The 97,357-nt window shown below is 71.8% G+C and carries 87 protein-coding genes and 1 pseudogene (1 of these 88 running past the window's edge); 38 read left to right on the forward strand and 50 right to left on the reverse strand.

Going from position 1 to position 97,357, the window contains the following annotated elements; all coding sequences use genetic code 11:
- The 3 genes in view from KVT45_RS28635 to KVT45_RS28645 are tightly spaced (at most 7 nt apart) and all read left to right on the forward strand, a layout consistent with a single transcriptional unit that may run on beyond the window.
- Positions 1 to 1,829, forward strand: partial view of an FHA domain-containing protein gene (locus KVT45_RS28635; RefSeq protein ID WP_217551990.1) — the 3' portion only. The gene continues 511 nt to the left of window position 1, outside the view; only the last 1,829 of its 2,340 coding nucleotides appear in the window; the start codon falls outside the window, past its left edge; it ends in the stop codon at positions 1,827 to 1,829.
- 7 nt (positions 1,830 to 1,836) lie between these two features.
- Entirely contained in the window at positions 1,837 to 2,385 is a 549-nt protein-coding gene (locus KVT45_RS28640) for a hypothetical protein (RefSeq protein ID WP_217551991.1), read from the forward strand.
- Positions 2,385 to 3,308 carry a serine/threonine-protein kinase gene (locus tag KVT45_RS28645; protein WP_217551992.1) on the forward strand — a complete coding sequence of 308 codons (924 nt, stop codon included), beginning with the start codon at positions 2,385 to 2,387 and terminating at the stop codon, positions 3,306 to 3,308. The genes KVT45_RS28640 and KVT45_RS28645 overlap by 1 nt, the downstream gene beginning before the upstream one ends.
- A gap of 26 nt (positions 3,309 to 3,334) precedes the next feature.
- On the opposite strand, the gene KVT45_RS28650 is transcribed toward KVT45_RS28645, so the two are convergent.
- Positions 3,335 to 4,633, reverse strand: coding sequence for a streptophobe family protein (locus KVT45_RS28650; RefSeq protein WP_308310887.1), 1,299 nt, complete (start codon positions 4,631 to 4,633; stop codon positions 3,335 to 3,337).
- Positions 4,634 to 4,788: 155 nt separating this feature from the next.
- Here KVT45_RS28650 and KVT45_RS28655 point away from each other — a divergent pair.
- A pseudogene (locus tag KVT45_RS28655) lies at positions 4,789 to 5,934 on the forward strand (DUF6777 domain-containing protein); the annotation flags it as partial.
- Positions 5,935 to 6,416: 482 nt separating this feature from the next.
- On the forward strand, positions 6,417 to 6,869 hold the full coding sequence (locus tag KVT45_RS28660) for an ATP-binding protein (protein WP_217551993.1): 453 nt from the start codon (positions 6,417 to 6,419) through the stop codon (positions 6,867 to 6,869).
- An 81-nt stretch (positions 6,870 to 6,950) separates the two neighbouring features.
- Here the strand turns inward: KVT45_RS28660 and KVT45_RS28665 are convergent, their stop codons facing one another.
- The 3 genes from KVT45_RS28665 to KVT45_RS28675 all read right to left on the reverse strand — a co-directional run bounded on the left by KVT45_RS28665 (position 6,951) and on the right by KVT45_RS28675 (position 10,132).
- Positions 6,951 to 7,838, reverse strand: coding sequence for an RNA polymerase sigma factor SigF (locus KVT45_RS28665; protein ID WP_217551994.1), 888 nt, complete (start codon positions 7,836 to 7,838; stop codon positions 6,951 to 6,953).
- A 205-nt stretch (positions 7,839 to 8,043) separates the two neighbouring features.
- Complete coding sequence (locus tag KVT45_RS28670) at positions 8,044 to 8,856, reverse strand: class I SAM-dependent methyltransferase (protein ID WP_308310888.1); 813 nt, start codon at positions 8,854 to 8,856, stop codon at positions 8,044 to 8,046.
- Between the two features lie 70 nt (positions 8,857 to 8,926).
- Positions 8,927 to 10,132 carry an epoxide hydrolase family protein gene (locus tag KVT45_RS28675; protein WP_217551996.1) on the reverse strand — a complete coding sequence of 402 codons (1,206 nt, stop codon included), beginning with the start codon at positions 10,130 to 10,132 and terminating at the stop codon, positions 8,927 to 8,929.
- A gap of 180 nt (positions 10,133 to 10,312) precedes the next feature.
- Between KVT45_RS28675 and KVT45_RS28680 the strand changes: the two genes are divergently transcribed.
- On the forward strand, positions 10,313 to 10,795 hold the full coding sequence (locus KVT45_RS28680) for a VOC family protein (RefSeq protein ID WP_217551997.1): 483 nt from the start codon (positions 10,313 to 10,315) through the stop codon (positions 10,793 to 10,795).
- Positions 10,796 to 10,855: 60 nt separating this feature from the next.
- On the opposite strand, the gene KVT45_RS28685 is transcribed toward KVT45_RS28680, so the two are convergent.
- From KVT45_RS28685 to KVT45_RS28700, 4 genes are all read right to left on the reverse strand, one after another.
- Positions 10,856 to 11,740 (reverse strand): geranyl diphosphate 2-C-methyltransferase, encoded by an 885-nt coding sequence (locus KVT45_RS28685; RefSeq protein WP_217551998.1) that lies wholly within the window; start codon positions 11,738 to 11,740, stop codon positions 10,856 to 10,858.
- 49 nt (positions 11,741 to 11,789) lie between these two features.
- Positions 11,790 to 12,842, reverse strand: coding sequence for a family 2 encapsulin nanocompartment cargo protein terpene cyclase (locus KVT45_RS28690; RefSeq protein ID WP_217551999.1), 1,053 nt, complete (start codon positions 12,840 to 12,842; stop codon positions 11,790 to 11,792).
- Between the two features lie 17 nt (positions 12,843 to 12,859).
- Entirely contained in the window at positions 12,860 to 14,302 is a 1,443-nt protein-coding gene (locus KVT45_RS28695; RefSeq protein ID WP_217552000.1) for a family 2B encapsulin nanocompartment shell protein, read from the reverse strand.
- Positions 14,303 to 14,530: 228 nt separating this feature from the next.
- Complete coding sequence (locus KVT45_RS28700) at positions 14,531 to 15,538, reverse strand: zinc-binding alcohol dehydrogenase family protein (protein WP_217552076.1); 1,008 nt, start codon at positions 15,536 to 15,538, stop codon at positions 14,531 to 14,533.
- Positions 15,539 to 15,687: 149 nt separating this feature from the next.
- Here KVT45_RS28700 and KVT45_RS28705 point away from each other — a divergent pair, with 149 nt between their 5' ends.
- Positions 15,688 to 16,482 carry a VOC family protein gene (locus KVT45_RS28705; protein ID WP_217552001.1) on the forward strand — a complete coding sequence of 265 codons (795 nt, stop codon included), beginning with the start codon at positions 15,688 to 15,690 and terminating at the stop codon, positions 16,480 to 16,482.
- Positions 16,483 to 16,529: 47 nt separating this feature from the next.
- Positions 16,530 to 17,231, forward strand: a complete 702-nt coding sequence (locus tag KVT45_RS28710; protein WP_217552002.1) for a ribonuclease H — start codon at positions 16,530 to 16,532, stop codon at positions 17,229 to 17,231.
- Between the two features lie 13 nt (positions 17,232 to 17,244).
- Here KVT45_RS28710 and KVT45_RS28715 read toward each other — a convergent pair whose 3' ends face one another.
- Together KVT45_RS28715 and KVT45_RS28720 are read right to left on the reverse strand one after the other, a co-directional pair.
- A complete protein-coding gene (locus KVT45_RS28715) occupies positions 17,245 to 18,075 on the reverse strand; it encodes a tyrosinase family protein (protein ID WP_217552003.1) in 831 nt (276 codons plus the stop codon).
- Positions 18,076 to 18,110: 35 nt separating this feature from the next.
- The gene (locus KVT45_RS28720; RefSeq protein ID WP_217552004.1) at positions 18,111 to 18,533 is read right to left on the reverse strand and encodes a tyrosinase cofactor; all 423 of its coding nucleotides are present in this window, start codon (positions 18,531 to 18,533) and stop codon (positions 18,111 to 18,113) included.
- Between the two features lie 343 nt (positions 18,534 to 18,876).
- Between KVT45_RS28720 and KVT45_RS28725 the strand changes: the two genes are divergently transcribed.
- The 3 genes from KVT45_RS28725 (at position 18,877) to KVT45_RS28735 (ending at position 22,263) form a co-directional block, all read left to right on the forward strand.
- Complete coding sequence (locus tag KVT45_RS28725) at positions 18,877 to 20,067, forward strand: FAD-dependent monooxygenase (protein WP_217552005.1); 1,191 nt, start codon at positions 18,877 to 18,879, stop codon at positions 20,065 to 20,067.
- 97 nt (positions 20,068 to 20,164) lie between these two features.
- Entirely contained in the window at positions 20,165 to 21,658 is a 1,494-nt protein-coding gene (locus tag KVT45_RS28730; RefSeq protein WP_217552006.1) for an MFS transporter, read from the forward strand.
- Positions 21,655 to 22,263 (forward strand): TetR family transcriptional regulator, encoded by a 609-nt coding sequence (locus KVT45_RS28735; protein ID WP_217552007.1) that lies wholly within the window; start codon positions 21,655 to 21,657, stop codon positions 22,261 to 22,263. The genes KVT45_RS28730 and KVT45_RS28735 overlap by 4 nt, the downstream gene beginning before the upstream one ends.
- A gap of 151 nt (positions 22,264 to 22,414) precedes the next feature.
- Here the strand turns inward: KVT45_RS28735 and KVT45_RS28740 are convergent, their stop codons facing one another.
- Positions 22,415 to 23,311, reverse strand: a complete 897-nt coding sequence (locus KVT45_RS28740; protein ID WP_217552008.1) for a LysR family transcriptional regulator — start codon at positions 23,309 to 23,311, stop codon at positions 22,415 to 22,417.
- A 133-nt stretch (positions 23,312 to 23,444) separates the two neighbouring features.
- On the opposite strand from KVT45_RS28740, the gene KVT45_RS28745 reads away from it, so the two are divergent.
- The gene (locus KVT45_RS28745) at positions 23,445 to 24,332 is read left to right on the forward strand and encodes an SDR family oxidoreductase (RefSeq protein ID WP_217552009.1); all 888 of its coding nucleotides are present in this window, start codon (positions 23,445 to 23,447) and stop codon (positions 24,330 to 24,332) included.
- Positions 24,333 to 24,430: 98 nt separating this feature from the next.
- On the opposite strand, the gene KVT45_RS28750 is transcribed toward KVT45_RS28745, so the two are convergent.
- Positions 24,431 to 26,137, reverse strand: coding sequence for a cholesterol oxidase substrate-binding domain-containing protein (locus tag KVT45_RS28750; RefSeq protein ID WP_217552010.1), 1,707 nt, complete (start codon positions 26,135 to 26,137; stop codon positions 24,431 to 24,433).
- Between the two features lie 138 nt (positions 26,138 to 26,275).
- Here KVT45_RS28750 and KVT45_RS28755 point away from each other — a divergent pair, with 138 nt between their 5' ends.
- Together KVT45_RS28755 and KVT45_RS28760 are read left to right on the forward strand one after the other, a co-directional pair.
- On the forward strand, positions 26,276 to 27,259 hold the full coding sequence (locus KVT45_RS28755) for an aldo/keto reductase (RefSeq protein ID WP_217552011.1): 984 nt from the start codon (positions 26,276 to 26,278) through the stop codon (positions 27,257 to 27,259).
- An 82-nt stretch (positions 27,260 to 27,341) separates the two neighbouring features.
- A complete protein-coding gene (locus KVT45_RS28760; protein WP_217552012.1) occupies positions 27,342 to 27,827 on the forward strand; it encodes a DUF6328 family protein in 486 nt (161 codons plus the stop codon).
- Here KVT45_RS28760 and KVT45_RS28765 read toward each other — a convergent pair.
- The 8 genes from KVT45_RS28765 to KVT45_RS28800 form a co-directional block, all read right to left on the reverse strand.
- Complete coding sequence (locus KVT45_RS28765) at positions 27,812 to 28,480, reverse strand: DUF2238 domain-containing protein (protein ID WP_217552013.1); 669 nt, start codon at positions 28,478 to 28,480, stop codon at positions 27,812 to 27,814. The two genes, KVT45_RS28760 and KVT45_RS28765, sit on opposite strands and share 16 nt — an antisense overlap.
- A gap of 67 nt (positions 28,481 to 28,547) precedes the next feature.
- Positions 28,548 to 28,973, reverse strand: a complete 426-nt coding sequence (locus KVT45_RS28770; protein ID WP_089102691.1) for an SsgA family sporulation/cell division regulator — start codon at positions 28,971 to 28,973, stop codon at positions 28,548 to 28,550.
- A gap of 120 nt (positions 28,974 to 29,093) precedes the next feature.
- Positions 29,094 to 30,131, reverse strand: coding sequence for a hypothetical protein (locus KVT45_RS28775; protein ID WP_217552014.1), 1,038 nt, complete (start codon positions 30,129 to 30,131; stop codon positions 29,094 to 29,096).
- Positions 30,132 to 30,255: 124 nt separating this feature from the next.
- Positions 30,256 to 31,884 carry a serine/threonine-protein kinase gene (locus tag KVT45_RS28780; RefSeq protein ID WP_217552015.1) on the reverse strand — a complete coding sequence of 543 codons (1,629 nt, stop codon included), beginning with the start codon at positions 31,882 to 31,884 and terminating at the stop codon, positions 30,256 to 30,258.
- Positions 31,885 to 32,084: 200 nt separating this feature from the next.
- Entirely contained in the window at positions 32,085 to 33,044 is a 960-nt protein-coding gene (locus KVT45_RS28785) for a threonine/serine dehydratase (protein ID WP_217552077.1), read from the reverse strand.
- A 134-nt stretch (positions 33,045 to 33,178) separates the two neighbouring features.
- Positions 33,179 to 33,856, reverse strand: a complete 678-nt coding sequence (locus KVT45_RS28790; protein ID WP_217552016.1) for an AIM24 family protein — start codon at positions 33,854 to 33,856, stop codon at positions 33,179 to 33,181.
- 56 nt (positions 33,857 to 33,912) lie between these two features.
- Positions 33,913 to 35,256 carry a CAP domain-containing protein gene (locus KVT45_RS28795; RefSeq protein ID WP_217552017.1) on the reverse strand — a complete coding sequence of 448 codons (1,344 nt, stop codon included), beginning with the start codon at positions 35,254 to 35,256 and terminating at the stop codon, positions 33,913 to 33,915.
- Positions 35,257 to 35,359: 103 nt separating this feature from the next.
- A complete protein-coding gene (locus KVT45_RS28800; RefSeq protein WP_217552018.1) occupies positions 35,360 to 36,586 on the reverse strand; it encodes a serine hydrolase in 1,227 nt (408 codons plus the stop codon).
- A gap of 308 nt (positions 36,587 to 36,894) precedes the next feature.
- On the opposite strand from KVT45_RS28800, the gene KVT45_RS28805 reads away from it, so the two are divergent.
- The 5 genes from KVT45_RS28805 to KVT45_RS28825 all read left to right on the forward strand — a co-directional run bounded on the left by KVT45_RS28805 (position 36,895) and on the right by KVT45_RS28825 (position 45,660).
- On the forward strand, positions 36,895 to 38,676 hold the full coding sequence (locus KVT45_RS28805; protein ID WP_217552019.1) for a M4 family metallopeptidase: 1,782 nt from the start codon (positions 36,895 to 36,897) through the stop codon (positions 38,674 to 38,676).
- 175 nt (positions 38,677 to 38,851) lie between these two features.
- Positions 38,852 to 40,042 (forward strand): ROK family transcriptional regulator, encoded by a 1,191-nt coding sequence (locus tag KVT45_RS28810; RefSeq protein WP_217552020.1) that lies wholly within the window; start codon positions 38,852 to 38,854, stop codon positions 40,040 to 40,042.
- Positions 40,043 to 40,073: 31 nt separating this feature from the next.
- Positions 40,074 to 41,870: a CBM35 domain-containing protein gene (locus KVT45_RS28815; protein WP_217552021.1), complete on the forward strand. Its 1,797-nt coding sequence runs from the start codon at positions 40,074 to 40,076 to the stop codon at positions 41,868 to 41,870.
- Between the two features lie 143 nt (positions 41,871 to 42,013).
- Complete coding sequence (locus KVT45_RS28820) at positions 42,014 to 44,362, forward strand: glycoside hydrolase N-terminal domain-containing protein (protein WP_217552022.1); 2,349 nt, start codon at positions 42,014 to 42,016, stop codon at positions 44,360 to 44,362.
- Positions 44,359 to 45,660, forward strand: coding sequence for an SGNH/GDSL hydrolase family protein (locus KVT45_RS28825; protein WP_308310889.1), 1,302 nt, complete (start codon positions 44,359 to 44,361; stop codon positions 45,658 to 45,660). The genes KVT45_RS28820 and KVT45_RS28825 overlap by 4 nt, the downstream gene beginning before the upstream one ends.
- A gap of 16 nt (positions 45,661 to 45,676) precedes the next feature.
- On the opposite strand, the gene KVT45_RS28830 is transcribed toward KVT45_RS28825, so the two are convergent.
- From KVT45_RS28830 to KVT45_RS28845, 4 genes are all read right to left on the reverse strand, one after another.
- A complete protein-coding gene (locus KVT45_RS28830) occupies positions 45,677 to 48,553 on the reverse strand; it encodes a helix-turn-helix transcriptional regulator (protein ID WP_217552023.1) in 2,877 nt (958 codons plus the stop codon).
- 113 nt (positions 48,554 to 48,666) lie between these two features.
- On the reverse strand, positions 48,667 to 49,020 hold the full coding sequence (locus KVT45_RS28835; protein ID WP_217552024.1) for a UBP-type zinc finger domain-containing protein: 354 nt from the start codon (positions 49,018 to 49,020) through the stop codon (positions 48,667 to 48,669).
- Positions 49,017 to 50,495 carry an ATP-binding protein gene (locus KVT45_RS28840; RefSeq protein ID WP_217552025.1) on the reverse strand — a complete coding sequence of 493 codons (1,479 nt, stop codon included), beginning with the start codon at positions 50,493 to 50,495 and terminating at the stop codon, positions 49,017 to 49,019. The genes KVT45_RS28835 and KVT45_RS28840 overlap by 4 nt, the downstream gene beginning before the upstream one ends.
- Positions 50,492 to 52,177, reverse strand: a complete 1,686-nt coding sequence (locus tag KVT45_RS28845; RefSeq protein WP_217552026.1) for an FAD-dependent oxidoreductase — start codon at positions 52,175 to 52,177, stop codon at positions 50,492 to 50,494. The genes KVT45_RS28840 and KVT45_RS28845 overlap by 4 nt, the downstream gene beginning before the upstream one ends.
- Before the next feature lie 34 nt (positions 52,178 to 52,211).
- Here KVT45_RS28845 and KVT45_RS28850 point away from each other — a divergent pair, with 34 nt between their 5' ends.
- Positions 52,212 to 53,783, forward strand: a complete 1,572-nt coding sequence (locus KVT45_RS28850) for a recombinase family protein (RefSeq protein WP_217552027.1) — start codon at positions 52,212 to 52,214, stop codon at positions 53,781 to 53,783.
- 62 nt (positions 53,784 to 53,845) lie between these two features.
- Here the strand turns inward: KVT45_RS28850 and KVT45_RS28855 are convergent, their stop codons facing one another.
- Complete coding sequence (locus KVT45_RS28855; RefSeq protein ID WP_217552028.1) at positions 53,846 to 54,280, reverse strand: DUF6415 family natural product biosynthesis protein; 435 nt, start codon at positions 54,278 to 54,280, stop codon at positions 53,846 to 53,848.
- A 148-nt stretch (positions 54,281 to 54,428) separates the two neighbouring features.
- Here KVT45_RS28855 and KVT45_RS28860 point away from each other — a divergent pair, with 148 nt between their 5' ends.
- Complete coding sequence (locus KVT45_RS28860) at positions 54,429 to 55,667, forward strand: helix-turn-helix domain-containing protein (RefSeq protein WP_217552079.1); 1,239 nt, start codon at positions 54,429 to 54,431, stop codon at positions 55,665 to 55,667.
- 251 nt (positions 55,668 to 55,918) lie between these two features.
- Here KVT45_RS28860 and KVT45_RS28865 read toward each other — a convergent pair whose 3' ends face one another.
- The 9 genes from KVT45_RS28865 to KVT45_RS28905 all read right to left on the reverse strand — a co-directional run bounded on the left by KVT45_RS28865 (position 55,919) and on the right by KVT45_RS28905 (position 60,385).
- A complete protein-coding gene (locus KVT45_RS28865; protein WP_217552029.1) occupies positions 55,919 to 56,140 on the reverse strand; it encodes a hypothetical protein in 222 nt (73 codons plus the stop codon).
- Between the two features lie 67 nt (positions 56,141 to 56,207).
- Positions 56,208 to 57,125 (reverse strand): hypothetical protein, encoded by a 918-nt coding sequence (locus KVT45_RS28870; protein ID WP_217552030.1) that lies wholly within the window; start codon positions 57,123 to 57,125, stop codon positions 56,208 to 56,210.
- On the reverse strand, positions 57,122 to 58,012 hold the full coding sequence (locus KVT45_RS28875; RefSeq protein WP_217552031.1) for a hypothetical protein: 891 nt from the start codon (positions 58,010 to 58,012) through the stop codon (positions 57,122 to 57,124). Before KVT45_RS28875 ends, KVT45_RS28870 begins: the two co-directional genes overlap by 4 nt.
- A gap of 269 nt (positions 58,013 to 58,281) precedes the next feature.
- A complete protein-coding gene (locus tag KVT45_RS28880; RefSeq protein ID WP_217552032.1) occupies positions 58,282 to 58,518 on the reverse strand; it encodes a hypothetical protein in 237 nt (78 codons plus the stop codon).
- Positions 58,515 to 58,913, reverse strand: a complete 399-nt coding sequence (locus tag KVT45_RS28885; protein WP_217552033.1) for a hypothetical protein — start codon at positions 58,911 to 58,913, stop codon at positions 58,515 to 58,517. Before KVT45_RS28885 ends, KVT45_RS28880 begins: the two co-directional genes overlap by 4 nt.
- Positions 58,910 to 59,116: a hypothetical protein gene (locus KVT45_RS28890; RefSeq protein WP_217552034.1), complete on the reverse strand. Its 207-nt coding sequence runs from the start codon at positions 59,114 to 59,116 to the stop codon at positions 58,910 to 58,912. Before KVT45_RS28890 ends, KVT45_RS28885 begins: the two co-directional genes overlap by 4 nt.
- An 88-nt stretch (positions 59,117 to 59,204) precedes the next feature.
- Positions 59,205 to 59,372 carry a hypothetical protein gene (locus tag KVT45_RS28895; protein WP_217552035.1) on the reverse strand — a complete coding sequence of 56 codons (168 nt, stop codon included), beginning with the start codon at positions 59,370 to 59,372 and terminating at the stop codon, positions 59,205 to 59,207.
- 2 nt (positions 59,373 to 59,374) lie between these two features.
- The gene (locus KVT45_RS28900) at positions 59,375 to 59,575 is read right to left on the reverse strand and encodes a hypothetical protein (RefSeq protein WP_217552036.1); all 201 of its coding nucleotides are present in this window, start codon (positions 59,573 to 59,575) and stop codon (positions 59,375 to 59,377) included.
- A gap of 12 nt (positions 59,576 to 59,587) precedes the next feature.
- Complete coding sequence (locus KVT45_RS28905) at positions 59,588 to 60,385, reverse strand: hypothetical protein (protein WP_217552037.1); 798 nt, start codon at positions 60,383 to 60,385, stop codon at positions 59,588 to 59,590.
- A gap of 299 nt (positions 60,386 to 60,684) precedes the next feature.
- Here KVT45_RS28905 and KVT45_RS28910 point away from each other — a divergent pair, with 299 nt between their 5' ends.
- From KVT45_RS28910 to KVT45_RS28930, 5 genes are all read left to right on the forward strand, one after another.
- Positions 60,685 to 60,858 carry a hypothetical protein gene (locus KVT45_RS28910; RefSeq protein ID WP_217552038.1) on the forward strand — a complete coding sequence of 58 codons (174 nt, stop codon included), beginning with the start codon at positions 60,685 to 60,687 and terminating at the stop codon, positions 60,856 to 60,858.
- Positions 60,859 to 61,032: 174 nt separating this feature from the next.
- Positions 61,033 to 63,561 carry a hypothetical protein gene (locus KVT45_RS28915; RefSeq protein ID WP_217552039.1) on the forward strand — a complete coding sequence of 843 codons (2,529 nt, stop codon included), beginning with the start codon at positions 61,033 to 61,035 and terminating at the stop codon, positions 63,559 to 63,561.
- A 2-nt stretch (positions 63,562 to 63,563) separates the two neighbouring features.
- A complete protein-coding gene (locus KVT45_RS28920) occupies positions 63,564 to 63,980 on the forward strand; it encodes a hypothetical protein (RefSeq protein WP_217552040.1) in 417 nt (138 codons plus the stop codon).
- A gap of 37 nt (positions 63,981 to 64,017) precedes the next feature.
- On the forward strand, positions 64,018 to 64,761 hold the full coding sequence (locus KVT45_RS28925) for a sigma factor-like helix-turn-helix DNA-binding protein (protein ID WP_217552041.1): 744 nt from the start codon (positions 64,018 to 64,020) through the stop codon (positions 64,759 to 64,761).
- A gap of 780 nt (positions 64,762 to 65,541) precedes the next feature.
- Positions 65,542 to 66,411, forward strand: a complete 870-nt coding sequence (locus tag KVT45_RS28930; RefSeq protein WP_217552042.1) for a universal stress protein — start codon at positions 65,542 to 65,544, stop codon at positions 66,409 to 66,411.
- 21 nt (positions 66,412 to 66,432) lie between these two features.
- Here KVT45_RS28930 and KVT45_RS28935 read toward each other — a convergent pair whose 3' ends face one another.
- From KVT45_RS28935 to KVT45_RS28945, 3 genes are all read right to left on the reverse strand, one after another.
- Positions 66,433 to 67,668: a DUF4032 domain-containing protein gene (locus KVT45_RS28935; RefSeq protein ID WP_217552043.1), complete on the reverse strand. Its 1,236-nt coding sequence runs from the start codon at positions 67,666 to 67,668 to the stop codon at positions 66,433 to 66,435.
- A 24-nt stretch (positions 67,669 to 67,692) separates the two neighbouring features.
- Positions 67,693 to 68,442 (reverse strand): MBL fold metallo-hydrolase, encoded by a 750-nt coding sequence (locus KVT45_RS28940; protein WP_217552044.1) that lies wholly within the window; start codon positions 68,440 to 68,442, stop codon positions 67,693 to 67,695.
- An 86-nt stretch (positions 68,443 to 68,528) separates the two neighbouring features.
- The gene (locus KVT45_RS28945; protein ID WP_217552045.1) at positions 68,529 to 69,155 is read right to left on the reverse strand and encodes an alpha-ketoglutarate-dependent dioxygenase AlkB; all 627 of its coding nucleotides are present in this window, start codon (positions 69,153 to 69,155) and stop codon (positions 68,529 to 68,531) included.
- Positions 69,156 to 69,275: 120 nt separating this feature from the next.
- On the opposite strand from KVT45_RS28945, the gene KVT45_RS28950 reads away from it, so the two are divergent.
- Together KVT45_RS28950 and KVT45_RS28955 are read left to right on the forward strand one after the other, a co-directional pair.
- Positions 69,276 to 69,932 (forward strand): TetR/AcrR family transcriptional regulator, encoded by a 657-nt coding sequence (locus tag KVT45_RS28950; RefSeq protein ID WP_217552046.1) that lies wholly within the window; start codon positions 69,276 to 69,278, stop codon positions 69,930 to 69,932.
- 17 nt (positions 69,933 to 69,949) lie between these two features.
- Positions 69,950 to 71,623, forward strand: coding sequence for an FAD-binding dehydrogenase (locus KVT45_RS28955; protein WP_217552080.1), 1,674 nt, complete (start codon positions 69,950 to 69,952; stop codon positions 71,621 to 71,623).
- Here the strand turns inward: KVT45_RS28955 and KVT45_RS28960 are convergent.
- On the reverse strand, positions 71,620 to 71,967 hold the full coding sequence (locus KVT45_RS28960; protein WP_217552047.1) for a DUF488 domain-containing protein: 348 nt from the start codon (positions 71,965 to 71,967) through the stop codon (positions 71,620 to 71,622). The two genes, KVT45_RS28955 and KVT45_RS28960, sit on opposite strands and share 4 nt — an antisense overlap.
- A gap of 168 nt (positions 71,968 to 72,135) precedes the next feature.
- Between KVT45_RS28960 and KVT45_RS28965 the strand changes: the two genes are divergently transcribed.
- The 4 genes from KVT45_RS28965 (at position 72,136) to KVT45_RS28980 (ending at position 77,028) form a co-directional block, all read left to right on the forward strand.
- On the forward strand, positions 72,136 to 73,539 hold the full coding sequence (locus KVT45_RS28965; protein ID WP_217552048.1) for a M1 family metallopeptidase: 1,404 nt from the start codon (positions 72,136 to 72,138) through the stop codon (positions 73,537 to 73,539).
- 154 nt (positions 73,540 to 73,693) lie between these two features.
- Entirely contained in the window at positions 73,694 to 74,437 is a 744-nt protein-coding gene (locus KVT45_RS28970) for a hypothetical protein (RefSeq protein ID WP_217552049.1), read from the forward strand.
- A gap of 30 nt (positions 74,438 to 74,467) precedes the next feature.
- Positions 74,468 to 75,169: a response regulator transcription factor gene (locus KVT45_RS28975; RefSeq protein ID WP_217552050.1), complete on the forward strand. Its 702-nt coding sequence runs from the start codon at positions 74,468 to 74,470 to the stop codon at positions 75,167 to 75,169.
- Positions 75,166 to 77,028 (forward strand): HAMP domain-containing sensor histidine kinase, encoded by a 1,863-nt coding sequence (locus KVT45_RS28980; protein WP_217552051.1) that lies wholly within the window; start codon positions 75,166 to 75,168, stop codon positions 77,026 to 77,028. Before KVT45_RS28975 ends, KVT45_RS28980 begins: the two co-directional genes overlap by 4 nt.
- Here the strand turns inward: KVT45_RS28980 and KVT45_RS28985 are convergent.
- Together KVT45_RS28985 and KVT45_RS28990 are read right to left on the reverse strand one after the other, a co-directional pair.
- On the reverse strand, positions 77,021 to 77,275 hold the full coding sequence (locus tag KVT45_RS28985) for a WhiB family transcriptional regulator (protein ID WP_217552052.1): 255 nt from the start codon (positions 77,273 to 77,275) through the stop codon (positions 77,021 to 77,023). The two genes, KVT45_RS28980 and KVT45_RS28985, sit on opposite strands and share 8 nt — an antisense overlap.
- A gap of 113 nt (positions 77,276 to 77,388) precedes the next feature.
- A complete protein-coding gene (locus KVT45_RS28990) occupies positions 77,389 to 78,603 on the reverse strand; it encodes a saccharopine dehydrogenase C-terminal domain-containing protein (RefSeq protein WP_217552053.1) in 1,215 nt (404 codons plus the stop codon).
- Between the two features lie 121 nt (positions 78,604 to 78,724).
- Here KVT45_RS28990 and KVT45_RS28995 point away from each other — a divergent pair, with 121 nt between their 5' ends.
- The gene (locus KVT45_RS28995; RefSeq protein WP_217552054.1) at positions 78,725 to 79,417 is read left to right on the forward strand and encodes a TetR/AcrR family transcriptional regulator; all 693 of its coding nucleotides are present in this window, start codon (positions 78,725 to 78,727) and stop codon (positions 79,415 to 79,417) included.
- 91 nt (positions 79,418 to 79,508) lie between these two features.
- Here KVT45_RS28995 and KVT45_RS29000 read toward each other — a convergent pair whose 3' ends face one another.
- Positions 79,509 to 80,393, reverse strand: a complete 885-nt coding sequence (locus tag KVT45_RS29000; RefSeq protein ID WP_217552055.1) for a LysR family transcriptional regulator ArgP — start codon at positions 80,391 to 80,393, stop codon at positions 79,509 to 79,511.
- Between the two features lie 85 nt (positions 80,394 to 80,478).
- Between KVT45_RS29000 and KVT45_RS29005 the strand changes: the two genes are divergently transcribed.
- Both KVT45_RS29005 and KVT45_RS29010 read left to right on the forward strand, forming a co-directional pair.
- The gene (locus KVT45_RS29005) at positions 80,479 to 81,096 is read left to right on the forward strand and encodes a LysE/ArgO family amino acid transporter (protein ID WP_089102664.1); all 618 of its coding nucleotides are present in this window, start codon (positions 80,479 to 80,481) and stop codon (positions 81,094 to 81,096) included.
- Positions 81,097 to 81,224: 128 nt separating this feature from the next.
- Entirely contained in the window at positions 81,225 to 82,529 is a 1,305-nt protein-coding gene (locus tag KVT45_RS29010; protein ID WP_217552056.1) for an MFS transporter, read from the forward strand.
- A gap of 4 nt (positions 82,530 to 82,533) precedes the next feature.
- Here KVT45_RS29010 and KVT45_RS29015 read toward each other — a convergent pair whose 3' ends face one another.
- On the reverse strand, positions 82,534 to 82,983 hold the full coding sequence (locus KVT45_RS29015; RefSeq protein ID WP_217552057.1) for a cyclic nucleotide-binding domain-containing protein: 450 nt from the start codon (positions 82,981 to 82,983) through the stop codon (positions 82,534 to 82,536).
- Positions 82,984 to 83,364: 381 nt separating this feature from the next.
- Here KVT45_RS29015 and KVT45_RS29020 point away from each other — a divergent pair, with 381 nt between their 5' ends.
- Positions 83,365 to 83,784, forward strand: a complete 420-nt coding sequence (locus KVT45_RS29020; RefSeq protein WP_217552058.1) for an ATP-binding protein — start codon at positions 83,365 to 83,367, stop codon at positions 83,782 to 83,784.
- Positions 83,785 to 84,020: 236 nt separating this feature from the next.
- On the forward strand, positions 84,021 to 84,875 hold the full coding sequence (locus KVT45_RS29025) for a SigB/SigF/SigG family RNA polymerase sigma factor (RefSeq protein WP_217552059.1): 855 nt from the start codon (positions 84,021 to 84,023) through the stop codon (positions 84,873 to 84,875).
- 63 nt (positions 84,876 to 84,938) lie between these two features.
- On the opposite strand, the gene KVT45_RS29030 is transcribed toward KVT45_RS29025, so the two are convergent.
- Positions 84,939 to 87,182 carry an FUSC family protein gene (locus tag KVT45_RS29030; RefSeq protein ID WP_217552060.1) on the reverse strand — a complete coding sequence of 748 codons (2,244 nt, stop codon included), beginning with the start codon at positions 87,180 to 87,182 and terminating at the stop codon, positions 84,939 to 84,941.
- A gap of 16 nt (positions 87,183 to 87,198) precedes the next feature.
- Positions 87,199 to 88,575: an NAD(P)/FAD-dependent oxidoreductase gene (locus tag KVT45_RS29035; protein WP_308310890.1), complete on the reverse strand. Its 1,377-nt coding sequence runs from the start codon at positions 88,573 to 88,575 to the stop codon at positions 87,199 to 87,201.
- A 257-nt stretch (positions 88,576 to 88,832) separates the two neighbouring features.
- Between KVT45_RS29035 and KVT45_RS29040 the strand changes: the two genes are divergently transcribed.
- A complete protein-coding gene (locus tag KVT45_RS29040; RefSeq protein WP_217552062.1) occupies positions 88,833 to 89,642 on the forward strand; it encodes a methyltransferase domain-containing protein in 810 nt (269 codons plus the stop codon).
- Positions 89,643 to 89,670: 28 nt separating this feature from the next.
- On the opposite strand, the gene KVT45_RS29045 is transcribed toward KVT45_RS29040, so the two are convergent.
- The 6 genes from KVT45_RS29045 to KVT45_RS29070 all read right to left on the reverse strand — a co-directional run.
- Positions 89,671 to 90,105, reverse strand: coding sequence for an ATP-binding protein (locus KVT45_RS29045; protein ID WP_217552063.1), 435 nt, complete (start codon positions 90,103 to 90,105; stop codon positions 89,671 to 89,673).
- A gap of 94 nt (positions 90,106 to 90,199) precedes the next feature.
- Positions 90,200 to 92,101, reverse strand: a complete 1,902-nt coding sequence (locus tag KVT45_RS29050) for a long-chain fatty acid--CoA ligase (protein WP_217552064.1) — start codon at positions 92,099 to 92,101, stop codon at positions 90,200 to 90,202.
- Positions 92,102 to 92,242: 141 nt separating this feature from the next.
- The gene (locus KVT45_RS29055; RefSeq protein WP_217552081.1) at positions 92,243 to 93,331 is read right to left on the reverse strand and encodes a glutamate--cysteine ligase; all 1,089 of its coding nucleotides are present in this window, start codon (positions 93,329 to 93,331) and stop codon (positions 92,243 to 92,245) included.
- A 105-nt stretch (positions 93,332 to 93,436) separates the two neighbouring features.
- On the reverse strand, positions 93,437 to 95,641 hold the full coding sequence (glgB, locus tag KVT45_RS29060; RefSeq protein WP_217552065.1) for a 1,4-alpha-glucan branching enzyme: 2,205 nt from the start codon (positions 95,639 to 95,641) through the stop codon (positions 93,437 to 93,439).
- An 8-nt stretch (positions 95,642 to 95,649) separates the two neighbouring features.
- Positions 95,650 to 97,005: a maltokinase gene (locus KVT45_RS29065; protein ID WP_217552066.1), complete on the reverse strand. Its 1,356-nt coding sequence runs from the start codon at positions 97,003 to 97,005 to the stop codon at positions 95,650 to 95,652.
- Positions 97,006 to 97,036: 31 nt separating this feature from the next.
- Positions 97,037 to 97,357 (reverse strand): alpha-glucosidase C-terminal domain-containing protein (locus KVT45_RS29070; RefSeq protein WP_254647472.1); only part of this gene is annotated, 321 nt, incomplete at its 5' end.

Raw genomic sequence — 97,357 nt, forward strand, 5'->3', positions numbered from 1 at the left:
GCCACGAGATCGTCGACCTGGACAGCCACAACGGCACCTACCTCAACGGCCGCGCGGTCACCCGCGCCCCGCTCGGCCCGCGCGACGTCGTCGGCATCGGCCACTCCGCGTTCTGCCTGGTCGACGGCCAGCTGCAGGAGTACGTCGACACCGGCGAGGTCTCCCTCGACGTCCAGGAGCTCACCGTCGCCGTCGACCACGGCCGCAAGATCCTGCTGGACCACGTCTCCTTCCCGGTGGGCGAGAAGTCCCTGCTCGCCGTGGTCGGACCGAGCGGCGCCGGCAAGTCCACGCTGCTCAACGCCCTCACCGGCCAGCGCCCCGCCGAGCACGGCACCGTCCTCTACGACGGCCGCGACCTCTACCGCGACTACGCCGAACTGCGCCAGCGCATCGGACTGGTCCCGCAGGACGACATCCTGCACGTCCAGCTGACCGTGCGCAGCGCCCTCACCTACGCGGCCGAACTGCGCTTCCCGGAGGACACCGCGAAGGCCGAGCGCCGGCAGCGGGTCGACGAGGTCATCCGGGAACTGGGCCTGGAACAGCGCGCCGAGCAGCCCGTGCACAGCCTCTCCGGCGGGCAGCGCAAGCGGGTCAGCGTGGCCCTGGAGCTGCTGACCAAGCCGTCCCTGCTCTTCCTGGACGAGCCGACCTCCGGGCTCGACCCCGGAATGGACCGCTCGGTGATGAACATGCTGCGCGGCCTCGCCGACGACGGCCGTACCGTCATCGTCGTCACCCACAGCGTGCTCAGCCTCGATGTGTGCGACCGCCTCCTGGTCCTCGCGCCGGGCGGCCGGACCGCCTACTTCGGACCGCCCGGCGACGCCCTCGGCTTCTTCCGGTTCGACGAGTGGCCCGAGGCCTTCGAGGCGTTCGAGCGGGACACCGGCCGGGACTGGGCGGGGGAGTACCGCGCCTCGTCGTTCCACCGGAAGTACATCGTGAACTCCAGCGCGCAGCCGGTGGTGCCGCGCTCCGGGCCGGTGGCCGCAGCCCCGCCGCCGCGGCCGCGCAGCTGGGGCGCCCAGTTCTCGACGCTGGTGCGCCGCTACACGGCCGCGCTCGCCGCCGACCGGACCTTCCTCGCCATCATGATCGGGCTGCCGTTCGTGATGGGCGCCATGGCCCGGGCCGTCGCCGGCAACAAGCTCACCTTCGACACCGCGACCAACGCGCTGCTCACGCTGTGCGTGGGCGGGGTGCTGACCGGCGCGGCCAACGCCGTGCGCGAGCTGGTCAAGGAGCGGGTGATCTACCAGCGCGAGAGAGCCGTCGGCCTGCCCAGATCGGCGTACGTGATGTCGAAGGTCGTCGTCCTCGGCGCCGTCACCGTGCTCCAGGCGATCGTGCTCACCCAGGTGGGCCTGGCCGGCGTCGACCTCAACGCGCCCGGCGGCGACGGGGTGCTGATGCCGCCCCTGCTGGAGATCACCGTCGCCGTGGCCGTGCTCTCCTTCACCGCGATGATGCTCGGCCTGCTGATCTCCGCGCTGGTCCGCAAGGAGGAGGTGACGATGCCGCTGCTGGTGCTGCTCACGGTCGTCCAGGTGGTCTTCTGCGGGACCCTGCTGAAACTGAACGGCGTGCCCGGCCTCGAACAGGCCGCCTGGCTGGTGCCCTCGCGATGGGCGCTCGGCGCCATGGCCGGCACCGTCGAACTGCACCGGATCGTGCCCGGCACCCTCACCGCCGACCCCTTCTTCCGGCACTCGGCGGGCGTCTGGCTGCGGAACATGCTCATGCTGGTGGTGCTGTCGGTGGTCTTCGGCTGCGTGCTGTCCCGGCTGCTGCGCCGGCACGAACCGGCCGTGATGCGGAAGTAGGCGACCGATGACGACGACGCCAGGATTCCGGCCCACGCATGTCGTCCCCGGCGACGGCATGCCCGCCTGGGAGGCCCCCGACCCGGCCCGGCCCACCGTGCCGCTCGACGCGCTGCTGCCGGTCCAGCTCGTGGAACGGCACGGCGACTGGGCGCACATCAGCTGCGCCAACGGCTGGTCCGCCTGGGTCGACGGCCGCTACCTCGTCGCCGTGCCCCAGGACCCGCCCGTCACCGGCGACCCGCCCACCGAGGCCACCGACCCGCGCCGGCTGCTGGCCCGCGCCGCCGAGGCGCTCACCGGCTACCGGGCCGCCGTCGAGGAACTGGCCGCCGGCGGCCTCGACGGGGAGTCCTTCCGCGGCCGCACCCACGGACTGCGCATCGGCGTGGTCGTCGACGGGGAGTCGATGTGGCTGTACGACCCGGCCGAGGGACGCTGGCTGTACGGCGACGGGCGGCGGCTGTCCACGTACGTCACCGACCGCGCGCAGCCGGGCGGCGACGGCCCCGATCATGATCCGACCCGGGTGGTCACCCCCCACGGTGACCGCTGATGCCCGGCGGCGCCGACCTGCTCTCCGAACCGCTCGGAAAGGAGGTCGCCGGCTACCTGATCGAGAGCCGGCTCGGCCGCGGCGGCATGGCCGTCGTCTACCGCGCCCACGACCTGCGCCTGGACCGCACGGTCGCACTGAAGCTGCTGGCCCCCGAACTCGCCCGTGACGACACCTTCCGGCAGCGCTTCACCCACGAGTCCCGGGCGGCCGCCGCGATCGACCACCCGCACATCGTGCCGGTCTTCGAGGCCGGCGAGACGGACGGCGTCCTCTACATCGCCATGCGCTACGTCGACGGCCTCGACCTGCGCCACCTCCTCGACCGCGAAGGCCCGCTGGCCTTCGCCGCGGCGGTGCGGATCGCCGCCCAGGTGGCGTCCGCGCTGGACGCAGCCCACGACCACGGACTGGTCCACCGGGACGTCAAGCCCGGCAACATCCTGGTCGCCCGGGGCACCGACAGCGACCACCCCGAGCACGTCTACCTCACCGACTTCGGACTCACCAAGAAGTCCCTGTCCCTGACCGGCTTCACCTCCGTCGGCCAGTTCGTCGGCACCCTCGACTACGTGGCCCCGGAGCAGATCGCCGGCCGGCCCGTCGACGGCCGCTGCGACGAGTACGGCCTCGCCTGCGTCGTCCACGAGACCCTGACGGGCCGTCCGCCGTTCGTCCGCGAGGACGACACGGCCGTGCTGCGGGCCCACCGCAACGACGAGCCGCCCGCCGTCACCGCCTCGCGCCCCGACCTCGACAGGGCCGTCGACAAGGTCTTCGCGAAGGCCCTCGCCAAGACCCCCGACGACCGCTATCCCACCTGCCTCGCCTTCGTCACCGCCCTGCGCACGGCCAGGTCCGGGAACGAGCGGCCCGTGACCAGCCCGCCGCCCTGGGCGGGGCCGGTCTTCCGGCGCCGCTAGGGGCTGTCAGAGCCTTCCGGCAGCCCTCAGGCCGCTGAGGCCGCCACCTCGCCCCGCCGGTGCACCGGGCGGGCCAGCAGCGCGCCCAGGAACCCGGCGACCAGACCCCACAGCGCGCCCAGCCCCACCGCCGACCACAGCACGGGCTCCAGCAGCAGCTCGCCCGACAGACTGCCGCCCAGGTCACCGATGCCGAGCAGGGAGAGGCCGTAGTGGGCGGAGATCCGGCCGGTCAGGCACAGGGTCAGCATCGTCAGCGCGAGGGCGACCGCCAGGTGCAGGGCGTGCTGCCAGGCGCGGATCCCGGCCGGGGAGCGGGCCGCCATCAGGAACGCGGCCGCCAGCAGCAGCACCCCCGCCACCCAGGCCAGCCACCACCAGCGGCCGTCGTGGGCGGTGACGGTGCGCAGGTTCAGCGTCGAGATGTCCGGCGTGCGCAGCACCTCGGCGAGCACCTTCGGCACCGGCAGCCCGAACGGGCCGTCGACCCTGCCCCTCCAGGTGGCGCCCAGCCCGAGCGTGAGGGCCAGCCAGGCCAGGTTGGGCAGCCCGAGCAGGATCACCGCGAGGGTCTCCCTGGCATGCCCGCGGGTGACCATCGCGAGCAGGGCGATCACCAGGGCCAGCACGACGTACGCCAGCACGAGCACGACCATCGCGTACGCCGCCGGGCGCACCGAGGCCTGGAAGCGCAGCAGGCGCCCCGGCAGCGGCGCCCCGCGCGACACCAGCAGCGCCAGCAGCAGGATCCCCGCCAGCCACAGCAGCCCGAAGCCGGCCGTCAGCGGCACATCCGTCGTGAAACCCGCCTTCGGTGCCGCGTCGAGCGCGTCGGTGAGGTCACTGAGCACGCCGCTGCCCACGTCCACCGCGAAGGTGTGCCTGGCGCCGAACGCGAGGCCGATCAGTGCGAGCAGCCACAGCACGGCGATCCGGGCCGCCCACCCGGCCAGCTCCCCGGCCCCGGCCACCGCCCGGTGGCGCAGCGGCCGCAGGAAGCCCCCGGCGGCGACCAGCGCCCCGACCAGCGTCACCGACAGCGGTACGACCGTCAGCCCGGCGCTCGTCCGGGCCAGTTCGCCCGCGTCCCCCGACAGCTCGACGGTGCCGCCGACCGCCGTCACCACGGTCGCCAGGACCACCGGCTGGAACGCGCCCTTCGGCAGGTCCGCCGCGCCCGCCGCCCACAGCCCCGCCGCGGCCACCACGAGCATGGCGATCAGCGCGGCCAGCAGCACGGCCAGCGCCGGTAGCCAGCCGTGCCGGGCCAGGGGCCGGCCGGCCGGCGTGGCCACCGGCCGCGCGGAGGCGATTTCGGGGCGCACGTTGTCACGCTAGGCAGGACCCGGCCGCCCCGCCCGCCGGGTGGTCCGTCCGCGTCGGCTTGCGGACGGTACGGGACCGGCGCACATTTGGCTCGATGTGCACCAAATGAGGCATTTCTAATGAATGCCGTTTACCGCACCGGGGAGATGAGCGCGTGAGCGTCGAACCGCCGTCGTCCGGCCGTCCCACAGGACCCCCCTCCGGCCCCCTGTCCGGGCCCTCCGGGCCACCCCCAGGACCACCCTCGCAGCCGCCCGGAGGCGGCGGCAGTCAGGGCGGGGAGCCGCACCAGCCATGGTGGAGGTCGGTGCCCCGGGTCGCGACGCTCACCACCGCCGTGGTGGTGGCCGCGGCCCTGGCCCTGGTTCTCACCCGTTCGGGCGACAACTCAGGGAAACGCGGCGAGGTCTTCCTCCAGGCCGCCAACAGCTCCGGCAAGGACCCGTTCACCGAGTCCACCGCCAAGAAGAGCTCCGCCGCGCCGGTGTCCGCGGCCCCTACCGCGTCGGCGGCGCCGGCGAACGAGGTGCGCGGGGTCGACGGCGGAGCGCCCGGCCTCTACAGCGGCACGAAGAACAGCGCCAGCTGCGACGTCGAGCAACAGGTCAGGTACTTCCAGGCCTCGCCCTCCCGCAACAAGGCGTTCGCCTCGCAGGTCGGCGTCCAGCCGTCCGGAGTCCCCGCCTATCTGCGTTCCCTCACCCCTGTACAGCTGCGCGCGGACACCCGGGTCACCAACCACGGCTACCGCGACGGCAGAACGACCACCTACCAGTCCGTCCTCCAGGCGGGCACCGCCGTCCTGGTCGACGGGCACGGTGTGCCCCGGGTCCGGTGTGCCTGCGGCAACCCGCTCGCCCCGCCGGTCGCGCAGCAGACCACCCCGAAGACGACCGGCACCGCATGGCCCGCCTACCGGCCCTCGAACGTGGTCGTCGTCGCGCCCGCCGCGCAGATCGTCAAGGTCTTCGTCGTCTTCGACCACGAGCGCGACGACTGGTTCGGCCGCCACAGGGGCGACCACACCGGACACGACGACCGCCCGGCCAGGCCCCCGGCCAATCCGAACCCCATGAATCCGCCGGCCCACCCCGGCTGCCCGCCCGCGTCCGGCAAGCCCGGGTCACCCGGCACCACACCGTGCCCGCCGGTCTCGTCCGGCCCGTCGACGCCGCCCGGCCCGGGGAACGGCTCCAAGTCCCCGCCGTCGAGTTCGCCGTCCTCGAACTCCCCGTCCTCGCAGTCGCCGGCCTCGAAGCCGCCCTCGTCCGAGCGGCCGTCCTCGAAGCCGCCGTCCTCGGCGCCGCCCTCGTCGGAGTCCCCGAAGTCGGAGTCCGCGAAGCCCGAGTCCCCGAAGTCGGAGTCCCCGAAGCCCGAGTCTCCGAAGAACGAGTCCCCCCGCACCGAGTCCCCGAAGAACGAATCGCCGGCGTCGCAGTCTCCGAAGTCGCAGGGGCCGGCCTCCGAGCACCCGTCCTCCGCACAGTCGCCGGCCCCGGTGTCCCCGGCGTCGCCCGGCCCCGAGTCCGCGGTGTCCTCCGCCGCACCGGCCTCCTCGGCCCAGCAGGCACCGCCCAGTTCGGCGGCCCCCGGGCCGGGCACCCGGTCGGTGGAGACCTCGGCGCCCCCGCAACCCGAGGTCCCCGTATCGCCGGCGCTGTGACCAGCGCGACCTGATTTGTGCGCGTTCGGCGAACACTCGTGGGGACTGTCGGACGGCACTCGGGGTACGAGCATGGATGCAACAGCGACCGGCCGGGCCGGCCTCCTGGAGAGACATGCATGATCGAACACCTGGGCGGGGCAGTGATACCGACTGGCTTCGACGTACCCGTGGAGCCGCTGCGACGAGCGGCGCACTACACCGGCGAGCCCGGCTGCATCGCCGAAGCGCGGGACTTCGCGGCCCGCTTCCTGGAGCAGCTCAGGACCGAGTGGTGTGCCGCGATCGACCCCCGGGCCGACGGCGAGCTGCTCCTCGTGGTGAGCGAGCTGGTCACCAACGCGGACCGGCACAGCAACGGCCCGTACATCCTCGAACTGGAGGGCACGGACAGCGCGGTCCTGGTCTCCGTGTACGACAGCAGCGTCGCCCTGCCCAGGCGCTTCCCCAGGGACCCGGAGCGGGTCGGGCGGCACGGGCTGGAGATCGTCCATGCCCTGGCCGTGGAGGTGAGCGCCGAGCGGGTACCGGTCGGCAAGCGGGTGCGCGCGCTGGTGCGCTTCCCCGGATGAGCCACCGCCCCGGAGCCCCGGGTGGGTCACCGCGGGCGCTGCCCCGCACGCGTGTGCGGGGCAGCGCCCGGGATCCCGCCGTCAGACGCAGCCGAGCTCGCCCAGCATCCCCTGGCGCAGTCGCATGATGATCCGCTTGATCAGGCGGGAGACATGCATCTGGGAGCAGCCGAGCCGCTCGCCGATCTCCGCCTGGGTGGCCTCCTCCACGAACCGCAGATGGATGATCTCCCGGTCCCGTTCGCTCAGCTCGGCCATGAGCGGGGCCAGCGACTGGAAGTCCTCGACGAGTCGCAGCCCGTCCTCCTCGACGCCGATGAAGTCGGCCAGCACCGCCTCGCCGTCCTCCGGGCCGTCCCCGGTCAGCGCGGCGTCCAGGGAGGAGGAGTTGTAGCCGTTGGAGGCCAGCTGGCCCTCGACCACCTCGTCCTCGGACAGGTTCATGAGCGTGGCGAGCTCGGCGACGGTCGGTTCCCGGTCCAGGCGGCTGGAGAGCTCCTCGCGTGCCTTGGCCAGCTCCACGCGCAGCTCCTGGAGCCGGCGCGGTACGTGCACCGCCCAGGTGGTGTCACGGAAGAACCGCTTGATCTCGCCCACGATGTACGGCAGCGCGAAGGAGGTGAACTCGACCTCGCGTGACAGCTCGAACCGGTCGATGGCCTTGATCAGGCCGATCATCCCGGTCTGGACGATGTCCTCCATGTCGTCGCCCCGGTTGCGGAACCGTCCGGCCGCGAACCGCACCAGCGACATGTTCATCTCGATGAGTGTGTTGCGGGCGTACTGGTACTCGGGGGTGCCCTCCTCCAGTTCACCGAGCCGCTGGAAGAACTGGCGGGACAGCTGGCGTGCGTCGCGCGGGGCGACGGTCCTCGGGTCCTCGATTCCTGGCAGTGCCCCCTCCGGCGTCCACGCTTCGACGGGGTGAGCGGTGTTCACTGCTTCCGACCGGATCCCGGCGGTATTCATTGCCTCTCCCAGGTCGCTCATGGTTCGGCGGCTGTCTCTTCGGCCGGTGTCGTCCCGGCCCTGTCCAGGTCTCGCCCTGCCCGGGTACCCGGAGCCGGACGTCTCATGCGTGCCTCGAAGCTCGGGTACCCGGGGTGACGCGACGCATGCGCTCTGTCCCCGGGCGTGGCCAAAAACAGCCTGTGACGGTCCGTGGTCGAGGGGACTACGCTCCGACGCGCACCGCTGTGACCAGCTCGTGCCGGTACCGCTTGGTGACGACACCGCCGTACCGGGAGTCGATCAGCCCGCGGATGCTCGCGAGCAGCCCGTTCCGGGCGGCCTCCGGGAGCGCTCGGTGGTTCGAGTAGGTGAGCAGCACGTCCAGGTACTGGTCGGTGGTGTACGTGATCTCCTGGGCATGGCCGTGCACGGAGACGTCGGTGAAGTGCGGGGAGCCGGTGAACTCGGTCGTGTCGGTCGCGAGGTCGGACTCGGGGGTCAGACGCAGACCCGGCGGGGTGGCCGGATCCCAGCGCTCGTAGCACTCCTGGACCTCGGCGAAGAAGTCCTCGGTGCCGCCCGCCACATGGTGGGTGGCGATGACGCCGAGCTGCCCGCCCGGGCGCAGCGCCCGGGCCGCCTTGGGCATCCGGACCGCCGGGTCGATCCAGTGGAAGGCGGTCGCGCAGACCACCGCGTCGAACGGCTCCGGCGGCAGCTCCCACTGTTCAAAGGCCGCGACCACCACGTCTACCTCGGGAAACGCGGCCAGTTGCCGACGGGCCACGGCGGCCATGTTCGGGCCGATCTCCACGGCGGTGATCGAACAGCCGGAGCCGGCCAGATCGACGGTGAGTTTGCCGGTGCCCGGGGCGATCTCCAGGACCCGGACGCCCGGCCCGGCGCCCGTGACCCGGACCAACTCATCGACCAGCGAGGCGGGGTAGCGGGGCCGGGCCCGTTCGTACCGTTCGGCGTCCTGGTCGAAGATGTCCCGCAGTTTCGGTTCTTTCACCCTGAATTCCAGTGCGTCCACGCAGGCAGAATGCCGCTGCCCGTCCCTCGGAGCCAGCGTTTTTCGCCGGCCCCGGCCGCCCGGCGGCCTCTCAGCGCTCGCCCTTCTCCCGCAACTGCCGGAAGAACGCCCGCACATCGCCCACCAGCAGATCCGGCTCCTCCATCGCCGCGAAGTGCCCGCCCCGGTCGAATTCCGTCCAGCGGACGATGTTCTCCGTGCGGTCCGCCTTGTGCCGCAGCGGCCGCTGGGGTTCGGCCGGGAACAGGGCGAGGGCGGTCGGTGCCGTGGACGGTTCGAAGGGCGCGGCGGCCCGGGCGCCGGTGGCGTGCGCCCGCTCGTAGTAGATCCGGGCGGAGGAGGCGGCCGTGCCGGTGAGCCAGTAGAGCATCACGTTGGTCAGCAGCCGGTCCCGGTCCACCGCCTCCTCCGGCAGCTCCTCGGAGTCCGTCCACTCCCGGAACTTCTCGACGATCCAGGCGAGCTGCCCCACCGGCGAGTCCGTGAGCGCGTATCCGGGCGTGTGCGGGCGGGTGCTCTGCAGGATCGCGTACCCGGTGCTCTCCTTGGACCAGGCGGCCCAACGCCGCCACGAGTCGAGGGTGTTGGCCCCCTCCTCGGCGTCCAGCGCCGCCAGCTCCCCGGCCGTCGGCTCGGTGGCCTGCTGGGCGCCCGGCAGCAGATTGAGGTGGACGCCGATCACCCGGCCGGGATGGGCGCGGCCCAGCTCCCGGGAGATCGCCGCGCCCCAGTCACCGCCCTGCGCACCGAACCGCTCGTAGCCCAGCCGGTGCATCAGCTCGGCCCAGGCGTCCGCGACCCGCCCCGCCTCCCAGCCGGACTCCGTCGTCGGACCGGAGAACCCGAACCCCGGGATGCTCGGCAGCACCACGTGGAAGGCGTCGGCCGGGTCCCCGCCGTGCGCCGCCGGATCAGTGAGCGGCCCGACCACGTCCAGGAACTCCACGATCGAGCCCGGCCAGCCGTGGGTGACGACCAGCGGGGTGGCGTCCGGCTCGGGGGAGCGGATGTGGGCGAAGTGCACGTTCGTGCCGTCGACCGTGGTGGTGAACTGCGGCCACGCGTTGAGCTCCGCTTCGGCCGCGCGCCAGTCGTACTCGTGCCGCCAGTAGTGCGCGAGGTCCCGCAGATACGGCGTCGGTACGCCGTACGCCCAGTCTGCGCCGGGCAGCTCGGCCGGCCAGCGGGTGCGGTCGAGGCGGGTGTGGAGGTCTTCGAGGTCGGTCTGGGGGATGGAGATACGGAAGGGGGTGATGTCCGGCGACGAAGAGGTCATGTTGGTGATGCTAGGTGCGGTCGTCGGTCGTCTGCGGGGCCGTTGTGGCTTGTCGCGCCCACGCGGCGGAGCCGCATATGCAGCACAGCCCCGCGCCCCGGAAGGGGCGCGGGGCGATTAGTTTCTCGATTGGCAGGGGTCGGTACACATGACCGCGTTCCCCGCTCCCAGGAGGTGTCCATGACCACCGACGGATTCACCACGTGTCTCTGGTTCGACGGCCAGGCCGAGGAGGCCGCGCACTACTACGTGTCGGTCTTCAAGAACTCCAGCATCGGCAAGGTCGGCCGGTACAACGAGGCCGGACCGGGGGAGGCGGGCTCCGTGCTGGCCGTCGACTTCACGGCCAACGGGCAGAAGTTCGTCGCCATCAACGGCGGCCCGCAGTTCAAGTTCACCGAGGCGATCTCGTTCCAGATCTACTGCGCCGGGCAGGAGGAGGTCGACCACTACTGGGCCAAGCTCACCGAGAACGGCGGCGAACCCGGCCCGTGCGGCTGGCTCAAGGACAGGTACGGCGTGTCCTGGCAGGTCATCCCGGACGGGCTGATCGACATGATCGGCGACGCCGACCCGGAGAAGGCCGCGCGCACCACCCGGGCCATGTACAGCATGAGCAAGCTCGACATCGCCGCGCTGCAGAAGGCGTACGCGGGGGAGTGAGCCATACGGGGACGGGGGCGGTGTCCGCGGACACCGCCCCCTGGTGGACCCGCCGCCGGATCAGACCCGGTCGGCCACGATCAGCAGATACTGGAAGCTGCCGTTCTTGTACGCGGTGAGGAACGCGTCCTCGATCCCCGTCACCAGGTGGTCGGCCTGCTTGCGCAGTTCCCAGTACGGGATCGTCGCCGCGGTGAGGTCCTCCACATGGACCGGCACCAGCCGGTTGGCGGCCATCGCCCGGAAGTACTCCGACCTCGGGTGGATGTCGCAGATGTAGTGCGCGTTGATCAGGGACACCTCGCGGGACGCCTGCCCGTAGGCGTTGTTGTAGCAGCCGGTGATCGTCACATAGCGGCCGCCGCGGCGCAGCAGCCGGGCGTGCTCGGCGAACAGCAGCTCCAGCTCGACGTACATCGTGGACTCGTTGTTCCACGAGGCCGCGTAGGCGCCGGTCTCGAAGCCGGTGTCCAGCATGTTCCGGTGGTGGTAGCGGACCTTGTCGCCGACCTCCCGCTTGCGGGCCATCTCGTTGGCGAAGTCGGCCTGCTTGGCGGAGATGGTCACCCCGTCGGAGTGGCAGCCGTAGCGCAGGTTCGCCACGATGCTGCCGCCACCGCGGCCGCAGCCCGCGTCGAAGACCCGGTCGGCCGGCGTGAGGGCGCCGAGGTGGGAGGCGAGCAGCTCGGCCTGGGCGTGCTCCAGACGGTGCAGCTCACCGGTGACGCGCTCCTTGCGCAGCGCGGGATCGGGCTCGTCGAGCACCGACCAGTCGGCCTCACCGATGCCGTAGTGGTGGTGGTAGAGGTCGTCGATCTTTCCGAGTTCGAGGTTGACCGGGTTCTCCTCGGCGTTCCAGTACTCCGCGACGCTGTTCTGGTACCTGGACTGAGTTGGCACCGGGGCTGACGTGGTGGTCTTCCGAGCGACAGGGGCGGTCGTCAACAGTTGCTCCTCGAAGTGTTTCTGACGGTGTTTCGGATGGGCTCGGTGGCTACCAGTAGTCGGGCAGGTGGTAGCGGCTGGTGTTGGTGGCGTGCCATTCGTGGTTGCCGGAGACCCAGGCGGCCAGCCCCTCCGCATAGCGCGCGATCAGCGGCGAGGTGGCGGCCAGGGCGGCCGACTCCTCCTCGAAGGCCTCCATGACCCGGTTGTGGATGCCGACGGACTTCAGATAGGCCGCCTTCAGCCCGCGCCGGTCGTTGGCGGCCACCACCTGAGGCAGGTTCAGGTGGTCCGGGTCGCTCGCCAGCTCCTTGGTGAAGGAGTACAGATCGTTGACGATCGTGGTGGCGTTGCAGGCCAGGGCCGTGATCCGCTGGATCTCCGGGCGGGCGTAGAGCTGTTCGGGCAGTTCGTAGCCGTCCACCGCGTCGACGATCGACAGGCAGGGCCGGAAGTTGTTGAACTGCCGCATCACCAGGTACTCCCAGACCCGGGGCGTGTACTTGGTCTCCATCCACGCGGCCTCGCCGAGATAGCCCATGTGCAGCCGGGCCATGTCGTGCACGAACCGGGCCGTCTGGCTGGGCGTGGCGAAGCCGGCGTAGTCCGCGAGGGCGTGGTGGTACGAGCGCAGCGGGCCGTCGGCCTGGATCCCCTCGCGCCACTCCTCCTCCAGCTCCGGGATGCCGTGGTAGGGGTCGAGCGCCGACTGGGCGATGATCAGCGGGCCGCCGAGGCCCCGCCGGGATCCGCCCCGTCCCTCGTCCTCCTCGCAGTAGCAGGAGTCCACGATGTTCTCGGCGAGCAGCAGCTTGCCGGCGGCGGTGAGCCGGTCCAGGTCGAGGCCGCCCGGATGCTGGAGGGCGATGGCCCGGCCGAACTGGAAGCCGGAGAAGTCCCCCTTCCAGGCCGCGGGGAACAGGTCCAGCTCGCGGGCCCAGGCCTCAAGGCGGCGGTCGAGCTCGGCGGCCTTCTCCGGGTCGGCGGGCACGGCCGGCCGGCAGTGCAGTCCGGGGACCGCTCCGGTGCGTTTCGTCGGGCGCAGTCGTTGCGCGATGTTCGGCGGTCCCGGCAGAGCGTAGGAGGTGGTGGTTGTGCTCATGGCTGTGCTCCAGGCCGTCAGTCGGCGGTGCGGCCGAGCTGGACGTTCTCCAGGATCCCGGCCGCGTCGGGGACCAGGACGGCGAGCGAGTAGTAGGCGGTGACCAGGTAGTTGATGACGGCCTGCTCGTTGACGCCCATGAAGCGGACGTTCAGGCCGGGCTGGAACTCCTCGGGGATGCCGGTCTGGTAGAGGCCGATGACCCCCTGGTCGGCCTCGCCGGTGCGCAGCGCGATGATGCTGCTGGTGTGGTCGTCGCTGATCGGGATCTTGCTGCACGGGTAGATCGGGACCCCGCGCCAGGCCGGGATCTCGTGCCCGTCGACGTTGGTGGACGGAGGCACGAGGCCGCGCCGGTTGCACTGCCGGAAGAAGGCCGCGATCGCCTTGGGGTGGGCCAGGATCACCTTGGTCTTGCGGCGCATGGAGATCAGCTCGTCCATGTCGTCCGGGGTCGGCGGGCCGGTGAAGGAACTGATCCGCTGCCCGTAGTCGATGTTGTGCAGGAGCCCGAACTCCCGGTTGTTGACCAGCTCCCACTCCTGGCGCTCGCGGATCTCCTCGACCGTGAGGCGCAGCTGCTGCTGGGTCTGGTCCATCGGGTGGTTGTAGAGGTCGGCGACCCGGGAGTGCACCCGCAGCACGGTCTGGGTCAGCGACAACTCGTACTCGCGCGGCGCGAGGTCGTAGTCCACGAAGCCGCCCTGCAGGGTCGGCTCGCCGGTGTGGCCGGCCTGCACCGGCACCTCGGCCTCGCCCTTGCGGTTCATCGGCAGCCGCTGCCGGTCGACATAGGCCTGCAGATGGGCGCCGAGCGAGGGCACCCGGTCCATGATCTCCTCGGCGACCGTCCAGGGCAGCGCCATCACCACGCCCGCCGTCTCCGCCCGGACCGAGGTGAGCCAGAGCGGATCGGTCTGGCCGACCGCCTCGTCGCCCATCTGGTCGCCGTCGGTGACGACCCCGACGACCTCCTCCTCGCCGTACTTGCCGGCCGCGTAACGGATGAACCGGCCGTGCACCACCAGGTAGGTCTCGGTGACCGGCTGCCCCGCCTCGAACAGCACCTGCCCGGCGCGCACCTCGCGGGGCTGGAACCGGCCGGCGATCTCGGTCAGCGCGTCCAGGTCGTCGTAGCCGCGCAGGATCGGCAGCTCGGTGAGGGTCTGCGGGATGACCCGGATGTCGTCCCCGCCGTTGTGCTCGAAGCTCACCCGGCCCCGCCCGGTGCGCAGTTGGAGGCGCCGGTTGACCCGGTAGGTGCCGCCCCTGACGTCCACCCACGGCAGTGTCTTCAGCAGCCACCGGGAGGTGATGGCCTGCATCTGCGGTTCGGACTTGGTGGTCGTGGCGAGCTGGCGTGCCGCCCGGGTGCTCAGGCTGGTGAGCTGCCCGTCGGCGGTCGGATCCGGTTCGGGCTCGTCGACGGCGGAACCGATGACGCTGTCCGGTGTGGACACTTTCCCTCCAGCAGAGAGGTGAACAACGGTGACCCGAAGGGTCGGTGGTGTGCGAGGTGGTGGTGCGCACGGACAAGCCAAACAGCCGTGGTGATCTACGGGTACGGCGCGAAAGGGGCGGTTGCATGCCTTAGTTGCGCAAACCTGGTGTTCGGGGTGGAAAGGGTGGTGTTTCTTGATCGTGCGCCGGTCACCCGCTCTCGTGCCCGGGTCGCGCGGGGGTTGGGCTCAGGAAAGGTCGTTGACCAGCACCGCGGCCCCGTCGAAGCGCCCGGCCTTCAGGTCCCGCAGGGCCCTCGGAGCCTCCGACAATGGATAGGCGTGGGTGGTCGCGTGCACGCCGTGCCGCTCGGCGAGCGCGAGGAACTCCCGCCCGTCGGCACGGGTGTTGGAGGTGACGCTGCGCAGCTCCCGCTCGTAGAACAGCTCGCGTTCGTAGTTCAACGGCGGTACGTCGCTGAGGTGGATGCCCGCGACCGCCAGTACCCCGCCCCGGTCCAGGGCGCGCAGCGCGACCGGCACCAGGTCGCCGACCGGCGCGAACAGGATCGCGCTGTCCAGCGGTTCGGGCGGCGCCTCGTAGGCGTCCCGCGCCGAGGCCGCGCCCAGCTCCACGGCCAGCCGCCGCGCCTCGGCACCCCGGGTGAGCACATGCACCCGCGCGCCCTGGGCGAGCGCCACCTGCGCACACAGGTGGGCGCTGCCCCCGAAGCCGTACAGACCGAGCCGTCCGCCCGGCGGGAGCGAGGCCCGGCGCAGCGCGCGATAGCCGATGATGCCGGCGCACAGCAGCGGGGCGAGCGCGATGTCGTCGAGGGCGCCGGGCAGCCGGTAGGCGAAAGCGGCGGGCACGGTCGTGTACTCCGCGTAACCGCCGTCGGCGTCCCAGCCGGTGTACTGCGAGTGCGGGCACAGGTTCTCGGCGCCCCGCCGGCAGTACGCGCACTCCCCGTCGGTGCGCCGCAGCCAGGCCACCCCGACCCGGTCGCCGACCGCGAAGTCCGCCACCTCGGCGCCCGTCCCCGCGACCGTGCCGACCACCTCGTGCCCCGGGGTCACCCCGGTCCGGTGCACCGGCAGATCTCCCTCGGTGACATGGAGATCGGTGCGGCACACCCCGCAGGCCCGCACCCGCACCAGCAGTTCGTCCGCCCCGGGCACCGGCACCGGCCGCTCGACCAGCCGCAGCGGATCCGCCTCGACCGGTCCGGGCCGCGCCACCGACCACGCCCGCATCACGTCCGCCATACCGCGCCCCGTCCGCCGAAGGCCGCCGACTCCCTTCCCCAGTGTCCGACGGAGTCCGGCGTTCGGCGCGCGGGCGGACCTCCCGGTGGCTAGCGTGAGGAACCGGGAGAACCCGCACGATCGGAAGGGTCGCGGCGATGGCGGTACAACCTGAAGGAACCCCCTGTTGGGCCGACGCGATGTTCGGCGACCTGGAGGGGGCCAAGAGCTTCTACGGCGAGGTCCTCGGCTGGACCTTCGGAGAGTCGTCCTCGGAGTACGGCAACTACACCCAGGCCTACGCGAACGGCAAGGCCGTCGCCGCCGTCGTACCGCCCATGCCCGGTCAGGAGGGGCAGTCGCAGTGGTGCCTGTACTTCGCCTCGCCGGACGCGGCGGCCGCCGCGGCGCGGATCCGGGAGAACGGCGGCGAGGTGCTGATGGAGCCGATGCAGGTCGGCGACTTCGGCACGATGTGCCTGGCCCGTGAGCCCAGCGGCGCGGTGTTCGGGATCTGGCAGGGCGGTGTCCACGAGGGCTTCGAGGCCACGGCCGTGCCCGGCGCCTACTGCTGGGCGGAGGTCTTCACCCGCGAGCCCGAGAAGGCCGACCCCTTCTTCGCGGCCGTCTTCCCCTACACGGTCCGGCAGGTCGAGGACGACAACGTCGACTTCCGCACGTTCAACCTCCGTGAACAGCCCGTCCTCGGCCGGATGCGGATGACCGACGACTTCCCGCCCGAGGTGCCGTCGTACGTGAACGTGTACTTCACCGTCGCCGACTGCGACGAGGCCGTCGCCAAGGCGACGAAGCTCGGCGCGGTCCTTCGCTTCGGGCCGATGACCAGCCCCTTCGGCCGGTTCGCGGCGCTCAGCGACCCGCAGGGCGCCAACTTCTCGGTGATCGACGTCACGACCACCGAGGGTGAGATGCCGCCGACCACGGACGTCTGACCTCGGCGGATCCCGGGCCACGGCCGGGCACCCCGCCCGGCCGTGGCATGATCGGGCGCATGCGTGAACGAGTGGTGGCCGCGTGCGACGGGGCTTCTAAGGGAAACCCGGGACCGGCTGGCTGGGCCTGGGTGGTGTCGGACGACGCGGCGACTCCGGCCCGCTGGGAGGCCGGGCCGCTCGGCAAGGCCACCAACAACGTGGCCGAACTGACCGCCCTGGAGCGGCTGCTGACGGCCGTCGCGCCGGACGTGCCGCTCGAGGTGCGGATGGACTCGCAGTACGCGATGAAGGCCGTCACCACCTGGCTGCCCGGCTGGAAGCGCAACGGCTGGAAGACCTCCGCGGGCAAGCCGGTCGCCAACCAGGACCTTGTCGTCCGCATCGACGAACTCCTCGACGGCCGCACGGTCGACTTCCGGTACGTCCCCGCCCACCAGGTCGACGGCGACCCGCTGAACGACTTCGCCGACCGCGCGGCCAGCCAGGCGGCCGTGGTCCAGGAGGCCGCGGGCAGCGACCTCGGCTCCCCGGAACCGCCGCCGTCCCCGACGTCCGCCGCCTCCGCCGCGGCCCCGCGCCGCAAGGCGGCACCCCGCAAGAGCGCGGCGGGCGCCTCCTCGGCCCGCACCATCAAGGCGAAGTTCCCCGGCCGCTGCCTGTGCGGCCGCTCCTACGCGGCCGGCGAGTCCATCGCCAAGAACGCGCAGGGCTGGGGCCACCCGGAGTGCCGTACGGCAGAGGCCTGACGCAGCGGCCCGATCAGGCCTCCAGGGTGTCGAACGTGTAGAACCTCGTGTGGTCGAGCAGGTCCGCCGGCCGCACGTCGTTCCACGGCTTCATCGTCTCGTCGAGGTCCACCACGTCCGGCGTGCCACCGCCCGGCACATAGGCCGCCTCCGGGTGCCGGCGCTGCCAGCGGGCCCAGAGCTTGTCGATGAAGGCGTGGTGCAGCCAGAACACCGGGTCGTTGGGGGAGACCCCGGTGGCCATCTGCCCGCCGACCCAGACGTGGACCCTGTTGTGCAGGTTGACCCCGCGCCAGCCCTCCAGATGGTTCCGGAAGCCGTCCGAGGCGCTGTTCCAGGGCGCCATGTCGTACGTCGCCATGGACAGTACCGAGTCGACCTCGGCCCGGCTCGGCAGCTCGCGCACGCTCGTCCCGAGCGACCTGCGCAGATAAGTACGGCCGTCCACGCGGACGTTGACCGGCCAGTTCCCGCCGGCCGCGGCGAACGGCCCGTCGGTCACCCGCCCGTCCGAACTGCGCCCGGTGCCGCCGAGGAAGTCCGGCGCCCACAGCGCGGCACGGACGGTCCGGTCGGCGCTCCAGTCCCAGTAGGGGAGCGCGACGGAGGAGTCCACCGACTGGAGTGCCTGCTCGAAGTCGAGCAGGAACCTGCGGTGCCAGGGCAGGAACGACGGCGAACGGTGGCCGGTGCGCTCCGAGTCGTCGGTGTCGGACATGATGAAGGCGTTGTGCGTGCGCACGAAGTCGTCGTAACGCCCGCTGCGCTTCAGCTCGATGACGGCGGCGACGAACCGCCGCTTCTCGTCGGCGGTCAGACTGGCCTGGTTCTTGCGTACGGTCATGTGCGGGGTGCTCCTCGGGCGGGCGATCAGGGCGGTCAGTTGGCGGGGAACGGCAGCAGTGCGGCGCCCTGCAGCTCGTCGACCGCGGCGCGGGCGGCGGCGCGCGGGGTGGCGACCGGGTCGTAGTGGCTGACCACGCTGATCCAGCTGCCGTCGGCGTTCCGCATCACGTGCAGTTCGACCCCGTCCACGAACACCGCGTATCCGGTGCCGTGTCCGTGGTGGTGACCGCCCATTCCGGCCATTCCATCCATTCCGGCCATCGCGTCCATGTCGCCGGTCCCGGCCGGCCGGCCCTGTATCCGGCGGCCCTTGTAGACCTCGTCGAAGGGTTCGAGTGATCCCTCGTGCGAGTGGCCGGCGGCCGAGGCGCCGGGTGCGACGAGGGTCTGGACGCCGGCCGCGGCGGCGAGGGCGGCCGCCGCGGTGAGTGCGCGACGGCGGGTGAGTTCGGGCATGCGGATGCTCCTGTGACGGGTGCGGATGGTGACCCCGTATGCCTATCCGCCGGTTCCGGAGCAGGAGAAATCGCCCGGATCGGGTTGGCTGCGATCAGGACAATTGACTACATGTCATATAAGATTGAACGAAGATGATCTTGTCGTGGCGATGGCCCCGCCGGACCCGGAACGGGGAATTCCTTGCTCGGGCGGGCGGCTTTCCGGTGATCTTTCGCGGCCGTCCGCCGTCCGGGTGGCGTGGCTCACGGCGCCAATCTGGCGCGATTCGAAAACCCGGCCGGGCGCTCTCGCGCTGCTACCCTCCGATGCCAATTGGACACGTTCAGTGAAACCCAGGGGTGTGCGCGTGAAGGTCGTCTGTGTCGGAGGCGGGCCCGCCGGTCTGTATCTCGCGATCCTGCTCAAGAGGCAGAACCCGTCCCACGACATCACCGTCCGCGAACGCAACCCCGAGGGCTCCACCTACGGCTGGGGCGTCACCTACTGGCGCGCCCTGCTCGACCGGCTCCACGCGTACGACCCCGAGTCGGCGCAGGCCATCGAGGAGAGCTCGGTGCGCTGGACCCAGGGCGTCGCCCACGTCCGTGACCAGGTGACCCGGCAGCCCGGTGACGCGGGCCACGGCATCGGCCGCCACCGCCTCCTGGAGATCCTCGCCGAACGCGCCCGCGGTCTCGGCGTCCGGCTGGAGTTCGAGGACGAGATCACCCCCGGCAACCTCCCCGAGGCCGACCTGGTCGTCGCCGCCGACGGCATCCACAGCACCCTGCGCGCCCGGCACGCCGACCACTTCGGCACCGACGTCACCGAGGGCCGCAACCACTACGTGTGGCTCGGCACCACCCAGGTCTTCGACTCCTTCACCTTCGCCTTCACCGAGACGGAGCACGGCTGGGTCTGGTGCTACGGCTACCCGTACGACGCCGAGCACAGCACCTGCGTCATCGAGTGCGCCCCGGACACCCTCACCGGCCTCGGCCTCGACACGATGGACGAGGCCGGCCAACTGACCCTGCTGGAGAAGCTGTTCGCCGGCATCCTCGACGGCCGTCCGCTGATCGGCGGTTCCTCGGCGGCCTGGCCGGCCTTCCGCACCCTCACCAACCGCACCTGGCACCACGGCAACCTCGTCCTGCTCGGCGACGCCGCGCACACCACCCACTACTCCATCGGCGCCGGCACCACCCTCGCTCTGGAGGACGCCATGTGCCTCGCCGACGCACTGCGCGAACCCGCCGCCCTGCCGCAGGCCCTCGCAGCCTACGAACAGCGGCGCAAGGCCGAACTCGTCTCCGCGCAGAGCGCGGCCCGCCTCAGCGCCCAGTGGTACGAGAACCTGCCCCGCTACATCGGCCTGCCCCCGCACCGCATGTTCGCCCTGCTCGGCCAGCGGCACTCGCCCCTGCTGCCGTACGTCCCGCCGCAGCTCTACTACGGCCTCGACAGGGCGGCCGGGCGGCTGGAGGTGCTGCGCCGGTTCAAGCGGTGGCTCGGGCCACGGGCGGCGCGCGCCCTGCACGTCCGGTCGTAGGCGCCTTACGGCCGCGGGATGTTTGGGTGAAAGGCCATTCACCCGATAGGGTGAATTCGTATTCACCTCGTTTTTCGCGCCGCCCGCAGGAGTGCCGATGGACCAGCCCGCCCCGACAGCCGGTAGCCCGGGATCGCCCGCCGCACCACCCCCGTTGCGGGAGCGGCTGACCATCCCGGTGCTGGCCTTCGGCGGGATCCTGATGGCCGTCATGCAGACGGTGGTGGTCCCGCTCCTGCCGGACCTGCCCCGGCTCACCCACTCCTCGGCCGGTGCCGTCTCCTGGATGGTCACCGCGACCCTGCTCGCAGGGGCCGTCCTCACGCCGGTGCTCGGCCGGGCCGGCGACATGTACGGCAAGCGCCGGGTGCTCACCGGGGCCCTCGCGCTGATGACGGTGGGCTCCGTGATGTGCGCCCTGTCGTCGGACATCACCGTGCTCATCGTCGCCCGCGCCTTCCAGGGCGCCGCCGCCTCCGTCGTACCGCTGTCGATCAGCATCCTGCGCGACGAACTGCCGCCCGAGCGACGGGGGTCGGCGGTGGCGCTGATGAGCTCCACCGTCGGCATCGGAGCCGCCCTGGGCCTGCCGCTGGCCGCGCTGGTGGTGCAGTACTACGACTGGCACACCATGTTCTGGCTGACCAGCTTCCTCGGGGCGCTGGGCGTCGCGGCCGTCTGGTGGGCGGTCCGGGAGTCACCGGTGCGCGAGCCCGGCCGGTTCGACGTCCTCGGCACCCTCGGGCTGGCCGTCGGGCTGACCTCCCTGCTGCTCGGCGTCTCCCAGGGCGGCCAGTGGGGCTGGGGCAGCCCGCGCGTCCTCGGACTGTTCGGCGCCGCCGTCCTCGTGCTGGCCCTGTGGTGGTGGCAGCAGCTGCGGACCGGTGAACCCCTGGTCGACCTGCACCTCGTGACCCGGCCGCGGGTCGGCCTCTCGCATGTCGCCGCCCTGCTGACCGGGTTCGCCTTCTACGCCAACTCCCTGGTCACCGCCCAGCTGGTGCAGGCGCCGAAGACCACCGGATACGGCCTCGGCCTGTCGATCGTGGCCACCGGCCTGTGCCTGCTCCCCGGCGGCGTGACCATGCTGCTGTTCTCCCCGCTCTCCGCCCGGATCTCCGCCTCCCGGGGCCCGCGCATCACCCTGGCCCTCGGCGCCGCGGTCATCGCCTGCGGATACGTGGTCCGCATCGCCGACAGCCGCGACCTCTGGATGATCATCCTGGGCGCCACCGTCGTCGCCACCGGCACCACGCTCGCCTACTCCGCGCTGCCCACGCTGATCCTGCGGGCCGTCCCGGCGAGCCAGACCGCCTCCGCCAACGGCGTCAACGTCCTCATGCGGACCATCGGCCAGGCCACCTCCAGCGCCGCCGTGGCCGCCGTCCTCACCCACCACACCAGCCTCGTCGGCGGCGTTCCCATCGCCACGCTGCACGGCTACCTGCTGGCCTTCGCGATGGCCGGCGCCATCGCCCTCGCGGCCGCCGCCGCAGCCCTCTCCATACCCGGCGACAAGGCTCCCGCCGGCCCTGTCCCCGCCCGGGGCCGTGCCGAGAGTGCGAGGGACGAGGCGCTGGAGGGAGCATGAGTGCCGTGAGCACCCGACCCGGCACCCCCTCCGCGCCCGCCCCCGCCCCCGCCCGACGGGACGCCGAGGCCACCAAGGCGGCCATCCTCAGGGCCGCCCGGCACCTCCTCGCCCGGCACGCGCACGCCGACATCACCCTCAAGGACGTCGCCGAACGCGCCGGGGTCAGCGCGCCGTTGATCCTCAAGTACTTCGGCAACAAGGACAGCCTGTTCGCCCGGGTCATGTCCTTCGACACCGACGCGGCCGCTCTCCTCGACGCACCCCTGGACGACCTCGGCCGGCACATGGTCCGGCACGTCCTGGAGAGCCAGCGCGACCGCGGCGCCGACCCGCTGCTGCGCATCGTCTTCGCGCCCCTGCACGGCGACCACGGCGATGTGCTGCGCGCCAACTTCCGCGCCCATGTGGTCGACGCCCTCGCCGCCCGGCTCACCGGACCCGACCCGGACCTGCGCGCCGAGCTCGCCGTCGCCCAGCTCATCGGCCTGGGCGTGATGTACGGCATCGCCCGCGGCCCACGGCTGCGCGACTCCGCGGCCGCCGACGTCGGCGACATCGCCGACCGCTACGGCCCGGCCGTCCAGGCTCAGCTGACGCCCTGAGCGCTCCGCTGCAAGTGCCGCGATGCGCCGTCTGCCGACCGCGGCGCCGTCGTGGCTGGTCGCGCCCACGCGGCGGAGCCGCATATGGATACAGCCCCGCGCCCCTTCAGGGCGCTGCCCAACCGACCGCAGCGGACTTCGCCGGACCCGCTTAGCCCGGCTCCGGCGCCGTCAGCAGCGCCTCGGCCGACCTGCGGAAGGCGGTCAGCAGCCGGTGGTTGTCCCCGGCGCGGGTCGCCAGCACCACTTGGCTCGGCTCGACTCCGTGCAGCGGGACCGTGGTCAGGTCGGGGCGGATGGTCGCGCCGGGCACCCGGGGCGCGATCGCCACGGCCTGCCCGGCGGCGACATGCTCGAACTTGTCCTCCACCGCGACGATCAGCGGACCGTCGGGCGCGGGTCTGCCGTCCGGCCGTGGATCTATCCGCCAGAACGCGTTCCAGAGCGGATCCTTCCCCCGGGGCAGCGGCTCGTCGGCGATGTCGTCGAGGGTGACCGACTCCTTCCCGGCCAGCCGGTGGTCCAGAGGGACCACCAGGACGCGCGGCTCGTCGTACAGGACCGTCACCCGCAACCCGTCGGTGCGCAGCGGCAGCCGCGTCACGACCGCGTCCACGCGCCCCGTCAGCAGGGCCTCGCGCGGCTCGCCCCAGTCGAGGTGCATGGTCCGCACGTCGGCGTCCGGGAAGCGGCGGCGCAGCTCGCGCACGGCCGGGGTGACGATGATCCCGTTGATGTACCCGACGGTGATCCGGCTGGGCTCGGCGGCGGCCCGGGTGACAGCGGCGGCCTCGCCCGCTGCCCGCAGCAATGCCCCGGCCCGCGCCAGGAACACCTCACCGGCCTCGGTGAGCCGGGCCCCCTGCGGGGTGCGGTCGAAGAGCCGCGCACCCAGCACCTGCTCAAGGCGCTGGATCTGCCGGCTCAGCGCGGGCTGGGTGATGTGCAGGGCACCTGCGGCCCGCCCGAAGTGGCGCTGCTCGGCGACGACGGTGAAGTACCGGACGAGCCGCAGATCGAGGTCGGGGGCGGAAGCCGGATCAGCCATGCCTCCAGCATAAGGCCGACGACCTGCGGCGATGCCTGAAAGGCATTGCGTATTGCGAAAGAGGCTTTGGACGCGCGCCGCCCGCCGGCCGAACGATGGAAACACGATCCCCTCCCTCGAAGGAGCACTCACCATGCGGGTATTCGTCACCGGCGGCAGCGGTTTCATCGGTTCCGCCGTCGTCCCCGAACTCCTCGGCGCCGGCCACCGGGTCCTCGCCCTCGCCCGCTCGGACAAGTCGGCCGAGACCCTGCGGGCGGCGGGCGCCGAAGTGCACCGCGGCAGCCTCGACGACCCCGAGGACCTGGCCCGCGCGGCGGCCGGGACCGACGGCGTGATCCATCTGGCCTTCAACCACGACGACTTCCTGAACATGACCCGCGCCGTGGAGACCGACCTCGGCGTGATCGAGGCGATCGGCGCCGCCCTGGCAGGCTCGGACCGGCCCTTCGTCGCCACCTCGGGAACCCTCCTGCTCGCGGCGATTGACGGCGTCGCGACGGAGGACGACACCCCGGCACCGGGCATCCACCGCGGCGACTGCGACCGCGCCGCGCTCGCCCTGGCCGCGCGCGGCGTTCGCAGCTCGGTGGTCCGCCTGGCCCCCACGGTGCACGGCCGGGGCGACCAGGGATTCGTGCCGCGGCTGATCGGCATCGCCCGCGAGAAGGGCGTCGCCGCATACGTCGGCGACGGCACCAACCGCTGGCCGGCCGCCCACCGCCTGGACGCCGCCCGCCTGTACCGCAGGGCCCTGGAGTCGGCCCCGGCGGGCACCGCCCTGCACGGAGCGGCCGATGAGGGAGTCCCCTTCAAGGACATCGCGGCGGCCATGGGCAGGGGCCTCGACGTCCCGGTGAAGAGCATCCCGGCGGATGAGGCGCAGGCCCACTTCGGCTGGCTGGGCATGGCGGCGTCGATCGACAACGCGACATCGAGCGAGCGAACCAGGAAGCTCCTGGGCTGGAAGCCGGAACAGCCGGGTCTGATCGCCGACTTGGAAGAGGGCCACTACTTCTGAATGCCGGTGACGTGAAGCGCCCCGACAGGGGCGCGGGGCTGTTGCCAATGTGCGGCTCCGCCGCGTGGGCGCGACCAGCCCCCACCGGCCCGCAGCCATCAACGGCGCACAAGCACCCCGTCCAAGAACCCGTTACTGAAAACCCGGTGTGGGTCAAGGCGGTCCAACACCTCGACCGCCGCATCCCACACCGCACCCCCGAACGACCCCGGAATCCTGGTGCCGAGCACCACCTCATCACTCCACACACCCGACTCCGTATAACCCCACCCCTTGGACCACTCGACCCGAGTCCCCTCGAACGTCTCGAACAGGAACTGCTCCAACTCCCGCAAGAACGCCTCCGCATAGGGCGTCCCCGGCAGCGTCAGCACATCCAGCCACACGGCGGTGTCCGCACCGTCCCGAGGCCGCATCGCGGACAGCAGCGGCATCTGAGCGCCGTCCACCCCGACATCGGACGCCTCGTCCAGCCCCGTCACCCGGATCTCCACCGACCCGTTGACCGGGAACCGCCCCGACGCGGCGTACGCGGTGAGCCGTTCCCGGTAGAAAGAGGTGAACTCGTGCACCACCCGCTGCACCTCGGCCCGCCGAGTCAGCACCGCGTACCCGTTCGCGTCGAGCCGCAGCGTGGTCGGTCTGATGTACAGCAGCGTGTTCTTCGACGCCCCCCAGATGTCGGCGGACAGCGTCGCCGCCAACCCGAGCGCCGACACATCCAGTTGCGCGTTGCCCAGCACCGGCGCCAGGTACCAGGCCGCGTCGGACACCATCCGTCCCACCAGGTCGGCGACCACGGTCGGCACGTTGTCGGAGAAGGGGTAGTTGTACGGCGAGGTGACGTGCCGTGAGGTGAGCGGTCTGGCCGGCGCGACGCTCCACTCCTTCAGCCACGGGTACTCGGTGAAGGGGAACCAGATCGCCTCGACCCGCCCGGACCGCCGCAGGAAGCCGTCCAGGGTCCGGCCACCGGACCCGGGCGCGGCGAACAGCTCGCCGGCCGGGATGTCGGTCCGGCTGACGCACCGCAGCCCGCTGTTGGCCCCGACCCGCAGCACGACCTCGGTGACCAGCGCACGGCCCAGATGCGTCAGGAGCGCCGCACAGTCCGCCTCGTCACGCCGGAACGTCCGCAGGACATACGCTCCGGCGCTCTCGTCCCACACCACCGCCGTCAGCGCCACCACCAGGTTGCTCAGCGAGCCGTAGGTGTGGCCGGGCAGTGGTTCCTCGCCGTCGGCCGGTACGGCGGTGCCGTGCGCGTCGATCGCCAGCGCGCCGCCCAGTGTCAGATCGCCCGGCGCGGGCGCGGCGGTCAGCCCGAGGCCGTGGCCTTCCAGGAAGGTGAGCAGCGCCTCCAGGGTGACTCCGGTCCCGGCCCGCACCTCGGTGGCGGAGTCCAGGGTGAGCCCGGTGAGATGGCCGGCGGTGTCGACGAGCAGGACTTTGTCGTCGGCCCCCGTCCCCTCGGTGATCGTCAAGGGCGACCAGCCGTGCGAGGAGCCACGCGCGCGTACCCGCCGGCCGTTGCGCCAGGCCCAGTCGACGGCCGCGAGCACCTGACCGGCGTCGGCCGGGGCACACGCCCACAGACCGTCCGCGGTGATCTCGCCGACCCAGTTGCGGTACGCGGATCGGTACAGCGCGACCTCCGCCGGGAAGCCGGGCAACTCGGCGGCGGCGACGGCCGGATCGGCGGCCAGCAGCACCGGAACCGCGGCGAGCGCGGCGGCGGACCGCAGGAAGCCCCGACGGCTCCAGCCGTCGGCGGCAGGAATGTTGTTCGCTGAACGATCTGTCACGCCGACACGCTAGAGCCCGGTTGACACACCCTCGATTTCCGTCCAGCACAATCACCCGTGTGAGTGAAGGATTCACAGGTGGGCGGAGGCGAACCGGCCCGTGACACCGTTGTCGGCGGCGGATGACAGACTGGCGCCATGGACGAACGCGTAATCGGCAGGTCGGGACAGCGGGCATCGGTCGTCGGCCTCGGCACATGGCAGCTCGGCGCCGACTGGGGCGAGGTGGACGACAAGGAGGCCCTCGCCGTTCTGGAGACGGCGGCGGAGTCGGGGGTGACCTTCTTCGACACCGCCGACGTGTACGGCGACGGGCGCAGTGAGCAGACCATCGCCGCCTTCCTGCGCGGCAGGCCGGACCTGCATGTGCTGGTGGCCACGAAGATGGGCCGCCGGGTCGACCAGATCCCGGAGAACTACGTCCTGGACAACTTCCGCGCGTGGAACGACCGGTCGCGCCGCAACCTCGGCGTGGACCGCCTGGACCTGGTGCAGCTGCACTGCCCGCCCACCCCGGTCTACTCCTCCGACGCGGTGTACGACGCCCTCGACACCCTGGTAGAGGAGGAGCGCATCGCGGCCTACGGCGTCAGCGTCGAGACCTGCGCGGAGGCGCTCACCGCGATCGCCCGCCCGGGCGTGGCCAGCGTGCAGATCATCCTCAACCCGTTCCGGATGAAGCCGCTGTACGAGGTGCTCCCGGCCGCCGAGGAGGCCGGCGTCGGCATCATCGCGCGCGTGCCGCTCGCCTCCGGGCTGCTGTCCGGCAAGTACACCAAGGACACGGTCTTCGCGGCCGACGACCACCGCACCTACAACCGGCACGGCGAGGCCTTCGACCAGGGCGAGACCTTCTCCGGCGTCGACTACGCGACGGGCGTCGAGGCCGCCGCCGAGTTCGCCGCCCTCGCCCCCGAGGGGTACACCCCGGCCCAGCTCGCCCTGCGCTGGATCATCGACCGGCCCGGTGTGACCACGGTGATCCCGGGCGCCCGCAACCCGGAGCAGGCCCGCGCCAACGCGGCCGCCGCGAAGCTCCCGGAGCTGCCGGAGGAGACGGTCACGGCGATCCGCGAGCTGTACGACCGCCGGATCCAGGACCAGGTGGAAAGCCGCTGGTAGCAGTGGTGCGGGCCGGGAGCGCAGCCGTGCCGCTCCCGGCCCTTGCCGTTTGAGGGACGGGCCCGCCGGTTACGCGTACTCCATGACCGACCAGGAGCGGCGGACCGGGCGCGACGAGACGGAGGAGGAGCGCGCCGACCGGATGTGGAGCGATCTCATCCAGGAGGTGCGCGTCGCCCAGACCGGCGTGCAGATCCTGTTCGGCTTCCTGCTCACCGTCGTCTTCCAGCAGAAGTACGCCGAGTTGTCCGGCACGGACAAGACGATCTACATCGTCACCGTCATCCTGGGCGCGTCCGCCACGGGCGCCCTCATCGGCCCGGTCTCCCTGCACCGGCTGGTCTCCGGCCGCAGGGTGAAGCCGCAGGCGGTGCGGATGGCGTCCCGGCTCACCTCGGTCGGCCTGTTCCTGCTGCTGGCCACCATGACCGCGTCCCTGGTGCTGATCCTCCGGGTGGCCACCGGTGGCAGCCCTGTGACCTGGGCGGTGGCGGCCGTCGTCGTCTGGTACCTGGTCTGCTGGTACGGCCTGCCGCTGTGGTCCCGGCACCGTCACTCCACCCGCTGAGCCGCCTCCAGCGCCCGCAGCTGCCGGTCGTGCACCCTGCTCAGCACCAGGACGGACACCGTCGCCCCGATCAGCGCGCAGAACATGTCCCACTGGGTGTCCCACACGTCGCCCTGGGTGGCCAGGAAGGCGTCCGCGCCGTGGCCGCCGATCTCGGCCGCCAGCCACTCCAGCAGCTCGAAGCAGGCGCTGAACGCGAGGCAGGCGCACACCGTCAGCGGGGCCAGCCAGCGGCTGCCGCGCAGCGGGGAGGTACGGACGAGCAGCTCCCGGACCAGGATCGCCGGCACGAAGCCCTGCATGAGGTGGCCGAAGCGGTCGTACGGATTGCGGGACAGGTGGAAGGTGTCGCGCACCCAGTCGCCCACCGGCACCTCGGCGTAGGTGTAGTGGCCGCCCACCGCGAGCACCAGCGCGTGCGCCGCGAGGAGCCCGGCCAGCAGGCCCGTCAGCGGAAAGCGCCGCCAGGTCAGCACCACCAGCGGCAGCCCGATCAGCACCCACACCGTCTCGAGGAACCAGGTCGTACGGTCCCGTGCGCCCCACGCCGAGAGGGCCATGCCGGCCACCACCACCCCGGCGAGCACGGCCGGCGGAACACGGCGGGGCACTCGGTGCGGAACGGGGCGCGGGGCGGGGTGCACTGCGGTCATGGCGACTCCTTGTCGTGGGAGCCTCATCGTGGCCGCGGCGCCCGGGCGCCTGCATGAGTACGGCTACTCAGCCGGTGGCGAGGATCTCCGCGAGTACGTCGTCCACGGGGAACTCCTCCCGGCCGGGCGGCACGGCCAGGTAGGTGTCGCTCAGGAAGGAGGCCAGCGCGGGCGCCCACGCGAACACCACCGCGTGGTGGCGGCTGCCGCCGGGCAGGGGGTCGCCGAGGAAGTCCATGCGCACTTCCCTCCAGCGCCCCTGCCGTACGGGACGCAGCCGGACGTCCCCGACCCCGACCGGCTCTCTCAGTCCGTCGTTCAGCATCTCGCGGTCCAGCCGCCACCGGGCGAGCACCCGGCCGTCCAGGGTGAACACCGCGGTGACGGCGAACGGGTCACCGGCGTCGTACGACAGATGGGCGAGGACGGGACAGCGGCCCGACCCGTCCGCACGGAGCTGTACGACCAGGGTCCTGTGCACGATGGGGTTCACGCGAGTGGCCTCCGAGAACGATCGGCTTGGTGCCCTCTAGTACCCCTCTCGCGGGGAAAACGCTCAATCCTGAGCGGAATTGCCCTACGAATCCGACGAGCCCTGCGAGTACTACGTGCGCTACACGTCCTCCGTGCCCTTCGCGCCGCGCAGGGCGGCCAGGCAGGAGCCGATGGCCTGCTGGAGGTCCTCCAGGCGCTGGACCATGTCGTCCTCGTAGAAGTCCTGGGCGTCGTCGAAGGTCAGCTCCTCGAACGCCTTGGTCGCCTTCTGCAGGCTGTTGTAGAACTTGGTGCGCTTCTCCTGGACCCGCAGTTCGGGGTCGGCCTCGACCGCCTCCACCACCAGGTTCTTCATGGTGTCGAAGGCCTCGGCCGCCCACTCGCCGGTGTCCTCGTCCTCGTCCAGTTCGTCGAGGAGCGACAGATGGCGCTCGGCCTCCTGGCGCAGGTCGGCCGGCGCGTCGACGGTCTGCCCGGCCGGGGTCTTGATCTGGCCGGACTCGGCGATCTGCCGGACGTAGCCGATGCGGTCGGCCGAGCGGCTCTCGGTGGCGACGGCCTTCTTCAGGTCGGCGGTGCGGACCACGTCACGGGCCAGCACGGTCTGCAGGTCCGGGTCCTCCTTGATGCGGTCCAGGAGCGCCGAGCGGGCGGCGCGGGCGGTGGACGGGTCGGCGAGGATCGCGGCGCGCAGCGCGGTGGGGTTCTCGGCGACTTCGAGGGCCTTGGTGGGCCGGATGCCCTCGGCCTCGGCGGCCTCCACGATGGCGGTGCCGCGCTCGGAGGTGGCGCTGTTGCGGGCGACGTAGTAGCTCAACCAGACGTCGGAGTCCGGGAGTTCGACCTCCTGGCCCGGGGCGAGAGCCTCGAAGTGCGGGACCACACCGTCGTCGGCGGCCTTGTCCCAGGCCTTGTAGTAGCGCATGACCCGCTCCGGCGAGCAGCCGGCCAGCTCGGCGAACTCCTTCGCCGAGACCTTCGGCGTCTCGTCCGCGCCCTGCCCTCCCGGCCGTACGCTGCGGGCCACCATCAGCCCGAACGTCCAGCCTCCGGTCCGCACATAGGCGCCGAACTCGCGCGCGTCCCGCGCCACCAGGTCGGAGAGGGGAGCCGGGGACGCGGTGGACGTCTCGGACGGGTCGATCGCTAGGGTCACGGAGGACACTCCTGAAGGCTGCCGAACTGCTTACGTACCGACCGGCAGCCTATATCGACCCATTGGCCAGGGTTTGCCGCACCGTCGAAGACCGGCCGAGCACGTCGCCGCAGCACCCGGCGCGTCAGCTCGCCGAGCCGCGGAACGTCTCCAGGAAAGTCTTCATGGCGAGTTTGTCGGCGGCGTCGTCCCAGGCGGCGGCGGACGTCGTGATGCGCAGGGAGAAGCTGCGGCCGCCGCCGAGCAGGAAGCCGCGGCCGAAGGTGTGCACCCGGTCGGCGCCGGTCCCGGAGAGCCATTCCATGTCGGCCGCCTTGTGCCCCTGGTAGGTGGTCGCCTTGATCTCGCCGATCCGCTGGTAGCCGTCCAGTTTCTCCAGCCCCGGCTCCACGTCGTCCCGCCAGATCGCGACCGGGTCCGGGCTGGCCTGGGTGCTGTAGGTGACGGCCAGGGTGCGCAGGTCGTCGCCGCCCGGGCCGAAGGTGACGCGGTAGGCGACGTCGTCCCGGGCGGTGTCGAGGCGCTTCCAGCCCTTCGGGAGCGCCACGGAGAACCCCTCCGGGGCGGTGTAGCGGTGGAAACCGGCCGGCAGGGCACCGGCCGTGGCCGTCGCCGAAGGGGACGCCGACGCGGAGGCGGAGGCGGAGGGTGACGGGCTGGGGGAGGCGGACGACGTCCGGGACGGTGAGGGGCTGGGGGCGTTGCCGTCCGTGCGGTTGGCCGGATCGCCGGCCGTGGCGGAGGCGCTCGGGGCCGAGCCCGCCGAGGCGGCGCCCGGCAGGCCCTGGGTCGCGGCCAGCACCGCGACCGACACGGTCACCACGGCCAGCGCGGTCCCGCCGATCATGGTGGTTCGGCTCCACCCGGAGGCCCGGGCGGCCACATAGGCACCGCGCAGCCGGGAGACGGGGGCCGGCTGCTCGACCGTGTCGGGGTCCTCGTCCAGGACACGTGCCAGTGCCTGACGCACCACCGGCCGGCTCAGCCGCTCCCGGGAGCTCTTCCGCAGCAGCCCCTGCACCACCTGGGTCAGCGGGCCTGCCCGCAGCGGGGTGCGCAACGGCAGCCGGTCCACGCCCTTCAGGGTGGCGTCGGCCTTGCCCCGGTCCCGGAACGGCGGTCGCCCCTCGACCATCGTGTAGAGGATCGCGCCGAGTGCCCACAGGTCGGCGGCGGGCCCGATGCGCTCGTCCCGGGCCTGCTCCGGCGAGGCGTACGACGGCGCGGTGACCCGGGGCGCCAGCGTCGCGCCGGCCAGGCCGAACCCGGTGACGACGACCGGGCCCCGGTCACGGACGAAGATCTGCCCCGGGCTGAGCTCGCCGTGCGTGTAGCCGTCGGCGTGCGCGGCCTCCAGCACGTCGAGCACCTCGAGTCCGATGCGGGCGGCCTGGACGTAGTTGAACGTGGGCTGCTGGGCGAGCAGCTCACTGAGCGGCGTGCCGTCGATCACCTCCGTCACCGTCCACAGCGCGCCCGCCTCCTCGAAGGCGTCGATCACCATGGCGACCCGGCCGGGCCGCAGCGCGCTCATCACCTCGGAGGAGCGCAGAATGCGGGCGGTGGTGCGGCGCACGGTGTCCTCGGTGGGCGGCTCGGGAAGCGCGATCTGGGTCACCAGGCGCGGTCGCTCGGCCTGCACGTCCTCCGCGTACCAGCTGACGCGGTTCGGCTCGCGGTCGGCGACTTCGAGGAGCCGGTACCTTCCGGCGACCAACTCTTGTGCGGAGACATGCGCCTTGACCATCGTCATCCCTCGCTGAAACCCCTGCCTCGTCATTAACCAGAGGTACGCGGGACGAGCCCGGGTTTGTTCAAAGAATCTGCAACTCGGAGACCTTTCTTGCCTTTTATTCAAGTGGCGACACCGGCCGGAAACTTGGGGAAAACAGTGAATGACCGGGCTTCGACCTGCGGGTAACCGACGGTAAAAGCCCGGCTGCGATCCGCTGGTCAGTCCAGACCGAAGCGCGCGGTCCACTCCGAGATCTCCTGGTGTGTCACATTGCCCCCACAGACCACGAGGCCGATCCGCGCCCCGTCACCGACCCGCTCCCGCACCTGCCGGGCCGCGGGCAGCAGACAGCCGGCGGCCGGCTCGGTCCACACCTTGGCGTGCTCGGCGAACTCCAGGCTGCCCCGCACCGCCTCCCGGTCCGGCACCACCAGCACCTCCTCCACCAGCGCCGCCGCATGGTCGTACGTCAGCCGGGACACGGACGGCGCGCTGAGCGTCGTCACGATCGACGACACCGCGACCGGCAGCGGACCGCCCGCCGCGAGCGCCTCGGACATGGCCTGCGCGCCCGCCGTCTCCACACCCCACACCCGGACCCCGGGGCGGCGGGCGCGCAGAGCGGCCGCCACCCCGGCGATCAGGCCCCCGCCGCCGATGCTGACGATCACGTCGGTGAGGTCGTCCGCGTCCTCGGCGAGCTCCAGGCCCACCGTGCCCTGTCCGGCGATCACCACCGGGTCGTCGAAGGGGTGGACCAGCGTGAGTCCCTCGTCCCGCAGCCGCGGCACCAGCTCGAACGCCGTGTCCATGCCGTCGGTGAGCCGCACCGACGCCCCGGCCGCCTCGACCAGCCGGATCGACCGGGCGGGCGCGGTACGGGGCATCACCACCGTCGCCTTCACGTCGAGGGCCGCGGCCATCACGGCGAGGGCGATGCCGTGATTGCCGCCGCTGACCGCCACCACGCCGGCCGCCCGCTCGGCCTCGCTCAGCGACAGCAGCTTCGCCGTGGCCCCGCGCGCCTTGAAGGAGCCGGTGCGCTGGAGGAGTTCGAGCTTGGCGGTGACCGGGGCGCCGAGCAGCTCCGACAGACCGGGGCTGGGCACGGTGGGGGTGCGTACGACGTGTCCGGCGATGATCCGGGCCGCGGCTTCGATGTCCGGGATGCCGATGATGCCGTTCAAGGCGGTTCACCCTTCCGGCGCGGGGGCGACGGTCCGCGCCGTTCGCACCCTCACCCGGCCGGACCGCCCTGGTCAACCCGGCCCCGCCGGAGCGGCCGGGCCACGCGGACCAGGGCTGCCGGGTGTCAGTGCTGCTGTGCCTTCTGCGGGGTCGCCTCGCTCGGCCGGACCACGACGTACCCCTCGCCCTGGAGCATCAGCTGGACCGCCTCGCCCGAACCGCCGCGCAGCATCGACCCGATGGACTGCGAGCGGTGCAGCGAGGTCTGCAGATGCGCGGTCCAGCCCACCACGGCGTCCGTGTCGACGTACACCGGGGCCTGCGGCGAGACCGGGATCACCAGCGGGTTGCCGTCGCAGATCAGGCCGAGCTTGCCGTGTCCGGAGAACACGCTGTTGAACAGGCCGCCGCCGGCGATGCCGGACCCCTTCACCGTCTTGATCTCGTACGCCAGCGTGGCGTCGAAACAAAGGACGTTGCGGCCGTTCACCGTGAACTGGTCGCCAGGCTCTATCTCGACGATGAAGCAGTTCTGCGCCTCGTGCGCGAACCAGGCCTCGCCCTGGCCTTGTACGGACATCAGCGGCAGCCCCTCGCCGGTGACCGCCCGCTTGAGCATTCCGCCCACGCCCTGGCCCTTGCGTTCGAACTTCAGACTGCCGCGGTGCGCGATCATCGCGCCCTGGCGGGCGTACATCTCGCCGTTGACCGTGTACCTGACGCACTTCGCGTTCTCGACCGTCATGCCCGGCTCGATCGCCGGTGCCACCATGTGCTGACTTGAAAAGAGATCACCCTTCATGTCGGGCATGGTGTCCCGGACGGACCCGTTCCGCCAAGATCGCGGACGGTACCGGTTCAGGCACCGAACAGCTGGGTCCAGTAGGTGCCGGCCCGGCCGCCGCCGGCGAAGCCGATGCCTATGTGGGTGAAGTCCGCTTTGAGGATGTTCGCCCGGTGGCCGGGGCTGTTCATCCAGCCGTCCACCACCTCGGCCGCGGACCGCTGGCCGCAGGCGATGTTCTCGCCGATGGTGCGCCGCCGCGAGCCCGCGGCGGCGGCCCGGTCCCACGGCTGGGTGCCCTCGGGGGAGGTGTGCGAGTAGAAGTCCCGGGTCGCCATGTCCGTGCTGTACGCCTGTGCGGCCGCGGTCAGCTGCGGATCCACCGCGAGCGGCCGCAGCCCGGCCCGGGTGCGCTCACCGTTGGTGAGGTCGACGACCTCGGCGCGGGTGCGGGTCAGTTCGGCCTGGGTGAGGGGTCTGGCCCACAGGGCGGTCCAGTAGGTGTCCCCGTCCCCGGGGCTGCGGGCGTGGGCCAGGCCGGCGTGGGTGAACACCGGGTCGAGCAGGGTGCGCCGGGCGTCCTCGGTGCGCAGGCAGTAGTCGACGAACTCGGCCGGGGTGCGGGGGCCGGAGACGAGGTGCTCGCCGACCGTCACATAGGCGAATCCGGTGTCGCTGATCCGCTGGTGGACGGAGACGCCGTCGCGGCTCTCGGTGGCCAGCCGGCCGGCCTCGGCCATCGCCCCGGCGTGGGCGTGGGCGGCCGAGGTGAGCCGGGCGTCCGGGGCCACCGGCGGGCGGCCGGCCCGGGCGCGGGCCGAGTTGACCAGGCCCAGCAGACCGTCCGGATCGGGGAGCGAGGCGGTCGAGGGGCGGCCCGGCGAGGCCGCCGTGCGCTGGGCCGGGATGGTGGCGCGGAAACCACCGGCCGGCTGCCGGTCCTCGACCACGTCTACCCCGAAGTCCCGGGCGAGCCCCGCCAGTCCGTCCGCGTACCCCTGGCCGATCGCGCGCAGCTTCCAGCCGGTGCCCCGGCGGTATATCTCGGAGAGCAGCAGCAGGGTCTCCGTCTGCGGGCGCGGTGGTGCGAAGCGGGCCACGGTACGGCCGAGGCGGTCGGTCACGTGCAGGGTGGCGGCGGGCAGCCGGCCGAGCGGGGTGCCGGGCTCGGCGGCGGTGACCGTGAGGGTGACGCGCTCGGCGCCGGCCCGCAGCAGGGCCGGCTCGACGGTCAGCGTGTCACCGCGCAGCCGGACGCCGGGCGCGTCCGGCTGGTTGTAGAACACGAAGTCGGCGTCGCCGCCGACCTTGCCGCTCTCGTCGGTGATCAGTGCCGACACGTCGAAGGGACCGGGCACCCGCAGCGTCAGCGCGCCGCCCGGAAGGGGCAGATTGCCCCCGGGGACCAGCTCGCTCATCGCGCCGCCTCTACGAGGTCAGGGGCCGAACGTCGCGCCCGGTGGGGGAGTCGCCGGTTGAACGTCCGGCCCGGGCGCGAGGTTCCCTCGGCGAGCCGCGGTGCTACTGCTCGGTCGGCGCGGCGGGTGCCACGTCCTCCCGCTCGATCGGCGCGGTCGCGCTGCGCGCGGACTTCTGCTTGCCGCAGAACGCCGGCTCCAGCGTGGCCGCCAGCGCGTTGAGCACGTCGGAGCTGTTGGAGGCGTTGGCCAGCGCGGTGAGGCTGCGCTTGCCGTCCTTGCTGGTGAAGGCGTACGTGTAGTAGCCCTGGACGGCGCCCGTGTGGCCGTACACCGAGACCCCGCAGGACAGGTCGCGGCGGCGCAGCCCAAGGCCGTAGGAGGTGGTGGAGTTGACGCGGGTGAAGCGCTCCATCTCCGCGAGGCGGGCGGCCGACGTCAGCTTGCCGCGTACCAGCGCCGAGTAGAACGTGTCGAGGTCGCGTGCGCTGGAGATGATGGCGCCCGCGCTCTGCGCCCAGGAGACCGTCTGGTCGGTGGCGTCGACGGGCTGGGCGCCCGCCCGGTCGGCGGTGAGGTAGCCGTTGGCGTGCTGTCCCGGGATCTTCGTGTCGGGGTGCACGTAGAAGGTGTCGGTCAGCTGCAGCGGCTTGAAGATGCGGTTCTCGTACTCCGTGCGCACGCTGTGCCCGGTGAGCTCCTCGATGAGCATGCCGGCGACCACGAAGTTGGTGTTGGAGTACGAGTAGGCGGCGCCCGGCGCGTTGGTGCGTGGCTTCTTCAGGGACAGGTCCACCAGCTGGCGGTAGGTGAAGACCTTGTCGCGGACGGCCTCGAAGCCGGACACGCTGCTGGCGAACAGGTCGTTGGTGTAGTCGTACAGACCGCTGCGGTGGCTCAGCACGTGCCGCACGGTGATGCGGTCGTCCGGCAGCAGTCCCGGCAGGTAGCGGTTGACCGGCGCGTCCAGGGCGAGTTTGTGCTCGTCCACCAGCTGCAGCAGGACCACCGCCGAGAAGGTCTTGGTGACGCTGCCCACCCGGAAGCGGTCGGTGGTGGTGAGGGCGCGCCGGCTCGTCCGGTCGGCGACGCCCTGCGCGGACCGGTAGACCTGCGTGCCGTCGTCGATGCGGGCCATCGCGCCGGGCGCGCCCTTCGCCACCACCGAGCGCAGCACCGCGGCCAGCCCCGCGGTGTCGGGCGCCGGCAGGGCGGCGGTCGCCTGCGGCCCTGGGGCCGTCCTCATGGGCGCCGCCTGGGCCGGGACCGCGAGCAGCGACAGCGTCACCGCCCCGAGCACCGCGCTTCTGTACACCATTGCCGAGACCATTCGGACCTGCTCCTCTCTGTGCTGTCTTCGATGCGAGATGAGTCACATATGGGTCGGGGAACCTTCTCGCATCCCGTCACATCTCCACAGTCGACGCACAGTTGGTCACTCCCTGATCACCGTGCGGTGGGGATTCGCCAAATATTGCCACGAAAAGTAAGAAAAGCGACGAATTCCGCTTTACATGGACATGATTAGTCCGGAAGGGTTGCGGCCCGGGGCCCGACCAGCCCCCTTGGCGCCCAACGGCGCTCTGCCGCAAGGCGGTTGGTGACCCCGGCCGTCTTCGAACGAAGGAACCCTGATCAGTGCGTAGTGCGCACATACGCAGCGTGGCCGTCGCCGTCGCCGTGACGACGGCCGCCACGGGCCTGGCCGGTACGGCCTTCGCCGGTCCCGCAACGGGGGTACGACAGTCGGCCGCGGCCTCCGCCACGACGGCCGCGCAGGTGGTGGCGGCGGCCCGGGCCGCCGCCTTCGCCCACGCCTCGGCGACCGGTGTCGGCGCGGGCGACGAGCTCCAGCCGCAGGATGTGATGATCGACCCCGAGGGGGCATGCCACGTCCGCTTCGTCCGCACCCAACGGGGCATGCCGGTGCTCGGCGGCGACCTCGTCGTCCATCTTTCCCGCCGGTTGGCCTACACCGGCGTCACCCGCGCGGCCGACCACGCCGTCGGGCCCGCCGCCACCGAGGCGAAGCTGACCGCCCGGCAGGCCGAGGAGAAGGCCGCGGCGGCCGCCGGCGGCGACGCCGGCACCGCGCAGCTCGTGGTGGACGCCCGGGACGGCGCCGCCGCCCTCGCCTACCAGGTGACCGTCGACGGCTCCGACGGCTCCAGCACGGTCGTCGTCGACGCCCTCACCGGCCGGGTACGCAGCAACACGCCGGACAGCGACGAGTTCCTCTCGCCCAAGCTGCTGAAGACCCTCCGCAGCCGCGGCGAGACCCTCGACCCGGCCGCCGGTACCGGCATCCAGGCCCAGGCCCTCGCCGGCGCGTCCGTCTCGGCCGCCGCCCACTACCCGGCGACCGCCCACGGCTCCGGCAGGTCCCTCTTCGTGGGCAAGGTGCCGCTCACCACCACGCAGACCGCCCGCAAGAGCTTCCTGCTCAAGGACCCCACCCGCTACGGCACCGAGACCCGGGACGCCAAGGGCAGGGAGACCGAGAGCTTCGGCCAGGGCACCAAGTTCACCAGCACCACCGACAGCTGGGGCAACGGCACCACCACCAGCCGGGGCAGCGCCGCAGCCGACGCCCAGTACGGCATCACCGAGACCCTGGACTTCTACAAGAAGACCTTCGGCCGCAAGGGCATCGCGAACAACTCCAAGCCAGCCCGCGCCATGGTCCACTGGGGCAACAAGGTCGGCAACGCCTTCTGGGACTCGGCCTGCGGCTGCATGCTGTACGGCGACGGGGACGGCGACGAGATCAAGAAGCCGCTGGTCGTCCTCGACGTCACCGGCCACGAGCTGACCCACGGCGTGGTGGACGCCACCGCCAAGCTCGAACCGACGTACGTCGACAACGACGGCAACCAGTTCGGTGAACCGGGCGCGCTGAACGAGTCGCTGGCCGACATCTTCGGCTCCGGCGTGGAGTTCTTCGCCAACAACCAGAAGAACCCGCCGAACTACCTGCTGGGCGAGAAGCTGGGCCTGCGCCAGAAGTTCCTGCGCCGCCTCGACCACCCCTCGCTCGATCGCCTCGAAGGCACGGTCGACTACTGGTCGCCCGAGGTCGCGAACGCCGAGGTGCACGCCGGCTCCGGCGTCTCCTCGCACGCCTTCTACCTGCTCGCCGAGGGCAGCGGCCGCAAGACGATCGGCGCCACCACCTACGACTCGCCGACCTACGACGGGTCCACGGTCACCGGCATCGGCCGCGCCAAGGCCACGGCGATCTTCTACCGCGCCCTGACCCGGTACATGGTCTCCTCGACCGACTTCCACGACGCGCGGATCGCGACGCTGAAGGCGGCCACGGACCTCTACGGCGCGAGCAGCGTCGAGTACCGCACGGTCGACCAGGCCTGGGCCGCGGTCGACGTCACCGAGGCCAACACGCCGGCCGCCCGCCGCTGACGGGCGCGCCGCACCGCCGATCCGGGTGCCCTGTCGGGGGGCCGGGCACCTGGATCGGTTCCAACGCCCCCGCTTCACCCGCCATTTGAAGGCCACGACAGCCTCACAGTCAACCTTCAGGTGATTCCTGCTTCTTTTATTGACAGCGGAAAATAAGCCACCTAAGTTCCCGGCCATGCGCTCCACCTCCCGTGCCGAGACGTTCCCGGCCCACACGCCGGCCGTCTCACAGATCTTCACCACGGTCCTGTCCCACGGCCCCCTCACCCGGCTGGAGGCGGCCCGCCGGGCCGGCCTGTCACCGGCGGCCGTGACCAAGGCCGTCCGGCCGCTGCTGGCGGCCGGGTACCTGGCGGAGGACGCCGACGGCGAGGCCCGGCCCGCCCTCGGACGCCCCGCCAACCTGGTACGGGTCGACGGCGGACGCGCGCTGTTCATCGGGGTCAAGGTCACCGGCGACGAGGTCATCGCGGTACTCACCGACCTGTGCTGCCGGATCCTGCTGGCCCGCCGGCTGCCGGTCACGGACCGCGCCGCCCGGGCCGTCCTGACCTCCGTCGCCGACCTGACCCACGAACTGCGCACCGAGGCCGAGGACTTCGGTGCCCCCGTCCTCGGCCTCGGCATCGCCGTCTCCGGCGACGTGGACCGCGCCGAGGGGACCGTGCGCTACTCGCCCTTCCTCGACTGGCGGGACGTGGCCCTCGCCGAACTCGCCGCCATGACCACGGGGTTGCCGGTCGTCGTCGACAACGACGTACGCGCCCTGACCGTCGCCGAGCAGTGGTTCGGCGCCGGGGTCGGGCTCTCCGACTTCGCCGTCGTCACCGTCGGCGCCGGCATCGGCTGCGGACTGGTGATCCACGGCCAGGTGGTGTCGGGCGCGCACGGGGTGGCGGGGGAGATCGGGCACGTGCCCATCGACCCGGCCGGGCCCCTCTGCCACTGCGGCAACCGCGGCTGCGTGGAGGCGATCGCCGGGGACGCCGCGATCGTCACCCGCATGCGGGAGGTGACGAGCCGTCAAGTCGCCGACTCCGCCGCGGCGGTGGTCCTCGCCCACGAGGGCGTGCCCGGAGCACGGGAGGTGTACGCCCGCGCCGGCGAGGCCATCGGCCGGGGCATCGCGACCGTGGCCAACCTCTTCGGCCCCGAACGCGTGATCATCTCCGGCGAGGGACTCGCCGCCTACGACCTCTTCGCCGAACAGATCCTCGACTCGTTCACCGCGGCCGCCTTCGGCTCCGCCGCGCAGTGCGACGTACAGACCCGCCCACTCGCCTTCGAGGAGTGGGCGCGCGGGGCCGCGGCCGCCGCGATCCAGTCCTTCATCACCTCTTCTCCCACCCCAACGGGCAAGGGCTGAGCCGCCCAAGACCCCGAACCCTGGAGGGCCCATGCGGTCACCTTCGACATCCGCCCTGCCCGTACGCGGGCTGAGAACCGTCCTCGTGCTGGCACTGACGGCCGCCTTCGCGGCCGCGGTGCCCGCCGCGCAGGCCCAGACGCCCGCACCGATCGCCGCCAAGCCGTACATGGGCTGGTCGAGCTGGAGCATGCAGTCGTCCAAGTACCCGGGTCTGAACGACAAGGGCGACTACAGCTACCTGACCGAGGCGAACGTCCTCAAGCAGACCGACGCCATGGCGAGCAAGCTGAAGAAGTACGGCTACGACTACATCAACATCGACGCCGGCTGGTGGATGGACTGGAACTGGAAGACCGGCTACGACCAGTACGGCCGCCAGAAGGCCGACCCCGCCCGCTTCCCGAGCGGCATGAAGGCCGTCGCTGACCGCATCCACGCCAAGGGCCTGAAGGCCGGCATCTATCTCCCGGCCGGTCTGGAGAAGGGCGCGTACGGCGACGGCAAGACGCCGATCTGGAACGCCGAGGGCTGCACCACCGCCGACATCGTCTATGACGACCTGCGCACCACCAACGGCTGGGACAGCGCGTACAAGATCGACTTCGACAAGCCGTGCGCGCAGAAGTACATAGACTCCCAGGCCCAGATGATCGCCGACTGGGGCTATGACTTCCTCAAGCTCGACGGCGTCGGCCCCGGCTCCGGCAAGAGCGGCGACCAGTACAACAACATCGCCGACGTGGCCGCCTGGAACAAGGCGATCACCGCGACCGGCCGCCCGATCCACCTGGAGGCCTCCTGGTCCCTGGACTTCGGGCACGCCGCCGACTGGCAGAAGTACACCAACGGCTGGCGCATCGACACCGACGTCGAGTGCTACTGCAACACCCTCGTCAGCTGGGAGAACTCCGTCAACGACCGCTGGGACGACACCCCGGCCTGGACCGGCAAGGCGGGCCCCGGCGGCTGGAACGACCTCGACTCCCTCGACGTCGGCAACGGCGCGATGGACGGCCTCACCAAGGCCGAACGGCAGAGCTACGCCACACTCTGGGCCGTCGCCAAGTCGCCCCTGTTCACCGGCGACGACATGACCAAGCTCGACGACTACGGCGTCTCGCTGCTGACCAACCGCGACGTCATCGCGATCGACCAGAGCGACAACCCGCCGGCCCGGCCGATCACCCCGTCCGACCCGCAGCAGGTCTGGGCCGCGAAGAACGCCGACGGGACCTACACGGTCGCGCTGTTCAACCTCGCGGACTCGCCCTCGGCGGTCACGGCCGACTGGACGGCACTCGGATTCAGCGGCAAGGCCTCGGTGCGGGACGTGTGGAACCACGAGGACCTCGGCAGCTTCCAGAGCAAGATCACAGAGGCGCTGCCGGCGCACGGCTCGCGGCTGTTCACCGTGACGCCGAAGGGCAGCGCGCTGGCATCCACCGGGTACGAGGCCGAGGCCAGCGGCAACACGCTGAGCGGCAACGCCTCCGTCGCCGGGTGCGACGCGTGCTCCGGGCAGAAGAAGGTCGGAAACCTGTACCAGGGCGGCAAGCTGACCTTCAACAACGTGGTGGTCGACAAGGCCGGTACGTATCTGGTGAAGGTGGCCTACATCAGCGGTGACTCCCGGTCGGCCACGATCGCGGCCAACGCCGGGGGCGGGACCAGCCACAAGTTCCCGTCCACCGGGGACTGGGGGACCGTGGCGACGGTGAGTGTGCCGGTGGTGCTGAAGGCCGGTGCCAACACGATCAGCTTCGACAGCGGGTCGGGGTACGCGCCGGACGTCGACCGGATCGACGTTCCCAAGTCGCCCCGGTAAGTCGCCTCGGTAAGTGCGTCGTCGGGAACTGCGGGCCGGTGGGGGCCGGTCGCGCAGTTCCTCCCCCAGCCTTCGGCCGGGGGCACCCCCAGCGCCCCTGAGGGGGCGCGTTGTTCCCCCGCCTGACTTCAAAGGAACCAGTCATGCAGAACAACCAGCCCAGCAGACGAAGCTTCCTCGCCCTCGCCGCGGCCACCGGAGCCCTCGCCGGGCTTCCCTCCTTCACCGCCTCCGCGGCGCCGCTGCGGTCCTCCGAGCCGCTCACCTCTCCCCGGCACCAGCTCTGGTGGCAGGCGCCCGCCGACGACGGGTCGATGATCACGCAGGGCCTGCCCATCGGCAACGGTCGGCTCGGTGCTCTCGCGAGCAACGACTCCGGCCGTGAGCTCCTCCTGGTCACCGACGCCACGCTGTGGACCGGCGGGCTGAACGACACCCTCGACTCCGACGGCCAGTTCCCCTACGGGCGTGCCGACTTCGGCTCCCTCACCCTGCTCGCCCGGCTCGTCGTCGAGATACCGGACCACGACCTGGGCGCCGTATCCGACTACCGCCGCACCCTCGACCTCGACAACGGCGTGGTGACGGCGTCCTACGTCCGCTCCGGAGTGACGTACCGGCGGCAGATCTTCGCCAGCCGTCCCGACGACGTGATCGTGCTGCACTTCGGCCAGGACGGCGGGGGCCGCTACACCGGCACCATCACCTTCGAGGGCACCCACGGGGAGACCGGCGGCACCGCCGAGTCGTTCGCCGGTTCCTTCGCCAACGGACTGAAGTACGGGGCCGCCGTCAAGGCGTACGGCAGCGGCGGCAGCGTACGGGTGAGCGGCTCGCACATCACCTTCACCGACTGCCGCGAGCTGACCGTCGTACTCAGCGGCGGCACCGACTACGCGCCCGACGCCGCCGCCGACTACCGCGACCCGTCCGTGAACCCGGTGGCGCTGGCCCGCACCAAGGTCAAGGCGGCCGCCCGGCACACCGCGGACTCGCTGCTGCGCACCCACGCCGCCGACCACCGGGCGCTGTTCGGGCAGTTCGACCTCTCCCTCGGCACCTCGACCGCCGACCAGCGCGAGCTGGACACCTGGGCGCGCATCCAGGCCCGCGCCGACACCGGCGACCCCGACCCGGAACTCGAGGCCGCCTACGCCCAGTTCGGCCGCTATCTGATGATCGCCGGATCGCGCGACAGCCTGCCGATGGGCCTCCAGGGCATCTGGCTGGACGGCAACGACCCGGACTGGATGGGCGACTACCACACCGACATCAACATCCAGATGAACTACTGGATGTCCGACCGGCTGGGCCTGTCCCAGTGCTTCGACGCATACACCGACTACTGCGTCGACCAGCTCCCCTCCTGGACCGACCTCACCCAGCGGCTCTTCCAGGACTCCCGCAACCGCTACCGCAACTCGGGCGGCAAGGTGGCCGGCTGGACCGTCGCCATCTCCACCAACCCCTTCGGCGGAGGCGGCTGGTGGTGGCACCCGGCGGGCAACGCCTGGCTGTGCCAGAGCCTCTGGGAGCACTACGAGTTCACCCAGTCCCGGGCCCACCTGGAGAAGATCTACCCTCTCCTCAAGGGCGCCTGCGAGTTCTGGGAGGCGCGGCTGCTCACCACCACCCTGGACGACGGCAGGGAGGTGCTGATCGCGGACAGCGACTGGTCGCCGGAGCAGGGACCGCTGGACGCCAAGGGCATCACCTACGCCCAGGAACAGGTGTGGATGCTGTTCGGGAACTTCCGTACTGCGGCCGCAGAGCTGAAGAGGGATGCTGGATACGCGGGCACCATCGGCAAGCTCCGCGACCGCCTCTACCTGCCGGTGGTGAGCCCCAAGACCGGCTGGCTGGAGGAGTGGATGTCCCCGGACAACCTCGGCGAGACCACCCACCGCCACCTCTCGCCCCTGATCAACCTCTTCCCCGGCGACCGGATCCGCCCCGACGGCTCCACCCCCGCCGACATCGTCAAGGGCGCCACCGCCCTGCTCACCGCCCGCGGCATGGACAGCTTCGGCTGGGCCAACGCCTGGCGCTCGCTGTGCTGGTCCCGGCTGAAGGACGCCGACAAGGCCTACCAGCTCGTCGTCCGCAACCTCCGCCCCTCCGACAACGGCAGCAACGGCACGTCCCCCAACCTCTTCGACATCTACCAGGTCGAGGAAGGCCGGGGCATCTTCCAGATCGAGGCCAACTTCGGCACCCCGACCGCGATCCTGGAGATGCTGCTGTACTCCCGCCCGGGCCACCTGGAGCTGCTGCCGGCCCTCCCCGACGCCTGGGCCGCCTCCGGCAAGGTCACCGGGGCCGGCGCCCGCGGCGGCTTCGTCGTCGACCTGAGCTGGCGGGACGGCAAGCCGACCGAGGCCAGGATCCGCAGCGTCGGCGGCCGTACGACCACGGTCGCCTACGGCGGAAAGACCCGGACGATCACGCTGAAGCCCGGCGCGTCCGTCACGCTCAAGGACCTGGCGCGGTGACCGGCCGCTACGCGCGGCTCCTCGGCCTCGCCGCCGTCTTACTGACCACGGTCGCCTGCCAGACCGGGTCCGCCACGGCGGCACCCGTGTGGCAGCCCTCCTCCCAGTCCTCGTCCCAGTCCTCCTCTGCGTCCTCTTCCCGGCCCTCCGCCGGGACCGCTCCCTCCTCCTCCCGGTCCACCGCCTCCGCCCGGCACGACGTGGTCACCTGGGGGGCCAGCGCCGACCAGATGGGACAGGGCACCGCCGACCGCGGCTACCGGCTGGTCGTGCACACCAGCGCCGCCGGCAGCGATCTGCGGGTACGCCTCTCCAACGCGTTCGGCGACCGGCCCCTGACCCTGGACAGCGTCTACGCCGGACTGCAGAGCCAGGGCGCCGCCCTCAAGCCGGGCAGCAACAAGCGGCTCACCTTCGACGGCGCCGGCACGGTCACCGTGCCGGCCGGCGCCACCGCGTGGAGCGACCCGCTGTCCGGCAGCCTGCCCGCCGGCAGCAACCTGGTCGTCAGCCTGCACAGCCCGGACGCGGCCGGCCCCGCCACCGGCCACTGGATGGCCATGCAGACCTCCTACGCCACCCAGGGCGACCACACCGCCGAGGAGAGCGCCGCCAACTGGACCGAGACCACCGGCTCCTGGTGGTATCTGGACTCGGTCTCCGTACGGCCGAAGAACCCGGACACCGGGGCGGTGGTGGCGCTCGGCGACTCCATCACCGACGGCTGGGCGTCCACCAGCGACCAGAACCGCCGGTGGCCCGACTACCTGGCCCGCCGTCTCCAGAAGGCGGACACCGAGGTCAAGGGCGTGGCCGACGAGGGGATCTCCGGCAACAAGGTCCTCGCCGACGGCGCCGGGCAGGCGGCCCTCAACCGGCTGGACCGCGACGTCCTCAGCCAGCCGGGCGTCCGTACCGTCTTCCTCTTCGAGGGGGTCAACGACATCAAGGCCCACACCGGGGTCACCGCGGCCGACCTGATCGCCGGCTACCAGGAGGTCGTCCGGCGGGCGCACGCGGCCGGGAAGTGCGTGGTCGCCTCGACCGTCGGGCCGTTCGAGGGCTGGTCGGAGTGGGACCCGGCCGGCGAGGCCGTACGCCAGCAGGTCAACCAGTACATCCGCACCAGCGGGGAGTTCGACGGGATCGCCGACTTCGACCGGATCCTGCGCAGCCCCTACGACCAGGCACGGATGCTGCCGTTCCTGGACGGCGGCGACCACATCCACCCCAACGACAAGGGAATGCAGGCCATGGCCGACTCCGTCGACCTGGCGAGCCTCGACTGCGACCACTGAACCACCCCCCGTCTGATCACCCCTGCGCCGTCGGCCCGGGGGTGATCAGGCGTTCCCGGTAGGCGATCGCCACCGCCTCCGTACGGCTCGCCGCGCCCAGCTTGGCGAGGATGTTGGAGACATGGACACTCGCCGTCTTGCCGGAGATGAACAGTTCCTCGCCGATCTGCCGGTTGCTGCGGCCCAGCGCCAGCAGCCGCAGCACGTCCTGCTCGCGTGCGGTCAGCGGCGAGACCGAGTTCTCCGCCGGCGCCGACCGGCGCAGCAGCGCCTCCGCACGCTCCAGCAACGGCGGGGCACCCAGGGCCGCCGCCGTCTCCCGGACCGCCCGCGCCTGCTCCCCGGCCTCCGTACGCCGGCCGTCGGCCGCCAGGGCCTCGGCGTACCGCAGCCGCACCCGGGCCGCCTCGTACACGTCGCCGTACGCGAACGCGGCCGCCGCCTTCTCCCAGGCCGCGGTGTCGGGCCCGGAGAGGGCCCGGGTCCACTCGGCCTCGGCACGCGCCAGCCAGGCCTGCCCCTCCGGCCCCTGCCCCGCGGCCGTCGTCCGCGCCAGCTCCACCAGTTCACCGGCGACACCACTCCAGCGGTCGGTGCTCCCGCCGCGGCGCCGTTCGGCCGCCGCCCGGTCCGCGACCGCCGCGAGCGCGAGCGCGGCGAGCCGGACCGTCACGTACGGCGCCCGCCCCAACTCGTCGGAGAGCACCGCGACCGCGTCCCGCGCCCGTGCCACGGCCTCCTCCGGATCACCCCGCAACGCGGCCGCGTCGGTCAGCACGATTCCCCCGACGAACGTGCCCATCCAGTCGAACGGCTCCCCGAGCAACGCCCTTGCCCGCTCCACGACATCCGGCTCGCCCCGGGCCAGCGCGATGTACAGAACGGGCCCCTCGGCGAAACCCGGCGCCGGATCCGCGCGGGCCACCCGCACACACTCGTCCCACTGCCCCAGCGTGAAGAGCACCAGCAGCCGCAGATACCGCATCTCCAGGGCATACGGCGAGGACAGCAGCCCCGATCGCCGGGCCCGGTCGAGCCCTTCGGTGATCCACGGCAGGCACTCCCGCAGCTCGCCCGACTCGAAGCAGCCGATGGCCAGGCTGTACAGCGCCCGCATCTCCACCGGCGTGTCCCCGGCCGACCGGGCCAGCTCCCGCGCCTCCTGGAGCCGCTCCCGCCCCTGCAGGGTGCGGCGCCCGCCGCCCTCCAGACGGGCCAGGGAGATCAGCAGATCGGCCCGGGCGGCGGTGGCACCGATCCGCTCGGCGACCTCCAGGGCCTGCCGCGCGACCCGCAACGCAGTGTCGTCGTCACCGATCTGACGGGCCGCCATGACATGGGTGGCCGCCGCCCACACCCAGGTCCGGGACGGCGGTTCGGCGGGGATCATCGCGAGCGCCTCGCTGCTGTAGGCGAACGCGGCGGCGAGGTTGTCGACGGTCATGAGGTTCCCCGCGAGGGTGTAGCGCACGCGGGCGGCGAGTTCGGGATCCGCGTCCTGCCCGGTGCCGGCCAGCGCGGCCCGGGTCAGGGACACCGCCCGGTGCGCGTCACCGGAGTGCACGGCCGCCGCCGACGCCCGCAGCGTCAAGGCCACCGGGTCCAGCCCCTGACCGGCGGGCCGCGCCTCGCACGGCACGGCCGGCCACAGGTCCAGCGCCGCCTCCAGATGCCGCAGCTCCTCCGCCGGGGCACCCACCCGCCGGGCGTGCCCCGCGGCCTCCACGGACGCGGCCAGCGCCTCGGGCAGATCGTGGCTCTCCCGGTAGTGGTACGCCCGCTCGGCCGCCGTCTCCGCCCCGCCCCCGCGCGCGGCGAGCAGCCTGGCGTACGCGCCGTGCAGCCGCGACCGCTGCCCGGGCAGCAGATCGCCGTACACCGCCTCGCGCGCGAGGGCATGCCGGAAGGCGTACGTGCCCCCGTCCCCGGCGACGAGCAACTGCCGCCCCACCGCCTCCCGCAACGCCGACTCCAGCTCCTCCTCCGGCAGCCCGGCCACGTCCCGCAGCAGATCGTGCCCCACCCGGCGCCCGGCCACCGCGGCCGTCCGCAGCACCTGCTGGGCCGTCTCCGACAACTGCTCGACCCGGATGAGCAGCAGATCGGCGAGCCCGGTGGGCATCCCGTCCGTGTCGGCGGCGGCCACCAGCTCCTCCGTGTAGAAGGCGTTGCCCTCGGCCCGCTCGACGATGTCCCGTACGGTCGCCTCGGACAGCGGCCGCTCCTGCAGTGCCCGCACCAGCCGCGCCACCTCGGCATCGGCCAGCCGCCGCACCTCCAGCCGCTCCACACCGGGCAGCCGGACCAACTCGGCGAGCAGCGGCCGCAGCGGATGCCGCCGGTGCAGATCGTCGGCACGATAGGACGCCAGCACGGCGAACTGCCGGGGCAGCACCCCCCGGCTCAGCAGAAACCGCAGCAGGTCCCGGGACGACTGGTCGGCCCAGTGCAGATCCTCCAGGACCAGCAGCAGCGGCGCGGCAGCCGCCAACTCGGCGAACAGCCCGGCCACGCCTTCGAAGAGCCGCAGCCGTGCGTCGGCATCGCGGGAGGAGTCCGAGGCGGCACCGAGGAGACGCTCAACAGCCGGATGGGCGGCGAGAACCCCCGAGAACCGCTCATCACCCGCCAGCACCCCGAGGATCTCGGTGAAGGGCAGATACGGCAGCCCCACGTCCCCGAGATCGACACAGTGCCCGGTGACGACGATGGCCCCAGCGGCGGCTGCCCGAGCCGCCGTCTCGTCGAGCAACCGAGTCTTACCGACCCCAGCGTCCCCGGCGACCAGCACGGCCTGCCCGCGCCCGTTCCGGGCACGCTCAAGTACTCCGCCGAGGCGGAGCAGTTCCTCGTCCCGACCGATCAGGGGAGTGCTAAACGATCTCTCTGACACGCCCACATCCTGACAAGGGCTCAGCCGAGATACCAGGGGCGCGGGGAACTGCGCGACCAGCCACACTCAACCCGCAGCCGCCGTCACCACAGAACCCCCCACCCCCTAGGCACTCAGCCCCTCAGAACCCGAGCCCAGTCCTCCGGCACCCGCTCCGCAGGACCCGGCACCGACTGCTCCGCAGGATGACTCACCGGCGGCGCCAACTCCGGCCCGGCTTCGAACAGTTCATCCGTCTCGTAGTTCCAGAACCACCCCTCGCCCGGCTCGTAACTACGGATTATCGGATGCCCGGTGGAATGGAAGTGCGCCGTCGCATGCTTCGCCGGCGAGTCGTCGCAGCACCCGATGTGCCCGCACTGCGTACACCGCCGCAGATGGAACCACCAGCCCCCCGCCGCATCGCACTCCACACACCCGGCACCGCTCGGCGGAACGTTCGGGTCGATGGCGGTGTCGCCACTCATACTGCCTCCACAGCTGTCTCAGGTTCGTCGGGCGCCTCGGCGGTCAGCGGAAGCAGCACCTGGAACCGGGTGTCGCCGGGCTCCGACTCCACCCGCATGGTGCCGTGATGCTTGTTCACGACGATCCGCCACGAGATGTCCAGACCGAGCCCCGTGCCCTGCCCCACGGGCTTGGTAGTGAAGAAGGGGTCGAAGATCCGGTCCTTGATCTCCGGCGCGATCCCGCTCCCGGTGTCCCGGAACTCGACCAGCAGTTGCTCGTGGTCGAGCGCGGTCCGCACGGTCAGCGTGCCGTGTCCGTCACCGCTGCCGCCGCCGTCCTTCATCGCGCAGACCGCGTTGTCGATGAGGTTGGTCCACACCTGGTTGAGCTCGGCGGGGTACGCGGGGACGGGCGGGACCGTACGGTCGTACTCCTTGACCACCTGGATGTCCTGCCCGATCTTCCCGGACAGCATCAGCAGCGTGCTGTCGAGGAGTTCGTGCACGTCCACCTCCCGGTACGGCGCCCGGTCCAGCTGGCTGTACTGCTTGGCCGCGTCGACGAGGTGCGAGATACGGGTGGTCGAGTCCTCGATCTCGTTCATCAACAGCTCGGTCTCGATGGTGTAGTTGAGCCAGCCCACCGCGTTCGGCAGGATCTCCTCGTCGACGGCGGCGGCCACCTGCTCCAGCCAGTCGACGTCGAGCCCGGCCTGCACGAACGTCGGCGCGAGATCCCAGCCGCGGTCGATGCCGCGGTCCTCCAGCCAGTCGGTGAGCGCGTCCTCGCGGTCGGAGGCCTCCAGCGGACTGAGCGACGACGCCTTGGCGACCCGTTCCGCAGTGCGCTCCTGGATCTCGATCAGACCCGCCAACTGCTCCCGCGAGAACGGCCCTCCGGCGATGATGGCGAGCTTGTGCCGCATCTTCGCCACCCGCTCGCGCAGCGTCGACGTGGCCCGCACGGCGGCCGCGGCCGGGTTGTTGAGTTCGTGGGTGAGCCCGGCGGACAACGAGCCGAGCGCCAGCAGCCGTTCGCGCTGCCCGATCGCCGCCTGGGTGTTCTTCGAACCGAAGAACAGGCCCTCGAGGAGGTGCACGGCCATCGGGAACCACTCGCGCATGATGTCCGCGAACGTGTCGGCCGGCAGCACGAAGAACCGCGTCGGCTCGGTCACCCGCATCGTGTTGTTGTACGCCTGCCGCACCCGGTCCCCGAGGTACGCCTGCATCGCGCCCGCGTACACCCCGGCCTGCGAGGTCCGCGTCACCTCGACGTCGTCCCCGCCGACCTGCCGGGAGAGCACCACCGTGCCCTCGACCATCACGTAGAAGCAGGTGGCCGGGTCACCCTCGGTGTAGACCGGGCCCGGCTGGAACAGCTCCACCCGGCCCGCCGCGCACAGCCGCCCGAGCTGCTCCGGCTCCAGCTTCTCGAACAGGAACAGCGCGCCGATCTCCTTCGGGCTGCACGGCATCGGCTGCCCGCTCATGACTGCTCCAGATACCGGTGGACAAGCATCACTGCCATGGCTCCTTCTCCGACGGCGGACGCGACACGCTTGGCGGACTCGGCGCGTGCGTCGCCCGCCACGAACACGCCGGGAATACTGGTCTCCAGGTGGTACGGCGGCCGGTCCAGCTCCCAGCCCGCCGGCGGCCGTCCGTCGACGGTCAGGTCGGGCCCGGCCAGGATGAACCCGCGTTCGTCCCGCAGCACCGTGTCGCCGAGCCAGTCGGTGAGCGGTGCCGCCCCGATGAAGACAAACATCCACTGGGCGTCGACCTGTTCCCGGTCCCCGCTCTGCACATGGCGCAGGGTGAGCTGCTCCAGGCGCTCGACGCCGTGCGCGGCGTCCACCACGGTGTGACTGCGCACGGCGATGTTCGGGGCCTCGTTGATCTGCTGGATCAGGTAGTACGACATCGACGCCGACAGGTCGGCGCCGCGGACCAGCAGGGTCACCGACTTGGCGAACCGGGACAGGTACATCGCCGCCTGGCCCGCCGAGTTGGCGCCGCCGACGATGTACACGTCCTGGCCCTGGCAGGAGGTCGCCTCGGTGAGCGCGGAGCCGTAGAACACCCCGCAGCCGGTCAGGTCGATACAGCCCTCCGCCTCCAGCTGCCGGTACTGCACTCCGGTCGCCAGGATCACGCTGTGCGCCGCGACCGCCGAGCCGTCCGCGAACCGCACCACCCGCGCGGCCCCGTTGATCTCGAGTCCCGTGACCTCGCGGGCGGTCAGGATCTCCGCGCCGAACTTGGCGGCCTGCCGCCGGGCCCGGTCGGTGAGCTGGGCGCCCGACACGCCGTCGGGGAAGCCCAGGTAGTTCTCGATCCGCGAGCTCTGCCCGGCCTGCCCGCCGGTCGCGGACCGCTCCACGAGCACGGTCCGCAGCCCCTCCGACGCCCCGTACACGGCCGAGCCGAGCCCGGCCGGGCCGCCGCCGATCACCACCAGGTCGTAGAAGTCCGCCGTCGGTGTCGTCGCGAGCCCCACGTGCGCGGCCAGCTCCGGGGCCTCCGGCTCCACCAGGGGCGTGCCGTCCGGTGTGATCACCAGCGGCAGCCGCGCCCCGTCGGCCTCGGCCGCGGCCAGCAGCCGCTGCCCCTCCGGCTCGTCCACCGAGTACCAGCGGTAGGGCACCTGGTTGCGGGCCAGGAACTCCCGCACGTCCGAGGACCGCGCCGACCAGCGGTGCCCGACGACCTTGGTGGCCGGGACCGGCTTGTAGTCGCTGGCCCGCCAGGCGTCGAGCAGGTCGTCGAGGACGGGGTAGAGCTTCTCCTCAGGGGGATCCCAGGGCTTGAGCAGGTAGTGGTCCAGATCGACGACGTTGATCGCGTCGATCGCCGCGTTGGTGTCCGCGTACGCGGTGAGCAGCACCCGCCGCGCGCCCGGGTACACGTCCAGGGCCTGTTCCAGGAACTCGATGCCGTTCATCTGCGGCATCCGGTAGTCGGCCAGGATCACGGCCACCAGGTCGCCGCGCAGCTTCAGCTCCCGCAGCGCCTCCAGCGCCGAGTCCCCGGACTCCGCGCGCACGATCCGGTACGACGCGCCGTAGCGGCGGCGCAGGTCCCGGGCGACGGCACGGGACACCCCCGGGTCGTCGTCCACGGTCATGATTACACCTACGGTGGATTTGGAAGAGGACCCAGAAGGCGACATACGAAAACCCTAACGGCGTAGGGGGAGGCGGGCCATGGCAACAGCGGTAAGGACCCGGATGGCCAGGGAGTATCTGCGGGTCAGCAAGGGGAAGGGGCGCACGGCGCGCAGCATCAGTGATCAGCACCGGGAGAACCTTGCGGCCGAAGTCGATCACGGTCCGTGGACCTGGGGCGAGCCCTACACCGACACCGGCTCCGCCTCGAAGTTCGCCACCAAGATCCGCGACGACTTCGAGAAGCTGCTAGCTGATCTTGAGTCGGGAGAGTTCGGCGAGCCCGGCGACGTGCTGTCTCTGTGGGAGATCTCCCGGCTCGCCCGCGAGACTGGTCGGGGCGTGGCCCTGGTGGACGCCTGCGAGGCGGGCGGCTACCTGATCCACATCACCACCCACGAGCGCACCTACAATCCGGCGAACTACCAGGACCGACACGACTTGATCTCTGGGATCAACGATGCGGAAAAGGAGTCGCGGCTCTTGAGCAAGCGGACCAAGCGAGGGGTGGACTCGGCCGTGGCGGACGGTGGAGTCCACGGAAAGCTCACGTTCGGATTCGCCCGCCGGTACGCGGTGGTGGACGGCCGGTCGCGGCCGGTCGAGCAGTACGCCGACCCGGTTGAGGGCCCCCTGGTCATCGAGCTGTTCGAGCGCGTCGCTGGGTGGAACGGCCGGGAGCGCGAGTCGATCCGCGCCGTCGAGCAGGACTGGCTCAAGCGGGGGATCAAGAGCCGGGATCGCACGGTCGACGGCGAGACCGTGCCCGGCGTGCCATTCTCCCGGCAGAACCTCGGTCAGATGCTGCGCCGGAAGGCGTATGCAGGCATCCGCGTCCACAAGGGGACCGAGCGGCCCGGCAACTGGCCCGCGCTGGTCGAGCCCGCGCTGTTCGACGCCGTGCAAGAGCTGTTGGCCGACCCGGATCGCAAGACCCACACCGGCTCGCAGATCAAGCACGTCTTGACCGGCGTGCTCCGGTGCTCCACTTGTGGCGGCAAGGTGTCGGTCCGGCCCGGCGGTGACGCGTATGAGGGCCGCCTGGTGTACCGGTGCTGGGACCGGGACTGCTTCACGATCGACAAGGCGGCCACCGACGCCTTCATGATCGGCGACGCCGAGCACCACGGGCTGATCATCCGGCTTCTGACCTCCCCGCACCTCTACCGCGCTCCGGCCGACGAGGAGAGCGCCGAGCTTGCCGACGCCCGGGGCAAGCTGACGGCCAAGCAGCGGAGCTTGAAGGAGTTCGAGGATGCCGACCCGGCCACCCCGGCGGCGGCCGACCTGATCGGCCGGAAGATCGAGAAGCTGCGCGGAGAGATCACCGAGCTGGAGAGCAAGATCAAGGATCTGACCCCACGCCCGTCGGCGGGTGATCACCTGGACCTCGGGCCGGATGCCGATCGGGCCGCCGCGTGGTCGGCGTGGGAGGCGGCCCAGCTCCCCGTGAAGCGGGCTCTGGTCGCCGATCTGCTCAACCCGGAGATGTTCGGCACGCCCCGGGTCCGGCGCGTTGCCGACAGCGTGTCCCCGGCCCCGGCCGACCGGATCGAGTTCGTGAACGAGGACGGTGAGGATCTGCTCACCGAATGGGGACTCAAGATCTGATCATCAGGACACAGCGAGGCCCGGCCGTCGGGGGAGGACGGCCGGGCCTCGGTCTGTGCGGGCTATACCTCGGGGTGCTCCCCGGGCTGATCACTCGTCTCGGGATGATCGCTGACGAGGGTCTGGAAGTGATCACACATGGCGTTCAGCCGCCGGGCCAGGCGGCGGGCGTGCCTCACGGCCGACTCCCGGCCGGACGGGGTCTCCACGCGCATCGTCCGGCGCGTGTCGGCGGCGGCGATGATCGCGCAGTTGACCGGCACGGTCCATCCCCGGTCGTCGTCCGGCTTCAGGGCGGCCACCCGCTCCACCACGGGCGTGATCAGTTCGAGGTGCCCTCGCAGCGTGCTGATCATCACGGGTACCTCGTCGGGGGCCGGATCCCCGGCGTCCCCGGACAGCAGACGGCGTGCGCTGGCGCGCATCGCGGGGACGTCGATCGGCGGGAGCCGGTCCCCCTCTGCCGCTGCCGTCGGGTGGTCGGTAGCTTGCGTCATGTCGGTCGCTCCCTCGAAGCGTCGGCCACGCCCCGGGGCCCTGCCAGGCCGCCGGGGTCTGATCTGTCCACCGACCATTTCGAGGGACCGCCGATTCCAGCCATCCCAAGGCCCTATAGCGGCGCCCTATATTCGATCCATGGAGAACATGAGCCCCGATCTGTGGACCCATCCGCAGCTCATCGCTGCGGTGGCCGCCGAGGATTGGGGCGCCGTCTTCCGGACCTACCGGAAGCTCACCGGCCTGTCTCAGACCAAGCTCGGGGAGCGCGTCGGCCTGGTGCAGCCGGACGTCTCGGACATCGAGCGGGGACGGCGGCGGGTGACCTCCGTCGAGGTACGCCAGCGGATCGCGGCCGGTCTCCAGATCCCGGCCGACCTGATCCGCGCGGGGTCCACGGCACCGGCTCAGGCGGTCGCCGGTCTGGTCCTCCCGGGACCGGGCCCTGACGACGATCTGCTGACCCGGGTGACGACCGTGGTCAGCAACGGCCACAAGGTCGACGCGCCCACCCTCGACTGGCTTGACCGGCTCCTGGCCGAGCACCGCCGGGCAGAGGACGAGATCGGCTCACGCCCGCTGGTCGGGATCATGCGCCAGCAGCTCGGCACGGTGGTGGACCTGTACGCGAGCGCCCGGGGTCCGCTGGCCGACCGCGTGGTCCGCCTCGCCTCCGAACACGCCCAGTTCCTCGCGTGGATGGCACAGGACCAGGGCCAGACGGCCGCCGCGCTGGCCTGGTACGACCGCAGTCATGAATGGGCCCTGGAGGCGGGGGACGCCAACATGGCGGCGACCACCCTGTCCATGAAGGCCCACATGGCGTGGTCCGGCGGCCGGGGAGACCGGGCTGTCCGGCTGGCCGACGCGGCGCGCTGGTCGGCCCCCGGGACGTCCCTGGGGATCCAGGGCATGGCCGCGCAGATGGCGGCCCGGGGCCACGCGCTGAACGGCGACGGCGACGACGCGGAACGCCTCCTGGACGAGGCGCAGGACATGATCAGCCGGGCGGCCGAGCACCCGGAGGACGAACCACCGTGGATGTACTTCTACGGCGAGACCTGGTTCACCCTGCAACGCGGTATGGCCGCTCTCCACTTGGGCGAGTGGCGGGCGGCGGTCGATCACCTGACGATCGGTCTGGAGGCCCTCCCGGACGACTACCGGCGGGACAAGACCTGGTACCGGACCTGTCTGGCGCACGCCTTCGCGGCGGCCGGGGAAGCTGCCGAGGCCCTCACCGTGGCCCTGGACGCCATCCCGGACGCGTCGGCCATCGGCCGCCCGCACGCCTGGAACGAACTGCACACCACGGCCGCCGTGCTCCTGCGCCGGGGCGCCCCGGAGGGCCGCCAGCTGGTGGCCGCGCTGCGCACCTACGACTGATCACCCCTCGCCGGCGTCAACCCTCCAACGGCTATGGCGGGTTGGCCAACCGGCTGACCACGTCACGGAGTTGGGAACGTCGCTGGTCGATATGTCCGAATACCGATCGGGGACTCGTCTCCCCGGGTGATCCAAAGCGCCCTGCGGCCGTCTGCGGGCCGCAGGGGTGCGGGTGCGCGGAGTTGGCCGCCCGAGGGGCCGAACGCGTCTCCTGGCGGCCGGAACGCCCCGGGACGGGGGCAGTTCGCCGGTCAGCCCGCCGCGAACCAGCGCCCGCCGTCCTGGCGGACGCGGCACTGTCCGGCCATGGTCCGCAGGGTGTCGGTGATCCGGCCCGGTCCGGTGACCTTTCCCGGGAAGATCCCGGCGGCGATCTCGTCCACGGTCGCGCCGGGGTGATCTGACAGCCAGTCGGCTATCCGGCCGATGAGCTGGGGATGGGGCGGGAACACCGCCCCGAGCTGTTGCGTCATGCCGGTCAGCGTACGGCCGCCGGGCATGGAAAAGGCGCCTCAGTGATCCCGGGCTGAGGCGCCTTGATCAGCTGCCGTTGACCTTGCGGACGATCCGGCGGACGTACCCCGGCTCTGCCGACACCCCGTCAGCCAGCAGACGGCGAGAGATCTCCGGGGGCTTGGTCACGCCCTCGGAGATCAGCTCGCGGATCATGTCCGCCGTGGACCGGTCCTGTGCCGGTACGGGTACCGGTTCGTCCCGGTCCTGTGCCGGGACGTCCTGGCCGTCGTCCCGGTACGCCCCGGCCCAGTCGTGCCGGACGTCGATCACCGCGAGATCACCCGCCGACTTCCGGCGCACCACCCGCGCGACGATGGCCGACTCAGCCGCCCGTGAATCCTTCGGATTCAGCCCGTGACGGGCCCGGTCCACGGCGTCCGCCAGGGCGGCCGTGCGCCGGGCGTACCGGCGCGTCCCGGTCTTCGTTCCGGCCACCCGGTCCGCCAGGACGACCGCGCGGTCAGCGGCCCGGCTGCGGGCGATGGCCGCCGAATCGGCGCCCCGCCGCCCGATGCCGAGGTACGCGGTCAGCCGCTCCCGGACCTCCCGCAGGGCGTCGCCGACGAGACCGGACCGGTACGTGCCGGACAGTCTCAGTTCGAGACCGAGGAGCAGGTGCAGGAGTACCGCCAGCAGGACCGGTCCGAGAGCGGTACGGACCGCCCCGCCCATGCCGCCGGAGATCTCGAAGGCGGGGACGGCCTGGACGAGGACGACGCCGTACGCCAGCCACGCGGCCGACCGCGCACCGGCGGCCCACGCGTACAGGGCGAGGGCGATCACCGCCGCCTCCGCCGTGCCGCACAGGGCGCCCCGCTCGGCCGGGGCCGTGATCCGCAGGACGGTCCCGAGGAACCGGTACGAGGTGTCGGCGGACATGCCCAGCGCCATCACCGCCGGGACGAGGAGACCGAGGGTCGCGGCCAGCTTGCGGGTGATCATGACTGCTCCTCGATCTTCGGTGCCACGGTGTAGAGCCTGCGGATCTTGACGTACTCGCCGGTGCCGAGCCCCTCGTTGAGGCAGGCGTAGATCTTGGACAGGGCCCGGTCTGTCTTGCTCGCGATCTCGGCCGCCGACAGGCCGCCAGGAACGTCCCTCAGGACCGCGCGGACGTCGTCGCACACGGTTGTCCGGACCCGGCCCCCGAGGACGCCAGACGGGCGCGCAGCCCCGTTCCCGGACGCCTTTCCGGCACCGGCCGACCGGGCGAACTCCTCGTACACCGCCCGCTGGTGGGCCAGGGACGCGGCGAGATCATCCGGGTGCGGCCCGGCGGCCGACCGCTCCGCCTCGCGCTCCGCCTTCCGTTCGGCTTCGGCCGCCCTGTGCCACCCGGCCAACTCATCCTGGGCTGCGGCCACTTGGGCAAGCTGACCACTCATCCCGAACCACAGCTCGGCCCGGTCGGACCGGTCACCCGGCAGCACCATGAGCACCGAGCCGCGCCGCTTCCGGTGCGCCGCGATCATGCATTCGGCGATCTGCTGCGGCGTCAGATCGAAGTCGTCCGGCATGGTGTGCATGCCCCGCTTCAGACCGAGGCCGGTGACGAGCTGATGGCCCCGGTCCCGCACCTCGTAGAAGTCCAACCGGCCGCGCAGGTGGACCACCAGCCGCCAGCCGAGATCCCACCGGGACACCCCGCCGGGTGCGCGCCGCAGACCGCGCAGACCGCGCGCCTCGGTCATGTCCTCCCACGCCTCGTCATCGAAGATCCGGAGCAGGAGCCGGAACTCCTCGCCGGTCAGGTCCGGGATGCTCCGCAGCTCCCGGACCAGCCGCCTCAGGTGCGCCGTGCGGTCGGCCGCCTCGCTCCACTTGCTCACCGCGCGCCTCCCTCGCGTACGCGCGCGTCAGAGGCGGGCCCGAGGGGAAGCGGGGAAAAAGGGAAACCTGGCCGTTCGTGCAGGTCAAGCGCGTGAGAGCGGCCGTGAAGACCATTCCCCGGCGGTGGTGAGGGGAATGGAAGGGGAGGAAGTATCTTGCTCAGCATGGTCATCGACTCCTAGCTAGTCGATCTCCTAGGCGATCGTCGGGGCTCCATCCCCGGCGGTCGCCGCTTCAGTTGTGGATCAAGGTCACCGGCTCGGGATGATCAAGAGAGCCAGCCGCCGTCATCGGCCTGCCGGACCTCACTCCGTCCCCGCAGGTAGAGCAGGACGTTTTCAACTTCCTGGATCTGCCTCGGAGTTGTGTGCCCGATGCGCCGGGCCAGCTCTTCGGCGGTCATCGGGTGGAAAGCTGACAGGGCGTCTTTGATCTGCCGGACGATGGCGGGACCGGGCGGGAAGCCGGTCGCGAACGGTGAGCGGATCCGGCCGTCGGCGCTCATGACGTCGGCCCCTCCGCGAGCCGGTCGGCCTCCCCGAAGATCCCCATTGCGTTGCAGCCCTCGCGAAGATCGATCTCCCGCGTCAGCTCGACCAGATCGCGGAGGGTGAACTCCTCGTCCCGGTCGGCGAAGCGTTCGAGCCCCAGCGTCCCGGCCGCCCTCTGCAACGCGTCCACGTAGCGGAGGAACCGGCGCGGGGTCCAGTCCCACCAGGGCGAGGGGAGTTCGTCCGGCCGGGAGTCCGGATCCGGTCGGCCGAGGGTCACCCCGGTCCGCTGCCGGGCGTACTCCACGACGCGGCCGACGATCTCGGCGTGCTGCCGGTCGAAGTCCTCGATCGCGGCCCGGCACTGCTCCAGCACCGCCCGCTGCTGGGGCGTCAGATCACGGCTCATACCGGCCTCCAGGTGGCTCCGTCGCGGTCGGCCCGGCCCCTCCGGCGCAGCTCTTCGAGCCGCGTCATGACGGAGCTGATCGAGCACTCCAGCAAGATCGCGATGTCCCGGGCCCGGCACTCCCCGAGGGCCCGGAGCTGATGGGCCACGGCGTCCCGGTCGGCCGTCGCGCCGAGCACCACGCCCCGACTCGGCGCGCTCATGATCCGGTCCTCGGCTTCCCCGTGATCTGTTCCGTCGGCCGTCGGCCGGACAGGGTGGTGGGCGGGCGGCGCCCCGAGATCTCGGCCATCACTGCTGCTCTCCCTCGGGGCGGCACTCACCGTTCGCCGGGTCCCGGACCATGCCGGTCGGGCAGGGGTCCCGCTGCGGCCGACCGGCGAACCGCTGGACGCCGTTGTGATCACGGTCCGGCTTGGCCGGTGCCTCGCCGGGCTGATGGGGCTTGTACTGAGGCATCGTCAGCTCCTCTTCCGGCGTCGTTCGGCGGCCTCAACGGCGCGCATGATCGCGCGGCGGACGACCCGGTCCGACGGATGGCCGTGGGCGTCCGCCGCGCGCTGTGCCACGGCGTGGACATCGACCCCGGCGGCCCTGGCGCGGGTCTTCAGGTCGGGCGGCAGCTCGGTCCCGAGGGTGCGGGTCTTCGTGGTGCGCTTCACGGTCAACTCCCTTCACGTCACCGGGTCGCCGCGCCGGGCGCGGGCGTCGTAGTCGCGGGCGCAGCCTTCGAGCCGGGCGGCTTCCCCGGACTTGCCCCGTGCGCGGGCGTCGGCGGCCAGCCTGCGGGCGTTCTGGGCCTGGCTGGACCAGTAGACGCGGGGCACCGGTCCGGCCGTCCTGCGGGCCGTCTGCGGCCTCCGGGCAGGCGCCGTCCTGGCCGTCCTGGCGGCAGCTGCCGACGCGATCCGGGCGCGGGCCGCCTCGTACCGCTTCCGGTCCTGCTCGCAGGCCGGACCGAGCAGCTCGGTGAACTCCGGCTCCGGGCCCGGGAGGTCGACTCCCGGCGGGGTGAGCGCGACGGCGAGGCAGTGGCGGCACCCGTCGACCTTGGGTGACGCGGCGGCCGTCAGGGCGGCCTTCCCGAAGATCCATACGGCGTCGGGGCCGACGGAGGTGATCCGCTCCCGAGGGCTGATCTTCGCCTGCGCGAGGCTGTCGGTGAGGGCCGCCCGGTGGTCGCGGAGAACCACACGGCCGTCGGTCAGGGTCACGGTCGCCGGAGGGTCCGGCCGGAGCTGACGGCGGACCTCGCGGGCGTACGTCACCAGCCCCTCGGGGTGGCGCCGGAGCGCCTGGCCGTAGCGGTCCACGACCACCCGGGCGACGTCGGCCGCGAGCCAGGTCGCCATGCCAGTCGGGCTCACGGTCTGATTCCGGCAGCCGTACTCACCCATGATCTTGTTGGCGGCAATGCCGGACCGCACACCGAGGTGGTCGGCGGCTTCCTGCGAAGTGAGATAACGCGTCACGAATTCCTCCCCGGTAATCCGGCGTCAGGAATTAGCTTAAACTATTCACGGGGTGCGGTGACCGTGGGCTTGACCTCCGGCGGTCACCGTCCCTTTCTTTTGGCTGGTCGAAATAAGCGAATCCAATAATGGATCCCAAATGATACGGCCGGCGAGTATCTCTTGCCATTAGGCCCGGAATCGAGGGCCCTGTGGCTCTGGCTTTCCGGGGAATCGGCCCGGCAGAATTAGTACAGAAGCAGCGCGGAACGGACCGAGGAGCCGGAAGCGCGTCCGACGAGACGCCCCGGAGGCTCCGAATGCCCCGTCCGTACACGATGAGCCCTGCGGCGCTGGAAGCGCGTGCCAAGGGCTCCGGACCCGACGGACTGATCACCCGTATCGAGCGGGCCAAGGAACGGCTCACCCCGGCCCAGTGGGACCGGCTCCGTTCGCTGCTCGCGTCCGCGCCCGTGAAGGGCGAGAACTCCTGACATAGCAAAACGCCCCCGGGTGCTCAGGCCGAGGGCGTTTCAAGGGATCACTGACACGACGACCCGGTGAAGGGATCAGCTACACCGAATGACAACCCGGATTGGCACAGAAGGGATCAGCCACCACGTCAACCAGAGGGTTCCATGTCCAGCATAAACGAACACGGCGATGCCGTGAATGACCGGCCCGAGCGAAAGACAGGGCTGAGCCCCGAGCACCGCGCGTTCCTGAACAGCCAGGCGATCACAGACGACGTGATCGAGGAATTCGGCATCCGGTCGGTCACCGGGCCGGAGGACATCCCGGATGAGATCTACGGGCCGTGGCACGGATTCCTCGGCGAAGCCGAGAAAGGGATCCTGTTCTGGTGGCCCGTGCCGGGACGTGAGGAGCCGGTGCCTCAGTACCGGCCGGACGTTCCGATCGAGACCCCGGACGGAAAGATCCACAAGTACCTGCTCCCCAAGGGCTGCGGCTCGTTCGTCGCGGTGTTCCGGGAGCCGACCGGTGATGCACCGGTGCTTCTCCCCGAGGGCACGAAGCAGACTCACGCAGCCCTTTCGTGGGCACCGCCGGAATGGGGAATCGCGGGCGTGCCCGGGTGCCACAACTGGGCCGGAGCCGACCTGTCTTGGGCCGACGGCCGCAAGGTGATCGTCCTGTTCGACGCCGATATCTCGGCGAACTCCGACGTCTGGGACGCGGCGGCCGGGATCAAAGAAGCGCTCGAAGTCGAGGGTGCCGACGAGGTGGTATTCGCCCGGCTGGCCGGAGCGAAGTCCAAAGAGGGATTGGACGACGTCTTGGGCCGCCGTCCCGAGGACCGCCGGACGTCCTACCTCGCCAAGATTTCCGATATGGCCACCGGCAAACTCGGGCGTCGGCCCAAGCAGAAAGCGCGCAAGCCGGATCCGGTCGATCCGCCGGACACAGGCGGCCGGGCCAGCGTGATCGTCAACGCCGACCGGCGGGCGGTGATCGAGAACATCACCGAGGCGCTCACGGCGAAGTGGGACGGGGAGATCCTGTTCGACTACGGCGGGGCGATCACGCTGCGCAAGGGTGCCGAGCTGGAGCCGCTGGAGCGGAGCAGGTTCCTCAACGTCCTGGTGGACACCTGCGCGTGCTTCACCTATCGGGAGGCGACCACCACCCGGCCCGCCTCGTTCGAGGACGCGTGGCCGGACGCGCCGACCGTTGAAGCGGTGCTCGGCCGGGCGACGTCGTACACCCCGGTCACCCGGATCGTCCGGGCGCCATTCGTCCGCGAGGACGGCACGGTGTGCGCCGCCGGTGGGTATGACGCGGCGTCACGGACCTGGCTGGAGCTGGACGACGGCCTGAGCGTCACCGTGCCCGAGGAGCCGACGGCGGAGGAGATCACGTCGGCCGTCAAGCTGCTGACGGTGGATCTCCTCGGGGACTTCCCGTTCCCCGAGGAAAGCGACCGGGCCGGGGCGCTGGCGCTGCTGCTGACCCCGTTCATCCGGGACCGCATCGATCTCGCACCGCTGGCCGTTGTCGACGGGCTTCAGATGGGGGTCGGAAAGAACCTGCTCGCCGACGTCGTCTCGATTCTCGCGACCGGCGAGGCGGCCGTCACCCAGCCGCTGTCCGGCAGCAATGAGGAAGTCCGCAAGCAGATGACCGCCACGCTGCGGAGCGGCAATCCCCTGGTCGTCTTCGACGAGGCGCACAAGCTCGAAGGCAGGGCCCTGGCCCAGGTGCTCACCACGCCCTTTTGGAGGGACCGGGTGCTTGGGGTGAGCGAGAATATCCAGCTGCCCAACACCGCTACCTGGGTGGCCCTCGGGAACAACGTCTCCGTCGAGGGCGACATATCGCGGCGGGTGTACTGGATCCGGCTGCACCCGGCGTACGCGAACCCGCAGGACCGCCCGGCGAATTCCTTCCGGCACCCGGACCTCAAGGAATGGGCGACAGAGCACCGTGCGGAACTCCTGAGCGCCGTCCTCACGCTCGTGAGGGCCTGGTATGCGGCCGGGTGCCCTTTCATCCCGGGGGCCGAGTCCTTCGGCTCGTTCACCCGGTGGGAGAGGACCGTGGGCGGCATTCTCCAGACGGCTGGGGTGACCGGCTTCCTCGGCGGCCTGCGGGCCAAACGAACCGAATCCGACTGGACCGGGTCCCAGTGGGCCGAGCACTTCGCATGGCTGGCCGACACGTTCGGATCCATGGAATTCACCGCTGCCGACGTCAAGGACTGGCGGCAGGTCCGGGGAGCGAATTCCTTCACCGGTGACCGGCCGACCATCACCCCGCCCGGTCTGGAGGACACGACCCCGAAGGACTGGCACAGGCAGCTCGCCTATGCGTACCGGGGCGTCCTCAATCAGATCCGGGGCGGCCTGCGGCTGGTGAAGTCCGGCACCGGCCACGGCCACGTCACGAAGTATGTGATCCAAGTGGTGGACGAGGCGGAATCAACATCATCCGGGGGAGATGGGGGAGATGGGGGAGATGGATATTCCTACGCGTCAGCGAAAACACTCTCTTCACCGCGTGAAGAGCGCGCACGTGAAGAGAGTGCACACGTAGAGAAAGAGCCGAAAGCGTCTCCCCCATCTCCCCCATCTCCCCCGAGTCCGAACGGATCGGGACCGGCCCCGTGCACCTGTGACCCGGACCTGGCCGAGGAAGACGGGCATGCGCCCTGGTGCTCACTCGGAACGGAGGACTGATCATGGACTGCTGGAAGAACAAGTACTCCAGCCGGGAGGCGGCGGAGAACGCGTTCGCCATCCACACCGAGCGGCGCGGCGGTGGCCGTCACGTGATCGTCCATCACGAGAACTGCGGGTGGCATATCGTCCCGGCCGACAAGGCGGGCTATTACCTGCGCCCGGCGCCCCGTCCATTCCACGGACCGCCGCCCGACTTCCCGGGTGAATGCCATCAGTGCCGGGTCCAGCGCTCCGGCTGCTGGCAGCACCCCCGCGACCCCGAGCCCTGGCGCTGGGATCAATCCGCCTGGCGGTACGTGCCGGTGGAATGCTTCGGCCCTCCCCGCTGCGACCCGTGCCAGCCGATGGACTGCCACCACCCGGCGTGCCCGGTACGGGGCGCCCTGGAGCTGCTCCGGACCACCCCTGAATCGTGACCATGTACACGCCACAACTTGAGCCAGGTGATCTTGAATGCCCGCCAACCCCGGACACCTTCCGCCCCCGTCGGTGATCGCCGAACAGGAGCGCATGGCCTACCGGCTGCACCTCCACCGGCTCCCGCACGAGGAGATCGCCCGGCGTCTCGATCTCTCCGTGGCCACCGTCAAGCGCCGGATCGAAGCCGGGCGCGAGGCGTACACGCGGCCGGACGAGATCGAGATCCTCCGGCAGGATCTCGGCGCCCAGCTGGACGAGGAGTACCGGACCGTGAGCACGGTCCAGGCCGGTGCCAGCGATCCGAAGATCAAGCTCGCGGCCAGCGCCCAGCTGGTCAAGATCAATGAGTCGTACCGGAAGCTCTACGCCGTCGACTCCCCGACCCCGCTGGAGGCCGCCCTCACGGCGCGTGCCGAGCTGGAGGGTGAGCTGATCGCGGGCGCCGTCGAGGCGGCCGTGCGGGGGGTGATCGACGCGGCCGACGTGGACGTGGAGTTCGCGGCCCGCTTGAAGCTCTACGCCTTCGAGCTGGCGGCCCGTCAGCTGGAGCGCGCCGACGGCCAGGAGCCGGAGGGCCCTGACCCGGTACCGCCGAAGCCGCGACTGGCGATCACCGCCGGACGCCCTGAGGGGCCGTCAGACAAGATCGAAGAGACCGGTGGGCCCTCGGTGCCACACCCCCGGCGCCGGGACGCGGCGACCACGATTCTGGATCAGGCGCGGGCACTGCTGGAGGAGGACGACGAGGATGCGGACGAGGAAGACGATCAAGGCTGAACTCGCGGCCGAGCTGGACAGGGAGCGGCCCGACGAGGGTCGGGTGTCCGAGCTGATGGCCGAGCTTCGCCGGGCCAGGGGTGGCAGAGATCCCGATCGTCATCTCTTGGGCGGAGGCCGTCCCCGGCGCCGTCGAGAGGGCAGAATTGCCGAGCTGCCGATCGGCCCCGAGAGCGGAGCCCAGGGAACCGGTCCTGGCGAAGTCGATCAGGACGCCGAGGCGATCAAGACGTGGCCGCCGGAGCTGCGGGCGAAGATCCGCCGCAGTCCGTACGCCCGCGTGATCGGGGACGGGCCGTCCGGGGATCCCGGCGGCCACGGGGCCCGGAACGACGCCCGCCGGTGGTCGCCCTGGCGGTGACCTGCGCGTTTACAGCCTGCCGACGATCCGAAGGCGCTCCCGCGCAAAATCCGTGGAATCGCGGCCCGCTGGCGGGTCCTGGATCATGGCCGACCGGGACCAAGTTGCACCTGTAATACCGCTCTGACCTGCGCTTATGCGCCCGGCCTGCGCCTATGATTCGAAGGCCCGAGGTGTCAGCTTGTCCACGGTCATGATGACGGTCCGTGCCGCGTCGGCAGCCTGTGCCATACGTCTCCCACCCCGAGCCGTTGGTTCCACGGGACGACGGGCCCCGTGAGGAGCGCGGCCGCCGTACCGGTTCCCGCCCATCGTATGTTCGATCGCCTGCCTTCGCTCTTGTACGACGGTGCACGACGGGCACCCGCCGGTGCGGAAGACTGATCACGCAGACGCGGAACCGACGAGGAGGCCGGTGCATGACACGCCCGATCACGGCAGGGGTCGACGGTACGGAGGAGAGCCTCGCCGCTCTCGACTGGGCGGCCCGGGAAGCGGTGCGCCGGGGGCTGCCGCTGCGGGTCGTGCACGCCTGGCGGTACGAGGCGCACGAGGCGGTCGGCGGTGACCGGGAGACCCAGCGCGGGTGGGTGTCCGTCGGCGTGACCGAGTCGGTGCGGACCGTCACCGGACGGCATCCGGAGCTCGCGGTGAGCGTCGACGTGGTGGAGGGCGGCCCGGTCGAGGTGCTCGTGGCCGCGGCCGCCGGCGCCGAGCTGCTGGCGCTGGGCTCGCGCGGGCACGGCCGGGTCGTCGGGTTCCTGCTGGGTTCCGTCGGCCAGCAGGTGATCGCCGAGGCCGCCCGGCCCGTGGTCCTGGTGCGTGCCGGGGACCGGCCCGCGGCCGAGGCCGCCGGGCGGGAGGTTGTCGTGGGCCAGCAGGGCGGCGCGGAGGACAGCGCGGCCGTGCTGGAGTTCGCGTTCGAGACGGCCGCGGCCCGTGGTGCGACGGTCCGGGTGGTGCGTGCCTGGACCCTGCCGCCGGTCTTCGCCTACAGCCCGGGTTCGCTGAAGCTGCTGGACGAGGCCGGAGGCATGGAGCCCTTCGAGAAGAAGGCGCTGTCCGAGGCGGTACGGCCGCTGCGCGAGCGGTTCCCGGGGGTGCCGGTCGCCGAGCACGTGGAGATGGGCAGCGCGGGGCAGGTGCTGCTGTCGGTGGCCGGACACGCCCAGTTGATGGTCGTCGGTCGGCGCGCCCACCGTACGGCGGTCGGCGCGCGCATCGGGTCGGTCGCGCACGGGGTGCTGCACCACGCCGACTGCCCGGTGGCCGTGGTCCCGCACGACTGACCGGCGGCCGGCGCGCCCGGCTCACTCCGGGGTGACCGGCTCCAGGGTCTCCCGCGCCTTGGGCAGCACGTTCTCTATGTAGTCCTCGACCGCGTTGTCCAGGCCTATGTCGTGCTGCGCGTGCTCGGACAGGTACCAGCGGTGTTCCAGCAGCTCGTGGTAGATCTCGGCCGGATCCATCGAGCCGCGCAGATCCAGCGGTACGGCCCGCACGGTGGGGCGGAAGACGTCCCGCACCCACCGGTGGGCCAGCACCTCGGGGCGGGCGGCGAGGGGGTCGCCCGGGGCGTAGTCGTCCTGGGTGGCCATCCAGCTCTCCAGGTCGTTGAGCAGCCGCCGCGCCTGGTTCTCCTCGGCGTCCAGGCCGGTCAGCCGCAGCAGCTGGCGCTGGTGGTGGCCGGCGTCGACGACCTTCGGCACGAACGTGACCGTGTCGCCGTTGGAGGAGTGCTCGATCTGCATCTCGGCCACGTCGAAACCGAGGTCGTTGAGCCGCCGGATCCGGCGCTCGATGAAGTGGTACTTGCCCGCCGGATACACCGAGGTCCGGGTCAGCTCCTCCCACAGCTCGCCGTACCGGGTGCAGATCTCGAACCCGAACTCGATCGGGTCCAGCGACGGGTGCAGTGCCCCCGACGCCTCCAGGTCGAGCAGCTCCCCGCTGATGTTCACCCGGGCCAGGTCGAGGTCGTACTCCCGCTGCCCGTTGCTCAGCTGCGGATGCAGGTCGCCGGTCTCGGCGTCCACCAGGTATGCCGCGTACGCGCCCGCGTCGCGCCGGAACAGTGTGTTGGACAGCGAGCAGTCGCCCCACGCGAACCCGGCCAGGTGCAGGCGTACGAGCAGCACCGCCAGGGCGTCCATGAGGCGGTGCATGGTGGCCGGGCGCATGGTCGTCTCGAACATCGAGCGGTACGGCATCGAGCCGCCCAGGTGCCGGGTGACCAGCACCGACTCCAGCGGTTCGCCGTCCGGGTCGAGGCGGCCGGTGATCACGGCGAGGGGGTCGACCGCGGGGATGCCGAGCCGGTCCAGGTCGCGCAGCAGCTCGTACTCGCGCAGCGCCGGGCGCTCTGCCAGCTCCTTCACCGCGATGACCTCGCTGCCGGCCCGGGCGTAGCGCACCACGTGCCGGGAGATGCCCCGGGGGAGCGGCACGAGGTACTCCTCGGGCCACTCCTCCAGCGGGACGTCCCAGGGGAGTTCGAGCAGGAGCGCGGGGTGCTCCGGGTTGGTGGCGCTGATCTGCAAGGCCATGGGACGAACCTTAAGGCCAGGGTGTCAGGAGGCCAGCTCCCGGGCCCGCTCGGCGGCCGCGCGCACCGAGCCCCGGTGCAGCGGGCCGTGGCCCGGCAGCAGGGCCTCGCCGTCGAGGGCGCCGATCAGTTCCAGCGAGGCGAGGGCCCGGTCCCGCTGGTGGTGGAACATGTCGGGCAGCAGCTGCGGGCCCTGGACGCGCGAGGTGCGGTGGCCGCTGACCAGGGCGTCCCCGGAGATCACCAGTCCGGCGTCGGGCAGGTGGTAGACGGTGTGCCCGTCGGTGTGGCCGGGGGTGTGCACCGGGACCGGGCTGCCCGGCAGGTCGAGGGGGCCGTCGGTGACCGGGAACGCCTCGGGCGCCTTGACGGGGTGCTGCTCGGTGCCGCCGACGCGCAGCACGTGCACCAGCCACGGCACCACACCCGGCCGCCAGGCGTTCTTCACCACCTCGCCCACGGACACCTGCTGGAGGAAGTCCCGCCGGGCGTGCGGTACTTCGGCCTCGTGCAGATAGACCGGCGTGCCGTGGGTGTCGCGCAGGTACTCGGCCGAGCCCAGGTGGTCGTTGTGCGCGTGCGTGATCAGGACGGCCGCGACCGCCTCCGGCGAACTGCCCACCTCCGCGAGGGAGTCGAGCAGCCCCTGCCGGTCGCCGGGGTACCCGGTGTCGACCAGCGTGACGGCGTCACCGTCCTTGAGGATCACCCAGTTGGTGTGCTGGCCGTGCACCAGGTAGGCGCCCCTGCCGACTTCGTGTACCTCTGCCCGCATCATCACTCCGGCTCGCCCGTTCGTGCAGATCGAAACGGGGGACAGCCAACCACACGGAGCGGGCGACCGGTTGCCGAGGACCCCGGTCAGCGCACCCCGTGCGGCCGGAACTGGATGCTGATCCGCGGCCCGGCGGCCCGGGCCGTCTTCGGTACGCAGTGTTCCCAGGTCCGCTGGCAGGAGCCGCCCATCACGATCAGGTCGCCGTGGCCGAGCGGGCGCCGGACCGAGGGGCCGCCGCGCAGCGGGCGCAGCAGCAGGTCACGGGGTGCGCCCACGGAGAGGATGGCGACCATGGTGTCCTCGCGCTCACCCCGGCCGATCCGGTCGCCGTGCCAGGCGACGCTGTCCCGGCCGTCGCGGTAGTAGCAGAGCCCGGCCGTGGCGAACGGCTCGCCCAGCTCCTCGGCGTAGTGCCGGGTGAGCGCCTCGCGGGCCTCGGCGAGGACGGGGTGGGGGAGCGGGTCGGCCGCGGCGTAGAAGGCGAGCAGGCGCGGTACGTCCACGACGTTGTCGTACATCGTGCGGCGCTCGGCATGCCACGGGACGTCCGCCGCCAGCCGTTCGAACAGTGCGTCGGCGCCGCTCAGCCAGCCGGGCAGCACGTCGATCCAGGCGCCGGAGCCCAGCGCGGTCCGGCCGATGCCGTCGAGGCCGCCGAGCCGCAGTTCGTCGGTCTGGTCGAACAGGGAGCCCTGGAGGTGCGTGGCCATGGGGCCAGCGTACTCCTTAATCGAAAATATGTTCCCTTCGGATGCCTGGGGCGGGCGGTCGGAGGTCTTTCGATACGTTGGTGTATCCGATACATTCGCGTATCGAACGGAGGTCGGTACATGACGGCGAGCGGCGGTGCGCCCCAGCGCGTGACCCGGCGGCGGGTGCAGACCCGTGCCCGGCTGCTCGACGCCGCGTTCACCGTGTTCGCCGCCAAGGGGTTCGGGCGGGTCTCCATCGAGGAGGTCTGCGAGGCCGCCGGGTTCAGCCGGGGCGCCTTCTACTCCAACTTCGCCACCCTCGACGAGCTGTTCTTCGCCCTCTACCGGGAGCGCGCCGACCTCATCGCCCAGCAGGTCGCCGACGCGCTCGCCGGCGACGGACCCGACCTGGACGTGCCGGCCTCCGTGGACCGGGTCACCGACGTACTGCTCCTCGACGTGGACTGGCTGCTGGTGAAGACCGACTTCCTGGTGCACGCCGCCCGGGACCCGGCCGTCGCCGACATCCTCCTCGACCACCGGACCCGGCTCCGCCACGCCATCGCCGACCGGCTCTTCCGGGCCCGCGGCCACACCCCGGTCCCCGCCGTGCTCGGCGATGCCGACGGCGCCGCGCACGCCGTGGTCGCCGCGTACGACGGGGTCACGGTCCAACTGCTGCTCGACAAGGACGTGGACCGGGCCCGTATGTGGCTCAAGCAACTGCTCACCGCGCTGCTGATCGACGGCAGCACCCACCCCGCACGAACGAACGGCAGTACCCACCCCGTATGAGAAGGGCAGAAGTCGCCATGGACGCGGACGTCATCGTCGTCGGAGCCGGCCTCGCCGGCCTGGTCGCGGCGCACGAACTCACCAGCAGGGGCAGGCGCGTCGCCCTGGTCGACCAGGAGAACGCCGCCAACCTCGGCGGCCAGGCTTTCTGGTCCTTCGGCGGGCTCTTCCTCGTCGACTCGCCCGAGCAGCGCCGCCTCGGCATCAAGGACTCCCTCGACCTGGCCTGGAACGACTGGCAGGGCAGCGCCCAGTTCGACCGCAAGGACGACGAGGACTCCTGGGCGGTTCGCTGGGCGCGGGCCTATGTCGAGTTCGCGGCCGGGGAGAAGCGGCCCTGGCTGCAGAGCCACGGCATCAGTCTGCTGCCGACCGTCGGCTGGGCCGAGCGCGGCGACCTGCGGGCCGACGGGCACGGCAACTCCGTGCCCCGCTTCCATGTCACCTGGGGCACCGGTACCGGCGTGGTAGAGCCCTTCGCCCGCTACGCCAAGCAGGCCGCCCGCGACGGACTGCTCACCTTCTACCACCGCCACCAGGTCGACGAACTCGTCATCGAGGACGGCGAGGCACGCGGGGTACGGGGCACCGTCCTCGCCGACGACGACTCACCGCGCGGAGTCGCCTCCAACCGCGACCGCATCGGCGACTTCGAACTGACCGCCCAGGCCGTCGTCGTCACCACCGGAGGCATCGGCGCCAACCACGACATCGTCCGCCGCTACTGGCCCGAACGCCTCGGCACACCCCCCGCCGAGATGGTCACCGGTGTCCCCGCCTACGTGGACGGCCGCATGCTCGACATCAGCGCCGAGGCCGGCGTCCGCCTCGTCAACCGCGACCGCATGTGGCACTACACCGAGGGCATCCAGAACTGGAACTCCATCTGGCCCGGCCACGGCATCCGGATCCTGCCCGGCCCCTCCTCCATCTGGCTCGACGCCCTCGGCCGTCGCCTGCCCGACCCCTGCCTGCCGGGCTACGACACCCTCAGCACCCTCAAGTACCTGCGCACCACCGAGGACATCGCCGGCCACGACCACTCCTGGTTCGTCCTCACCCGGAAGATCATCGAGAAGGAGTTCGCGCTCTCCGGCTCCGAGCAGAACCCCGACATCACCGCCAAGGACCGCAAGGCCGTGCTGCGCGACCGGCTGCTCGGCAAGGGCGCGCCCGGCCCGGTGCAGGCCTTCGTCGACAACGGCGCGGACTTCGTCACCGCGAACTCCCTGGACCAGCTCGTCGAGAAGATGAACGGCCTCACCGACAAGGCGCTCCTCGACGCGGCCGAGGTGCGCCGCCAGATCGTCGCCCGTGACCTGCAGATCAACAACTCGTACAGCAAGGACTCCCAGATCCAGGGCATCCACAACGCCCGCCGCTACATCGGCGACCGCCTGGGCCGGGTCGCCACCCCGCACCGCATCCTCGACCCGGCCGCCGGACCGCTGATCGGCGTCAAGCTGCACGTCCTCACCCGCAAGACCCTCGGCGGTATCCAGACCGACCTGGACTCCCGAGCCCTAGGCGCCGACGGGCAGCCGATCGGCGGGCTCTACGCGGCCGGCGAGGTGGCCGGCTTCGGCGGCGGTGGCGTGCACGGCTACAACGCGCTGGAGGGCACGTTCCTCGGCGGCTGCCTGTTCTCGGGCCGGGCGGCGGGACGCGCGGCGGCGAAGCAGACCGCCTAGTCGGCCAGGAGCCGCGCCAGCACGGTGGCGTGGCTCTCGTCCGGGGTCTTGGACGAGGTGAGCAGGGTCACCCGCCCCTCGCGCACCGACTTCCGCAGGCCGTCGAGGAGTTCGGCGGCCTCGGGTGCGGTCAGCTCCGCCTCGTAACGACGCACGAACTCCTCGTACGACCCGCCGGCGTGGAACCAGCGGCGCAGTTCGTCCGAGGGCGTCAGCCCCTTCGGCCACTCGTCCACGTGCGCGACCTCCTTGGACAGCCCGCGCGGCCACAGCCGGTCCACCAGGACGCGCAGCCCGTCCTCCGGCTCGGGTGCCTCATAGATCCTGCGGACGCGCACGCTCACGGTCGACACACCTCTCGGCTCGCTGACGGTGCCGCGAGCGTATGCGGGAGCCCGTGCCACGGGCTGCCGACGCGGCACAGCTTGACCAGAATGAGGGGGAAACACGGACACCCGCGCGCCTAGTGTGTAGGGCTATTGATCACCGGCCACCCCCCCCAAGGAGTTTCTGTGCAGGGCGCACGCAGACGTACCGCAGTCCTTCGCCGCGAGGCCGTCCTCGCCACCGTCCCGGTCGCCGTGGCGGCCCTGCTCGCCGGCGCCGGAACGGCCTCGGCGAGCACGATCGGCGGCGCGGGCGCGGGCGACCCCTACTTCCCGCTCAGCGGCAACGGCGGCTACCACGTCAGCCACTACGACCTGACGCTCCGCTACGACACCTCCTCCCGGCACCTCGACGGCAAGGCGGTCCTCACCGCCCGCGCCACCGAGAAGCTCACCCGCTTCGACCTCGACCTCAGCGGCCTGAAGGTCACCAAGGTGACCGTCGACGGCCGGACCGCGCATTTCAGCCGCAGCGGACAGGAACTCGTCGTCACGCCGTCGCGGGCGCTGGAGAAGGGCCGGGACTTCCGGGTCACCGTGGCGTACAACGGCACGCCCAAGCAGGTCACCGACCCGGACGGCTCGGCCGACGGCTGGATCCGCACCGACGACGGCGCGTTCGTCGCCGGGGAGCCGCAGGGCGCGATGACCTGGTTCCCGGCGAACAGCCACCCCAAGGACAAGTCGTCGTACGACTTCACGATCACCGTCCCCAAGGGCCGCACCGCCGTCGCCAACGGCGTCCTGCTCGGACAGCACACGTCCGACGGCCGCACGACCTTCCGGTGGCGGCAGAGCGAGCCCATGGCCGCGTACCTCGCCACCGCCACGGTCGGCAAGTTCAAGGTGCAGCAGTACACCACCCGGGACGGGATCAAGGTGTACAACGCGGTCGACCCGCGCGAGGCGAGCGGGTCGGCGGCGGTGCTGAAGAAGCTGCCGTCGGTGCTGGAGTGGGAGAGCAAGCTGTTCGGACCGTACCCGTTCCGCTCCGCCGGGTCGATCGTCGACCACGCGCCGAGCGTCGGATACGCGCTGGAGACGCAGGGCCGGCCGATCTACGACTCGGCGCCGGATCTGAGCACGCTCGTGCATGAGAACGCCCACCAGTGGTTCGGCGACTCCGTCTCCCTCACCGCCTGGAAGGACATCTGGCTCAACGAGGGCTTCGCCACGTATGCCGAGTGGCTGTACAGCGAGCAGCACGGGGGCGACAGCGCGCAGAAGACGTTCGACGCGCTGTACGCGAAGCCGGCGAGCAACCCGTTGTGGGCGTATCCGCCGGGGGACCCGGGGAGCGGGGCGAACATCTTCGGCACGCCTGTCTATGCGCGGGGCGCGATGGCCCTGCACGAGCTGCGGAAGGCGGTCGGGGACGCGGTGTTCTTCCGGATTCTGCGGGACTGGGCTTCGCAGCACCGGTACGGGCACGGGACGACCGCGGAGTTCGTGAAGCTCGCGGAGAAGGAGTCGGGGAAGGATCTCGGTTCCTTGTTCCAGACGTGGGTGTACAAGAAGGGCAAGCCGTAGGGGCAGTTGTTCGGGTGCCGGCCGGTCGGGGCTGGTCGCGCCCACGCGGCGGAGCCGCACATTCGACACAGCCCCGCGCCCCTGACGGGGCGCTGCCCTAAGGGGCATCAAAAAGCTGACGAGTTTCTTACAAGCGTCGGTCAGGGTCTGTCTCATGATCCATCGCAGAGCCGCCGTCGCCCTCCTCGCCGCCTCCCCCGTCCTGCTCACCGGGTGCGGGGGTGGCGCCGAGGCCGCGCCGAGCCGGTCGGAGGACGACCGGCCGGCGCGGGTGACGGCTTCCCCCACACCCGAGAGCAGCAGCCCGCAGCCGAGCGGCATACCCGGGCTCGGCCCCCGGACGACGGCCGCGATACCCGAGCGGGCGGAGCAGGTCGTCGTCGCCACCGGGCGGGGCAAGAACTCTCCGCTCTCCACCGTCGTGCTCTATTCGCGCGACGACGACGTCTGGCAGCCCGGTGCCAGGTGGCCCGCGCACAACGGCAAGGACGGCTGGAGCGAGCATCACATGGCCGGGGACCTGCGCTCGCCCGTCGGGGTGTACGGGCTGACCGATGCCGGGGGCCTGCTCGCCGACCCGGGGAGCAGGCTGCCGTACCACCACTCCTACGGCTTCGTATCGCCCGGCATCGGGTTCGAGGGCGAGTCGCTGGCAGGTTCCTTCGACTATGTCGTCGCCATCAACTACAACCGTGAGCCGGGCACCTCACCGCTCGACTGGACCCGGCCGCTGGGCGCGAAGCGCGGCGGTGGTGTGTGGCTGCACGTCGACCACGGCGGTCCGACGCACGCCTGTGTGAGCGTCGCCAAGGCGCACATGAAGGAGCTGCTGCGCACCCTCGACCCGGACCGGCATCCGGTCGTCGTCATGGGGTACGCCGACTGGCTCGCCCGGTAGACCGCCGGAACTCGCTTAGGATCCGAACCTGTGTGCGCACATGTGCTGGTCGCCGAGGACGACGAGATGCAGGCCGAGCTGATCCGGAGATCGCTGCTGGCCGAGGGGCACCACGCGACCGTGGTCCACGACGGGGCCGCGGCGCTGGACGCGGCCCGGCGGCTCGGGCCCGACCTGGTCGTCCTCGACCTGATGCTCCCGGTGATCGACGGCTTCGGTGTCTGCCGGGTGCTGCGCGGCGGCGACCCGGAGATCCCGGTGCTGATGCTCACGGCCCGCTCCGACGAGGACGACGTGCTGCTCGGCCTGGAGCTGGGCGCCGACGACTACATGACCAAGCCGTACAGCCCGCGCGAGCTGATGGCCCGGATCCGGACGATTCTGCGGCGCAGCGGGCGGGCCGCCGCCGTCCGGGAGGAGGAACCCGCCGTGACCGCCGCCGGGATCAGCGTCGATCCCGTGCGGCACCAGGTGCGCTGCGACGGGCAGCCGGTGGAGGTGACCCCGGCCGAGTTCCAGATCCTGCTCGCCATGGCCGGCGAACCGGACCGGGTGTTCAGCCGGCGGCAGTTGCTCCAGTGCACCCGCGGCTTCGACCGGTCCTCCACCGAACGGGCCGTCGACGTCCATGTGATGAACCTGCGCCGTAAGATCGAGGCCGACCCCCGCCGGCCGGTGCGGCTGGTGACCGTGTTCGGCGTCGGCTACAAGCTGAGCGGCGGCCGGCCGTGAAGCCCCGGATACCGTGGCGCAAACGGCTGCTGGTCCGGCTGCTGTTCACCTCGGTGCTGATCGCCCTCTGCTCCGTGGCCGCCACCGCCTGGCTCGCCGTGACGACCACCACCAGCGCGCTGGAGGAGGAGCAGGGGCAGGATCTCGCCGCCGACAACAGGATCCTCGCCGAGCTCAGCGGGTACGCGGCGGACCACCCCGACTGGACCGGGGTCCAGCACACCGTGCGGGCACTGGCCGCGAAGACCGGCCGCAGGATCGCGCTGACCACCGCCGACCGCACGCTGATCGCCGACTCGGCGTCCCACGACACCCCGCTGCCGCCCCGGCCGGCCGCGGCCGTGGACCCCCTGCACACCGACACGTACACCGAGTTCGGTGCTCAGCTCAGCGGCATCGACCCGCGCGCGGTGGGCCCGTTCCGGCTGACCGGGCCGGAGCGCGAGAAGCTGGACTCGGTCGCGAAGCGGGAGCAGGAGTGCTTCGACCAGGTGGGGGCCCGGTCCACCGTCCAGCACACTCCGAGCGGGCGGCCCCATGTCGTCGTGGACGAGGCGACGGACGCCGCCCCCCTTTACCTCAAGGCCAAGTGCGGTGCCGCCTTCGGCTTGCCGACCGCCGAGGCGAGCGACGCGCTCGACTTCCCGACCGCCACCGAGACCAAGGCCCTCAGCGCGCTGACAGATCTGGCCCGCCCCTGCCTCCGGGCCAGGGACATGGACCTCGGCGGCTCGCTCTCCCTCACCTACGACACGACGGGACGCAACCCGGTCTCGGGCGGATTCCTCGTCACCAAGAAGGGGGTCAAGCAGGAGTCGGACCAGACCGCGAAGAACTGTGTCACCAACGCACGGCGCACCCAGCTCGAACCGTACGTCGCCCCGGCCGCCGAACTCTTCCTCGGTATCGGCGACCAGACCGCACCCCGCTTCGACATGTCCCCAGCCAACAAGGCCAGGATCGTCGGCGCGGCCGGTCTGGTCCTCGCCGTCACGGTCGCCGTCACCGCCGTCGTCGCCATGCGCCTGGTACGACCGCTGCGCGCGCTCACCGCCGCCGCGCAGCAGCCGCCCGAACTGCACGTCCGGGCGCCGGTGCGCACGCGGGACGAGACCGGGCTGCTGGCCGAGGCGTTCAACGACCTCACCGAACGCCGGGAACGCCTGGAGGAGCAGCGCAAGGCGATGGTCAGCGACATCGCCCACGAACTGCGCAGCCCTCTCACCAACATCCGCGGCTGGCTGGAGGTCACCCGGGACGGCCTCGTCGACCCCGACCCGGCCCTGCTGGGCTCCCTGCACGAGGAGGCCCTGGTCCTCCAGCGGATCATCGACGACCTCCAGGACCTGGCCGCCGCCGACGCCGGCACCCTGCGCGTGCACCGCGAACCGGTGCGCGCCGCCGACCTGATCGACCAGGCCGCCGCCGCCCACCGCGTCGCCGCCGACGCGGCCGGGGTCACCCTGCTGACCGACACCGACGGCACCGCCTGGCTCGACGCCGACCCGGTGCGGATGCGGCAGGCCATCGGCAACCTGGTCTCCAACGCGATCCGGCACACTCCCGCCGACGGCAGCGTGACACTGTCCGCCCGCCATGACGGCGACGACGTCGTCCTCACCGTCACCGACACGGGCCCGGGCATCTCCGCCGACGATCTCACGCACGTCTTCGAGCGGTTCTGGCGCGCGGAGAAGTCCCGCAGCCGCCGTACCGGGGGCAGCGGCCTCGGCCTGCCGATCGTGCGCCATCTGCTCGCCGCCCACGACGGCGCCGCCGAGGCGCGCAGCGAACCCGGCAAGGGCGCCGAGTTCACCCTGCGGCTGCCGGCCGCGCCGGCCCCGGCCGACGTCAGCTGAACCGGCGCGCCGCCCGCTGCCGGCGCCGGGCCAGCAGCCGGCGCTCCGCCTCGGTGGTACCGCCCCAGACGCCGATGGCCTGCCCGCTCTCCATCGCCCAGCGCAGACACGGCTCCTGCACCGGGCAGCGCTCGCAGACGGCCTTCGCGCGCCGCGTCTGATGCAGCGACGGGCCGGTGGTGCCGATCGGGAAGAAGAGGTCGGGGTCCTCTTTGCGGCACTCGGCGTGGTCTCGCCAGTCGTCCATCGAAGTCACCTGCGATCCGTGTCGACTCTGCCGTGGGTATGTGCGTTGCTCGGACCCGGGTCACCGGTCCGGGCGCGGCTGAAACGGCCGAGTCCCGCAGGATTCACGGGCAGTCACTGCTCGCGCAGACCCCAGGGGGAGCCGTATTCGGTCAGCAGGTCGAGGAACGGGCGGGCCGGGAACGCCTCCGGACCGAGGACGCCCGAGCCCGACCACCCGCCGGTGGCCAGGAGTTCGAGGGCGACGACCGGGTTGAGGGCCGTCTGCCACACCACGGCCTGACAACCGTACTCCGCCATCGACCACTCGTTGTCGACAACGTGGTAGAGATACACCTCCCGCGGGCGTCCGTCCTTCACCCCGCGCACCCAGGTGCCCGCACAGGTCTTGCCGCGCATGCGCTCGCCCAGCGTCGCCGGGTCGGGCAGCGAGGCGGCGACCACGTCCCGGGGCGAGACCGCGACCGGGCCGTCGGCGCCGGGCACGGTCACCGGGGTGGTGCGGTCCAGGCCCAGCAGGTGCAGCGTCTTCAGCGTCTCGATGAACTCGCGCCCCAGCCCGTACTTGAAGGTGACCCGCCGAGCGTCCACCCAGCGCGGCACGAGCAGTACCTCCTCGTGCTCGACGTTGACGCACTCGACCGGCCCGATCCCGTCCGGGAAGTCGAACACCTCGGGCTCGCTGAAGGGGGCGGTGGTGAACCAGCCGCGCCCCTTCTCGTACACGACGGGCGGGTTGAGGCACTCCTCGATGGTGGTCCAGATGCTGAAGGAGGGCGCGAAGTCGTAGCCGTCCACGGTCAGGTTCGCGCCGTCGCGGATGCCGATCTCCTCGATCTCGTCGAAGAGCTCGTCGGCCGCGTAGCGGGCGAACACGTCCGACAACCCGGGCTCCACCCCCATGCCCACCAGGGCGAGGGCACCCGCCTCCGCCCACTCCCCGGCCAGCGCGAACTGTTCGTCGCCCAGCTTGACCCCGCACTCCTCGTACGGCCGCTCGGGATGCGGCCGGGACAGCGACATCGCCATGTCGAGATAGCTCGCGCCGGCCTTGCGGGCGGCCCGGAACAGGGGCATGACGAAGCGCGGGTCGGTGGCGTTGAGCAGTACGTCGCAGTCGTGCCGGGCCAGCAGCGCGGCCACGGCCGCCTCGTCACCGGCGTCGACGCGCTCGGCGCGGAACCGGTCGTCGCCGACGGCCGCCACCGCCGCCTCGGCGCGCGCCGCGTCGTAGTCGGCGACCACCATCAGGTCGAAGAACGGCCGCCGGGCGGCGATCCGGGTGACGGCGGTGCCCACACCACCGGCTCCCACGAGCAGTACACGCATGCGGGGATCTCCTTCTGAGACAGAGAGCGAGGTCGAGTACGGGGGCGCCTTGGCCGGAATGAAACGCCCCGCCGTCACGTAAGGTCAATGGCGTTGGCATAAGAACAGCAGGGAGCGCGCGATGCCCAAACCGGTCATATCGGAGGATAAGCGCCGTCGGCGTCGCCCCACCCGTAGCGGAACCGTGCTGTCGGAGGGGCTGATCGTCGAGGCGGCGCTCCGCCTGCTGCGCGAGCACGGCAGCGCGGGCCTGACCGCCCGCCGCCTGGGCTTCGCCCTCGACTGCGACCCCAGCACCCTGTACCGCTACTTCCGGGGCATGGACGACCTGACCCTGGCGATCGGCGACGCGCTCATCGGTGAGGCGCTGGCCGGCTGGACGCCGTCGGGGGAGTGGCGGACGGACCTGCGCACGATCGGTCTGCGCATCCACGCGCAGTACGTGGCCCACCCGCAGGCGGCCCTGCTGACGACGAACCGGGTGACGGGCCGGGCCCACGAACTCGCCGCCGACGAGGCGGTCCTGGACGTCCTGCGCACGGCGGGCTTCTCACTCCCCGAGACCGTGCGCGTCTACCACGCCTTCATCGACCAGACCCTGGCCTTCGCAGCCCTGGACGCGGCCTCCCTCACCCTCCCGAAGGACTCCCAGCGCGCCGACGAGGACAAGTGGCACTCGACCTACGCCCGCCTCCCGCACACAACCCACCCCCGCATCGCGGAGGCGTCCCGCCTACTGGCGAAGCGCATGGTGACGAGCGCCTATCCAACGGCCCTGGAGATGCTCCTGGACAGCGCAGAACGGTCCTTGTAAACGCCCCGGCCTGGAGTGCCCCGTAAGGGGCGCGGGGAACTGCGCGACAAGCCCCCACCGGCCCGCACCCGCGCAACTACCAGTCAACCCCCTACGGCTGGCGCAACGCACCCTCCGCCGCACTCACCACCGCCTCCGTCACCGCCCCCAAAGCCGGCGAATCCAACTTCCACTGCTGCCAGTACAACGGCACGTCGACCCACAGTTCCCGCCCACCGAGCCGCACCAACTCGCCCCTCCGCAACCGCGGTTCCGCCTGCGACTCCGGCACCATCCCCCACCCCAGCCCAGCCGTCACCGCGTCCACGAACCCCTCCGACGTGGGCACGTAGTGCCGTAGCGAACTGGCCCCGCCCCGGCCCAGCCGTCGTACGAAGCCGTCCTGGAAATCGTCCCGCCGGTCGAACGTGATCACCGGCGCCTCGGCGAGCGCATCCGGCAGCACATCCGTCAGATGCCTCGCCGCGAATTCCGGCGCCGCCACCGGCAGGTACCGCATCCGCCCCAGCGCCCGCACCGAACACCCCGGCACCGCGTCCGATGACGAGGTCACCGCCGCCATCACCAGACCCTCCCGCAGCAGCGCGGCCGTGTGGTCCTCGTCCTCCCGGCGCAGTTCGACATAGACCCCCGGCAGCCCGGTCAGCGCCGCCAGGAACCACGTCGCCAGCGAGTCCGCGTTGACCGCGACCGACACCCGCGTCGGTTCCCCGGCACCGCTCATGCCGAGCTCGCCGCGCGCGTCCCGCTCCAGCCGTGCCAGCTGCCGGGCGAACCGGACCAGCACCTCGCCCGACTCCGTGGGCCGCACCGGCTTGGTGCGCTGGAGCAGCACCCGGCCCGTGCGCTGCTCCAGCGCCTTCACCCGCTGGCTGACCGCCGACGGCGTCACATGCAGGGCCGCGGCCGCCGCGTCGAACGTGCCCTCGTCCACCACCGTCAGCAGCGTCCGCACCTGGTCCAGGGGAAGCTCCACGTCCTGCTCCTTTCTTCAGCAGCGCTAATGGTACGTAAAAACCTTTAGCTGTACGTCCAGTGATCGCTTCCGTAGCGTCGAGGGCATGCCCAGCTCTCTCGCCGCCGCTGCCGCAGGCTTCGGCAGCGGCCTCTCGCTCATCGTCGCCATCGGCGCCCAGAACGCCTTCGTGCTGCGCCAGGGCATCCGCCGGGACGCGGTGCTCGTGGTCGTCGGCATCTGCGCGCTCTCCGACGCCGCCCTCATCTCGCTCGGCGTCGGCGGGGTGGGCGCGATCGTCGTGGCGTGGCCCGGCGCGGTACGGGCGGTCGGGCTGATCGGCGGCGTCTTCCTGCTCTGCTACGGCGCCCTGGCCGCCCGCCGGGTCCTGCGGCCCGGCACCGGCGGCCTGCGCACCGAGGGCGAGGCGGCGGGGTCCCGGCGCCGGGCGGTGCTCACCTGCCTGGCCATGACCTGGCTGAACCCGCACGTCTACCTGGACACCGTGTTCCTGCTCGGCACCCTGGCCGCCGACCGGGGCGACCTGCGCTGGACCTTCGGCCTGGGCGCCGCGCTGGCCAGCCTCTGCTGGTTCACCGCCCTCGGCTTCGGTGCCCGGCTGCTCGGCCGGTACCTCGCCGGGCCGGCCGCCTGGCGGGTGCTGGACGGGCTGGTGGCGCTGACCATGATCGGGCTCGGCCTGATGCTGGTCGCGGGATCCTGAGGCGCCCGGAGCCCGCGGCGGCCGCATCCTGAGACAACCGGTTCGGCAGCCACAGAAGTTGCTGGAATAGTGATCCTGCAATCGAAAGATGTAGCGGGCATCGAGAAGACCAGGACAACAGGAACTCCGTGGACACCAGCGAGAGCGGCACCCAGTCCGACACCCAGACCCCCGACGACACCACGGCCGCCCCGCCCCGGAGCGGCTGGCGGCGCTGGGCGATGGACACCCGCCCGCTGCGCATCCCGGCCTACCGCCGGCTGTGGACGTCGACCATCGTCACCTCGGTCGGCAGCCAGCTGACCGCCGTCGCCGTGCCCAAGCAGATCTTCGACATCACCGGGTCGTCCGCCTGGGTCGGCGCGGCGAGCCTCGCCGGGCTGCTGCCGCTGATCGTGTTCGCGCTGTGGGGCGGTGCGGTCGCCGACACCATGGACCGGCGCAAGCTGCTGCTGATCACCAACATCGGTATCGGCGTGACCTCGCTGCTGTTCTTCGTCCAGGCGGTCACCGGGATGGAGTCCGTGGCCGCGCTGATGGTGCTGCTCGCGATGCAGCAGGCGTTCTGGGGGCTGAACGCGCCCGCCCGTACCGCCTCCATAGCCAGGCTGGTCCCCGAGGCGCAGCTGCCCGCCGCGAACGCGCTCGGCTCGACGGTCATGCAGACCGGGCAGGTGGTCGGTCCGCTGCTCGCCGGTGCCCTGATCCCCGTCATCGGGCTGCCCGAGCTGTACCTGATCGACGCGCTGGCGCTGTGCGTGACGGTGTGGGCGGTCTACTGGCTGCCCGCGCTGCCGCCGCTGGCGGCCGCGACGGCGCGGCGCGCCGGGATCCGCGAGATCGCGGAGGGCTTCCGGTACATCTCCATGCACAAGGTGCTGCTGCTGTCGTTCCTCGCGGACATCATCGCGATGGTCTTCGGCATGCCCCGCGCCCTGTTCCCGCAGCTCGCCGCCCAGACCTACGCCTCCTACGGCGAGGGGCTCGCGCTCGGTCTGCTGTTCGCGGCGATCCCCGTCGGCGCGGTCCTCGGCGGGCTGTTCTCCGGCACCTTCTCGCGGGCCCGCAGGCACGGCTGGATGGTGATCGGCGCGGTCGTCGGCTGGGGCGCGGCCATCGCCGGGTTCGGGCTGAGCCGCAACCTCTGGGTCGCCGTGGTCTTCCTGGCCGCCGCCGGGGTCGCCGACATGGTCTCGATGGTCTTCCGGGGTGCGATCCTGCTCTCCGCCGCGACCGACGAGATGCGCGGCCGGATGCAGGGCGTGTTCACCGTGGTGGTCGCGGGAGGTCCGCGGCTGGCCGACGTGCTGCACGGCACCGCCGGCTCGGTCTTCGGGCCGCGCGCGGCGGTGGCGGGCGGCGGGCTGCTGGTGGTGGCGGTGATGCTGGCCCTGGCCGCCGCGGTCCCGGCCCTGCGCCGCTACCGCGTCTGACCGGTCACGCCGGCCGTCGCCCGACGTACGCGTCGAGTAGCTTGCCCCGGGTGACCTCCAGTCGGCTGGCGAGGATCTCGGCGACGGTCCGCACCAGCGAGAGGCCGAGCAGCGGATCCTCGACGCTCAGCGCGAGCACGGCCGCTGCGTCGTACTCGTAGGCCCGCACCTGGCTGAAGGCCACCGCACCGAAGTCCCAGGTGTACGGCGGGAACAGCCAGGACCAGCCGAGCAGGTCGCCGGCGCCCAGACTGGCGACGGTCACCCGTTTGCGTGATGTCACCTCCTGGTCCAGGTTGACCGCTCCCGAGCGGATCACCCAGAAGCGGTCAGCGGTGCCGCCGGCCTCGAAGATCCTGCTGTCCTCGGGGAAGGACACCTCGTGAGCCAGTTCCATGAGGCGCTCGCGCTGGGCCTGGGGCAGGGCGGTGAGCAGTTTGATGGCTTTGGTCATGGCACGGGGCTCCTCGCCGGCGAGGGTACGGGGTGCTTTCCCTACGCCCATTTCAGCCGCTGCCGCCCGGCCGGGCACCTCGAAGAGGGTGAGAATCGCCGACGGGGGACGGTCCGGGCATGAAAAAGCCCTGGCTGGACGGGGGAGGCCAGCCAGGGCCGTCAGAGGTGGCGGGGGAGGACCCGGAGTCAACTCCTCGACCACTTATGGGTGAACGGTAAACCATCCAGAGCCATTTCGTGTAGCTGGGAACAGGCTACGTGACCCGTTTCACTTTGGGGAGCCCCTCGCGGCACCCGAACGGGTTTGGCCGCGCCCCGACCGGTGAGGCGGAGAGAAGAGCCCCGTACGCAACCGGTCCACCACTCAGGGAGCGAAAGGATGCGGGAAAAGTACCGGAGCGAGTCACCAGTCGCACCACCCGAGTTGTGCCGGACCCCGCTGCGGCCGGCCGACGCCCGCAGAGCGGTACGCGGCGCGGTCGCCCGACGGGACCTGCCGTGTGCCGCCGGAGCCCTCGACGACGCCCTGCTCGTCACCTCGGAACTGACCACCAACGCCATCCTGCACGGCGGCGGGATCACCGGCTTCGACGTCGACGTCGAGGGATGCGCGATACGGGTGTCGGTCAGCGACCGCAGCGACGAGATACCGGTCGCCGAACGGGTCACGGAAGAACGCGACCGCTGGCGGCCCGGCGGCCGGGGCTGGCCCATCGTCTGCCGGCTGGCCCGTGACGTGGAGGTCGCCGGACTGCCCTGCGGCGGCAAACGGATCACCGCGGTCGTGCCCCTGGCCTGAGCCGGTGGGCGGACTTCCGGCAGGACGCTGTTTGCGCCCGGACCGAAGGGGCAGTCGCACTGTCGTGCTTCGGACCGGAGGCGCGCGCCGACGGGAGCAGTCGTACGACGGCCCCCCGGGCCCGCAGAGCGGTCCGGGAGGTGCTTCCGCGGCGCCCCCGACACCACAGTTCGGGCCGAGTCCCGGGACCTCGTTCCGGTGACGCCCTGAAACCCACAGTTCAGGAGCGATTCCGCATGCCCACCCCATGGCCGACCAGCCGTCCCCGCACACCCGACCGCACCACCCGCACCACACCCCGCCGCACCGTGCGCACGACACCCCGCCGCGCCCACGACGACGCCCCCGACACGACGGACCGCTTCGCCCGCCTCGCCGGGCTCGACGACGGCCCCGAGCGGGACGCCCTGCGCGACGAACTGGTCGCCGCCTGGCTGCCCATGGCCCACCGCATCGCCGGCCGCTTCCGCGACCGCGGCGAGTCCGTCGAGGACCTGCGCCAGGTCGCCGCGCTCGGCCTGGTCAAGGCCGTCGACCGCTACGACCCCGCACGCGGCGCCTTCGAGAGCTACGCGGTGCCCACCATCACCGGCGAGGTCAAACGGCACTTCCGCGACCGGATGTGGGCGCTTCGCGTGCCGCGCCGGGTGCAGGAACTGCGCAACCGGGTACGGGTGGCACGCCGCGATCTCACCCAGAATCCAGGCTCCCCGGAACCCACCGTCGCCGGCCTCGCCGCCCACACCGGCCTGACCGAGGACGAGGTCACCGCCGGACTGGAGGCCCTGGAGAGCTTCAGCACCCTGTCCCTGGACGCCGAACTCGCCAGGGGCGAGGAGGGTTACAGCCTGGCCGACACCCTCGGGGAGTCCGAAGGGTCCTACGACGTCGTCGTCGACCGGGAGGCGGCGAAGGAGGGGCTGCGGCGGCTGCCCGAGCGGGAACGGGCCATCCTCTACATGCGGTTCTTCGAGGACATGACGCAGAGCCGGATCGCCGAGAGCCTCGGCATCTCCCAGATGCACGTCTCCCGGCTCATCAGCCGCAGCTGCGCCCGGGTCAGGGCCGAGGCCCTGGGAGGGTCCGCCTGATCCCCCCGGCCCCGGCGGCCGTCTCCCCGCCGGCCGACGGGGAGACGGCACCGTGACACCCCGTCATGCGGCCGCCCGCGGCCGCACCGGCACCCCCAGCGGCCGGGCCAGACCCACCACCGCCTCGTCGAGGCGCTGCAGATGCCGCAGCACCCGGTCGGTCACCCGGCCGTAGCGCGGCGCCCGGAGGGTGCCCGGCTGCAGCATCGCCGCGATGCTGGGACCGGTCTCGATCTCGGGGACGGGCCGCCGGTCGGCCACCTGGGCGGCGATCGCCTCGATGTTGTGCACGATCCGCCGCCCCGCCCCGCGCAGCCGGGGATCCGCCGCGATCGCCGGATGGGTGGGCAGCAGCTCGGCCGTCGCGGCCAGGGACCGCGCGTGATAGGCGCAGGTCTCCAGGAGCGCCACCACATAGCGCGCGGTGTCCCGGCGGGAGCGCAGCGGGGTGATCGGATGCGTCAGCGGCTGCACGGCCGCCGCCAGATCGGCCAGCGCCTGGTCCAGGTCGCGGGCCTTCTCCACCAGGTCGACCGGCGGCGCCCCGCTCAACTGGTCGGCCGAGGCCCGGGTGACGTCGGCCAGCCGGTCCAGCGTCTCGGCCAGCAACTCGTCGGTACGGCGGTCGGTGTGCACCGGCAGCACCACCGCGGCCGCGATCACCCCGCACACCGCGCCGAGCGCCGTCTCCGCCACCCGCAGCACCAGGACGTCCAGGCTGTAGGTGTTGAGCAGCGTGTACAGCAGGCCCAGCATCGCCGTCACGAAGAACGACATCAGGGTGTACGAGACGGGCGCCGAGTAGAACATCGCGAAGATGAAGAGCAGCACCAGCCCGAACGCCGTCCAGGTGTGGTGCCCGACCAGTCCCGCGAGCACGATGCCCGCCACCACGCCGAGAACCGTGCCGAGCAGCCGCCGATAGCCCTTCACCAGGATCTCGCCGGTGGACGCGGTGTTGATGAACACGATCCAGCAGGTCAGCACCGCCCAGTACCAGCGCTGGGCGGAGAGGAACTCCCCGCCGACGATGGCCAGCGACGAGCCGACCGCCACCTGCACCGCCGCCCGCGTGGTCGGCCGGCGCAGCCCGGTCGCCTCCTCGGTCTCGCGTTCGCCCTCCTCGGCGCCCTCGATGGCCGCGTCCTCGGCGTCCAGCTCCTCCCGGGACCGGGAGGTGGCCGGGGTGTCGTCGGACTCGTCCTGCGGCCCGTCCAGCGCGATCCGCAGCCCCAGCACCGCCCGCGCGGCCTCGCCGATGCCCCGGAACACGTCCTGTACGGCCGGCGAGGCGGGCGGCAGGTTCTCCTCCTCGCGGTAGCCGAGCAGCCGGTTGCGGAGCCGGGCCAGCGCGGTTCCCTTCTCGGGCCCGGCCGGCCGCAGCACCAGCAGCCGCAGCGCCTCCAGATCGAGCCGCAGCCGCTCCATCGCCTCGTCCCGCACCGGCTCCACGGCCGCCGACGGCAGCGGGGCGCCCGGCAGATGCAGGGTGAGCGTGTCCGCCCGCTCGGCGCTGCGGGCGGTGAGCAGCAGCAGCCCGAGCCGCTCGGCGGCGATCTCGGCGTCCGCGATCCGGCGCTGCACCAGCCTGGCCACCGCCTCGTCGGAGGTGCCGTCCGCGAGCCGCCCCTGGATCAGCAGCGCCGTCTCGTGCAGCCGGGCGGTCCTGACCCGGACCTCCTCCACCGCCTTGTCCAGCTCGTCCGGCCCGGCGTCCAGCAACTCGGCCTGTGCGGCCACCAGCTGGGCGAACCGGACCCGGAAGGCCCGCCGCAGCCGGTCCAGGATGCCCGCGGCGGTCTCCCGTACCAGTGCGAAACGCGCCACGGCCGCACAGCCGAACGCCACCGTGATCGTGAGGTACAGGCCCGGCAGCGCGGGCACGGTCGCGTGCACGAACAGCGAGGCGAAGTAGATCTGGAAGCCGATCAGCCCCAGCGCCGTGCCCCGGTCGCCGAAACGCCGGCTGTAGACCGCGCTGAAGATGAGCGCCACGAAGAACAGGTCGCCGATCACCACCCGCGAGTTGAGCAGCGCGCCCAGCGACATCGAGGCCAGCGCCACCGGCAGGCCCAGGGCGAGCGTGACAGCCTGCTTCGGCCGCCCCTTCTCCCGGATCGCGAAGGTGGCCACCATCGCCGTGATGGCCCCGGCCACCAGATGCGTCACGTCGAACCGCAGCGCCGCCAGGACGGCGAGCGTGAGCGCGATCGACGTGACCGTGCGCAGACCGGCGGTGAAGCGGAGCAGCCCGGGGTCGGCCGCCGCGAGCCGCCCCCGGACCTCCGCCCGCCCCGCCGCTCTCACTCCGCCGCGCTCTGCGTCACGCCGGCGAGCCGCCGGGGTCCTCGGGGCCCTCGGCGCGCGCCCGGACCTGCTCCGGCGTCAGATACGTGTTCGTGTACTCGAAGTCCTTGAGCCGGGCGGGCTTGCGGGACTGGAAGCCCGTACGCACGAAGTCGTCACCGGCCAGCGCGTTCAGCAGCCAGTTGGTCGCGACCCGGGTCTTGGCCACGTTGGTGCGCAGCGCCGACCAGTGGTAGCCGCGGGCCACCACCTGGGCGGGCAGACCGCGCAGTTCGATGCCCAGCGGCTTGGAGACCGCGTCCTTGCCGCCGAGGTCCACCACAAGGCCGAGGTCCTTGTGCGCGTACGGCTGGAGCGGCTCGCCCCGCAGGGCCGCGATGACGTTGTCGGCGACCGCCTTGCCCTGCCGCATGGCGTGCTGCGCGGTCGGCGGGCAGACCGCGCCCGCCTCGTCCTTCGCCTTGTCCGGCACGGCCGCCGCGTCGCCGAGCGCGAACACCCCGTCATGGCCCGGCAGTGTCATCTCGGCGTTGACCGCGAGCCGCCCGCGGACCGTCTCCGCGCCCATGGTGGCGATCAGCGGACTGGCCACCACCCCGGCCGTCCAGATCAGCGTGTGGGTGGGCACCACCCGGCCGTCGGTGAAGGTGACCTCAGCCGGGCCCGCCTTCTCGATCGACACCCCCAGGGAGACGTCGACACCGCGGCGGCGCAGCACCTCCTGGGCGCTGCGGCCGAGCTTGTCACCGAGCTCCGGCATCAGCTTCGGGGCGATGTCGATCAGATGCCACTTGATCAGCTTCGGGTCCAGGTTCGGGTAGCGGTGCAGCGCCGCGTGCGTGAGCTTCTGCAGACAGGCGGCGGTCTCGGTGCCCGCGTAGCCGCCGCCGACCACCACGAACTGCAGCCGCGCCGCGCGTTCGACCGGGTCGTCGCTGGCGTCGGCCAGATCCAGCTGGGAGATGACGTGGTCGCGGATGTAGGCCGCCTCGGCGAGGGTCTTCATCCCGAAGGCGTGCTCGGTCAGGCCGGGAATGTCGAAGGTGCGGGTGACACTTCCCGGGGCCAGCACGATGTAGTCGTACCGCTCGTTCACGAGCCGGTCGGTTATCGTGCGGACGACGCACACCTTGGACTTCAGGTCCACCCCGATCGCGCCGCCCGGGATGATCCGGGTGCGGTATTTCTTACTGCGGCGCAGCGACACGGCGATCGACTGGGGTGTCAGCACGCCCGAGGCGACCTGCGGCAGCAGGGGCAGATAGAGCTGGTAGGAGGTCGGCGACACCAGGGTGACGTCGGCTTCGTCCGGGGAGAGCTTCCGCTCCAGGCGGCGCACGCATCCCACTCCGGCGAAGCCTGCGCCCACCACCAGGATCCTGGGTCGTGTCACGGTGTATCCCTTTCCGCTGCTCCGGGCCGTCCGGCTCGACGCCGTCCGCGTGCCCCGGAACGCTTGCTTCGCACCACATCGATCCCACCGTGCCCGACGCCCTTCCGCCAGCCGGGCGGCGCAGGCAGCCGAACGCGTGGGCTCCAGCATGCCCCTGGATCGCCGGGAGAAACCGGCTGTCGCACAGATAAGCGGCGGACGCCAGTCCGGTCGAAGGCCGTCCCGCGGCGATCACGTACGCCAGTAGAGTGCCCGCCATGGCGCAGACCCAGCCCGGAACGGGCTTCCAGAAGCGGCACATCGACCCCGGCCGCGTGACCCCGCTGGTCGCCGCCCTGGACTCCCAGGACGCCAACCCGGGCGTACGGCGGCTGCGCACCTGGGCCGAGGAGACACTGGCGGTGCGGCCCGGCGAACGGCTCCTCGACGTCGGCTCCGGAACCGGCTCGCAGACCCGGGTGCTGGCCACGGCCGCCGGCCCGGACGGCGTCGCGATCGGCGTCGAGGTCAACCCGAGTCTGCTCGAGGTCGCCGAGGAGCGGTCCGCCGACAGCCGGGCCCGCTTCCTGCAGGGCGAGGCGGAGGCGCTGCCCGTGCCGGACGGCTCCATGGACGTCGTGTGGTGCGAGCGGGTCCTCCAGCACGTCCACGAGCCCGACCGGGCCATCGCCGAGATGGCCAGGGTGCTGCGCCCCGGCGGCCGGGTGGCGCTGCTGGACACCGACTGGGGGACCACCCTTCTGCACCCCGGCGACCCGGTGGTGGTGCGCGCGCTCACCGCGGCCGCCCTCAACGGCGCCAACCCCTACGCCGGGCGCCGCCTGGTCGGCCAGCTGAGCGCGGCCGGATTCGTGGTGGACGACCGCGGCTCGCAGGCCCTGCTCCAGGACCACCGCTCGGTCGCCTGGCCGCTGATCCGCATGCTCGGCGAGGCGGCCGTGCGCACCGGCGCCGTCACCGAGGAACAGCGGGACACCCTGTACGCCGACCTCGCCGAGGCCGCCGAGCAGGGGGCGGTGCACATGTCGGTGACGATGTTCGGGGTGGTCGCGCACCGGCCGGAGTGACCGCACCCGGTCCTCGGCCGGGCGGGCCTCACCAGGGCAGGAAGGCGTGGACGTCCTTGCCGTCCGCGGTGACGACCACGCTGACCTGGTCGCACAGGGTGTGCAGCAGGTGCCAGCCGACGCCGCCCCCGCCCCCGTGCGGGTGGAACGGCCGCGGCTCGGGCTGGACCCGGCTGGTGTCGTGCACCGTGACGTGGACGCCGTCGTAGGTGCGGCGCATCCGCAGCTCGAAGGGGCCCGGCGCGTACTGGACGACGTTGGCGGCCAGCTCCGTCACGACCAGCAGGATGTCGTTCCAGCAGTCGGGACCGGTGGGCGGCGAGCTGCGGGAGAGGCCGGCGAGGTAGCCGTCGGCGGCGAGCCGGGCACCGGTCACATCGCGGAGCCGGCCCGGGAAGGAGACCGTGCATCCGTCGGGCTCCTCCACGGATCGTCCGTCGTCCCGCCGTGGTCCGGTTCCCATCTCGTCACTTCCAGCCCCGGGAAGGGGCCGCCGTCGCGCTGCTCTCTCCCTCAGCCGCGAGTTCCCACCCCGGCACCGGATACGCGTGGTCCGGTCACCGGAACACGTTGTCCGAGTCGTCCCAGTCGGCCGGCTCCGGCTGGCCCGGCCGGCGCACCGCCTGCGAGCGGGCCTGGTACATGGCGTCGATCTCGGCCGCGTAGTGGCGCGCGATGGCGTCCCGGCGCAGCTTCAGCGACGGCGTCAGCATGCCGTTGCCCGGGGCGAACGGTTCCTGGATCACCCGGTAGACCCGGATCGACTCGGAGCGGGACACCGCGCTGTTGGCGGACGCGATGGCGCGGGCGATCTCCTCGCGCAGCGCGTTCTCCTCGCGCGCCTCGCGCCCCGGCGAGTCGCCCGGCACCGCGAGCGCTCCCCGCCAGTGGGCGAGGAAGTCCGGGTCCAGGGTGATCAGCGCGCCGACGCAGGGCCGGTCGTCGCCGACGACCACCGCCTGGTGCACCAGCGGGTGCATCCGCAGCCGCTGCTCCAGCGGGGCCGGGGCCACGCTCTTGCCGCTGCTGGTGATGATGATGTCCTTCTTGCGGCCCGTGATGGTCAGATAGCCCTCGGAGTCCAGCCGCCCGATGTCCCCGGTGGCCAGCCAGCCGCCGCGCAGCGCGGCCCGGGTCGCGTAGTCGTCACCGACGTACCCCTGGAACACCGACGGACCGCGCACCAGGATCTCGCCGTCGTCGGCCACCTGGATCTGGGTGCCGGGCAGGGCCTGGCCCACCGTGCCCGACTTCTCGCGGCCCAGCGGCTGCATGGTGATCCCGCCGCTGGACTCGGTGAGGCCGTAGCCGTCGTGGACGTACATGCCGATGCCCTCGTAGAACAGGGTGAGTTCACGGCTGAGCGAGGAGCCGCCGGACGTGGCCCGCAGCACCCGCCCGCCGAGTGCCCCCCGCAGCTTGCGGTACACCGTCCGCTCGTACAGGGCGTGTTGCAGCCGCAGGTCGAAGGCGGGGCCGGCACCGGTGCCCAGCCGCTGCCGCTCCAGGGCGGCGGCGAAGTCCCGGGCGGTCTCCGCGGCCCGCTCGAACAGGGCGCCCCGGCCGTGCTGCTGGGAGGTGCGCAGGAACGTCTTGTACACCTTCTCCAGCACCGAGGGCACCGCGTACAGATAGGTCGGCCGGAACGTGGCCAGCGCCGCCGCCAGCGCGGCCTCGGTCATCTCCGGCTCGTGACCCATCAGGATCCCGCCGCGCAGACACATCACCATGACCATCAGGCCGTACACGTGGGAGAACGGCAGGTAGGCCAGGACGGAGGCCTGTTCGCCCGGGCGCGCCGCGGTGTGCCCCCAGCCGGCCAGCAGGGTGTCACAGGGGTACGCCAGCCCGCGGTGGCTCAGCGCGCAGCCCAGCGGACGCCCCGAGGTGCCCGAGGTGTAGGTGATGGCCGCCGTGGAGTCCGGCATCACGATCCGGCGCAGCGACTCCACCGTGGTCAGCGGGACGAACGCGCCCTTCTGCACCAGCTCGGGCAGCACCCCCGCGTCCAGCTGCCACACGTGCTTGAGCCCGGGCAGCGCCTCGCACACGGTGCCGACGGTCATCACGGCCCGGTCGTCCTCGACCACCACGGCCACACAGCCGGCGTCCCGCAGGATCCACTCGACCTGGTCCCGCGCGGACGTCGGGTGGATCGGCACCACCTCGGCCCCCACCGACCACAGCGCGAGGCCGAACACCGTCCACTCGTAGCGCGTCCGCGCCATCATGGCCACCCGCTGTCCGGGCGAGATCCCCGACGCGATCAGACCCTTGGCCAGGTCGACCACCTCGTCCCGCAGTTCGACCGCGGTGACCTCCTCCCAGCCCGCGCCGGCCTCGGTCCGGCGCGCCAGCACCGGCAGTGTGGGGTTCCGGTCCGCCGTCTCGAAGATGCTGTCGGCGAGCCCGCCGGTCAGGGTCGAAGCGGTCGTCGGAGCGAGGGCGTAGTCGCGCATGCACTGCTCCTGGAAGTACGGAGGGTGACCCTCCCGATCGGTACTGTTGTCGATGCGGGTCGAATCTAGCCCAGGGGAGTGCGGCCCGTGTCGGGAACGGTCAACTCGTTTCCACCTGATGACAAAGCTCAGCCCCGGAGTTCAGCCCTGGGTGCGGCGCACGCACTCCACGACGACGTCCCGCAGGCTCCCGGTGCGCTCCAGGAACGAACGCTGTTCGCGGGCTCCGGTACCCCTGTGCAGCAACTGTGCGACGGCCTCCTCGACGCCCAGGGCGTCACCGCTGTCGGCGAGCGCCTGCGCCGTGTGCGCCAGCAGCGCGCGCACCACCTCGGCGGCGGGCCGGGGCCGCATGGTCACCGGGTCGAGGAGGTCCTGCTCCAGGCCGTTGCGGGCGGCCTGCCAGGAGGCCAGCCGGAGCATGCTCACGCTGGGATCGAGCGGCGGCCGCCCGGCCCGCCACTCGCGTGCGGCCGTCTCCACCAGGGCGCGGATCAGCGTGGCGACGAGGACGGTGGTGTCCGCCCGCAGGCACACGTCGGCCACCCGGATCTCCACCGTCGGGTAGCGCGTGGACAGGCGGGCGTCGAAGTAGACCATCCCCGCGTCGAGGATGACCCCGCTGGCCACCATGTCCGCGACCCGCTGCCAGTAGCGCTCTGCCGAGCCGAACAGTTCGGTCGGTCCCGCCGACGGGCCGCGCGCCCACAGCCGGCTGCGGAAGCTGGCGTAACCGGAGTCCCGGCCCTGCCAGAACGGCGAGTTGGCGCTGAGCGCGCGCAGCACCGGAAGCCACGGCCGCAGCCGGTCGAGGACGGCGACCCCCTCCTCGTCGGACTCCACCGACACGTGCACATGGCAGCCGCAGACGAACCAGTCCACCATGGCGGCGCCGAACCGCCCGGCCATCCAGTGGTACCGCTCGTGCCGGGTGAGCGCCGGGGCGACCGGCAGGGGGTAGGTGGCGAGCGCCGCGACCGCGCAGCCGATCTCGCCCGCCAGCCGGCCCGCCTCCTTGCGGCAGCCGACGATCTCGGCACCGAGCTCCGCCATGTCCCGCTGCGGACTGGTCGCGAGCTCCAGCATCTGCCCGAACAGTTCCTTCTGGAACACGGCCTGCCCGGGATCGTCCTGGGCGGCCCGGTCGACGACGGCGGCCGACCAGGGCACGGGCTCCCCGCTGTCCGGGTGGACCAGCAGGAGTTCTTCCTCCACTCCGACGGTACGCAGCACAGGGAACCGCCCTCCGGCCGGGCCGCGACCGGCGCGGCGGGGTCTTTCCACCCGGACTGCCCGGACCCGGCCGCGGAAACACGTGACGGGGCCCTCGACGGGCTACGGGGCGACAGGCTCCAGCCATACCGTGCCGAGCGGGGGCAGCGTGAGCCGCAGAGCGCCGTCGTCGGCGAGCAGCGGCCCCCGGCTGACGACGTCCCCGCCGCCGTACCGAGCGCTGTCGGTGTTGAGGATCTCCTGCCAGACGGGCATCCCCTTGGGCACGCTCAGCCGGTAGCCGGGGCGGACCACGGGGGAGAGGTTGGAGACCACCAACAGGGGCCGGGCCTCGGCATCGAACCTCAGGAAGGCGAAGACGTTGTCCTCGGCCGCGTCACCCAGGACCCACTGGAAACCCGCCGGATCGGTGTCCCGCTGCCACAGCGCGGGGTGCGCGCGGTACCCGGAGTTGAGATCGCGGACCAGATCCCGGACACCCCGGTGATCGGCCTCGGCCCCGTACCCGGGGTCGAGCAGCCGCCAGTCGGGGCCGTCGGCATGGGACCACTCGCCGCCCTGGGCGAACTCCTGCCCCATGAAGAGCAGTTGCTTGCCCGGATGGGCCCACATGAAGGCCAGATACGCGCGGTGGTTGGCACGCTGCTGCCACCAGTCGCCGGGCATCTTCGAGACGAGCGACCGCTTCCCGTGGACGACTTCGTCGTGGGAGATGGGCAGGACGTAGTTCTCGCTGTACGCGTACACCATCGAGAAGGTCATCTCGTGGTGGTGGTACTTGCGGTGGACGGGCTCGTGCCGGATGTACTCCAGCGAGTCGTGCATCCAGCCCATGTTCCACTTCAGCCCGAAGCCCAGCCCGCCGCTGTCGGTCGGCCGGGTCACCCCGTCCCACGCGGTGGACTCCTCGGCGATGGTCACCACCCCGGGCGCCCGCCGGTACACGGTCGCGTTCATCTCCTGCAGGAACGCCACCGCGTCCAGGTCCTCGCGCCCGCCGAACACGTTGGGCGTCCACTGCCCGGAGTCCCGCGAGTAGTCGAGATAGAGCATCGAGGCGACCGCGTCCACCCGCAGCCCGTCGACGTGGAACTCCTCGCACCAGTACACGGCGTTGGCGACCAGGAAGTTGCGCACCTCCACCCGGCCGAGGTCGAACTCGTAGGTCCCCCAGTCCGGATGCTCGGCCCGCCGCTCGTCCCCGGGCTCGTACAGCGGGTCCCCGTCGAAGCGGGCCAGCGCCCAGTCGTCCTTGGGGAAGTGGGCCGGCACCCAGTCCATGATCACGCCGATGCCCGCCCGGTGCAGGGCGTCGACCAGGTACTTGAAGTCGTCGGGGGTGCCGAGCCGGGAGGTCGGCGCGTAGAAGCCGGTGACCTGGTAGCCCCAGGAGCCGCCGAAGGGGTGCTCGGCGACCGGCATGAACTCGACGTGCGTGAAGCCCAGGTCGTTGACGTACGCGGGGAGTTCCTCGGCCAGCTGACGGTAGCTCAGGCCCGGCCGCCAGGAGGGCAGATGCACCTCGTAGACCGAGAACGGCGCCTCGTGCACCGGGACGTCGCCCCGGTGCGCCATCCACTCCGCGTCGTCCCACTCGTGCCGCGAGACCGTCACGATCGACGCGGTCGCGGGCGGCACCTCCGTCCGCCGGGCCATCGGGTCCGCCTTGAGGAACCGGCCGCCGTGCCGGGACGTGATCTCGAACTTGTACCGGGCGCCCTCGCCCACCCCCGGCAGGAACAGCTCCCACACCCCGGCCGCGCCCAGCGAGCGCATCGGGAACTGCGTGCCGTCCCAGCACGTGAAGTCCCCGGCCACCCGCACACCCCGGGCGTTCGGCGCCCATACGGTGAACCGGGTGCCGGCCACCCCGCCATGGGTCATCGGCTCGGCACCGAGCGCCTTCCACAGCTGCTCGTGCCGCCCCTCCCGGATCAGATGCAGGTCGAACTCACCGAGCGCCGGCAGGAAGCGGTACGGGTCGTGAACCTCGTGCTCGCCGTCCTCGTACGCGACGAGGAGGGTGTACGACGGGACCTCGGCGTACGGCAGCACGGCCGCGAAGAACCCGTCGTCCTCCGGCGCCAGGGGGCTGCGCACCCCGTCCACGAGCACGCTCACCGCACGGGCGTGCGGGCGCAGCGCCCGGAAGAGGGTGCCGCCGGCCACCGGACGGGCGCCCAGCAGGGCGTGCGGATCGTGGTGGGCGCCCGCGAGCAGGCGCCCGCGGTCGGCGGCGTCCAGCGGCGGGGCCGTGGGACGGGAGGGGCCGGAGGGCTCGGGGAGCGAGGAGTCGCGCAGTGCCATGACGTCAGTCAGCCTCTCCAGCGGGCGAGCCGCTCGATCGCGGCCATCGGAACCGGAAGCCAGGCCGGCCGGTGCCGGGCCTCGTACACCACCTCGTACACCGCGCGGTCCGTCTCGTGGGCGCGCAGCAGTGCGTGCTTCTTGCGCGGGTCCCAGCCGGCCCGCGCAGCGTAACCCGCGCAGTAGGCCTCCCGGCAGCGGCGGGCCCACTCCGGACGCCAGGGGCGGCGCTGCCGGGCCGCGTAGTCGAAGGAGCGGAGCATCCCGGCGACGTCCCGCACCGGCGACTGGGTGCTGCGCCGCTCGGACAGCGGCCGGGACGGCTCGCCCTCGAAGTCGATGACGAACCACTCGTGGTCCGCCCGCAGCACCTGCCCGAGATGGAGATCGCCGTGGATCCGCTGGGCGAGCGGTCCCGCGTCGCAGGTGGCGAGCGCGTCGAAGGCGCCGCGCAGCCCCGCCACGAACGGCCGCAGTGCCGGCACCGCGTGCGCGGCCGCGTCCAGCCGCGCCGACATCGCCTCCGCCGTACGGCTGTGTTCGTCGTGGACGGCGGACGGGAAGGCGGCGGCGAGCGCGAGATGCACCTCCGCGGTGGCCCGGCCCAGCTCCCGTGCCTCGGTGGTGAAGTCGTCCCCGGCCGCGAGCGCGCGCAGGGCGAGGGTCCAGCCGTCGGCCGCGTCGGGCAGGAAGGGCTGCAGCACCCCGAGCGTCGCCGGGCTCGGTTCGGTGGTGCGGAACCAGGCCACCGGCGCCGGCACCCGTGCACAGCCCTGCGCGGCCAGTGCGCCGGGCACCTCCAGGTCCGGGTTGACGCCGGGCTGGATCCGCCGGAACACCTTCAGGATGTAGGAGTCGCCGTACACCAGCGACGAGTTGGACTGCTCGGCGTCCAGCAGCCGCGGCGCGAGTCCGCCGGGTATCCGGGCGTCCGGGGCGGTCTCGAAGCGCAGCGGGCCCGCCGTGCCGGGTATGCGCAGCCGTTCCAGGAGCAGCTCGGCGGCCCGCGGGTCGTGCAGGGCGTCGTAGACGGCGAACCCGGCCAGCGGGCCCTCCTCGGCCCGGCCTATGTAGGCCCGCTCCAGCCTGGGCGCGCGGTGTTCGCGGACGCCGAGCAGGAGCTGGTAGCAGTCACCGGACGGGGCGGCACCCCCGCCGGGGGAGTGGTCGGCGTGGACCAGCAGGTGCAGGCAGCCGGGGAAGAGTTCGGTGACGGACAGCACGGACAGCTCCGTGACGGGCCGGTCCTTGCCCGCGAACCAGCGCTGCCGGGGCAGCCAGTCGCGCAGCAGCCCGCCCAGCGAGACCAGCGGCCGGTCGAGGCCGGCCGTCGTGCCCCGGGGCAGGTCAACGGTCTTCGTCATGGTGACGCGTCCTTTCCTCGGCTCCGCACGCTCAGCGCCGACGGCCGGTGCGGGAGGCGACTCGGGAGAGCCGGAACCAGTAGAAGCCGTGCCCCGCGAGGGTGAGCAGATACGGCAGTTCACCGATGGCGGGGAAGCGCACCCCGCCGATCAGCTCGACCGGGTGCCGGGCGTCGTAGGCCCGCAGATCGAGTTCGGTGGGCTGCGCGAACCGGGAGAAGTTGTGCACACACAGGACGAGGTCGTCCTCGTACTCGCGCAGGAATGCCAGGACGGCCGGGTTCGACGACTGGAGTTCGGTGTAGGACCCCAGTCCGAAGGCAGGATTCTGCTTGCGGATCTCGATCATGCG

The sequence above is a fragment of the Streptomyces sp. GbtcB6 genome (assembly GCF_019091475.1).
Lineage (GTDB): Bacteria > Actinomycetota > Actinomycetes > Streptomycetales > Streptomycetaceae > Streptomyces > Streptomyces hyaluromycini.

Excerpts from the sequence above, each read along its gene's own strand:
- KVT45_RS28745 (WP_217552009.1), top strand. The coding sequence starts at position 23,445 with ATGCGGGTATTCGTCACCGGCGGCAGCGGTTTCATCGGTTCCGCCGTC.
- KVT45_RS28735 (WP_217552007.1), top strand. The coding sequence starts at position 21,655 with ATGAGTGCCGTGAGCACCCGACCCGGCACCCCCTCCGCGCCCGCCCCC.
- KVT45_RS28675 (WP_217551996.1), bottom strand. The coding sequence starts at position 10,132 with ATGACCTCTTCGTCGCCGGACATCACCCCCTTCCGTATCTCCATCCCC.
- KVT45_RS28760 (WP_217552012.1), top strand. The coding sequence starts at position 27,342 with ATGACCGACCAGGAGCGGCGGACCGGGCGCGACGAGACGGAGGAGGAG.
- KVT45_RS28845 (WP_217552026.1), bottom strand. The coding sequence starts at position 52,177 with ATGTCGCCTTCTGGGTCCTCTTCCAAATCCACCGTAGGTGTAATCATG.
- KVT45_RS28795 (WP_217552017.1), bottom strand. The coding sequence starts at position 35,256 with ATGAGCGAGCTGGTCCCCGGGGGCAATCTGCCCCTTCCGGGCGGCGCG.
- KVT45_RS28765 (WP_217552013.1), bottom strand. The coding sequence starts at position 28,480 with ATGACCGCAGTGCACCCCGCCCCGCGCCCCGTTCCGCACCGAGTGCCC.
- KVT45_RS29065 (WP_217552066.1), bottom strand. The coding sequence starts at position 97,005 with ATGACGAAGACCGTTGACCTGCCCCGGGGCACGACGGCCGGCCTCGAC.
- KVT45_RS28715 (WP_217552003.1), bottom strand. The coding sequence starts at position 18,075 with ATGACCGTACGCAAGAACCAGGCCAGTCTGACCGCCGACGAGAAGCGG.
- KVT45_RS29015 (WP_217552057.1), bottom strand. The coding sequence starts at position 82,983 with ATGACCAAAGCCATCAAACTGCTCACCGCCCTGCCCCAGGCCCAGCGC.
- KVT45_RS28730 (WP_217552006.1), top strand. The coding sequence starts at position 20,165 with ATGGACCAGCCCGCCCCGACAGCCGGTAGCCCGGGATCGCCCGCCGCA.
- KVT45_RS28690 (WP_217551999.1), bottom strand. The coding sequence starts at position 12,842 with ATGAGCACAACCACCACCTCCTACGCTCTGCCGGGACCGCCGAACATC.
- KVT45_RS28705 (WP_217552001.1), top strand. The coding sequence starts at position 15,688 with ATGGCGGTACAACCTGAAGGAACCCCCTGTTGGGCCGACGCGATGTTC.
- KVT45_RS28925 (WP_217552041.1), top strand. The coding sequence starts at position 64,018 with ATGCCCGCCAACCCCGGACACCTTCCGCCCCCGTCGGTGATCGCCGAA.
- glgB (WP_217552065.1), bottom strand. The coding sequence starts at position 95,641 with ATGGCACTGCGCGACTCCTCGCTCCCCGAGCCCTCCGGCCCCTCCCGT.
- KVT45_RS28985 (WP_217552052.1), bottom strand. The coding sequence starts at position 77,275 with ATGGACGACTGGCGAGACCACGCCGAGTGCCGCAAAGAGGACCCCGAC.
- KVT45_RS28640 (WP_217551991.1), top strand. The coding sequence starts at position 1,837 with ATGACGACGACGCCAGGATTCCGGCCCACGCATGTCGTCCCCGGCGAC.
- KVT45_RS28970 (WP_217552049.1), top strand. The coding sequence starts at position 73,694 with ATGATCCATCGCAGAGCCGCCGTCGCCCTCCTCGCCGCCTCCCCCGTC.
- KVT45_RS28780 (WP_217552015.1), bottom strand. The coding sequence starts at position 31,884 with ATGACGATGGTCAAGGCGCATGTCTCCGCACAAGAGTTGGTCGCCGGA.
- KVT45_RS28890 (WP_217552034.1), bottom strand. The coding sequence starts at position 59,116 with ATGAGCGCGCCGAGTCGGGGCGTGGTGCTCGGCGCGACGGCCGACCGG.
- KVT45_RS28835 (WP_217552024.1), bottom strand. The coding sequence starts at position 49,020 with ATGAGTGGCGACACCGCCATCGACCCGAACGTTCCGCCGAGCGGTGCC.
- KVT45_RS28840 (WP_217552025.1), bottom strand. The coding sequence starts at position 50,495 with ATGAGCGGGCAGCCGATGCCGTGCAGCCCGAAGGAGATCGGCGCGCTG.
- KVT45_RS28920 (WP_217552040.1), top strand. The coding sequence starts at position 63,564 with ATGGACTGCTGGAAGAACAAGTACTCCAGCCGGGAGGCGGCGGAGAAC.
- KVT45_RS28815 (WP_217552021.1), top strand. The coding sequence starts at position 40,074 with ATGCGGTCACCTTCGACATCCGCCCTGCCCGTACGCGGGCTGAGAACC.
- KVT45_RS28860 (WP_217552079.1), top strand. The coding sequence starts at position 54,429 with ATGAGCCCCGATCTGTGGACCCATCCGCAGCTCATCGCTGCGGTGGCC.
- KVT45_RS28820 (WP_217552022.1), top strand. The coding sequence starts at position 42,014 with ATGCAGAACAACCAGCCCAGCAGACGAAGCTTCCTCGCCCTCGCCGCG.
- KVT45_RS28990 (WP_217552053.1), bottom strand. The coding sequence starts at position 78,603 with ATGCGTGTACTGCTCGTGGGAGCCGGTGGTGTGGGCACCGCCGTCACC.
- KVT45_RS28935 (WP_217552043.1), bottom strand. The coding sequence starts at position 67,668 with ATGGCCTTGCAGATCAGCGCCACCAACCCGGAGCACCCCGCGCTCCTG.
- KVT45_RS28710 (WP_217552002.1), top strand. The coding sequence starts at position 16,530 with ATGATCGGGCGCATGCGTGAACGAGTGGTGGCCGCGTGCGACGGGGCT.
- KVT45_RS28810 (WP_217552020.1), top strand. The coding sequence starts at position 38,852 with ATGCGCTCCACCTCCCGTGCCGAGACGTTCCCGGCCCACACGCCGGCC.
- KVT45_RS28910 (WP_217552038.1), top strand. The coding sequence starts at position 60,685 with ATGCCCCGTCCGTACACGATGAGCCCTGCGGCGCTGGAAGCGCGTGCC.
- KVT45_RS28855 (WP_217552028.1), bottom strand. The coding sequence starts at position 54,280 with ATGACGCAAGCTACCGACCACCCGACGGCAGCGGCAGAGGGGGACCGG.
- KVT45_RS28800 (WP_217552018.1), bottom strand. The coding sequence starts at position 36,586 with ATGGTCTCGGCAATGGTGTACAGAAGCGCGGTGCTCGGGGCGGTGACG.
- KVT45_RS28895 (WP_217552035.1), bottom strand. The coding sequence starts at position 59,372 with ATGCCTCAGTACAAGCCCCATCAGCCCGGCGAGGCACCGGCCAAGCCG.
- KVT45_RS28790 (WP_217552016.1), bottom strand. The coding sequence starts at position 33,856 with ATGAAGGGTGATCTCTTTTCAAGTCAGCACATGGTGGCACCGGCGATC.
- KVT45_RS28720 (WP_217552004.1), bottom strand. The coding sequence starts at position 18,533 with ATGCCCGAACTCACCCGCCGTCGCGCACTCACCGCGGCGGCCGCCCTC.
- KVT45_RS28865 (WP_217552029.1), bottom strand. The coding sequence starts at position 56,140 with ATGACGCAACAGCTCGGGGCGGTGTTCCCGCCCCATCCCCAGCTCATC.
- KVT45_RS28665 (WP_217551994.1), bottom strand. The coding sequence starts at position 7,838 with ATGAATACCGCCGGGATCCGGTCGGAAGCAGTGAACACCGCTCACCCC.
- KVT45_RS29050 (WP_217552064.1), bottom strand. The coding sequence starts at position 92,101 with ATGCGCGACTACGCCCTCGCTCCGACGACCGCTTCGACCCTGACCGGC.
- KVT45_RS28880 (WP_217552032.1), bottom strand. The coding sequence starts at position 58,518 with ATGAGCGCCGACGGCCGGATCCGCTCACCGTTCGCGACCGGCTTCCCG.
- KVT45_RS29020 (WP_217552058.1), top strand. The coding sequence starts at position 83,365 with ATGCGGGAAAAGTACCGGAGCGAGTCACCAGTCGCACCACCCGAGTTG.
- KVT45_RS28755 (WP_217552011.1), top strand. The coding sequence starts at position 26,276 with ATGGACGAACGCGTAATCGGCAGGTCGGGACAGCGGGCATCGGTCGTC.
- KVT45_RS29040 (WP_217552062.1), top strand. The coding sequence starts at position 88,833 with ATGGCGCAGACCCAGCCCGGAACGGGCTTCCAGAAGCGGCACATCGAC.
- KVT45_RS28660 (WP_217551993.1), top strand. The coding sequence starts at position 6,417 with ATGATCGAACACCTGGGCGGGGCAGTGATACCGACTGGCTTCGACGTA.
- KVT45_RS28955 (WP_217552080.1), top strand. The coding sequence starts at position 69,950 with ATGGACGCGGACGTCATCGTCGTCGGAGCCGGCCTCGCCGGCCTGGTC.
- KVT45_RS29025 (WP_217552059.1), top strand. The coding sequence starts at position 84,021 with ATGCCCACCCCATGGCCGACCAGCCGTCCCCGCACACCCGACCGCACC.
- KVT45_RS28850 (WP_217552027.1), top strand. The coding sequence starts at position 52,212 with ATGGCAACAGCGGTAAGGACCCGGATGGCCAGGGAGTATCTGCGGGTC.
- KVT45_RS28680 (WP_217551997.1), top strand. The coding sequence starts at position 10,313 with ATGACCACCGACGGATTCACCACGTGTCTCTGGTTCGACGGCCAGGCC.
- KVT45_RS28940 (WP_217552044.1), bottom strand. The coding sequence starts at position 68,442 with ATGCGGGCAGAGGTACACGAAGTCGGCAGGGGCGCCTACCTGGTGCAC.
- KVT45_RS28740 (WP_217552008.1), bottom strand. The coding sequence starts at position 23,311 with ATGGCTGATCCGGCTTCCGCCCCCGACCTCGATCTGCGGCTCGTCCGG.
- KVT45_RS29005 (WP_089102664.1), top strand. The coding sequence starts at position 80,479 with ATGCCCAGCTCTCTCGCCGCCGCTGCCGCAGGCTTCGGCAGCGGCCTC.
- KVT45_RS28945 (WP_217552045.1), bottom strand. The coding sequence starts at position 69,155 with ATGGCCACGCACCTCCAGGGCTCCCTGTTCGACCAGACCGACGAACTG.
- KVT45_RS28930 (WP_217552042.1), top strand. The coding sequence starts at position 65,542 with ATGACACGCCCGATCACGGCAGGGGTCGACGGTACGGAGGAGAGCCTC.
- KVT45_RS28870 (WP_217552030.1), bottom strand. The coding sequence starts at position 57,125 with ATGATCACCCGCAAGCTGGCCGCGACCCTCGGTCTCCTCGTCCCGGCG.
- KVT45_RS28700 (WP_217552076.1), bottom strand. The coding sequence starts at position 15,538 with ATGCGGGCGTGGTCGGTGGCGCGGCCCGGACCGGTCGAGGCGGATCCG.
- KVT45_RS28645 (WP_217551992.1), top strand. The coding sequence starts at position 2,385 with ATGCCCGGCGGCGCCGACCTGCTCTCCGAACCGCTCGGAAAGGAGGTC.
- KVT45_RS28885 (WP_217552033.1), bottom strand. The coding sequence starts at position 58,913 with ATGAGCCGTGATCTGACGCCCCAGCAGCGGGCGGTGCTGGAGCAGTGC.
- KVT45_RS29045 (WP_217552063.1), bottom strand. The coding sequence starts at position 90,105 with ATGGGAACCGGACCACGGCGGGACGACGGACGATCCGTGGAGGAGCCC.
- KVT45_RS28950 (WP_217552046.1), top strand. The coding sequence starts at position 69,276 with ATGACGGCGAGCGGCGGTGCGCCCCAGCGCGTGACCCGGCGGCGGGTG.
- KVT45_RS28995 (WP_217552054.1), top strand. The coding sequence starts at position 78,725 with ATGCCCAAACCGGTCATATCGGAGGATAAGCGCCGTCGGCGTCGCCCC.